The organism is Rhizobium sp. LC145 (assembly GCF_001005825.1).
In the GTDB taxonomy this organism is placed as follows: Bacteria; Pseudomonadota; Alphaproteobacteria; order Rhizobiales; family Rhizobiaceae; genus Neorhizobium.
The window spans coordinates 1-83,266 of the sequence record NZ_LBHV01000014.1 but is presented as its reverse complement, the minus strand read 5'-3'; the positions used below and the strand labels follow the sequence as shown (position 1 = coordinate 83,266).

Annotated in this window: 75 protein-coding genes, 1 pseudogene and 1 riboswitch; of the genes and pseudogenes, 52 read left to right on the top strand and 24 right to left on the bottom strand. The window is 61.0% G+C overall.

From position 1 onward, the window contains the following. Positions 1–76: 76 nt before the first annotated feature. Both YH62_RS26540 and YH62_RS26535 read left to right on the top strand, forming a co-directional pair. Positions 77–370, top strand: a pseudogene (locus tag YH62_RS26540) (oxidoreductase); the annotation flags it as partial. Positions 371–777: 407 nt separating this feature from the next. Beyond that, on the top strand, positions 778–1,272 hold the full coding sequence (locus YH62_RS26535; protein ID WP_046797314.1) for a hypothetical protein: 495 nt from the start codon (positions 778–780) through the stop codon (positions 1,270–1,272). A gap of 1,441 nt (positions 1,273–2,713) precedes the next feature. Here YH62_RS26535 and YH62_RS26520 read toward each other — a convergent pair. Further along, positions 2,714–2,902 carry a hypothetical protein gene (locus YH62_RS26520; protein ID WP_046797311.1) on the bottom strand — a complete coding sequence of 63 codons (189 nt, stop codon included), beginning with the start codon at positions 2,900–2,902 and terminating at the stop codon, positions 2,714–2,716. 53 nt (positions 2,903–2,955) lie between these two features. Between YH62_RS26520 and YH62_RS26515 the strand changes: the two genes are divergently transcribed. The 3 genes from YH62_RS26515 (at position 2,956) to YH62_RS26505 (ending at position 5,642) form a co-directional block, all read left to right on the top strand. Beyond that, positions 2,956–3,375 (top strand): TetR/AcrR family transcriptional regulator, encoded by a 420-nt coding sequence (locus YH62_RS26515; protein WP_197082555.1) that lies wholly within the window; start codon positions 2,956–2,958, stop codon positions 3,373–3,375. Between the two features lie 86 nt (positions 3,376–3,461). Further along, positions 3,462–4,841, top strand: a complete 1,380-nt coding sequence (locus YH62_RS26510) for a nodulation protein NfeD (RefSeq protein ID WP_245282210.1) — start codon at positions 3,462–3,464, stop codon at positions 4,839–4,841. Between the two features lie 27 nt (positions 4,842–4,868). After that, the gene (locus YH62_RS26505) at positions 4,869–5,642 is read left to right on the top strand and encodes a slipin family protein (protein ID WP_046797309.1); all 774 of its coding nucleotides are present in this window, start codon (positions 4,869–4,871) and stop codon (positions 5,640–5,642) included. A gap of 36 nt (positions 5,643–5,678) precedes the next feature. Here the strand turns inward: YH62_RS26505 and YH62_RS26500 are convergent, their stop codons facing one another. The 9 genes from YH62_RS26500 to YH62_RS26460 form a co-directional block, all read right to left on the bottom strand. Continuing rightward, on the bottom strand, positions 5,679–6,215 hold the full coding sequence (locus tag YH62_RS26500; protein WP_245282209.1) for an invasion associated locus B family protein: 537 nt from the start codon (positions 6,213–6,215) through the stop codon (positions 5,679–5,681). After that, on the bottom strand, positions 6,212–6,688 hold the full coding sequence (locus YH62_RS26495; protein ID WP_046797307.1) for a DUF4189 domain-containing protein: 477 nt from the start codon (positions 6,686–6,688) through the stop codon (positions 6,212–6,214). Before YH62_RS26495 ends, YH62_RS26500 begins: the two co-directional genes overlap by 4 nt. Next, the gene (locus tag YH62_RS26490; protein WP_170986338.1) at positions 6,685–7,374 is read right to left on the bottom strand and encodes a hypothetical protein; all 690 of its coding nucleotides are present in this window, start codon (positions 7,372–7,374) and stop codon (positions 6,685–6,687) included. The genes YH62_RS26495 and YH62_RS26490 overlap by 4 nt, the downstream gene beginning before the upstream one ends. Positions 7,375–7,389: 15 nt before the next feature. Continuing rightward, positions 7,390–7,962 (bottom strand): invasion associated locus B family protein, encoded by a 573-nt coding sequence (locus YH62_RS26485; protein ID WP_046797305.1) that lies wholly within the window; start codon positions 7,960–7,962, stop codon positions 7,390–7,392. A gap of 7 nt (positions 7,963–7,969) precedes the next feature. Next, on the bottom strand, positions 7,970–12,529 hold the full coding sequence (locus YH62_RS26480; RefSeq protein ID WP_046797304.1) for a YadA-like family protein: 4,560 nt from the start codon (positions 12,527–12,529) through the stop codon (positions 7,970–7,972). Continuing rightward, positions 12,526–12,993: a hypothetical protein gene (locus YH62_RS26475; protein ID WP_245282208.1), complete on the bottom strand. Its 468-nt coding sequence runs from the start codon at positions 12,991–12,993 to the stop codon at positions 12,526–12,528. The genes YH62_RS26480 and YH62_RS26475 overlap by 4 nt, the downstream gene beginning before the upstream one ends. 261 nt (positions 12,994–13,254) lie before the next feature. Further along, a complete protein-coding gene (locus tag YH62_RS26470; RefSeq protein ID WP_245282207.1) occupies positions 13,255–14,058 on the bottom strand; it encodes an AraC family transcriptional regulator in 804 nt (267 codons plus the stop codon). A gap of 454 nt (positions 14,059–14,512) precedes the next feature. Further along, the gene (locus YH62_RS26465) at positions 14,513–15,493 is read right to left on the bottom strand and encodes an AraC family transcriptional regulator (RefSeq protein WP_245282206.1); all 981 of its coding nucleotides are present in this window, start codon (positions 15,491–15,493) and stop codon (positions 14,513–14,515) included. A 221-nt stretch (positions 15,494–15,714) separates the two neighbouring features. Further along, positions 15,715–16,515: an AraC family transcriptional regulator gene (locus tag YH62_RS26460; RefSeq protein WP_245282205.1), complete on the bottom strand. Its 801-nt coding sequence runs from the start codon at positions 16,513–16,515 to the stop codon at positions 15,715–15,717. 311 nt (positions 16,516–16,826) lie between these two features. After that, positions 16,827–17,046: riboswitch (cobalamin riboswitch) on the top strand. Between the two features lie 30 nt (positions 17,047–17,076). Here YH62_RS26460 and YH62_RS26455 point away from each other — a divergent pair. The 6 genes from YH62_RS26455 (at position 17,077) to vapC (ending at position 21,268) form a co-directional block, all read left to right on the top strand. Then, positions 17,077–17,514 (top strand): DUF1636 domain-containing protein, encoded by a 438-nt coding sequence (locus tag YH62_RS26455; RefSeq protein ID WP_046797302.1) that lies wholly within the window; start codon positions 17,077–17,079, stop codon positions 17,512–17,514. Next, positions 17,511–18,287, top strand: a complete 777-nt coding sequence (locus YH62_RS26450) for an ABC transporter ATP-binding protein (protein ID WP_046797301.1) — start codon at positions 17,511–17,513, stop codon at positions 18,285–18,287. The genes YH62_RS26455 and YH62_RS26450 overlap by 4 nt, the downstream gene beginning before the upstream one ends. A gap of 14 nt (positions 18,288–18,301) precedes the next feature. Beyond that, positions 18,302–19,234: an ABC transporter substrate-binding protein gene (locus tag YH62_RS26445; protein WP_046797300.1), complete on the top strand. Its 933-nt coding sequence runs from the start codon at positions 18,302–18,304 to the stop codon at positions 19,232–19,234. A 3-nt stretch (positions 19,235–19,237) separates the two neighbouring features. Continuing rightward, on the top strand, positions 19,238–20,281 hold the full coding sequence (locus YH62_RS26440; protein WP_046797299.1) for an iron ABC transporter permease: 1,044 nt from the start codon (positions 19,238–19,240) through the stop codon (positions 20,279–20,281). 355 nt (positions 20,282–20,636) lie between these two features. After that, a complete protein-coding gene (locus YH62_RS26435; RefSeq protein WP_046797298.1) occupies positions 20,637–20,870 on the top strand; it encodes an AbrB/MazE/SpoVT family DNA-binding domain-containing protein in 234 nt (77 codons plus the stop codon). Then, positions 20,870–21,268 carry a tRNA(fMet)-specific endonuclease VapC gene (gene vapC, locus YH62_RS26430; protein ID WP_046797297.1) on the top strand — a complete coding sequence of 133 codons (399 nt, stop codon included), beginning with the start codon at positions 20,870–20,872 and terminating at the stop codon, positions 21,266–21,268. The genes YH62_RS26435 and vapC overlap by 1 nt, the downstream gene beginning before the upstream one ends. A 29-nt stretch (positions 21,269–21,297) precedes the next feature. Here the strand turns inward: vapC and YH62_RS26425 are convergent, their stop codons facing one another. Beyond that, a complete protein-coding gene (locus tag YH62_RS26425; RefSeq protein WP_046797296.1) occupies positions 21,298–22,362 on the bottom strand; it encodes a LacI family DNA-binding transcriptional regulator in 1,065 nt (354 codons plus the stop codon). 164 nt (positions 22,363–22,526) lie between these two features. On the opposite strand from YH62_RS26425, the gene YH62_RS26420 reads away from it, so the two are divergent. The 9 genes from YH62_RS26420 (at position 22,527) to YH62_RS26385 (ending at position 31,569) form a co-directional block, all read left to right on the top strand. After that, on the top strand, positions 22,527–23,474 hold the full coding sequence (locus tag YH62_RS26420) for a dihydrodipicolinate synthase family protein (RefSeq protein WP_046797295.1): 948 nt from the start codon (positions 22,527–22,529) through the stop codon (positions 23,472–23,474). Between the two features lie 217 nt (positions 23,475–23,691). Continuing rightward, positions 23,692–25,074 (top strand): MFS transporter, encoded by a 1,383-nt coding sequence (locus YH62_RS26415; protein WP_046797294.1) that lies wholly within the window; start codon positions 23,692–23,694, stop codon positions 25,072–25,074. Positions 25,075–25,571: 497 nt separating this feature from the next. Beyond that, on the top strand, positions 25,572–25,733 hold the full coding sequence (locus tag YH62_RS30600) for a hypothetical protein (RefSeq protein ID WP_170986339.1): 162 nt from the start codon (positions 25,572–25,574) through the stop codon (positions 25,731–25,733). A gap of 118 nt (positions 25,734–25,851) precedes the next feature. Continuing rightward, positions 25,852–26,781, top strand: a complete 930-nt coding sequence (locus tag YH62_RS26410) for an EscD/YscD/HrpQ family type III secretion system periplasmic domain-containing protein (RefSeq protein WP_052760526.1) — start codon at positions 25,852–25,854, stop codon at positions 26,779–26,781. Positions 26,782–26,809: 28 nt separating this feature from the next. Beyond that, the gene (locus tag YH62_RS26405; protein WP_046797293.1) at positions 26,810–27,196 is read left to right on the top strand and encodes a hypothetical protein; all 387 of its coding nucleotides are present in this window, start codon (positions 26,810–26,812) and stop codon (positions 27,194–27,196) included. Continuing rightward, positions 27,193–27,531: a tetratricopeptide repeat protein gene (locus YH62_RS26400; RefSeq protein WP_046797292.1), complete on the top strand. Its 339-nt coding sequence runs from the start codon at positions 27,193–27,195 to the stop codon at positions 27,529–27,531. Before YH62_RS26405 ends, YH62_RS26400 begins: the two co-directional genes overlap by 4 nt. Then, positions 27,528–29,705 carry a type III secretion system export apparatus subunit SctV gene (gene sctV, locus YH62_RS26395; protein WP_046797291.1) on the top strand — a complete coding sequence of 726 codons (2,178 nt, stop codon included), beginning with the start codon at positions 27,528–27,530 and terminating at the stop codon, positions 29,703–29,705. Before YH62_RS26400 ends, sctV begins: the two co-directional genes overlap by 4 nt. A gap of 96 nt (positions 29,706–29,801) precedes the next feature. Next, positions 29,802–31,142, top strand: a complete 1,341-nt coding sequence (locus tag YH62_RS26390; RefSeq protein WP_245282204.1) for a type II and III secretion system protein family protein — start codon at positions 29,802–29,804, stop codon at positions 31,140–31,142. Continuing rightward, the gene (locus YH62_RS26385) at positions 31,132–31,569 is read left to right on the top strand and encodes a hypothetical protein (RefSeq protein ID WP_245282203.1); all 438 of its coding nucleotides are present in this window, start codon (positions 31,132–31,134) and stop codon (positions 31,567–31,569) included. Before YH62_RS26390 ends, YH62_RS26385 begins: the two co-directional genes overlap by 11 nt. Before the next feature lie 13 nt (positions 31,570–31,582). Here YH62_RS26385 and YH62_RS26380 read toward each other — a convergent pair whose 3' ends face one another. Beyond that, a complete protein-coding gene (locus YH62_RS26380) occupies positions 31,583–32,377 on the bottom strand; it encodes a tetratricopeptide repeat protein (RefSeq protein ID WP_046797289.1) in 795 nt (264 codons plus the stop codon). Between the two features lie 128 nt (positions 32,378–32,505). Here YH62_RS26380 and YH62_RS26375 point away from each other — a divergent pair, with 128 nt between their 5' ends. From YH62_RS26375 to YH62_RS26365, 3 genes are all read left to right on the top strand, one after another. After that, positions 32,506–33,555: an EscU/YscU/HrcU family type III secretion system export apparatus switch protein gene (locus tag YH62_RS26375; RefSeq protein ID WP_046797288.1), complete on the top strand. Its 1,050-nt coding sequence runs from the start codon at positions 32,506–32,508 to the stop codon at positions 33,553–33,555. Positions 33,556–33,584: 29 nt separating this feature from the next. Beyond that, positions 33,585–34,211, top strand: coding sequence for a L,D-transpeptidase (locus YH62_RS26370; RefSeq protein WP_082118537.1), 627 nt, complete (start codon positions 33,585–33,587; stop codon positions 34,209–34,211). A 115-nt stretch (positions 34,212–34,326) separates the two neighbouring features. Further along, a complete protein-coding gene (locus YH62_RS26365) occupies positions 34,327–37,467 on the top strand; it encodes a hypothetical protein (RefSeq protein ID WP_046797287.1) in 3,141 nt (1,046 codons plus the stop codon). A gap of 30 nt (positions 37,468–37,497) precedes the next feature. Here YH62_RS26365 and YH62_RS26360 read toward each other — a convergent pair whose 3' ends face one another. Next, positions 37,498–38,115, bottom strand: coding sequence for a TetR/AcrR family transcriptional regulator (locus tag YH62_RS26360; protein WP_046797286.1), 618 nt, complete (start codon positions 38,113–38,115; stop codon positions 37,498–37,500). A gap of 78 nt (positions 38,116–38,193) precedes the next feature. Here YH62_RS26360 and YH62_RS26355 point away from each other — a divergent pair, with 78 nt between their 5' ends. Beyond that, on the top strand, positions 38,194–39,168 hold the full coding sequence (locus YH62_RS26355; RefSeq protein ID WP_245282202.1) for an alpha/beta hydrolase: 975 nt from the start codon (positions 38,194–38,196) through the stop codon (positions 39,166–39,168). 147 nt (positions 39,169–39,315) lie between these two features. Here YH62_RS26355 and YH62_RS26350 read toward each other — a convergent pair whose 3' ends face one another. Continuing rightward, the gene (locus YH62_RS26350; RefSeq protein ID WP_245282201.1) at positions 39,316–42,684 is read right to left on the bottom strand and encodes a type III effector HrpK domain-containing protein; all 3,369 of its coding nucleotides are present in this window, start codon (positions 42,682–42,684) and stop codon (positions 39,316–39,318) included. 321 nt (positions 42,685–43,005) lie between these two features. Here YH62_RS26350 and YH62_RS26345 point away from each other — a divergent pair, with 321 nt between their 5' ends. From YH62_RS26345 to YH62_RS26310, 8 genes are all read left to right on the top strand, one after another. Continuing rightward, positions 43,006–43,644 carry a TetR/AcrR family transcriptional regulator gene (locus YH62_RS26345; RefSeq protein WP_046797285.1) on the top strand — a complete coding sequence of 213 codons (639 nt, stop codon included), beginning with the start codon at positions 43,006–43,008 and terminating at the stop codon, positions 43,642–43,644. A 75-nt stretch (positions 43,645–43,719) separates the two neighbouring features. After that, entirely contained in the window at positions 43,720–44,574 is an 855-nt protein-coding gene (locus YH62_RS29200; RefSeq protein ID WP_052760524.1) for a sugar phosphate isomerase/epimerase family protein, read from the top strand. Between the two features lie 102 nt (positions 44,575–44,676). Continuing rightward, positions 44,677–45,741, top strand: coding sequence for an NAD-dependent epimerase/dehydratase family protein (locus YH62_RS26335; protein ID WP_245282200.1), 1,065 nt, complete (start codon positions 44,677–44,679; stop codon positions 45,739–45,741). 57 nt (positions 45,742–45,798) lie between these two features. Next, on the top strand, positions 45,799–46,863 hold the full coding sequence (locus YH62_RS26330; RefSeq protein WP_046797284.1) for a dihydrodipicolinate synthase family protein: 1,065 nt from the start codon (positions 45,799–45,801) through the stop codon (positions 46,861–46,863). A gap of 4 nt (positions 46,864–46,867) precedes the next feature. Further along, a complete protein-coding gene (locus YH62_RS26325; protein WP_046797283.1) occupies positions 46,868–47,638 on the top strand; it encodes an ABC transporter permease in 771 nt (256 codons plus the stop codon). 42 nt (positions 47,639–47,680) lie between these two features. Next, positions 47,681–48,679: an ABC transporter substrate-binding protein gene (locus YH62_RS26320; RefSeq protein ID WP_245282199.1), complete on the top strand. Its 999-nt coding sequence runs from the start codon at positions 47,681–47,683 to the stop codon at positions 48,677–48,679. A gap of 23 nt (positions 48,680–48,702) precedes the next feature. Beyond that, positions 48,703–49,503: an ABC transporter ATP-binding protein gene (locus tag YH62_RS26315; RefSeq protein WP_046797282.1), complete on the top strand. Its 801-nt coding sequence runs from the start codon at positions 48,703–48,705 to the stop codon at positions 49,501–49,503. Then, positions 49,500–50,960: a mandelate racemase gene (locus tag YH62_RS26310; protein WP_046797281.1), complete on the top strand. Its 1,461-nt coding sequence runs from the start codon at positions 49,500–49,502 to the stop codon at positions 50,958–50,960. Before YH62_RS26315 ends, YH62_RS26310 begins: the two co-directional genes overlap by 4 nt. 111 nt (positions 50,961–51,071) lie before the next feature. Here the strand turns inward: YH62_RS26310 and YH62_RS26305 are convergent, their stop codons facing one another. Continuing rightward, complete coding sequence (locus YH62_RS26305; RefSeq protein WP_245282211.1) at positions 51,072–51,764, bottom strand: nucleotidyl transferase AbiEii/AbiGii toxin family protein; 693 nt, start codon at positions 51,762–51,764, stop codon at positions 51,072–51,074. Positions 51,765–51,927: 163 nt separating this feature from the next. Here YH62_RS26305 and YH62_RS26300 point away from each other — a divergent pair, with 163 nt between their 5' ends. The 4 genes from YH62_RS26300 to YH62_RS26285 all read left to right on the top strand — a co-directional run bounded on the left by YH62_RS26300 (position 51,928) and on the right by YH62_RS26285 (position 59,178). Beyond that, a complete protein-coding gene (locus YH62_RS26300; protein WP_137326773.1) occupies positions 51,928–52,107 on the top strand; it encodes a hypothetical protein in 180 nt (59 codons plus the stop codon). Between the two features lie 380 nt (positions 52,108–52,487). After that, positions 52,488–53,507 carry a helix-turn-helix domain-containing protein gene (locus YH62_RS26295; RefSeq protein WP_245282198.1) on the top strand — a complete coding sequence of 340 codons (1,020 nt, stop codon included), beginning with the start codon at positions 52,488–52,490 and terminating at the stop codon, positions 53,505–53,507. 288 nt (positions 53,508–53,795) lie between these two features. Next, the gene (locus YH62_RS26290; RefSeq protein ID WP_046797279.1) at positions 53,796–54,425 is read left to right on the top strand and encodes an outer membrane protein; all 630 of its coding nucleotides are present in this window, start codon (positions 53,796–53,798) and stop codon (positions 54,423–54,425) included. 100 nt (positions 54,426–54,525) lie between these two features. Then, positions 54,526–59,178, top strand: coding sequence for a putative Ig domain-containing protein (locus tag YH62_RS26285; protein WP_082118530.1), 4,653 nt, complete (start codon positions 54,526–54,528; stop codon positions 59,176–59,178). 170 nt (positions 59,179–59,348) lie between these two features. On the opposite strand, the gene YH62_RS26280 is transcribed toward YH62_RS26285, so the two are convergent. Next, positions 59,349–60,254 (bottom strand): LysR family transcriptional regulator, encoded by a 906-nt coding sequence (locus YH62_RS26280; protein ID WP_046797277.1) that lies wholly within the window; start codon positions 60,252–60,254, stop codon positions 59,349–59,351. A 143-nt stretch (positions 60,255–60,397) separates the two neighbouring features. Here YH62_RS26280 and YH62_RS26275 point away from each other — a divergent pair, with 143 nt between their 5' ends. From YH62_RS26275 to YH62_RS26240, 8 genes are all read left to right on the top strand, one after another. Continuing rightward, positions 60,398–61,171 carry an SDR family oxidoreductase gene (locus YH62_RS26275; protein ID WP_046797276.1) on the top strand — a complete coding sequence of 258 codons (774 nt, stop codon included), beginning with the start codon at positions 60,398–60,400 and terminating at the stop codon, positions 61,169–61,171. 75 nt (positions 61,172–61,246) lie between these two features. Beyond that, positions 61,247–61,516, top strand: coding sequence for a hypothetical protein (locus YH62_RS26270; RefSeq protein WP_046797275.1), 270 nt, complete (start codon positions 61,247–61,249; stop codon positions 61,514–61,516). Positions 61,517–61,519: 3 nt separating this feature from the next. Next, positions 61,520–63,325, top strand: coding sequence for a monovalent cation:proton antiporter-2 (CPA2) family protein (locus YH62_RS26265; protein WP_046797274.1), 1,806 nt, complete (start codon positions 61,520–61,522; stop codon positions 63,323–63,325). Between the two features lie 78 nt (positions 63,326–63,403). Further along, on the top strand, positions 63,404–63,898 hold the full coding sequence (locus tag YH62_RS26260; protein ID WP_046797273.1) for a DUF924 family protein: 495 nt from the start codon (positions 63,404–63,406) through the stop codon (positions 63,896–63,898). Positions 63,899–63,918: 20 nt separating this feature from the next. After that, positions 63,919–64,128 (top strand): hypothetical protein, encoded by a 210-nt coding sequence (locus YH62_RS26255; RefSeq protein WP_046797272.1) that lies wholly within the window; start codon positions 63,919–63,921, stop codon positions 64,126–64,128. A 132-nt stretch (positions 64,129–64,260) separates the two neighbouring features. After that, the gene (locus tag YH62_RS26250) at positions 64,261–64,731 is read left to right on the top strand and encodes a (2Fe-2S)-binding protein (RefSeq protein WP_046797271.1); all 471 of its coding nucleotides are present in this window, start codon (positions 64,261–64,263) and stop codon (positions 64,729–64,731) included. 125 nt (positions 64,732–64,856) lie between these two features. Beyond that, complete coding sequence (locus YH62_RS26245; protein ID WP_046797319.1) at positions 64,857–65,423, top strand: hypothetical protein; 567 nt, start codon at positions 64,857–64,859, stop codon at positions 65,421–65,423. A gap of 28 nt (positions 65,424–65,451) precedes the next feature. Continuing rightward, positions 65,452–67,650, top strand: a complete 2,199-nt coding sequence (locus YH62_RS26240) for a molybdopterin cofactor-binding domain-containing protein (RefSeq protein WP_046797318.1) — start codon at positions 65,452–65,454, stop codon at positions 67,648–67,650. On the opposite strand, the gene YH62_RS26235 is transcribed toward YH62_RS26240, so the two are convergent. The 6 genes from YH62_RS26235 to YH62_RS26215 form a co-directional block, all read right to left on the bottom strand. Further along, a complete protein-coding gene (locus tag YH62_RS26235; RefSeq protein WP_046797270.1) occupies positions 67,647–68,714 on the bottom strand; it encodes an AraC family transcriptional regulator in 1,068 nt (355 codons plus the stop codon). The genes YH62_RS26240 and YH62_RS26235 overlap by 4 nt on opposite strands. A 209-nt stretch (positions 68,715–68,923) precedes the next feature. Beyond that, the gene (locus YH62_RS26230; protein ID WP_046797269.1) at positions 68,924–69,838 is read right to left on the bottom strand and encodes an SDR family oxidoreductase; all 915 of its coding nucleotides are present in this window, start codon (positions 69,836–69,838) and stop codon (positions 68,924–68,926) included. 197 nt (positions 69,839–70,035) lie between these two features. Further along, complete coding sequence (locus YH62_RS26225; protein WP_046797268.1) at positions 70,036–70,983, bottom strand: SDR family oxidoreductase; 948 nt, start codon at positions 70,981–70,983, stop codon at positions 70,036–70,038. Continuing rightward, positions 70,983–71,114, bottom strand: a complete 132-nt coding sequence (locus tag YH62_RS31075; RefSeq protein WP_280950084.1) for a hypothetical protein — start codon at positions 71,112–71,114, stop codon at positions 70,983–70,985. Before YH62_RS31075 ends, YH62_RS26225 begins: the two co-directional genes overlap by 1 nt. Positions 71,115–71,241: 127 nt before the next feature. After that, entirely contained in the window at positions 71,242–72,129 is an 888-nt protein-coding gene (locus YH62_RS26220; RefSeq protein ID WP_082118529.1) for a DUF2306 domain-containing protein, read from the bottom strand. Positions 72,130–72,192: 63 nt separating this feature from the next. Continuing rightward, positions 72,193–72,663: a DUF2147 domain-containing protein gene (locus YH62_RS26215; protein WP_046797267.1), complete on the bottom strand. Its 471-nt coding sequence runs from the start codon at positions 72,661–72,663 to the stop codon at positions 72,193–72,195. A 487-nt stretch (positions 72,664–73,150) separates the two neighbouring features. On the opposite strand from YH62_RS26215, the gene YH62_RS26210 reads away from it, so the two are divergent. Further along, positions 73,151–73,531 (top strand): MarR family transcriptional regulator, encoded by a 381-nt coding sequence (locus YH62_RS26210; RefSeq protein ID WP_245282197.1) that lies wholly within the window; start codon positions 73,151–73,153, stop codon positions 73,529–73,531. After that, complete coding sequence (locus YH62_RS26205; RefSeq protein ID WP_046797265.1) at positions 73,528–74,343, top strand: NAD(P)-dependent oxidoreductase; 816 nt, start codon at positions 73,528–73,530, stop codon at positions 74,341–74,343. Before YH62_RS26210 ends, YH62_RS26205 begins: the two co-directional genes overlap by 4 nt. A gap of 132 nt (positions 74,344–74,475) precedes the next feature. On the opposite strand, the gene YH62_RS26200 is transcribed toward YH62_RS26205, so the two are convergent. Continuing rightward, on the bottom strand, positions 74,476–75,399 hold the full coding sequence (locus tag YH62_RS26200; RefSeq protein ID WP_170986340.1) for an AraC family transcriptional regulator: 924 nt from the start codon (positions 75,397–75,399) through the stop codon (positions 74,476–74,478). Between the two features lie 164 nt (positions 75,400–75,563). Between YH62_RS26200 and YH62_RS26195 the strand changes: the two genes are divergently transcribed. The 6 genes from YH62_RS26195 to YH62_RS26165 all read left to right on the top strand — a co-directional run bounded on the left by YH62_RS26195 (position 75,564) and on the right by YH62_RS26165 (position 81,918). Then, the gene (locus YH62_RS26195; RefSeq protein ID WP_137326775.1) at positions 75,564–76,880 is read left to right on the top strand and encodes an MFS transporter; all 1,317 of its coding nucleotides are present in this window, start codon (positions 75,564–75,566) and stop codon (positions 76,878–76,880) included. 69 nt (positions 76,881–76,949) lie between these two features. Beyond that, the gene (locus YH62_RS26190) at positions 76,950–77,246 is read left to right on the top strand and encodes a hypothetical protein (protein ID WP_046797263.1); all 297 of its coding nucleotides are present in this window, start codon (positions 76,950–76,952) and stop codon (positions 77,244–77,246) included. 91 nt (positions 77,247–77,337) lie between these two features. Further along, positions 77,338–77,802, top strand: coding sequence for a (2Fe-2S)-binding protein (locus tag YH62_RS26185; RefSeq protein WP_046797262.1), 465 nt, complete (start codon positions 77,338–77,340; stop codon positions 77,800–77,802). A 10-nt stretch (positions 77,803–77,812) separates the two neighbouring features. Next, on the top strand, positions 77,813–80,131 hold the full coding sequence (locus tag YH62_RS26180) for a molybdopterin cofactor-binding domain-containing protein (protein ID WP_046797261.1): 2,319 nt from the start codon (positions 77,813–77,815) through the stop codon (positions 80,129–80,131). A gap of 472 nt (positions 80,132–80,603) precedes the next feature. Then, positions 80,604–81,245, top strand: coding sequence for a VTT domain-containing protein (locus YH62_RS26170; protein ID WP_046797259.1), 642 nt, complete (start codon positions 80,604–80,606; stop codon positions 81,243–81,245). Positions 81,246–81,267: 22 nt separating this feature from the next. Beyond that, positions 81,268–81,918 carry a phospholipid methyltransferase gene (locus tag YH62_RS26165; RefSeq protein ID WP_245282196.1) on the top strand — a complete coding sequence of 217 codons (651 nt, stop codon included), beginning with the start codon at positions 81,268–81,270 and terminating at the stop codon, positions 81,916–81,918. 980 nt (positions 81,919–82,898) lie between these two features. Here the strand turns inward: YH62_RS26165 and YH62_RS26160 are convergent. Beyond that, positions 82,899–83,266, bottom strand: a 368-nt coding sequence (locus tag YH62_RS26160; RefSeq protein ID WP_046797258.1) for an aldo/keto reductase, incomplete at its 5' end; no start/stop codon positions are given.

Sequence of the window (83,266 nt, the reverse complement as noted above, 5' to 3'; positions counted from 1 at the left end):
ACCGCAGTAAGGTCACCAAGCTTTGGGGCAATTCGCCCGCCGGCCTGTTCGGATATTCGCATCTGCTTGGCGGCTACTGCGCGAGGAGCTGAAGGATACCGGTGTGACGGTTACCTGCCTGATGCCCGGCGCGACGGACACCGAATTCTTCGAGCGCGCCGACCTGATGGATACGAAGCTCGGCCAGGTGAAAAAGGATGATCCTGCCTTCGTGGCGAAGATCGGCTACGAGGCCATGATGGACGGCGAAGGCGATGTTGTTGCGGGCTGGAAGAACAAGTTGATGTCGGCCGCTGCCAATATCACGCCGGCCAGCATGCTTGCCAAGCAGAATCGCAAGATAGCGGAGCCGGGGTCGGCAAAGGATTGACAGCGGGGAACTCTGAGGCAGAAGCCCGATAGCAAAGACTCCTTTTGACTCACCGGCGCGCACTACAACTCATTGACCTGCCGCCATCATCCTATTTGCCTCCAACTGAGCCTGGGCGTCGAGTCCGACTCGCCTACTCCCTTAGCTAAAGCTACATGGAGGACGCATGGCTACTTCATCTCCAAATCGATGGCATTGTGGTTTTTCGTAGGCTGCTTGGTTCTCGCGGCCGCCCAACGTGCACTGACCCTCTTCGGCCATTACTATAGCACATTGGCCTGTTTGCTATTGCGACGCTCCGCCCACCACGTTTGCAACACGTCAACGCCTGCTCCGGCCACCTTGCCTTGACAATATACTCCCCATGCAGTGCATTGATCCCAAAGTTAGATCGCGGAGACTTAAAGATGGCCGTGTTAAAAAGGTTTCGCCTCGCTAATATCGGCTCCGCCGAAGTCGGAGAACTGGTGAAAGTTATCCACCAGAGCGGCACGGACTTACTAATCGTCTATAGAAATGACGGCGGGGATTCCTATGGTGTGGTCCTGCATTCGACCTCGGAAACAGAAACGCTTCCATATGTTGACTATTACGAGCCGGGCCTACCTTCTCTGAACTACGGTAAAGACTGGATTCTCGACGTGGACGACGACCACGGAGTATCGTCGTTACGATCCTTGCGGGGTGGCATTCTGGTCTCACGCGACGGTGATTTCCTAATGGTGGGCGGCAAGGCGAAGGATTCCGCGTACTTCGATCTCAACAGTCATTCGTTTACTCAATCAGTACCCGGCGGGTACTGCATGCCGCGCTGGCGCCTATGGCTAAGTCGGGCGCACATGGATTCAGCGCATGGACTCCCTCTCATTGATTTCGAGGCAAAGCCCGCCCAACCCCGATAGGTGCCCGTCCGCCCGTCAACGCTGTGCCGCCGCCTTCCTCTCCGCGTGCTCCAGGGCGGTGAGCAAGGCCACGAATTTCTGAGACGTGTCGTCGGGGATTGCGAATATGGGGTTCGACGTCATCCGAAGAACGGCGGCTCTGATAATCTTATAGTCCACTGGGGGCCAGTGGTGCGATTCTGCGCATGGGGTCATTGGCGGGACCGCCTTCCTGTTCCGCCACAACAGCCGGTATAGGAAATTGTTCCGCTCGCGGGCTAGTACTTATGGCTAGCCTCCGAACATCGGCGGGATGTCAGATTTTGCAATTGACGGCGCGCCTTCATATACATGATCCTCCCTGCGCGGGGGTTCGCGTATGGGTTCAAGGGTTGTAATCGCCTGCATTGACGAACATGGAAACCCGGCCGACGTGATCGCCGTGACGGACGAACGCGGCGCGCGCTACTTTTACATCGATGGGAAGGGCGAAGCTTGGTTGCTCACAAAACAGCCGGACGGGAGCTTTTGCGACGTCATGGGTTCCTCACTTCTACGCCCGTTATCGCAAGCCAATTAACGCCGATTTCAAGGCGGTCCCTATCCCTCCGCCCGGAAATAACCCGCTATCAGCTAGGTGTTTTTCTTGCCGCAATCCTGGCAAATGAGGGCCTTCGTGATTTCTGTGAGGGACTCGTATGCTCTCTATCCTTGTCGAGACGCGCACGGTCCACCGGCTGGTCGCGGCAGGCTCGAATGCAGAGGCGGAGGCGCTACTGCATGCGCTTAGTCGGAAGCTGTGATCGAGCCACAGGCAATCACCGTATATCTCAGTTGCGCGCCAATGCACCGGCGAACTCCCGCTCGATGTGTGCCCGACATAAACGTACGCTAAAAGACGAAGCGTATGTCGAAGTCCAGTTCGTGATAGATTTCAGTCATTGTCCGCGCATCTGTATCTCGAAAATTGCGAGAAGATCGCAACGAGAGAACCGCTCGCGAATATTGCATGTGAGGTGTTCGAATGCGTTCCGTCGAAATCATAAGGCGCGATGAGAAGTGGGTTGTACAAATCAACGATGATAAGCAATTCGATGAGTGCGAGTTTGCCCTCGAGTCGAATGCAATCGCTTGGGCTGCGGGACATCGGAAGCGATTAGGTTTACCAACCGAGCAGGCTAAGCAGACCGACGAGCACTCTATGCGCTGCTGAGGGCGCTGAAGCGGAAGCAGGATTAGGATTGCACCTCGGCATGGACAAATCGAACGCAATAACGAGATCATCAACGCCGGGGTTGTCATTGGCGTTAGTGCGAGCTCAACTGGCGCGAATACGATCTCCCTCGGCAATCAGTCTGCTAGCCATGCAGACGACAGTATGCGATCGGGTTGGACATTATAAAAGAATCCAAGATTGATCTAATTCATCAAACTAATGAATCTGCCCCATAGAAGGCTGGCATCACCTGAGCCCGGCCGGTTTCAATCCCTCTATCTCTGCGAACGACGGTCGTTCGACCATCGCGGTCACGATGACGCGCTTCCTCCGGTCATAGCCGCCGGCGAGGGTGAAGATCACCGCATGGTCTATGGCCCGTTCAGCGGTATCCGGACCAAAGAGATCGTAATAAAGGCCTCTGGCTTGATACACAGTTTCGCCAGAGCTTTCTCCGGCAGGATTTTGCCGAGCGAGGCATAGGCGATATGGCAGGCCTCTACCGCGAGGCGCTCGATCGATATTCCGGCCTGCCGAGGGCGCTGAGCAATCTTGGCGAGACCGCCAATCTTTACGAAGCGGTCGAAACCCTCCTCGATCGCGCAATCCATGCCGTCACCGATCCCGACGAGGAACGTGGCTGCATGATTTCGAGTGGCATGATCCAGTGCGGCGAGGACCATGCCGCCCTGGCCCGGGAATTGGCGGAGCGCCGAAGTATGATGCGCGACACCATCGCCCTGAAGCTCGAGCCCTGGCTGGATCGGAATCACGCCGCATCCCTGTCGCGCTACCTCGTCACCATCCTGCAGGGCCTTTCAGTCCAGGCACGCGACGGCGCCTCCCCGGAAGATCTGAAGCAGATCACGAGTGAGGTCGTGGCCGGCGTCAAGGCCCGGAACCTCTAAGATCGAATCCCGCGCCGGAAGGCGTCCGCCTTACCATCCGGGACCTCTGATATATATTTCAACGAATGAACATTCGACGGAAGACAATGCGGCGTCTAAGTTTTTGGCAATCGGTGTCCCGAATGGCCGCAGTGTTGTTTGTTCTGTTGGCAATCGGTCTGATAACTCCGTTCTCATCGGCTTCCGCGCAGGTGGCCATCGTGCTGAAACTGAACGGCGCCATCGGCCCAGCGACCGCCGATTATGTGAGACGCGGCTTTCAACGTGCAGAGGAGGATGGGGCCGGCCTGATTATCCTGCAGATGGACACGCCCGGCGGTCTCGACACATCCATGCGCGATATCATTCGTACCGTGCTTGCCTCGCCCGTGCCGGTGGCCGGTTTCGTAGCGCCGAGCGGAGCACGAGCCGCCAGCGCCGGCACGTATATTCTCTATGCGAGCCATATCGCAGCGATGGCGCCGGGCACCAATCTCGGCGCGGCGACACCGATCTCGCTTGGCGGCGGGTTCGATCCGAAGCCGGCCGAAGACCCCGCGGAAAAACCTGACGGGACACCGCAGCAATCTCCTCGTAGCGCCGGCGAGGCAAAAGCAATTAACGATGCGGTTGCCTACCTGCGTGGTCTTGCGGAATTGCGCAACCGCAATGCCGACTGGGCGGAACGTGCCGTGCGCGAGGCCGCGAGCCTTTCGTCCGAAGCCGCCATGCGCGAAAATGTCATCGACTTCACGGCGACCAATACCGAGGATCTCCTGGCGCAGGCGCAGGGTCGTGTCGTACAGGTCGGCCAGACCGACGTCCGGCTCGAAACCTCCGGCCTTGCCGTCCAGGATTTCGAGCCTGATTGGCGGACCCGATTTCTTTCGGTGATTACCGATCCGAACATTGCGCTCATCCTGATGATGGTCGGCATCTACGGCCTCATCTTCGAATTTCTCACCCCAGGGACATTCGTCCCCGGCGCGATCGGCGGCATCTGCCTGCTCCTCGGCCTTTATGCGCTCGCATTGCTGCCTGTGAGCTATGCGGGTGTCGGGTTGATTGCCCTCGGTGTCGGGTTGACCGTGGCGGAAGCGCATTCGCCATCCTTCGGCGCCCTCGGTATCGGCGGCGCGGCGGCGCTGGTGCTTGGCGCGACCATCCTCTTCGATACGGATATACCCGGCCTCGAGGTTTCCTGGCCCGTGCTGGCGGGCATCGCCGTCGGGAGCCTCATCTTCAGCCTCATCGTCGCCCGCCTCGCCTTCCTTGCGCATCGGCGCAACGTCGTTACCGGGACGGAACAGATGATCGGCATCGCCGGCAAGGTTGATACCTGGAGAGGCACGTCAGGCTATGTCATCGCGCATGGCGAGCGCTGGAAGGCCGTCTCCACTGAGCCGCTCGTCGCCGGCGAAGGCGTAAAAGTAACAGGCCGGAACGGCTTGACGCTCGAGGTCGCTCCTGTGGCGCCGGAAGAGTGACGGTATCGGAAACCAGGGAGAAAAGTCATGGGCATGTATGCAGATATTGTCTTCTATCTCGTGGGCGTCCTTCTTCTGCTGCTCCTCATCATAGCGGCGATCAAGATTCTGCGCGAATACGAACGCGGCGTGGTCTTCACGCTCGGCCGCTTCACCGGCGTCAAGGGGCCGGGCCTGATCCTTCTTGTCCCTTATGTGCAGCAAATGGTGCGGGTCGATCTGCGCACGCTGGTGCTCGATGTGCCCAGCCAGGACGTCATCTCACGCGACAACGTTTCCGTTAGGGTCAATGCCGTGATTTATTTCAGGGTCATCGATCCGGAGAAATCGACCATCCAGGTCGAGGACTTCATGATGGCCACGAGCCAGCTCGCCCAGACGACATTGCGTTCCGTGCTCGGCAAGCATGACCTCGACGAGATGCTGGCCGAACGCGACAAGCTCAACAGCGACATACAGGAGATTCTCGATATCCAGACGGATGCCTGGGGCATCAAGGTTGCCAATGTCGAGATCAAGCATGTCGACATCAACGAATCCATGATCCGTGCCATTGCCCGCCAGGCGGAAGCCGAACGGGAACGGCGGGCAAAGATCATCAATGCCGAGGGTGAACAGCAGGCCGCGGCCAAGCTTCTCGAAGCAGCAGAAATCCTGGCAAGACAACCGGAGGCCATGCAGCTTCGCTATCTCAACACCTTGAACGTGATTGCCGGCGAGAAGGCCTCGACGATCATATTTCCGTTCCCCCTCGATCTTGGTAGCCTCTTACCCTCCAAGACGGGCAAATCGCCGGAATGAGGCAGACGGAGCGTGAGCACGGGTACCGGGAGAACCTCAGCCTCCGCTTAGCTGAGCCATGCGATCGAGTGCCACCGTCAGGCCTTGGAGCGACACCGGAAATGTCATCTGGGTCTCGGCGGCAGTCACGACGTTGAGCTTCAGCACCGAACCCCCTCTCAATTTTCCAAGTGTCGGCACATCGATCGGCAACACGGCGATGCATCCGGTCGGCAGGCAGGTCCTGACCCGCAGCCGGGATAGCGGCGGCTGATCGTCGATCTGCAGCGTCACACCCGGATCGAGCAATATGCCGAAGGGCAGAAGCAGGGTAGCGGTCGCCGAACCATCGGCGCGTGTCTGCACCTCGACGGCGAGGAGCCTTTGACCATTCTGCTGAACCTGGTCCTGCGAGAGCGAGCAGGTCCTGGTGTTTTCCCGAACCGAGCAGTTTACGCTCCAATCCTGATAGGCTTCGCGCAACGACGACGCGCCACCCGGAAGAGCCGCCACCTGTTGCTGGGAGGTCGCCGGCGACAGCAGCGAGAACATGATCGCCCCGCATGTGAGAATGGCCTTGGAAAGATGCCTCATGTGCATACCCATTCACGAACCTTGCATTGCGTCCCCGACCCTTCGCAGGCCTTGATGGCCATGTCTTCCGCGTCCTTGCGGGTCGGCGCGGATTTGGCGCTCCAGGGTGTGATATGGCTTTCCTTTTGCTCGCCGATCGCGAGCACGCCGCAATGGTGATAGGGGAAGCCGGTTTCGTCATCGTCTTCCCAATGCCGATGATTGCGGAATACCTCGACGACGACGCATCCCTTGCCGTCGGCGTTCTCGCAATGCTCGAGCGCGATATCCATCGCCTCCTGCCGCTTGTCGGCCCCCCAGAAGAAACCGTGCTTTTCGTCTGTTTCCGAATAGGCGATCGCTCCCCAGATGCCGCGCTCCTCTTGAGGCGGCGGAACCGGTACATCCGCGGTCAGGGGGAGATCCGCCGCCGCCAGATGCGCCGTCGAGACCAGCGCCATGCAGATCGCTCTCAGGGCAAAACCTAACCTCATTTCCCATCTCCTTGTGTTGCCGTTACCGAAGCCACGGAAATGACGGCACAGCCGTCGCCGGTCGGCAGCAGCATCGCGTTGCCGCCATCGGGAAGTTCGTAGACGCTGATCTGCGCGAGATTGTTGGCGAGCTTGCTCCCCTTCGGGAGCAAGGCCGGCATATCGGCGCATGGGGCTGTAAATGGCGCGACCCGCACCATCGACCCTTCACAGAGAGAGCCGGTCGGCGCCGCCACCACGACCCCTGCCGCCGCGCCCTTGTATCCCTCAGTGGCATAGTTCATGCCGACGAGGGCCTGCACCGCGTGCTTGTCCGGCGTCTCGGTGTTCCAGGTCGATTGAACGCTGTATTGCGCGCCATTCGTCAGCAGCTCTCCCAATCCCGGAAAGACGTTGGAGCAGGCCTGCAGACCCGCCTGTTTGACGTGCTGGAGAAATGGCGTATCGGCCGGCGCCGGAGCGGCCGCGTTCGTTTCTGCAACTGCCGGCCGGGAGAGGAAATTCCCGATCGCGTCATAGTGCATGCCAGCGTAACCGGCAGCGCCGAGCGCGGCGACGCCGAGAAGCGACAGAGCGGTCGTTTTCAGCCAGTTCCGCTTCGGCTTGCCCCGATCATCGGCCTGGCTCTGAAGAGCTTCACCGCTCTTGCGAGACATTATCCGATCATGAATCGATTGCTGGTCCACCGTGAAATGCCTCCGTTAATTGATCGCCCCAACGGCCTTGGAAAGGCCCTTGAGGGTTGCGGTCACGCTCACGGTTCTTCCGTCCCTTATCGGGTAGGACACCGTTGGCGCCGAGTTCTTCGAGATCTGCTCGCGCATGATGGGACCGACCGGCAGCATCCCGATGCAGACCGCCTGATTGCATCCGTCGAGCTGGACTTTCACCGGCTCTTTCCGGCCCTCAAACTTCAGCGAGACGACGCCGTCGCTCTTGGCAACGGGTGCGGTGCGCAGGATCATGTAGGGCTTGCCGTCCGGCGTGGCGGCAAGCGACCAGCTGAACGCGACCTGCCCGGCCTGGTTTTCGATCGTCTGCGTGACATTGCAGACCTTTTGACGGGCCTTCAGGTTTTCATCGCAGATCAGCGTCCAATTCTCGAATGGTCTGATCATGCGCTGATATTGGCCGAGAGCTGCGCTATCGGGGATCGCGACCTCGGACGGCCTGATCCGGTAGCCGGGGGCGGTCTCCTGTCCGGCCACTTGCGGACCGGACAGGAGAAGGCATGCTGTGAAAATTGAACTGCCGGCACCCGCTTTCCCGAACATGCGTGCCTCAGTTCAGAGTGATGCTGAGACCTGCGCCGACGCCGACATCGCCATCGGCGACCGTACCGGAAAGGTTGGCCCGAACACGTCCGTTTTCGCTGGTATAGCCGGCACCGAACGCAAGCGCACCCTCACCGCGCCAGACACCGCCGCCCATCGCCACGCTCAGCTTGCCCGGCCGATCGTCATAACGGAGCGAGGCTGCCGCAAGTCCGATCGCGGCCGCCGTCCTGGCTTCTGACCGGATGCCGCCGAGTTCCCGGTTCAATTGGCCGAACTTCTGATCGGTATAGTCGTTGGCCTGCTCGATGGCATAGTCCATACGATTGTCCGTGTAGGATTTGGCCTCGGTGAAGCTCTGGTTCAGCTGAGCGACATTGACCGCATCGGTATCCCTGACGCCCTTGCCGACATTGGAAATGACGACCGGTGCGTTTACGTCGCCGCCTTGCAGGGTGATGTTGTTCGTCTTGCTGCCATCGGGATTGAGATCGTAAAAGACCGCATCGTCGTTGATGTTTCCAATGCCGTTCTGCAGGTCCTGGATCGCCGAATTGGTCGCGTGAAGCTGGGAACCGTTGATCGCGTCGGTGCTGTCGGCGGAGACCCGTCCAGCCGCAACGTTCGTGATCGTCCTTTCGGCGCCATCGGCACCGACGCTGACGGTCCCGACCGGTGTGGTGCCGGCAAAGTCGTACTGCTTGCCCCGAATTGTGATCCCCGACGTGCCGACGGCCGCCTCCGTCACTGAACCCGAACCGAGGGCGACGTCGTTGGCATTGTTCGCCTGGGCGCCCTGGCCGAGGGCGACCGCACCCGTACCGGCCGCCGTGGATCCGTGACCGGCCGCCAGGCTGTCGGTCCCGCTCGCCACGCTTTCGGGACCGATCGCCACGCTGTCGATGCCAGAGGCGATGGAGTCGGCCAGCGTCGAATTGGCATGGAAGTATTTGATGCCGCCGCCATTGGTGATGTTGGTGAGGGCATTGTCGACGGCCGTGAAGCCATCATAGACGGTCGTATAGCTGCCGCCTTGGATATTGTAGGTCGGCCCCGTGATGGTGCCGTCCGGATTGACCACCGAGCCGCCTCCCAACTGGTTGGTGATCTGGGAAGCCACGCCTCTCAACTGGCTGACGTTCACGCCATCCGTATCGGCCGAACCGGCTGCAAGGTTCGTCAGCTTGCGTTCGGAGCCGGCCGAGCCGATGGATACCTCGCCGAACGATGTTTGCGGGCCCGTCAGGGCAAAGGCCGTATACCCGGCTTGCGCGCCGACCGTCGTAATCGATTGAGCGCCGAGAGCCACGCTGTTGATGTGGTTGCTCTCCGCACCGGCGCCAAGCGCCACCGACTGAACGCCGGCGGCCGTCGAATTCGTGCCGATCGCGACGCCGTCGGCCAGCATCACATGTGCGTTCTGGCCAATCGCCGTGCCGCCAGGTGCCACCTGGTCGACGATCGCGCCATTGCCGATACCAATGCCATTATCGCCATTGACGACCGTCGTTGGGCCGACGGCAATCGATTCAGCCCCTACAGCCAGCGAATCTCCGGCGGTGGAATTGGCGTGGAAGTACATGCTGGGGGTAGCGGCCACGGATGCGATAGCACCCTGGAGCTGCCTTATCGTCACCGCGTCATGGGCGTCCGTGCCATCCGCGAGATTGGTAATCTGCCGATAGGCTGTGTCCGAACCGACCGAAACTGCACCCAGAAGCGTCTTGTCCGTCGTGTTGTACTCGATGAAATTCGTCGGGCCGGCCGCGATCTGGCCGGTGGCAGGCGCCAGTGCACGATCGGAAACCGATCCGGAACCAAGCGCTACCCCACCGTCGATCGTCGCCTGGCTGGCCCGGCCGAGCGCCAGCGAATTATCGGCAACGGCGGTGGCCTCGTATCCGACTGCCGTGGAGCCTACGCCTTGAGCAGAGGAATCGCTGACGGGAAGCGTCCTGTCATTGGTACGCACATACCGGATGCCGTCGCCGTTTGCGTCGGTGAAGGTCGCGGACGTGTCGCCGGCGATGTTGTTGATTGTATCGCCGATGTCACCGATGCTATCGCCGAGATTGGCGATGTCGGTGGTGTTCTGCGTGACCTGCTGGTTCGTCGCGAAGAGCTGCGAGCCGTTGACGGCATCGGTCGAGCTGCCCGAGAGTTGACCGGCCGCGACGTTCTGGATCTGGCGCTCGGCGCCCGCCGAGCCGATCGAGAAAGCGCCTGCCGGCGTCGTGCCGGCGAAGGTGTAGTTCACACCTCCGATCGTCGTGCCGCCGACGGCCGTGGTCGTCCCGGATGCCGAGTTCAGACCGATTGCCACGTCTCCGGCGTTGTTCGCGACTGCGTTCGGGCCGATAGCAACCGAATCGGTCCCCAGCGCCTGCGAATCCGGCAGTGTCGAATTGGCGTGGAAATATTTGATGCCGGCACCGTCGTTGATGTCGGTGATCGTATCGCCGAGATTGGCGATATCGGTGGTGTTCTGGGCAATGTTGGTCGTATTCGCCGTGACCTGCTGGTTTGTAGCAAACAACTGCGAGCCGTTGATGGCGTCGGTCGAGCTGTCGCTGAGCCTGCCCGCCGCGACATTGGTGATGGTCCGCTCCGCACCCAGCGCGCCGACGCTGACAGTGCTCGTCGGCGTCGCGCCGGCGAAGTTATAAGTCGTCCCACCGATCACCGTGTTGGCCGTGCCGACCGCAGCATCGGTGACCGAGCCCGAACCCAGGGCGACGTCGTCGGCGTTGTTGGCAACCGCGGCGTCACCGAAGGCGACCGCGCCGGCCGCGCCCGCACGGCTCGTATTGCCGATCGCCACGGAACCCTGGCCGACGGCGACATTGGCGTTACCGATTGCCACCGCGCCATTGGCCATATTGGCCGCCGTGGCGGTCGCAGTGCCGTCGGCATTGGCAATGTTGTTGGCACCGCCTGTGAAGGCGCCAGTGCCGCTGGCGTAGCTCGGGTCGCCGATCGCGACCGCGCCGTCGCCATAAGCGACGTTGCCGGCGCCGATGGCGACAGCCTTGCCGCCGGTCGCGGTCGCGTTCGTGCCAACTGCAACAGCGTCGGCGGAGTTGGCGACCGCGCCAAGGCCGACCGCCACGGCATTGTCGGCAGTCGCGGCAGCATTGTTGCCGAGCGCCGTCGAGGAGATGCCCGTGCTCTGCGCTCCCGAACCTGCCGCAACGGAACCGAATCCGCTCGACACGGACTGATTGCCCAGGGCCAACGCGAAATCGGCCGAAGCATTGGCCGACCAGCCCAACGCCGCGGAACGCCCTCCGCTGGCGATGGACCCAAAGCCGCCGGCGAGGCTCCCGCCGCCGCTGGCCGTGGAGCTGACGCCGACCGCGGTGGAGTTCCCTCCCGAGGCAACGGCCAAAGTGCCTAGGGCGCTGGCGCCGGCTGCGGTGGCACTGGCGCTAGCGCCGAGCGCGATCGTATTGACGTTGCTTGAGATCGTGCCGGTGCCCAGCGCAATCGCGCTGATGCCCGTGGCCGTCGCGTCCTGGCCCATGGCGATCGTAACATCGCCGCTCGCCGCGGCCCTCACGCCGAACGCCATCGCTGCAGCACCGGTCGCATCGGCGGAGTTGCCAAGTGCGACGGAATTGATCCCCGACGCCACGGTGTTGGTGCCGAACGCGTAGGCACCACCGGCCGATGCGTTGGCCAGGACACCTATCGACACGGCATTAGCCCCGGTCGCCTGGCTCTGGCGCCCGATCGCAGTGGCGTCGCGCGCGTCTGCCGTCACGTCCGTGCCGATGGCGATGGCGCCCTGTTGAAGGGCGCCCCCTCCCGCAATAGTGCGGTTGCCGAGATTGATGGCGTTGACCGCAGTCGAGGTCGCCTGGAAGCCGATGGCGATGGAATTCTGCAGGCTTGCGACGGCGCTATTGCCTTGGGCGATCGAATCCAGCCCGGACGCTGTTGCCCCAAACCCGAGCGCGGTGGCGCGCAGCCCGGTCGCCCGGGTGACATAGCCGATCGCCGTCGAGTTCACTCCGTCGGCACGCGCGTTCAGGCCAAAAGCGGCTGCGCCTGCGGCTGCAACCGAGTTGACGCCAATGGAGCTTGCTCCGTCCCCATTGGCTCGGGCGTTCCCGCCTAGGGCAAGAGCATTGATTCCGGTCGCGTTCGCGAAGACACCTATGCCTATGGCGTTGAGGCCATTGACACTCATCGCATTGCCGATGGCGATCGAAGCGTTGCCCGTTGCACTGTTATTGGTGCCCAACGCCACGCTGGCCGCGCCATTCGCTTGGGTACCGGCACCGATGGCGACGGAGCTGGTTCCTGTCGCGGTACCGCCGCCGGCGGCATATTGTGCATGGGCGGGCGTCGCGAGGCCGACGGCGATCGCAGTCAACCCGCCGCTGACGCCCAGTGTTCCGAGCCCCAGACCCTTGCGCCGAATACCAAGAACACGATGGGCCATGCGGAGGATCGCCATCAGCCGCCGACGACGTGACCGGCCGTCGCTTTCACCTGCGATCTGCTTGTTGGGGACACCGAAACGGAACATGCGCTGAGTATGCCCTTGAATGCATTCAGTCATTGTACATTTTCCTCGTTGTTGCCCAGGCGTTCCTTGGGGTTGGAGTTCGCATCTACGCCTGTGGTATTCTCAGTATTGAAAGCGTCCCGCCGCAGCGCGCTTCCCATCTGTACGCCTTTGCTCTCGATGATTTGGCGGGCGCTCTCGACCCATGGCTGGGTCGGTGCGGGAACTGAATGGAGTGCGGCCTCTACCCGCTCCGGCGGCAGTTTGATCGCCATCAGCGTGCGGCAGACATTAAAATGCAGGTCGGCCTCCTGGTCCGCGAAAGCAGGGGAGGTCAGCCCGAACACGAAGCAGGCAAGCAGGTGATCGATTTCCGCCACGGTGAGCAGATTTGCATATTGCTGCTGCAGCGCGGCCCACGCTGCCTCGGTCTTCGGCGCGAAGATTTGGGTTTCCGGGAGCTGCGTGTCCCTGAACGGTCCAATACGCCACGTCGCATGATTGCCGGATAGATCCACAGCGCACCGATCAGTTGCCCTCGTGTGAAAAGGGGCAGATTCAAGTACCGGATAGTTTCGCAACCATAGGGAAGCACAATCATGAGAGGTGATATTTCAGGAAATTTCGCTTTCTGTCAGGAAATTGCGGAAAACGGCGACCATGCCACGAAATCGCGCTGGTTTGGACACAAGTCGTGGCTTTTCAGCACCAACTATCTGCCCGTCATTTAACCCCGAGTCGGGGTCCCCTCGGCACAGCATTGAAAATATTTGGTGATTCTATCGCCGCAGCCTTATCTCAGCTGGCGTCATCCGCTGGTATTTCCTCATCGTCGAAGTCAGGTGACTTTGGCTCGAGAAGCCGGTGAGATAAGCAATCTCGGCAATCGTCAAGTCGGTTTCGATCAGCATGTTCCCCGCTGAAATCAACCGCAGCATGATGACATACTGATGCGGCGATTGCCCGAACGTCTTGGTGAAGGCCCTGATGAAATGATAAGGTGAAAGATCGGAAATGGCCGCGAGTTCGTCCACCGATAGTGCGCGAGCAAAGTTTTCCTTGATATATTCCTGCACCCTGCGGGCGCTTGAGACGGAGAGCCCGCCCTTCGCCTTCGCCAGTTGTTTTCCGGTTCCGCAATAGGTTCTGAGAAGATGAATGCCGAAGAGGGTAATGAGCGAATCGATATAAAGTTCGCTCGCCGGTTCATGCCGGGCTAATTCCATCTTCAGCAATTCGGCGATGCGCCAGGCGGTACGGTCTACCGTTCCAAAGCTTGGTGGCTGAAGCTCAATCTTGGAAAGGTCAAGCTCCCGAAGGCCGAGATCGGCAAAGGTTTCGGTCCGTAGGGCAACGATCAGGCTTTCCTTGGTGAACGACCATTCAATACGGCCCTCCACATGCGCCGGCTGAATAACAAGCGTCCCCGCGGGAAAGTCATATTCTCGCAGCCGGTCGCTTGCCAGAGCAGCTCTTATCTTGGGGGAAGGCGCAAGGATCACCTCTGCAAAGTGGTTTTCCGACAATACCGTCTGTGATCCTGGCGGGCGGAGCGAATAAATCACCCCGCCGCCAGGTGTCACCACTCGCGGGCCAGCGCTTTCAGGAATGATCTTGAGAATACCATGATCGTTGTCACGCTGAGGTGGTCTGACGATATCCGCTTCCAGTCTATCTAGGTGCCGATTCATTCCGACATTCCAGCCTGCAGCATCCCTAAGGGCTGCTGCACTGCAGGACCAATGATTTTTGAGAGATTAGACGAAGTGTTGAAGCGGTGCTTCGGCTTTGAGATGACCGTTAGGACTCCGGCACATTACCCATTTACGGGACCGCGGGCAGCATCGAACCGCTGCGCCAACACGCCTGGTGCAGGACGGCCCGTCGTTGAACAGCTATCCAGTGACCTGAACATTCCTTGCATCATCCACGAGCCCGCCGCTGCGCAATTCAGAAAGTCCCGCTGCACCCTGTAAAGGCTGGATACAGCACCGCGTTCTGCCGAACAGAGAAGCACAATCGGGCAGGGACGGTATTTCATGAAACGCTGATTGTATCAAAATATTGCGGAAATCTTATATCTCGTTGAAGCTGTATTATCTCGTTATGCTTCTTTTTAAGACCTTTGCGACGCAGTTCGGCGGGAGTAATGTTCCTGCGCCGCTTCATCATGGCCGTCAAATGGCTCTGACTTGAGAACCCACTGAGATGCGCAACGTCTACGATCCTTAAATTCCCCTCGCTCAATAACTTGGTCGCGAAACCCAACCGCAATTCGAGGATATATTGGTGTGGCGCCTGCCCGAAAGTTTGCCGGAAACTTCGCAGGAATTGGCCGGGCGGCAAACCGCAGACCAACCCAAGCTCCGCCACACTCACTCTCCGGGGGAAATTCTCGTGGAGAAACTCCCGCAGCAGTCGAGCTTTCTGGAGGGAAAGCTTGCCCTTCGCTTCCGCAGGCGGATTTCTTACCGCCGAATAACTCCTGAGGATATGAAGGCCAAAGAGAGTGATCAGGGATTCGACGTAGAGCTCGTTTGGCGTCTCTTGCTGCGTCAGTTCGGCTTTCAGCAACTCGGCAAAGCCCAGCGCCTTCGGATCGATTGTTCCGTAGGGCAGAATACGAAGCTCAACCGAATCCGTACCGAATTCTTGAAGCGCAAGCTCGACCAAACTGTCCGGCCTGATGGCTACGGCCGCATGTTCCATCGTCTGCGACCATGTCACGTCACATTCGACATCGGCTGGATGAACGATGAGCATTCCAGCAGGCGCGTTGAACGCGAAGGCCCTGTCGCTGGCGGATGCCACCCGCATTCCTGGTGCGGGTATCAACAGCACGGACACGACATGTTCCTTGTGTTGAAACCTCTGAGAACCCGGCGCGACAATGGTGTGAATCGCACAACCCTTTGAGGTAATGAGCCGAGGTCCGGCACTCGGGGGCAGGAAATTGAATGCCGCTCCCTCGGCTGCCTGGTTACTTCCGGCCGTTTTTTTCGGTGTGCTGCTTGCCACCAATGCTCCTCCTGCCGCGTAGTCTCGACGCATAGCGGCAGGCAGTTTTCATGCCACTGTAACAAACTATCGCCCGCACATATCGGCGGGGTATCGAGCGATTGAAGGCGCGAAGCGGCGTTCGGCACGAACTGCTTATATTCGCAGCAGACAGAATGGAAACTGCCTCCGTATTAGGCGGACCTAGGTTGAGGACCCGAATGATAGCCGGGATTGGAGAGCTATACCGACCGCAACTGATCCGGGCTTTTCTGCCTGTAAAGCATCATTTGGGTGGTGAGGGCGCGCCACCCTGAAAACCCGCTCAAACGCGCGACTTCCGAGAGCGGGAGCTCGGTTTCAAGCAATAATCTCTCGGCGGAATCGAGGCGAATCTCAAGCAGATATCGATCCACCGAAACACGGAAGGTCCGCACGAAAGATCGGGCGAAATGCCCCCGCGAGAGCCCGCAGATTTCGGCGAGCTCGGTAATCGTCAGTTTCCGCCTGAAATGCTCGTGCAGATAATCTCTTATGCGTTTGGCAGCGATAGGGGAAAGTTCGTCCGCTCGCGTTTTACTTGGTGAGGCGATGTTCGAATAATGACGCAGGACGTGAATGCCCAGGATAGTAATCAGGGTATCCAGGTAGAGTTCACTGCAGGCATCCGGAGAGTTCATATTTGCTTTGATCAGCTCGGCAAGTTCCAAAGCGGTACGGTCGGGCGTCAGATGCGTCGGTCGGACCTCCAGGTTCACGCAATCGAATTGCCGGGCGGCAAGCTCCAGCATGCTTTCAGGCGATATCGAAACGAGGACGTTCTCCAATGCCGTGGCCCAGCGCGCCTTCCCGTCGACGCCGGCGGGATGCACGGCCAGCATGCCGACCGTGGCGGCGCTGGTTCGATATTTCTCGGAGCCGAAGGCAAGCTTAATTTCCGGTGACGGCGCCATGATTACGCCGATCCAGTGTCCTGTGGGAAGGAATTCCTGCGCGGTAGCAGGACGTTTGGAATGAACTGCTCCACCTCGAAACGCCATCATTCTCGGTCCTACATTTTCGGGCCAAGGGTCCAACAAACTGGCGTCTGCAAGTTTTCTAAGCACTTCCTTGGTCTCCCCCGATTTCGCTTCCAGCGCATTATTAACGTCATTCAAAGACTTAGAGCATCGACGAAAAGATATACCAGACGCAAGCGACCAATGACTTCGGCTTCAATCAGCATTGCATCAGACGCGATTCATCGTGTTTCGGAATACTGTCACCGTACCGAATCACATTCGCACCGCCAGGGAAAGGCCACCGGATAGGGAGAGATCGACTTTTCCTATCCGGTTGACTTCAGATCCGTCTTGGTTAGTTTTGCGTCGATGGTTCCTGGCGGGCATTCGCAACGCCGGGTGAAAAGGGAATACGGTGAGGATCCCATCCGGGGCCGAGGCCGTGACTGCCCCCGCAACTGTGAGCGGTGAGCAACCTCCAATTACCACTGGCAAACCCTTGCAGGACGCTGGGAAGGTGGAGGACGCGACGACCCGCAAGTCAGGAGACCTGCCATCACGATTGTAACCCGAACCGGGCGGGGAGTCCGGTCAGGAGAAGTGATGGGTAAGGCATCTTCCAGGCCGGTGGCGACACCTGCCTATTCCGTGGTCCAGTCCGCGCCGCATCAGTTCCTTGTCTGCAAGAGCTGCAAGCGAACCGAGCGCCATGGCCGGCCCGGCATATCCATGATCGCCAATTTGCGCTCTGCAATCGCCGTGGCTGATCTTTCCGCTCAGTTCGAAGTGACGGGGACCGCCTGCATGGGCGGCTGTGACCGGCCCTGCTCGGTCGCGCTGCGAGCTCCGGAAAAGGCAAGCTGGCTGTTTTTCAACCTCGATCCCGTCGACGATATAGCTGACATCGTACGGTTTGCGCGGCTTTATGCCGAGCTCGACGACGGCTGGTGCCGCTCCGTCGACCGTCCCGGCAAACTCGCGAACAACATCCTAGCGCGACTGCCGGCGATGATCTTGCGTCCGGCGGACGCATCGGCATGAGCGATATACTCTCTCTCGACCGTGTGAGCTGGGGGCCGCCGCGCCATGCAGATATCGTCAAGGACGTCTCCCTCTCCATTCCGCGCGGTCAGATTGCCGCCATCTGCGGTGCGAACGGCGCGGGAAAGTCCACCTTGCTTCGGCTCATCTACCGCTTCCAGCGTCCGCGGTCCGGCTCCGTCACACTCGATGGCCAAGACATCTGGACAATCTCGGCGCAACAGACCGCGCGCACCGTCGCCGCGGTACTCCAGGAGCAACCGACCGATTTCGCCCTGTCCGTCCGCCAGATCGTCGCCCTGGGGCGTTTGCCGCACCGCCGCGGTTGGGGCGGCGCGGTTTCATCGCCGGGAATTGCCGATGCTGCAGTCATCGAAGGCGCCCTTGCCAAGATGGATCTGACGGGAATGGTCGATCGCCGGTTCGCCACGCTTTCGGGCGGTGAACGGCAGAGAGTGATGGTCGCAAGGGCGCTCGCTCAGGAACCGCGCCTGCTCGTTCTCGACGAGCCTACCAACCACCTCGATATCCGCCACCAGCTCGAGCTGCTTTCGCTCCTGCGAGGTCTCGGCCTCACCGTCGTCACGACGCTGCACGATCTCGGTCTTGCAGCGGAGTTTGCCGACAGGGTCATCGTTCTCCATCAGGGTCGCATATTGTCGGACGGGCCGCCTGACGATGCGCTGAGCGAAGACTACCTGGCGACCGCCTTCAACGTTAGATGCCGGATCGACCGTTCCGGTCCTCATCCCCGCTTCTCCTTTCATCTCTAGCCCGTGAGACAGCCATGATCCGCCCTGCCCTGGCCCTTCTTCTCCTTTCCGCCGTCCCGGCGCTCGCACACCCGGTAACGGTCAAGAGCTGCAATCGTGAGGTCACATTCGACGCGCCGCCGGAACGCGCGGTCTCCTATGATGTGAACATGACCGACACGATGCTGGCGCTCGATCTTCAGGACCATATGGTCGGCTATGCCGGGATCTCGCGCTATTACAAGATGGAGCCGGAGATATCGGCAAAGCTGGGTGACATCCCCGAACTCGCACCGAACCGCGCGAGCAAGGAGGTCCTGGCCGGCGCCGAGGCCGACTTCTTCTTCGCGGGCTGGAATTTCGGGATGTCCGTCGGCGGCGAGGTCACGCCCGAAACCCTCGAACCCTTCGGCATCAAGGTCTATGAGCTGACGGAAAGCTGCAGCCATCTCGGCGAGCGGCCGAAGATGACCATGGAGGATATGTATATCGACATCCTCAACATCGGCCGCATCTTCGGAATCGAGGAACGCGCTAAAGCGCTGGTCGACGGCTATCGCGCCCGCCTGAAGGAGATCACCAAGGATATCGACCGGTCGAAGCCGCTGAAGGTGTTCGTCTACGATTCCGGCGAGGACGCACCGTTCACGGCCGGTCGCAACGGCATGCCGACCGCGATCATAGAGGCGGCCGGGGGCATCAATATCATGGAGGATGTCGCCAAGAGCTGGACGGAAGTGGCCTGGGAGCCGGTCATCGAACGTAATCCGGAAATGATCGTCATCGTCGATTATGGCGATGTGAGCGCTGAACAGAAGATCGCGTTCATGAAGGGCAATCCGGCCTTCAAGGATATCGATGCCGTGAAGAACGACCGCTTTGCAGTTCTCTCCTATGTCGAGGCGACACCCGGACCGCGCAATATCGAGGCGGTCGCAAAACTCGCCAGGGCATTCTGGAGCAAGTAAGTGATGATCACCGCCGCCCTCGCCCCGCGCCGAATTGGGCTTCGCCTCGGCCTGCCCCTCGGGGCGGCGGCCATTCTGCTGCTATCCATCATCGTTGCGGTCTCGGTCGGTGCGGTTGCCATACCGCTTTCGACCGTATGGGGCGTGGCGGTCGACCATATACTGCCGGGCATGATCGAGCCGGACTGGAGCAACAGCCGCGCGAAGATCGTCATGGAGATCCGGTTCCCGCGTACGCTCCTTGCGGGATTGGTCGGAGCCGGGCTCGGCCTCGTCGGCGCGGCGCTTCAGGCCGTCACCCGCAATCCGCTCTCCGACCCGCATCTTCTCGGCATATCGTCGGGCGGCGCATTCGGCGCCATTCTGGCGCTCCTGCATATCGGAATGGTGATCGGTATCCTGACCGTGCCGGTCTTCGCCTTCGGCGGCGCCATGGCCGCAACCCTGCTTGTCCTCGGCGTCGCGTGCCTCGCCTCCGCGACCTCGGCGGATCGCCTGGTCCTGGCCGGCGTCGCCGTGAGTTTCGTCATCATGGCCGCCGGCAACACGCTGATCCTGATCGGTGACCCGCGCGCCACTCACACCGTCGTGTTCTGGATGCTTGGCGGCCTCGGCCTTGCGCAGTGGTCTCATCTTGTCTGGCCCGCAGCGGTGCTGGTAATCGGCGGTCTATGGCTCTGGTCGCGTGCCGAGGCACTCAACGCCATGTCGCTGGGGGATGAAACGGCCGCGACACTCGGCATTAGCCCGGGCGGGTTTCGAATGACGGTGTTCGTCGTTTGCGCACTGATCACCGGCGTCATGGTGGCGTTTTCCGGCGTGATCGGATTCGTCGGCCTCATGATGCCGCATCTGGTCCGCCTTCTCGTCGGTGGCGACAACGCGCGTGTGCTGCCCGGCTCCGCTTTCTTCGGCGCCGTGTTTCTCATCTGGGCCGATGCGGCCGCGCGTATCCTGATGGCGCCAGAGGACATCCCGATCGGTATCGTGACTGGCCTTTGCGGAGGCATCTTCTTCATCTGGATGATGGCGAGACGGTCTTCATAAACATGCCAGCTGCCTCCCCATGAGCCAGAGAGTACGGGCTGGGGGACCGCGTTGGACGACCCGAAACCCATGGCATACCGAGCGCTACACACGCGTCCTATACCACGCCCGTATCGTCGTCCGGCGGCCAACGTCTTGCTGGCTTAGCCAAGAGGCCGCGACGGCGGTTTGAGTCCGCGAGCGCCCAGACAGCGGCATTGTGGTGCCAAGCGCCGCTCGCGAAAAGGCCTAAGCCGGAACAGGGCACCCCAGCGATCCGCATGACCGGAACGTATTCAGGCGCCCGGCGTGGAATCTTGTATTCACAGGTGCGCCGAGTTATGTATATCCCAATAGGATATACCGGAGATGCGCCATGACCCGTTCCACGGTCTTTATCAGCAATCGCAGTCAAGCGGTCCGGCTTCCCAAACCTGTCGCCTTCCCGGAGGACGTGCATCAGGTCGATATTCTCAAAATCGGCCGTAGCCGGGTGATCGTGCCGCAAGGCAAACGCTGGGACGATCTCTTTTTGAGCGGCCCGCGCGTGAGCGAGGACTTCATGAGCGAGCGTGAGCAACCGGTGGCGGAAGAACGCGAGCCGTTCTGATGCTGACCTATATGCTCGATACGAATATCTGCATCTATGTAATGAAGAACTATCCGCTAGAACTGCGAGAAAAATTCAACACGCTGGCCGAGCAGCTCTGCATATCGAGCATCACGCTCGGAGAACTGCATTACGGGGCTGAGAAATCGGCCCGCCGCATCGAGAACCTGGCGGCGATCGATCATTTCGTGGCGAGGCTGGAAGTGCTGCCGTTCGCGGAAAAGGCGGCGGTGCATTACGGGCAGGTTCGGGCGGAACTCGAGCGGGCCGGAATGCCATGTGGTCCGCATGACATGCAGATCGGCGGCCATGCCCGCAGCGAAGGGCTGATCGTCGTCACCAACAATATGCGGGAGTTCGCTAGAATGCCGGGCCTCCGAACAGAAAACTGGGTATAGCCGCTCCGCGCTCACCGCAGTCGACGTTTTTAAGACTGGAGAGGGAAGGATGGAAGCTCAGGACGAGCCGAGGCTCGGGCGGAAGATTTTCGGGGTATAAGGGTCGGAGCCGCGACCCGGATCCGATCGTCCGCCGAAGCCGCGCCGTTTGTAAGCAGATCCAAGGCGTTTGACGCAATCTGGTCGAATGGCACGCGCAGTGTCGTCAGCGGGGTCGGTAGATGACTGACGATAGGAATGTCGTTGTATCCCACCACTGAAACATCGTTGGGCACAGAAATCCCGAGACGGGAAAGACCGGAAAGAGCCCCGATCGCGGTATTGTCGTTCACGGCAAAAATCGCGGTGGGAGGATCTTTCAAGCGCATGAGCTGCTCGGCCGCATCTGCTCCGGCGTCGATTCCGAATGTCGATGGGACAATGCTTTCCCGACGAACTGAAATCCCTGCTTCTTCCAGTGCCTGCCTGTAACCTTCGACGCGTCCGAGGGCGCTGGATGCGTAGGAAGGGCCGGCGATTACGCCGATGTCACGGTGACCGAGATCCAGGAGATGGCGCGTCGCAAGGTATCCACCCAATCTGTCGTCACCAATCGAAGAAAGGCTTCGTCCATCTGTACGGAGGGCCAGGACAAAAGGTACGCCCCTAGCGACGAGCTCATCAGGAAAATCATCATCCTCACGTGCTGTCGAAAGGATCAACCCATCAACGCCTCGCTTTAGAAGTGACTCGACTGCAAGCCTGTCCGCCTTGGGTTTGTCATCGGTCGTCGCGACGATGGCGAAGCGGCCGCTTTTGCTGCAAGCTTTCGCCAGGGCTTCATAGAGCATCGCCATGACCGTATCGGTCAGCCGCGGCACAATCACACCAACTGTCATCGTTTTGCCGCGTCTGAGGCTGGCAGCGGAGACATCTCGAACATAACCCATATCCTCCGCGATCTTCCGGACGCGGCGCGACGTCTCGTTGTCTGACCGGGGAAGCCGTTCATCCAGGATGCGCGATACTGTGGATTTCGAAACGCCGGCAGCCGACGCGACATCGAGGATGGTTACCCGTGTCTGGCGGTTTGCGTCTTCGGACCTTGAATCCATTTTCCTTTTTTCCGTTTACAGCGTTCTCGGTACTCAATGCGCTCAACATGCATCAAAAAAAGTATTGACTCCAGCAAAATCGGAAACGATAGTGGGAACGTTCCCATTAACGATCCCATCGCTGATCGCAAGTCGGACAGCGGCTATCAAGGAGGAGATATCCCATGCAGGCAATGGATTTGAGAGGCCTGAGCCCGGCACCCGTTACCGCGTTCACCCGCGACGGAGAGGTCGATTATGCGGCCAATGCCCGTATCGCGAAGTGGCTCGCACGCATGGACGGGGTGAAGAGCCTTGTCATTCTTGGCCATGCCGGCGAAGGCACGTTCCTCACCGAGGAAGAGCGCCTGAAGCTCATCCGCACCTATGTCGAAGCTGTCAATGGTCAGGTTCCGATCATCGCCGGAATTACTGGCGAAGGTACAAGGGTTGCCGCGGAAGAAGCCAAGAAGTGCAAGGCTGCAGGCGCCACCGGCGCACTCGTCTACCCGAACCATGGCTGGCTGCGCTTTGGCTTCCAGAAGGGTGCGCCGCAGGACCGCTATAAGGCGATCTGGCAGGAATCTGGACTGCAGTGCATCCTGTTCCAGTATCCGGATGCCACCAAGGCTTCCTACGACCTGGACACCCAGCTTGCCATCGCAACCCAGGACGGCGTTGTTGCCACCAAAAATGGTGTCCGCAACATGAAGCGCTGGTACATCGAGATTCCGGAACTCAAGAAAGCCAATCCAGACCTGCAGATCCTGAGCTGCCATGACGAGTGGCTGCTGCCGACCATGTTCGATGTTGACGGCCTGCTTGTTGGCTACGGAAACATCGCACCGGAACTGCTGATCGATCTGATCAAGGCCGGAAAGGCGCAGAACTATCCGGAAGCCCGTCAGATCTTCGAACGTCTCCTCCCGGTTACCCGGGCCGTCTACCACCGTGGCTCCCATATGGAAGGTACCGTCGCCCTGAAGCTTGGCCTCGTTCATCGAGGTGTGCTTGACCATGCCACCATCCGCGAGCCGCTGAAGAACCTCGGCGAAAAGGCCGAAGCGGAAATCTTCGCAGCCTTCGAGGCCGCTGGCATTGGCCGAGCCGAACAGCTGATCGCCGCTGAGTAACCAGCGACGCCCCCGCCGTCGTGTGGGGGCGTTTTTAGGGGAGGAAAATTGCGGCCGCAGCCGCACCGTCTGTTACGCCGGTGCATGCCTTGCCGACGACAGAGCCATGCCTTTCCGGTTCACGACAATATCGTGCAGAGGAATGCCGAAGTTTAAGACATCCAACATGTAGGTTCGACGCCAAGCCGGGAGAGTGGGCGAGGCAAAGGGAGGAAACATGAACATCGAACAACGGATGACCGTGCCGTCGCCGGTTATCGATCCACAAGCTGAAATCAGCGCTCGCCTGGAACGTCTGCCGGTGACCCGGGAGGTGTTCTGGGCCCGAAACATAGTCGGTGCCGCGACATTCTTCGACGGTTACACCGTCATCGCCATCGCCTATGCCATGCCGGTTCTTGTCCGCGAGTGGGGGTTGACCCCAGGACAGACGGGAATGATCCTGTCGATGGGCTATCTCGGGCAGCTGATCGGCGCGATCTGCTTCGGCTGGCTTGCCGAAAGGCTCGGTCGCCTCAAGGTGCTGCTATTCACGATCCTGCTATTCGTCAGCATGGATGTCGCATGCCTCTTCGCCGCCGGCGCCGGGATGATGATGGCATTCCGTTTCATTCAAGGTATCGGAACCGGCGGCGAAGTTCCGGTCGCGAGCGCCTACATCAATGAGTTGATCAGCTCGAAGGGGCGCGGCCGCTTCTTCCTGCTTTACGAGGTGATGTTTTTGCTCGGCCTCGTCGGGGCGGGCCTGATCGGCTATTTCATGGTTCCGGTCTACGGCTGGAAGGCAATGTTCGTCGTTGGGTTGATCCCCGCGATCCTCATGATCCCTCTGCGCTGGTTCCTGCATGAATCACCCCGCTGGCTGGCCGCTAACGGCCGCTATGAGGACGCCGACCGCATCGTCACCAAGTTGGAGAACAGCGCCCGTGCTGCCGGCAGGGAACTGCCGGAGCCGAAAGTCGTGGCTGCTCCCGTCCGCCGCAAATCCGACTGGCGAGAACTCTTCCAGGGCATCTATCTCAAGCGCACATTGTCGATCTGGGCCATGTGGTTTTGCGCCTATATGGTCGCCAATGGCACTATCACCTGGCTTCCGACCCTCTATCGCCATACCTTCAACCTGCCGCTCGAAACCAGCATCTTCTATGGCTTTATCACCTCCGTCGGCGGCGTGATCGCGGCCGTCATTTGCGCGCTGCTCATCGACAAGGTCGGCCGCAAGCGCTGGTACACAGGCGCCCTTCTGATCGCGCCGATTCCTCTTGTGATCCTTGCCTGGCTGGGTGCGACGTCAGCAACACAGGTTCTGATCCTCGCCGGTCTCGCCTACGCCATCGTCCAGACCGTGACGTTCTCGCTCTATCTCTACTCGGCGGAGATCTATCCGACCCGCCTTCGTGCCATTGGCACGGGTACAGGCAGTGCCTGGCTGCGCCTCGGATCCTCTGCAGGTCCCATCGCCGTCGGCTGGATCATGTCGTCGATAGGGATTCAGTATGTCTTCGGCGCATTTGCGGCGATCCTGCTGGTCGGCGCCTTGGTGACGGCTCTCTTTGCGGTCGAAACGAAGGGTCGGCTCCTGGAGGAACTTTCGCCGTAAAGCGCACTGATCATGGAGAAATGTGGGTGACTTAACGGGCAAACGTCAAGCCACTCACACGGACCGGCATTCTGGCGGACTCCTCGCAGCAGGAACTGCGTGAATTGACACGGCGTTTCGCGGCAATTCCAACCTATATCATGCCCGGCTTTTCAAGCGATGACTCCCGTCGGCAACCCGGTGCCGCCATCTAGGCTGATTCGCATTTCACAGCCCTTGCAAGACCAAAGCCCTATCAGCTCACGATCTTGCCGCAGAACTAAACAATGACCGATTTCGGTCGAACATGTTCACCATCCGGATTGCTACATAAAGTACGGCCAGGGGAGCGCGTGGGCGACTTTCCCTTTAACGAGACGGCAATAATTCTCACTTTGTCGTTAATCTGTTGAAAACAGCATCTAGGTTCCCCTTGCCGCGGCCTTTCGAGGAGAGAGCCGCGCTGCGGCGCATCAACGCGACGTATTCGATGAACCTAACCAGGAATGGAGACCATCATGGCAAACGTAACTCCTGCTTCCGGCGGCGGTGCTGACGCGGCTATCGCAAAGATGGAAGCTGCCTTCGACGCAGCCATCGAAAAGTCGGCAAAGATCACCGAGATCACGACCGAGAAGAAGACCGAGCTCGACGCTACCAAGCAGCGTCCGCAGAACTAATCCTGTCGGCGCGGACGAGAAAATCGTCCGCGCCACACCACCCCATGACGGGGTGGTTTCGTGGTCGGTTTGCGCCAGCCGACCTGTTGCAGAATGAATTCGATGAAGGGGTGCAACCGTGTCGTCGAACAGTCTGACTTTCCCCAGCGCCACAGCGCTGTCGCCGGCCATCGTTGCAACGAAGCCAGGAGCGCTTGCGCTCGATGTGCTCTCGGGCATACATCATGGAGTGCGTGCCCCGATCGACGCTGAAGCCTGCACGATCGGCTCTTCGCCGAACTGCGATCTCGTCCTGTCGGATCGGGATATCGCTCAAGAACACCTCCAATTGCGTTTCTACGGCCGCCAGGTGGCGATCAATGCCATCGGCGGCGGCGTCATCGTCGAGGGGCGTCCGGCGCTGCAGCGCGGCTTCGGCTGCCGGGTCAAGCTGCCGGTGACGCTGGTGATTGGCGACGCGAAGCTGCGGATCGCCCGTGATGCCTCCAGCGGTCCGGCGATCAAGCGGTGGCCCTATGCGGCTGTGGTGGTCGTCGCGCTTGCCATGATGCCGATCGTTGCGGTCCAGGCCGGAATTTCCGGTCTCCTTCCGCAAAAACCGGCCCTTCCGAGCGATCGGCTGACGGTCGGCTCCGTCCCGGCCGCAACTGCGCCATCGGACGGCGAGATCGTCGGCACGCTTCAGCAGAAAATCGCGGAAGCCGGCCTTAGCAATCTGACGCTTTCGGCCGATGGCCGCCGCATCGACGTGTCGGGACAGGTCCCGCCGGACCGCATGGAGGCGTGGCGCGACGTCCAGCGCTGGTTCGACCGCTCCCATGGCGGACGCTATGTGCTGACCAGCCTCGTCTCGGCCGCCGCAGTCACCGATGCGCCGAAATTCGTCTTCCAGGCGGTGTTCTTCGGCAACACCCCTTACGTCGTCGATGCCCGCGGCGAGCGCCGCTATCCCGGCGCGGCACTTCAAGATGGCTGGATGCTGAAGTCGATCGAAGATGGCCAGATCCTCGTCGTGCGCGGCGGGCAGGAGTTCAAGCTTACCCTATGACGTGCAGCAGACGTTCAGGAGGTTCGCAATGAACGACACGCTGCGACCTGTCAACATAGACCGGCAGCGCCTCGACCAGGCTCTGGCCGAAGCGGCAAAACGCTCAGATCCGGTCAGCCGCGCACAGATCGAGGCGTTCGAGAGCGCGCTTCGCGTGCGCCGGCGTGGAAGCCTTGCGCACGGCGCCTCGCTACGCGGCGAGATCGACCACCTGACCATGCCGGAGATCACCGATTCCGGCATTTTCGGCAATGAACGCACGATGAGCCTGCTCGACCACGTCATCACTGCGGTCCTGCCCCGTCTCGATACCAACGAGGACGTCACATCCATCGCCAAGGCCATGCTGGAGGAAGAGATCGACCGCCGGCGTGACCTGCAGGCGCGGATGGACGAGGAAGGCGGTCTCGAATGACCAAGACAGATAAGATCGACGCCGACTCCGCCGAGCTCATGCACGCGCTCGGCTATATCTACATGCGCAGCGGCCAGAAGGGACGCGGCCTCGTCTTCCTGCTGATCGCCAACCGGATCGATCCAGACGATCCTGGTATTTTGCGCACGCTGGCGGCCGCCCTCATCGAAAACGGCGCCGGAGAGCGAGCGCTCGGGGCGCTGGAAAGGCTCGTGGAAATCGACAGCGATCCGTCGGCGCACCTCCTGCGGGCGCGCGCCTTCTGGGTGCTCGACGACAAGCCGCAGGCCTACCGCTCGTTTCGCGACTATCTGCAATTGCGGGGTCCGCAATGACCAGGGTTCTCGGCACGCTCAATGGTCTGGCGCGCGCAGCGTCCTACCGCTCCGACGTGATCGTCGCGAGCTTCATGATGCTCGCCGTCATCATGATGGTCATCCCGCTGCCGACGCTGCTGGTGGACGCGCTGATCGCCGTCAACATGGCCTTCAGCCTGCTGATCCTCGTGGTCGCCTTCTATATCGGCCGGCCGGGCGATTTCTCCTCGCTGCCGCCGATCATCCTCATCGCGACACTGTTCCGGCTGGCGCTGTCGATCACCACGACGCGCCTGATCCTCTTGCATGCGGATGCCGGCGATATCGTCGCGACCTTCGGACGTTTCGTTATCGGCGGTGAGGTCGTGGTCGGCCTCGTGGTCTTCCTCATCATCACCGCCGCGCAGTTCATCGTGATCACCAAGGGCGCCGAACGCGTCGCGGAAGTCGCGGCCCGCTTCACGCTCGATGCGATGCCCGGCAAGCAGATGTCGATCGACAACGATCTGCGCAACGGCGACATCGACCAGGCGGAGGCCCGCGGCCGCCGCTCCCGGCTCGAACGCGAAAGCCAGCTCTACGGCGCCATGGACGGCGCGATGAAGTTCGTGAAGGGCGACGCGATCACCGGCCTGATCATCGTCTTCGTCAACCTCATCGGCGGACTTCTGGTCGGAATGTTCAATCGCGGCATGAGCTTTGGCGACGCGTCGCATACCTATTCGCTTCTCACCGTCGGCGACGGCCTCATCGCCCAAATCCCCGCCCTGTTGATCTCGATCGCCGCCGGCACGGTCGTCACCCGCGTCGCCTCCGATACCGAAACCGATCTCGGCACCGAGATCTTTCGCCAGCTCGGATCGAGCGACAAGGCGCTGGCGCTAGCCGCCGTCATCCTTTTCGGCGCCGGCTTCGTGCCGGGCTTCCCAACGCTGATCTTCCTGGGTCTCGCGGCGCTCTTCGGCGCGCTTGCCTTCATGATCTATCGCCGCCGTCCCAAGCCCGCCGCAGCGTCGGCCACGAGGCCGGAGATCGAAACGATCGAGGCCGACCAAGGTCCGGTCATCGAGCACACGATCATCTCCAGCGGCTCGACTCGCCATCGCGTCATCGCGCATGTCGGCGTCAACATCGCCGAAGCCGTCTGGCCGGAACGGTTCCGCATCGAGACGGATCTCGTGCGCGATGCGCTGAAGGCGGATCTCGGCCTGGAAATGCCGGCCGTGGAGATGCGTCCCGACCCGACCTTGGTGCCCGACCGCTTCCGCGTCGACCTCGAAGGCGTGCCGATCATCGAGGGCGAAATCCCGAAGGACAGCCTTCTTCTCAACGATGACCCGATGCATCTCGACCTTCTGCAGGTGCCGCGCCGCGATGGTCCAGTCCTCATCAGCGGTCAGCGCACGATCTGGATTGGTAAGGATCACGCCGATGCGCTGGCGGAGGCGGGAATAGGCTTCTACGACCCCGCCGCTACGCTTGCAAAATGCCTGTCGCAGTCGCTGCGCCGCTATGCGGCACATTTCATTGGCATCCAGGAGACGCGGGAACTACTAACCGGGATGGAGGGCGAGTATTCCGAACTCGTCAAGGAAGTCTCGCGTGTCGTGCCGCTGAACAAGCTTTCCGACATTCTGCGCCGCCTGGTGGAAGAGGACGTGCCGGTCGGCAATTTGCGCGCCATCCTCGAAGCCCTGGTCGAATGGGGCGGTCGGGAGGCCGATACGCTGTTGTTGACCGAACGCGTGCGCATCGCCCTTGCTCGCCAGATCTGCCATCGTCACGCGCAGCTCAACCGCGTTCTGGCGGCCTATGTGCTGTCGCGCGCGGCCGAAGAGGGCGTACGAAACGCTATCAAGGTCACCGGCGTTGGCAAGATGCTCGCATTGCCGGAAGAGGCCTCGCGGGCAATGCTTTCCCAGCTGCGACAGGAGCTCGATGACAACGACGAGCGGCAGGCGGCAGTCCTTCTCACCTCGCTCGATATCCGCAGGGTGATGCGAAACTATCTCCTGCGCAACGACATCGAGATCCCCGTTCTGTCCTATCAGGAGATTGCACCAGAATATTCCGTGCAATCCCTGATGTCTGTCACAATAAATTCACAAACGCGAAATCGCGCAATTAGATCAACAACAAATGACGAAATAACGGGGAAGGACGCGCCCACTCTCGCAGTCACTTCATCTTGATGCAGGCGTCCTTTTCGACAAAGCCATGGGATGAAGGACGAATCATTACTGAGCGTCATCCGACCGTCGCGGTATGCATGGGAGAATACTGACAGAATGATGAGATCGACCATCTTGGCGAAAGGGCCGACCCTCTTTCTGCTTCTCCTTGCCTTTAGTCTTCTTGCACCGCTTGCAAGGGCTCAGTCGTTCAGCGTCGATGCGAAATCCGGACAAGCGATCATGCTTCCGCTGGGACAGGGGCGTATCTTGCGTTTCGACCAGCCGGTGGAATCGGTCTTCATGGCCGATGCCAAGGTTGCCGACGTGCGTGTCGTCTCACCCGGTGTGGTTTATGTTTTCGCGCTCAAGACCGGCCGCACGAACCTCATCGCGCTCAGTCCTGACGAGACGGCGCGCGGCACAATCGATTTCTGGGTCGTGCCGGATTCGCGGCCGGTGAAGGATGCGCAGCGCGCCGTGCAGCCGAACAGCACGATCGACGTCTCGCTGTTCGGCGAACAGCCCTTCGCCCGCGGCCATGCCACTACGATGCAGGAGGCGATGGACACATCGAGCGCCATCGAGGCCTACGCCCCGGAAAATCAACCCGCCATCAACGACACCACCGTCTCCGGCGCCAATCAGGTCAATATCCGCGTCCGTTTCGCAGAGGTCTCGCGCAATCAGCTTCTCCGCTACGGCGTCACCTGGGATGCCTTCGTCAGCGCGGGCAATTTCTCATTCGGCTTCGTCTCCGGTGGCAATCTGGGGGCCGATGCGGCAAGGGGGGCCTCCAACGCACTGAGCGCCGGCGCCGCATGGAACGGCAATCGCGTCGATGCCCTTTTGGAAGCCCTGCAGGCCAACGGCATCCTGACGGTTCTCGCCGAACCGAACATTACCGCGGTCACCGGCGAGACGGCGAGTTTCCTGGCCGGCGGCGAGATTCCCGTGCCCGTGCCGGTGACCAACGAACAGATCGGCATCGAATACAAGCAATACGGCGTCTCTCTGCTCTTCACGCCGGCCCTTTTGCCGAACGGCCGCATCTCCATGCGCGTCCGCCCCGAGGTCAGCAGCCTGTCGGCAAGCGGCATGGTCAATATCGCCAATCTCCAGGTGCCCGGCCTGCAGGTGCGGCGCGCCGATACGACCGTCGAAGTCGGCAGCGGCCAAACCTTCGCCATTGCCGGCCTCTTCCAGCGCAATGCCTCGCAGGATATCGAGAAAGTGCCGATGTTGGGCGACGTGCCGATCCTCGGCGATCTTTTCAAGTCGAAACGCTTCCAGCGCAACGAGACGGAACTGGTGATCCTGATCACGCCCTATCTCGTCGAACCTGTCGAGGAGCGCAATCTCAAGACGCCGCTCGACAGCCCCGCCGGTGCTCTCTCTGGCCCGACCGCGGCCAAGCGCACCAAGACCAACAAAGGGTTCGGCTTCTATGTCGATTAAATCGTCCATGATCATCGCACCGCGCGCCCTCGCAGGCATTACCATCAGCCTCGCCGCGCTTGCTCTCGCCGGGTGCCAGAACAGCGTTCAACGCGATCCCCTGCCCTATTCGCCGAACTATCACATGACCGCGGCCACCGGTACGGTCAGCAAAGGTTATGAAAAGCAAGCGGGGCGTCTCGTGCCCGATGCCTGCGTCACGCCGGATGTGGCCGAAGACCCGCTCTATCTGCCGCCTGGATGCGCCAACAACATGAACCTTCAGCTGATGGCGGAGCGCCAGAGCGATCTCGTGCGCGGCCGCAGGACCGGCCCCGCCATGGCCGCTCCGGTGGTACGGGCCGCACGCCACAGCATCGACGGCACCGCTCCTGATCGAGCGCCGGCAGAGCAGCAGAACGTCAGCACGACAGGTCTCGTGAATTGAGGTGCGGATGGACTCAGCTGGACGCAAGCAAGCCGATAGCACGGGCCCGGGCGGCAGGCCCCTTGATCCCGCGAACCTTTCTCGCTTCGGCAAGGAAGGCTCGCTTTTCAGCCTCCGGATAATCCGGAACGGCAACGGCGGCCGCGTCCTTGTCATGTTGACCGAGCGTCAGCACCAGCATCAGATTGCGGAAATGCCGGGCTTCGGCGCGTGGCGACTGCGTGACGGCGCGCAGCGTCGCGACGGCCGCTTCGTTGCGGCCCGACACAGCCTGGGCAAGCCCGAGATTGGACTGGGTGTCGAGATTGCCCGGATCGAGATTGCGCGCCTGCGTGAACGCCGTTTCCGCCCCCTGCCCGTCGCCGGTCAGGATAAGCGCGGTACCGAGGCGATTGTAAGCGGTCGAGGTCTTCACCAGCGGCGCGGCAACGGCCAGCGTGCGCGCGGCACTTTCGACCTGACTGGACTGAAGCTGCGCCGTGCCGAGCCCAAGAAGGGCCTGCCCGTCATTGGGCGAGGCATCGAGCGCGGTTCGGAAGGATTGCGCCGCCTGCTCGGGCTCGCCGGCGGCGATCTGCGCGTCTCCCAAGCGGGAATAGCCGCGGACCTTGTCACTGGAGGCCTTCGCCGCGCGCTCGTAGAGCGAGGCAGCCGTGCTGTGATCGCCGCGCTGTTCGATATCCTGCGCCAGCTTGATGAGGCGCGCTTCCTCGTCCTTCGGACCGCTCTCGGTCTTCTCGCTGGTGGTGGTACAGCCAGCCAGGACAAGTCCGAGCAGAACCAGGGCGTTCAAAGAGTGATGCCGCATTTCATCCCGTCCGTTAGGTCCGCCGTGGTTCTAGCCGCTCAAATCCGGGCTGACAACACGCGACAGGCGTCTTTCCGAAGGATTGGACCGCAAGCCGCCTGCGAGAGCTCATCACGCAGGAGCCTCGGATGAGCGCGACAAGCGAGGAAAAAAGCCTTCCGGCGTCAGACAAGAAGATCCGCGACGCCCGAGAGAAAGGGCAGGTTTCCAAGAGCCAGGATCTGGTCGCCGGCACGGTCATGTTCGCCTCGATCGGCTATCTCGCTTACGCTCTGGTGGGCGTGCAGGCGAAGATCGAGGAACTCGTGGGCCTCGTCGCCCGCCGGGTTCACGTCGATGCCTTCGCCGAACTGTGGCCAACCGTGCTCGCCCTTGCCGGCTCCATCCTGACGAACCTGGCCGTACCCCTGCTGGCGGTCACGATCGCCGCCATCGTTCTCACCAATCTCGTCGTCATGAGAGGGTTCGTCTTCTCAACGGAGCCGATCACGCCGAATTTCGAACATATCAATCCGGTCTCGGGTGCCAAGCGCATCTTCTCCATGCGCAGCGTCGTGGAATTCTTCAAGGCGCTCTTCAAGGTCGCGGTGCTGGCGACCGCCTTCGTGGTCATCTTCCGCATGGGACTGCAGGCGCTCATCCTGTCGCCCACCTGCGGTGCGCCCTGTCTCACCAACGTCTTCAAGGCATTGCTCCAGCCCTTGATCATCACCGCGGTCATCGCCTTCTTCGTCGTCGGAGTGATCGACGTGCTCGTACAGGATTGGCTGTTCAGGCGCGATATGAAGATGACAAAGAGCGAGCAGAAGCGGGAACGACGCGACGCCGAAGGCGATCCGGCGATCCTGCAACAGCGTCGCAAACAACGACGCGAAATGCAGGCATATGCCACCAAGACCGGACTGATGAACGCCTCGCTGCTCGTCGGCGCACCGGACGGCTGGACCGTCGGCATCCGTTATGTCCGCGGCGAGACGCCAGTACCGATGATCGCCTGCCGCGCCAGCCCCACCCAGTCGCGCACGATGATAACCGAGGCGCTGCTGACGGATATTCCGGTGATCCGCGATACCGGCCTCGCCGATGCGATCGCCCGCTCGGCGCGCACCGGAGAGCCAGTGCCGGAGAAAATGTTCCAGCGGGTAGCCGACCTGTTGGTCGCGGCCAAGCTGATATGACCGCAAGAATGCTGGACAGGATGAAGACGATGCCCCGACAGTTTGCCCTATGGCTCCTCCCCCTCACAGCGCTCCTCACCTTTGCAAGCGCTCCGGCCCAAGCCCAGTCCTCGAGGGCGCGTCCTGCCTTTGACGAGGGCTATATCGACTTTCTGTTTTCGCCGACGCACCCCGGCGTCACCCCTTCGGGGCCAGCCAATCGGGCCGCAGGCGCCGATCGCAGCACGCGGCAACGCGTCGCCTATCAGACGAATGAAACCGCCGGCACGATCCTGATCGATACCGCCGCGCGCCGTCTCTATCTCATCGAGCCGGGCGGCTTTGCGCAAAGCTACCAAGTCGGCGTCGGCAAGGAGGGCTATGGCTGGTACGGCAGCGAGCGCATCAGCGCCAAACGCCAATGGCCGGAATGGCGCCCTCCCGCCGACATGCTTGCGCGCCGGCCGGACCTGCCCCGCCACATGGCGGGAGGTCCCGACAATCCGCTTGGTGCGCGGGCTCTCTATCTCGGCGAAACCCTTTACCGCATCCATGGCTCCAACGAGCCCGAGACGGTTGGCACCGCGGCATCATCGGGCTGCTTTCGCATGACCAATACCGACGTGATCGATCTCTATGATCGCGTCGGCCTCGGCGCCAAGGTCCGCGTATTTTAGGGACAGCATAAAAAATTCATAAAACTGTAACCCGAGCGCCGGCCCGTTTGCCTATAGTTCCCGCCGTCCAAAGCAGTGTCGACGACTTTTCCTTCAAACAGATCGAGAGAGCGCCATGGCCTACAGGATCGACGTGAATGCCCGGTATCGTTTCGATGAAAGCAATGATACCGCAACGCCAATCCCGCCGGCCCAGGGTGAAGCATTCCGGCGAGACATTGATCTGATAACACGGGAACGGGAAGGCGGCGGTCAGAATGGCCGGAATGACCAACCCGAGCTTGGCGACCGCGTCTTTGTCGTCGAAGCAGGCGACACGCTCGAAAACATCGCGCGGGAAAACTTCGTCGATCCGGCCGAAGCGCTTGCGATCAATGCCGACGAAGCCAACCATAACGGCGATCTCCTTCATCCCGGCGATATCATCATCCTGCCGGCGCCTGAGCCGGAAATCGTCGCCGATACGCCGTCCGATCCCACGGGAGAGCCCGCGGGCGAAGATGACTTCATCGACTCGCTCTTCGATCGCGGCAACCAGATCGAATATAGCGAACCAGCCGATGGGATCGACGCCGCGGCGGAAACGGAGGCGATGAAACAGGACGTCGCCGAATATCTGGCCGCCCTGCCTTCCGAAGCCCGACAGGCCGCGGCGTTGCGCCTGTCGCAGGCCGATTGGGTCGATGCGGGCCCGGCCGGCATGGCCGTTTCCCAGGCGGTGGAAGACGCAGGACTGGAGAGCGATCCGGTCGAAGCCTTCGCATCCGAACTCTATGATCGCGGCAATGCTCTGGAATATGCCGACCCCTCCGCCGCCGTCGACCATAGTCGCGAAACCACGGCGCTCGCCAGCGATATCGAAACCTTCCTTCAGACGCTGCCGGAAAACGAACGCGCTGAAGCGCTTCAAAACCTTTATGACCGCGACTGGAGGGATGCCGGACCCGCCGAGCTTGCGATCGAGCAGGCTGCCACGGCCTCGGGCATCGAACTGAAGAAGACCGGGCACAACGGCCCGGCGGTGGAAGCTCAGATCCGTTCGATCGTCGATAATGCCAAGGCGTCGAGCAGCGATGAGCAAGCGCAGTTCCACGCCTTCGCCGAAAGCTACGGGAATGCCAGCCCCGAGGTGCAGCAGGCGCTGCTTGCCACAGGCTATGCCAGCGACTTCATCGGTTCGATGGCCGATTATGCGACCGAACCGCTCGGCGACTTCGATCCCGCCCAGGACCTGCAGGCCAAGCCCTATGAAAGCTTCCTGCGTCTTGACGGCATGACCGAGGGGGTAGCGCCCGAGCTGGCTGCGGAACTGGTCTCAGCGGCCATGCCTGAGATTGAGCGCGCCAACACCCTCTATCAGGAGCAAACCGGCTATCCCATGCTCGGGGTCGGCGGCGTGGAAGCCATGCTGAAGATAGCCGACCGGATAGAGGGCACGCCGCTCGGCGACAGCGTCATCGAACGCTGGGCCGAGATCGGCTTTTATGCGCAGAACGAACTGACGCGCTCCATCGGCGCGGGCGGCAGCCTTCAATATCCGCTGGAACTGTCCGAGAGAAACGGGTCGGACACGACCCTTCTGACCCAGGATATCCTCCCCGGCGTCCAGCAGACCCAGTACGGCGCCAACAGCGCGGTGGATGAATATTCCGCCCATATGGAGGAACTGCGCTGGCTGATCGACAACCACGGCGACACGATGACGCCGGAGCAGCTCAACCAGGCCATCGAGGACTACAAGGCCGAGAAGGGCGATGCGTGGGTCGAGACCGAGGAGCGGCTCGAAGCAGAGGTCGCCAAGCACGGAGAAACGCTGCTCGATCAGCTCACCCAGCTCGGAAACTTCCCGGACCAGCCGGCCGAGCAGAAGGCGCTGATTAACGAGCAGATCGAAAACATCCTCAACGACGATCGCTCCTATCTGGCGATCCAGACGGCGCTGCGCACGAATCCGGAGCTTCTCGATAGCCCGCAGATGCTGAACTTCCTCGGCAGCCAGGGACGCCTCACCGATCGCGGCCGCAAACTGGCCGAGGAGGTGTTCACCCAATACGTGCAGCGTGACATCCTGCCGAAATTCACCGATTTCAAACCCGGCGATGCCGCAAGCATGCAGGAAGTCCGCGACAGCCTGGCACAGTTCCGCGATAGCAAGTTCGCCAAGCTCCTCGGCGTGACCGAAGGGGACATGAACAAGGCGATCACCGCGATCGAAGCCTCGCTGCCGACCGCAACCGATACGCCGGAGATGATCCAGAGGAAAATGGAGACGCTGAACAGCGATCTCAACGCACTCGATGGCAATAGGCAAAGCGGAATCCGGACATTCTCGACCTCGACGGTTCCCGGCCAGTTGCTGCGGATGATCGGTGCGGCCGGAAGTGCCGCCAGCCTCTACAATTCCGCTCGTATGGCCGGCACGGAGCCCAACGTCGAAAACATCCTGAAGGCGACTTTTGACGCCGCAGGTCTCTGGCAGCGCTCCGTGGAGATCCGCAGCGGCCTCAACATGATCAATCCGGATTCCTTCGCGGTCCGGCATTTCGACGGCAGCCTGCGCGGCGGCACCAAACTCCTTGGAGCGATCGGCGCCGTCTTCGACGGCGTGAACTCAGTCCAGGCTTTCGCGCAAGGCGATCCGCTGATGGGAGGCATCCATGCCGCAACCGCGGCAGGCGGCGTGACTGCCGCCTTCGGGGCCGGAACGATCGCCGGACCGATCGGCCTCGGCGTGGTCATCCTCGGCGTCGGCGCTTCCATGATCGTTTCCGAGGTTCGCGAAAGCAATAAATACGATAACGAAACCTCGGCGCGTTTCCTCGATCATTCCGATCTCGACACCGATGTCGCCAAAGCACTGGTCGACCAGAGCGGCGACGGCCACAGCCCAGTCCCGCTTCTCGTCGAATATGCCAAGGACAAGGGCTTCGATCTCGACAATCCGGCCCACCAGTCAGCGTTCGCCGACTGGCTGAACAACATGTCCCCGGAACAGTTGGCGACGCTGCGCGATAACCTGCATCATACGATCGACGAGTTCGGCGGCGACGCCACCAAGCTGGAAGCGACCGCTGAGGATGACTACGAATACACGAGCGACATGCTCTATAATCAGGAAGTCGTGACGCCGTACAAGACTATTTTCGGCGAACGGTTCTATGTCGAGGACGGCGATGCCTCGCCGAGTTCCGTAACCCAGATCGATATCGCACTCACCACGCTCGGCATTCCGGAACTGGCGCTGCCCACGGCTTGAATGGGTTTGCCGGTGGCAAAATTCCAGTCCCTACGGCGCTCCTCTTTTGTAATCCGGAAGGTTCCGGGCCTTGACGCCGGCCACGACCTCACTCGCGATCTGCTTCAGGTCTTCGCGGGAGGCGCCGTCGCGTGCCTGGACTGAAAGGCCCTGCAGAATGGTGACGAGGTAGCGTGACAGGGATGCGGCGTGATTCCGATCCAGCCAGGGCTCGAGCTTCAGGGCGATGGTGTCACGCATCATACTTCGGCGCTCCGCCAATTCCCGGGCCAGGGCGGCATGGGCCTCGCCGCACTGGATCATGCCACTCGAAATCATGCAGCCACGTTCTTCGTCGGGATCGGTGACGGCATCGATTGCGCGATCGAGGAGGGTTTCGACCGCTTCGTAAAGATTGGCGGTCTCGCCAAGATTGCTCAGCGCCCTCGGCAGGCCGGAATATCGATCGAGCGCCTCGCGGTAGAGGCCTGCCTTACTGCCGAACGCCGCATAGAGGCTCGGCGGCGCGATCCCGATCGCAGCCGTCAGATCGTTCAGCGAGACGCCCTCATATCCATGCCGCCAGAACAGGCGCATGGCGATATCGATCGCCTGATCCCTGTCAAAGGTGCGCGGCCCGCCTCGACGTTTCTTCACGAGCTTATCCATAGCGGTCACTAAAGACAACTTGACACCATCAGGCAAGCATTTAGTTTGTAGCGATCACTAAATATAAGGATGAAGGACGTGAACAAACTGATCCTGACGGTGCCGTGGAACGAGCAACATACGGGGCCAGACGCCGGCGGTCCGAGGCGAGGCAGATTCGTCTCGATGATGCGCGCGCTATGGCTGGCCGCCCTGATGATGATGGTGGTGTCCTCGGCCGCGATGGCGGCGCAGAAGAACTATATCGTGAAGTCGTCGGACGGCGTCGACATCGCGGTTCAGGAAGGGGGCAATCCTGCCGGACCACCCATCGTCTTCATCCATGGATTGCTCGGGAGCCATCTCAACTGGGAGAGCCAGTTGAACAGCCCCGATCTTTCGCGTTATCGGCTGATCACCTTTGATCTTCGCGGCCACGGACTTTCTGGAAAGCCACAGGATGCCGAGGCCTATGGCGACGGACGCCGCTGGGCTGACGATCTGCGCGCCGTACTTGAGGCGACGAAGGCCAAACATCCGGTTCTTGTCGGCTGGTCACTGGGCGGAGCAGTCATTTCCAACTATATTGCAGCCTATGACGACGATGAGATCGGCGGCGTGATCTATGTGGGCGGCGTCGTCGAACTGAAAGCTGAGCTTATAACGCCGCATCCCGAAGTCTATGCGGGTCTTGCTTCGGACGACCTGAAGGTTCACCTCGATGCAATGCGCGACTTTCTGGCACTGTGCTTTGCGACGCAGCCTGATCAGGCGACGTTCGAGCGGCTGTTGTCCAATGCGGCGATGGCATCATGGATCATGACGCGGACGGTGCCTTCCATGACGGTCTTTGCGGCGGAAGGGCTGCCCAAGATCAAGGCTCCCGTGCTTATGGTTTATGGTGAAAAGGATGCGCTGGTCATGGCGCGCCCGAGCCTTGAGCGTGCGAGGGCACTCAACCCGGCAGTCCGCTCGCGAATCTATACCGATTCTGGACACGCACCATTCCTAGAGGAAACGCAGCGGTTCAACCGCGATCTGGCCGATTTTCGGGAATCGGTTCCGACGCGCTGAAGATGAGGGTGGGAGCGGACTGGCGGATCGGCAACTCGCCGCCTGCTTCTGTCCTTTGTCCGTGCACCTGAGCCTCAAAGGCGCTGGCTCGTCCTGCAAACCGGATTTCCGGCCGGACTTGGATCAAGCCCGGCCGGAAGGGACACATTACGACAAGCCGTCGCTCGTCTCGGGCCAGGCGTCGTCTGGCACATCCCAAAGGTCGCCGTGCGGCACGCCGTCGATCTCGTATTTCGTCAGATAGTCGCCGAGGAGACTGCCGAAATTGTCCGCCCTGGTCTGTTGCTTGCCTTCTGCGATCAGCCCCGGAAGGAACATGGCAATCGCGCCGACACCTGCGGCCAGCATTCCAAGCCCCCCGGCCAACGGAGCCATGATCGCTCTGAGAGCATTCGAACCAAGAAGGCCTGCACCGCCTTCGACGGCTGAAGCCAAACCGGCCAGCGCCCCGAGAGACCCTGCGGTAATATTGATGCCGCCGGTCACGTCATCGCCCTTGCGGATGGCCTGAACGCCGTCGAAGATGCTGTAGGCTCCCGCCACGACGCCGGCCAAACCGCCGACACCCTTGGCGATATTTTCGACCTTGGCCCAGTTTTTCATCTTGTCATCGATAAAGGCGGACTTTTGCTCATCGGTCATCTTGCCGATCTTCTTGCCCAGATCGCTGCTGGGATGCTTCTCCGCCACGTTATTCAGATAGTCTTTGTAGGCTTTGACGCCGCCTTCGGTGAGCAGCGTTACCGTCATGACCGAACCGGTGGCGATATCGACCTTATTCTTCTCGGTCAGGTTTCCGCCGCTCTGCGCACCCTTGGCGATGGTGACGCCGGCCATGAAGATACCGCTGATGCCATGCAGAACGCCCTTGTCGGCCAGATGTTTGACGTCAGGGTTCAGCCATTCCGACTTGAGTTCGGCCAGCGACTTGGTGCCCTGCCGCAGAACGTCCCAGCTGCCCCTGATGCCGGCCATGATCTGGTCGGCTGTGGCGGTGCTGCCGTTCGGATTGGTCACGAGCTCCGGATTGGACTTGATGATCTCATCGACCATCGACCGGACCTTTTCCTCGTCCAGCTCATCGCCGCCATTGATGCCGAAGGCCGACTTCAGATCGTCGAAGGATCCGTCCTTCATGAGGTTGTCTTGGGCGATCCTGTTGAAGTTGTTGTTCAGTTCCTTGTCGAACTTGCCGGTAAAATCCGGATCCAAAGCCGCGTTGTAGAGGGCGACCTCGGCGCTGTAGGCGCTCACCGCCTCCTCGAAGGTGTTGTCCTTCATAAGTTCCTCGAGCCGTGTTCCGGAAACGAGAGACTTTTCGTAGAAATCCTTGAATTCCTGAGCGTGCTCGGAAGACCCGATCACGTCCCGAATTGCCGCGGGATCCTTGATGCCGAGCACCTCCTGGTAGAGGCTCGCGGACGTGAAGAATTCGGCGAGAGCGGCCTGCTGGTCCGTCTTGCCGTCCTTCGTATTCGTTTCCCAGAGCTTGTTGAGCGACTCACCAGACTTGATCTCGTCATCATAGGTCTTCTGCAGAGCGTCCTTCAGGCCCGGATTGTCTTCGAGCAGTTCGGACATCTGCTTGGCGCTATTCTCGTTGAGATATTTGACCACCTCCGGATCGCTCTCGAGAATGCTGATATGATTGTTGAGATCATTGAGGATTTCGTTCGGATCGGGATGCGTGCGTGCACGGTTGGAAATGGCGACCTTGCCGTAATCATCGCCCCACATGCCCGCCTCGGCGCCCTTGATGACCAATTGCTGGGCCGCCAGCAATTCCTGTAGCGCACCCGCCTTCTCTTCAGCGGAATACTTGTCCGGGTTTTCGAAGATATCCTTGTTCAGCTTACTGAGGTCAACATCGCCAACCGCATTCCCATTGGTCACCCCTGACAGGAACGTGATGGCGGACCCGGCATCCTTGGGCGCCTGCGACTTGATCCAGTTCGAGATGTCGTCCTTGCTGACATTGCCGTCTGGCTTGAATTTCAGCGGATCGGCGGCCGTCTCGAGCTTGTCGAACGCGCCTGGTTTCGACCAGAAATTCAGCGCCTCCTTGAAGTCGTCGCTGATCTGCGGGTTCTCATCCATGTATTTCTTCAGGTCGTCAGCCGTCACCTTGCCGTCGGCGCCGACCTTGCCTTTGATCGCGTCGTAGTTCTCACCGATGATGGCGGCGTATTTGGCCAAGGTCTTCGAGGTTTCGTCGGCATCCTTGTTGGTGCTGAGGAAGTCCTTGTAGCTGCCGATGTCTTCCGTCTTCTGCACATCGGGGAGCGATTCGAAGCCGTACTTGCCGAAGTCCTGCAGGCGGCCCGCCTCGGTGCCGTGCCGTGCCTCGGCGCTGCTGGTGAAACCGTCGATGCTGGTATTGGAGACATTGTCTCCGGACTGCACCTTGCCCTCCGAGTCGTACATGGTAATGCGATCGAGAACCTGGATGGCGCGATAGGCGGCATCGGCGTCCTTCTCGAAATCGCCGACGCGCTCCTTGAGCATATCCTTGACGCCGCTCTGGTTGCCGAGGTTCTTCAGCAACGGATTGTCGTCTATGATGTCCTGTGCCGAGCGCTTGTCGTCCTCCGGCAGTTCCCACTTGATGCCGGCCTTTTCCGCGGCCTCGCGAGCCTCCTTGTCGTTGCCGACCGTGTCCGGGTTCTCCATCTTGCCCTTGAGATGCGAAAAGCCGTACTTGCCGAAGTCCTGCAGGCGGCCGGCTTCGGTGTTGGGCTTCGCCTCGCCGCTATTGGTGAACCCGTCGACGCTGCCATTGCCGACATCGCCGCCGACGATCTCCTTGCCGTCACCGTCAAACCTCTCGATGTGCTCCAGAACCTGTACCGCCCGGTAGGCGGCATCGGCATCGTTCTCGAAATCGCCGACCCGCTCCCTCAGCATGTCCTTGACATCGCTCTGGTTGCCGAGATTCTTGAGCAGATTGCTGCCGTTGATGATGTCCTCAGCGGAGCGGTCGTCACCCTCCGGACGCTCCCACTGAATGCCGAGTTCCTCGGCCTGCTTGCGCGCCTCCGGGTCCTCGACCGCGGAGGTGATGTCGTTGAGCTCGCCCTTGAGATTGGAAAAGCCGTATTTGCCGAAATCCTGCAGGCGGCCGGCCTCGGTATCATGCCGGGCTTCGTCGCTGCTGGTGAAACCGTCGATGCGGTCATTGCCGATGTCGTTGCTTGCAAGGCGCTCGCCGTCACCGTCGAATGTTTCGATGTGCTCGAGAACCTGCGCGGCGCGATAGGCGGCATCGGCGTCGGTTTCGATATCGCCCCCGACCCTGAGCTCCAGCGATTCCTTCACCCCCGCCTGATTGCCGAGGTTCTTCAGCAGGGGATTGTCGTTGATGATCTCCTCGGCCGATCGATTGTCGCCTGCCGGCCGCTCCCAGCGTATGCCCGCGTCCTGTGCCTGCTTTTTGGCATCCTCCCATGCGCCCACATTATTCGGATCGACGGAATCCGGATCGACTGGGCTCGAAGGCTTGCTCATGACTTTGGACATAGGGGCACCTCTCCTGTCGTGTGACATTCGGTCAGTTTCGATTAAGGATTGCGCTCAGGTTAAACGCCCGTGTGTGTAGTGCATGTGACACGGCGTCATCTTATTGGAAGCGAAGACAGTGAAACGCCGTCCCCATGCTCGGAGCACGAATCCTGCGAGACTAGACAGGCTGACCGCTGGCGGCTAACAGGGATGCTCGGGATCGAGACCCCGGTCCGACCCGCAGACCTGTGCCGAGCTTGCCATCGCCCGCAGATATGGTGGGTGAAGCGCTCAGGGCGCGGAGCGGGTGGACAAAGGCCCACAGCAAACGGATCGTCCATGGCGAAACCCCAGCCTCGCGCAGCCCAAAAGGCAGGCGAAAATGCCCGCGACATAATCTTGGCCGCAGCGCGCGCCGAATTTGCCGAACAGGGCTTCAATGGAGCCCGCGTCGACCGCATCGCGGCACGCTCGGGGCTGAACAAGCAGCTCGTCTATTACTATTTCGGCAGCAAGGACGACCTGTATCGTATCGCACTCGAGGCCGCCTACTCCGAGATCCGCCGGCGTGAGCATGATCTCGATCTGCGATCCCTACCCCCGCAGGATGCCGTTGTCCGCCTGATCGACTTTTCCCTCAACTATCTGGCACAGCACCGCGAGTTCATTCGCATGCTGGCTGACGAGAACGCACTCGGCGGACGCCATGTCAGGGATTCCGAGGCTTTCCGCCGCACCAACTCGCCCTTGATCGAAATGATCGGCGCGACACTGCGTGAGGGTGAGGCGCAGGGCGTCTTCCGCAAGGGCGTCGATCCGCTGGATCTCTATGTCTCGATTGCCGGCATGACCTTTTTCTATTTCGCCAATGGATTGACCATGTCGGCGATCTTCGGACGCGACCTCTCAACCCCCGAGGCGCTTGCCGCCTATCGCAATCATATCGTCACGCTCACCCTCGCAGGGCTGCGCCCCTGAGAAATTCAACCAAATAGTTGAATACCTTCCTGCCTCGGCCTAACCTTGCGCGCAAACTGCCGAAGCGAGGTTGTCATGATCCCTGCCATCGTCACCGACGAATTGTCGGATTCGCCTGAAACAGCTTTCGAGCTGGGTCTCGAATGGGGGGTACGGCATTTCGAGCTGCGCGGCATGCATGACGCTCGCGTGCCGCGACTAAGTCCAACGCAGCGCCGGCGCCTCTTACGAGCGATCGATGCCTTCAACGTGCATATCAGCGCCATTTCCCCCGGCCTCTTCAAGATCCCCTTTCCCCTTGAAGGGCCCAAGACCTCGAACCTTGCCTGGATGGACCAGGAATTCCACGACGCTTGGTCAAACGCCGAAGCACTCTTGAACGAACATGTCGAAAGGCTCCTGCCTGAATCGCTGGACTTTGCCGTGGCAGTCGGCGCACAGCATCTGATCGCCTTCAGCTTTCATCGTGGCGGCCAGCCCTCGGGACCGGCCCCTGCACAGGTGGTCGAGGTCCTCGCGCGCGCCGCTGAAATGGCGCGTTCGGCCGGCATGTCGCTCATCATCGAAAACGAGGAAGGCCACTGGGCCAATACCGGCGCGCACTCGGCCGCGCTTATCGCCGCCACGGGCGCTCCCCTGGGGCTCAACTGGGACCCGGCCAATGCCCTGATCGACGGCGACCTACCCTGGCCCGAAGGCTATGGCGCCTGCCGCCATCTGGTGCGCAACGTCCATTTCAAGGATGCTCGCGTCCATCGCGATGGCACATGGGAGTTGCTGGCCCGAGGAGATGTTGACTGGGCGGGGCAGATCCGCGCGCTAAAGGTCGATGACTATCGCGGCTGCGTGGCAATGGAACCGCATCTCTGGCCCTCAGTTACTTCGGTGAGATCCTCTTTGGCGCGCTTCAACGCATTGAAAAACATGTAATTTTTCGCAAAAATCAAAACGTGCGCCCCGAATTCAACCAAATAGTTGAATTTTGATTGCAGTACGGCTACTGTCATCGCAAGGGAAAAGGAGGGGTCGATCTTGCGCCACACAGTTGCAAACGATGCAGGCTTTGCGGAAGCCAGTCTGCCGGTCCGCTTCGGCACGGTGGCCGATCTCGAAGAGTTCATGACCCGTCCGACGCCGGCGCTCGTGCGGGATTTTGCTTCGATCGACGGCGACATCATCATCCTTGGCGTGGCGGGCAAAATGGGTCCGACGCTGGCGCGCATGGCCAAGCGCGCCGCGCCGGAAAAGAGGGTGATCGGCGTGGCGCGCTTCAGCGAGGCCGGGCTGCAGGAACAGCTCGAATCCTGGGGGATCGAGACCGTCAAGGCCGATCTTTTGAACGAGGCCGAAGTGAACGCGCTGCCCCAGGCGCGCAACGTGGTCTTCATGGCCGGGATGAAATTCGGAGCGTCCGGCAATCAGGCGCTGACCTGGGCAATGAACACCCATTGTCCGGCCCTGGTGGCAAATGCCTATCGCAATTCGCGCATCGTCGCCTTCTCCACCGGCAACGTCTATCCGCTGGTGGATGTGCTGCAGCAGGGCGCGCTGGAGACCACACCGGCAGAGCCACGTGGCGAATATGCCATGTCCTGCCTTGGTCGCGAGCGGATATTCGAACATTTCTCCCGCGTTCATGGCACGCCGGGGCGGCTTTTTAGGCTGAACTACGCGATCGATCTGCGCTATGGCGTGCTCTACGATCTCGCCAGCAGGATCAAGGCGGGAACGCAGATCGATCTGTCGCTCATGGGCCATGTCAATGTGATCTGGCAAGGCGACGCCAACGCGCAGGCCCTGCGCTGCCTTGCCCACTGCACCGATGTGACCACCCCCATCAATATCTCCGGGCCCGAGACGCTTTCGGTGCGTTGGCTGGCGCAGGAATTGGCCGCACGCCTTGAGGTCGAGCCGCGACTTGTCGGATCCGAGGCTACCACCGCCTGGCTCACCAATACCGCGCAGGCGAATGCATTGTTCGGCTATCCGATCGTACCCCTCGGTGCGATGCTCGACTGGACGGCCGACTGGGTGGCCCGCGGCGAAATCGCCTATAACAAGCCCACGAAATTCGAGGCCCGCAGCGGCGCGTTCTGAGCCGGCTGTCGTCATGAATGCGCCCACGTTCCTTCTGCCCCGACCGGAGTTCGGATCATGATCGGAAAAGCCCCTCCCGCCATTCAGCAAGCCGCAATCGATCTTCTGAGCGCAGGCACGGTAATTCCAGCACATCCGCTGGCGCTGACCGCAGAGCGGCAGCTTGACGAGCGCCGCCAGCGTGCACTGACGCGCTATTATATCGATGCAGGCGCCGGCGGTCTGGCGGTTGGCGTGCACACCACCCAATTCGCAATCCGCGAGGTCGGGCTCTACGACCGGGTGCTGTCGCTCGCGGCCGAAACCGCCGCTCAATGGACCGACCGCCAGCTTGCCATGGTCGCGGGCCTTGCCGGACCTACGGCACAGGCGGTGAATGAAGCAAAGTCCGCGGTTTCCATGGGCTATAATGCGGGGCTTCTCAGCCTTGCCGCACTCAAGGGCCAATCCGAGGACGCGCTCATCGCGCATTGCGAGGCGGTCGCCGAGCAAATCCCGCTGGTGGGCTTCTACCTGCAGCCAGCCGTGGGCGGCCTGCATCTGGATGCGGGTTTTTGGGCACGTTTCGCCGCCATCCCGAGTGTCGTCGCGATCAAGGTCGCACCGTTCAACCGCTACCGCACCATAGACGTGGTGCGCGGCATCGTGGCAGCCGGAGCGGAGGATCGCATCACTCTTTATACCGGTAACGACGACCATATCGTGCTCGATCTGGTCACGCCCTTCACCCTTATGCGCGACGGCCGGCCGGTGACGCTGCGCTTCAGGGGCGGCCTTCTTGGCCACTGGTCGGTCTGGACGAGGAATGCGGTGAAGATTTTCGAGCGCTGCCGGTCCGAGGCTGCGAACGGCGCCGTTTCCGCCGAGCTTCTGGGCCTGGATGCCCGGGTGACGGATTGCAACAGCGCCTTCTTTGACGTGGCGAACGACTTCCACGGCTGCATCGCCGGCTGTCACGAGATCCTGCGCCGCCAAGGCCTGCTCGAAGGCATCTGGTGTCTCGACCCCGCGGAAGGCCTCTCGCCCGGTCAGGCCGAAGAACTCACCCGCGTGAGCCGCCTGCACGCCGATCTGGCCGACGACGATTTCGTGCGTGCAAATCTCTCCCGCTGGCTGGACTGATCCGATGGCGAACCTGCGCGACAAGCTCCTTAACCTGATGCCCGCCATCTTCCTTTTCGTGGCGATCCTCGCGCTGTGGCAGGCGGCCGTCAGTTGGGGTGGGCTCAAGCCCTATCTGCTTCCTAGCCCTAAATCGGTCACGCAGGCCATGTTCGATCCTTCGATCAATTGGTGGGTACATATCTGGGCGACCGGTCTTGCCATCCTGGGCGCGTTCGTGCTGGCGGCCGGAAGCGGCATTGTGCTGGGCACGATGATCGCCTGGTCGCCGGTGATCTCTCGCGCACTGATGCCGTTTCTCGTCTTCCTCAACACGTTGCCCAAGGTCGCCATCGCGCCGCTGTTCCTGATCTGGGTCGGCTACGGCATCTTTCCCAACATCCTAATGGGAGCGCTGATCGGCTTCTTCCCGGTCGTCATCAACACCGCGGTCGGCCTTTCCCAAATCGATCACGACATGGTGGATCTGGGCCGCGTTTTCAGTGCACCGAAGTGGAAGGTCTTCGCCAAGATCCGTATTCCGAATGCCTACCCCTATATCCTCTCGGCGCTCAAGGTCACCGCGACCTCGGCTGTCGTCGGCGCCATCGTGGGTGAGTTCGTGGCCTCTCAGACTGGCCTCGGCTACGTCATCGTCACCAGCCAGAGCAGCATGAACACCGCGTTGGCCTTTGCCTCACTCATCTACATCTCCATCATCGGCCTTCTGCTGTTTGCAGCGGTTGGCCTGATGTCGCGCTACCTCGCGCCCTGGGCGGAGGGAACCGAAGCCTGATCACGTCACCATCCAATAACAGTCAACTGGGAGACAAAAGGGATGAAGACAGCATTGATGACTACGGCAGCCATGGTTGCGGCGCTTGCGGCAGCCCCGGCATCCGCGAACGAGAAATTCACCTTCGCGCTGAACTGGTTCCCCGTTGGCGACCACGCCGCCTATTGGGTCGCCAAGGAAAAGGGCTATTTCGCCGAAAAGGGCCTCGACGTCGTTCTCGAAAACTCCAAGGGTTCGGGCGACTCGATCGCCAAGGTCGACACCGGTCGGGCAGATGCCGGGTTGGCCGACGCGGCGGTCGTCATCGGTTCACGGGCGCGGGGCACGACGGTCAAGGTCGTGGGGATTATCTTCGACCGCACGCCGATGAACTTCTTCTCCAAGACGTCGGCGCCGATAACCGAGCCTTCGCAGCTTTCCGGCAAGACCGTCGGCGCCCCTCCCGGCGACAGCCAGCGCTTGATGTGGCCGGCGTTCGCCCGCGCCAACAAGCTCGATCCGAACATCATTACTTGGGTCAATATCGAGCCCTCGGCCAAATACGCCGCTCTCGCCGAAGGCCGCGCCGATGCCGTTTCAGACTACACCACCGGCCGGCCGCTCGCGGAAAAGGCCGTGGGCAAAGGCAATGCCGTTTCGCTGAACTGGGCTGATTACGGCTTTCAGCTTTACGCCATGTCGATCATGACCAGCGAAGCCACCATCAAAGAACGGCCGGAGGTCCTGCGCAATTTTCTCGCGGCCGCCTACAAGGGCTGGCAGGATGCAATGAAGGATCCCGACGGGGCGATGGAGATCTACAAGAAGGCCGTCCCCGAAATCGATGTCGCCGCCCTGCGCGAGAACATGGGCCTCGGGTTCGAGCTGATGAGAACGCAGACCTTCAAGGATCACGGCATCGGCGCCATCGACAAGGGCAAGATGTGCGCATCGGTCGATCTGGTGAACACCTATATGGAGCTTCCGACCAAGGTGGAATGCGCTGACGTCTACGACGCCACCTTCCTGAGCAAGATCGAGCTTCCGCTCGACGTGAAATGATCCTCTGACGACAGGCGGAACGCGTGGAAAACCTTTCCATCCATCTCGATCGGGTCTCGATGATCTATGGCACCGCCTCGGGTCCGGTCGAGGCGCTGCGCGACATCAATCTTTCGGTCCGGCAGGGAGAGTTCATCTCCCTCGTCGGGCCGTCGGGCTGCGGAAAATCCACCCTTCTGCGGGTTGTGGCGGGCTTGCGTGAACGCAGCGGAGGTACCGTCACCGTCGATGGGCAAAGGGTGATCCGCCCCATCTCCAATGTAGGGATGGTGTTTCAGGCGGCGGTTCTGTTGAAATGGCGCACGATCCTCGACAATGTGTTGCTTCCGGCGGAACTTGCCGGTCTCAACCCCCGCAAATACCGTGATCGTGCGATGGATCTTCTCGAGCTCACCGGTCTTGAGGATTTCGCGAACAAGCTCCCACGCGAGCTTTCAGGCGGCATGCAGCAGCGTGCGGCGATCTGCCGGGGCCTGCTGCTCGATCCCGAGCTTCTCCTGATGGACGAACCTTTCGGCGCGCTCGATGCGATGACCCGTGACGAGATGAACCTCGAGCTCCTGCGGATCTGGGGAGAATCCTCCGACACCCGCAAGACCGTCCTTTTCGTGACCCACTCGATCCCAGAAGCCGTGTTCCTTTCCGACCGCGTGGTGATCATGTCACCGCGTCCGGGGCGCATCGACACGATCCTTGATATCGATCTGCCACGCCCCCGTACGGTCGAAAGCCGCGCCACAACCGCATTCGGGACACTGTCGCTGAACATTTATGACATTCTAACCGGTCGCCAGGGTAGCCATACGAGGTTCGTGCCCGCATGACAGCGCCGCGGCTGAAGGTCGTCGACGTTGCCTGTTTCGAGCGTCCCTACCGGCTGCGGATTCCCTTTCGCTTCGGCGTCAAGACCACGACAGGCGGTCGTCAGGCCATTGTACGGATCCGCATCCGGCTGGATGACGGGCGCGAGGCGACCGGCTGGTCGGCCGAGGCTTTGAGCGCCAAGTGGTTCGACAAGAACCTTGCGCTTACCGACGATCAGAACCACCATCAGCTGCGCCGCTCCCTCGAGCTTGCGATAGAGGCCTATCGCGCATCAGGCCGGCAGACGGCATATGGACTGTTCGAAGAAAATTATGGGCCGCTGACCGCCGCCTGCGCGGAGCAAGCGCTCAATCCGCTGATCGCGAGCTTCGGCATGGCGATGATCGACCGCGCCGTACTCGATGCCCTGTGCCGAGCCGAGGCGGTCGGTTTCTGCCGCGCGATGTCGGCCAATCTTGCCGGCCTGCGGTCAGGCCCCCTGGTACCCGAACTTTCCGGGTTCGACCTCGATGCTTTTCTCGCCTCGCTGCGGCCTGCCTCGACCATCGCGATCCGCCACACGGTGGGCCTTGTCGACCCGCTGATTGCGGCCGATCAGGACAGCCGTGTGAACGACGGCCTGCCCGAAACGCTCTCGGAGGTCATCGCCACCTATGGCTGCCGTTATTACAAGATCAAGATTGGCGGCGATCCGGAAGCTGATCTCGACCGCCTGTGCCGGATCGCAGCACTTCTGGATGCGAGCGACAGCGACTATCGCGTCACCCTCGATGGCAACGAGCAATTCGCCGACGGTGACGGTATCGCAGCCTTTTTGACCCGTCTCCGTGCGAACCCCATTCTCAGCCGCTTTGCCCAGACAATCCTGTGCCTTGAGCAGCCGATTCGCCGTGACCGCGCCCTGGAGGAGCCGGTTAGCAACCTTGCTGCCCACGTGCCGGTCATCATCGACGAATCCGACGGTGCACTCGACGCTTTCCCGCGCGCCCGGTCGCTCGGCTACACAGGCGTTTCATCGAAGGTCTGCAAGGGTCTTTACAAATCCATCCTGAACGCGGCGCGTGTTGAGGTGTGGAACAGCCAGGAGCTTCGACGCTATTTTCTTTCGGCCGAAGACCTGACCTGCGAGCCAGGCATTGCCCTGCAGCAGGACCTCACCCTGGTCAGCTGGCTGGGGCTTTCGCATGTCGAGAAAAACGCGCATCACTTCATCGACGGGTTCGGCGACCGTCCAAAGACCGAGACCGAGGCGTTCCTTGCCGCCCATCCCGACCTCTACTACCGGCAGGATGGACGCGTGCGCCTGCGTCTGACCCGGGGCGAAGTCCATATCGGCTCGCTTTCCGCTCCGGGCTTTGGAACAGCGCTGTCTCCCGATGTGACGGCACTCGAACCCATGCCCCGCGCCATCTGGCGTGAACCTTCGTCGCCACTACGTCGGCGAAAGCAGCGGTAGGACAATGGCAAACGCGATGACAACGCCGGCCATGATGAAGTCCGGTATGGTGCGATAATCCCCGTGAGCTGCGGCCGAGTCGATGGAGACACCCTGTCCTGCCGGACCTTCTTATTCTTCCTGGCCCATCTTCAACAAGGCCCACCCTTTGCGCGGCTCCCAGCGCCAATTGCCTTCGGCGAACTCAGTCAATGGAAGGAGGAACTGAGCAAGGTCAGCGATAACCACGGCCAATTCGAGAGGAGCGGCCGCCATACGTTCGCGACCGAGAAACGCCCGCCACTGCCGATCCCAAACTTCGGCATAGGCTTTGCTGAGACCTGTTGGCCTCTCTTTCGGAAGATTCGTCCGTCGCCTCGTGAAAGTCTGCTGCACCGCATCTGTGAGCGCCGACCGCTCAAGCTCGAAAGTTTCCGCGATCAGCCAGAGATCGTAGAAATCCTTCAAGCGACTATTCGCCATGCCGAGCGTCACCATAGCTTCGAATTTCTCCGCAACCACGGTCGCAACCGGATAAGCCCGCAGGTGCGGCGCAGGCGCGTCGAGTAACGATGGGTATTCTATGTCGACTGACCCAGGCGTGGTCGCATCACCGAAGCCTATGTCCACCTGAATGGGAATGCGGGCCCCTGCAATGGTGGCAGTCGTGCGCACGCGGACACCGCCATATTCGATTTCCTCGCGGATCGGCGCGGCTTCGAGGGCGTCCACGTCGAAAACGACGCCGCCATCGGCGACCGGCTGCGTGCAAATGGCATGGAAAGCCTCGGCCATGGCCTTTGGGTTGTTCTCGCCATAGCCCAGCAGATCGAGGTCCCGCGTCGGCCGAAACGGGTCGGCGACCCAGCTGACGCACCTACGACCTTCGATATGGCCAACAAATACGGAAAAGTCTCCCCGAAAATTCGCTCAGCTTCCTTGCTTCTCCGGCCCTATGAAAAATTGCTAAAGCTAAATGGAAATCACCGTGATCGACGCTTTCGACGCCAAGCAGGACGATGCTCTTGGACACAGCGCGTTCGCCGAAAATGCAGACATTCTAAAGGCGCTGGGTAACACCTTCCTGGCCAAACCCGAACCCGGTCGTGGAGGATTGCTATCGGTCGGCGTCTTGAACAATCTCGCCGTTGCGAAGGTCGAGCAATGATAAAAAGCGAGCGCAGTGGAAGGATAGGCAGTTGTCCAAAAAAGCAGTCAGAAAAAAATCGGTGGTCGTCGATCGGAGAGATTAGCGCCTATGTCCAGCCGCATCGGCGTTCTATCGAGTGGGATCGCTGCCGGAACTGGGGCATATCTCGCTTTAGCTGGTCGATCTCGTAGCCGTGTGCTCGGGCTTCCTCGACAAGGGATCCAGGGTGGGCTGCTCGGCAATCAACAGGACTTGGATGGTGATCGATCTGTGATCGTACTAATAGTTTTTTCAAGAACCCGTGAGATATTTTGAGAATAGGGCAATGCCGCGCAGATATCCTGGAATGTCGATGAAGGCGTGCTTTGATACTGCTGGAGAGAGAAACCGGAAGAGCGATGATCAAAAAAGAGCATCCCACGCTTTTACTCAAAACGGATACGCGCGCGATCTCTCTAAAGAAAGCTCTTGAATTCTGGGAAGAATCAGCTGGTTCACTCTACGATTTCAACATTTTCCAGGCAAATGAATTTCACACCACACATTGTACATTTCGCTTCGGAGAAGTGTTGCTCACACACTGTGTCAGCGTGGCCCAAAAACTTAGTCGTTCCAACTATCGCATTGGCGCGGACGGTTACGATCACTTCGAAATACAGTTTTTTATCGATGGTCATTGGAGACGCCATGACGGCCGAGAAGAAGCTTACGCCGGCCCGGGAGACATGATCGTTCATGACGCGGCACAGGCCCATGCGGGATCAGCCAGCGATTTCTGCAATCTTACTCTCTTCGTCCCCCGCCCGCTCCTCGCGCGATTGTTGATCAACCCCGATGAGCACAATATGCGGGTCCTCCCGGCTCACGAGCCGATGGTGAGCTTGCTCCGCAACCACGTCGAGGGCCTTTTCCGGATATTGCCGCAATTGGACGAGAAACAGGCCGCGACGCTGGTAGCGCCAACGCTCGAACTTGTCGCCGCCACACTCAATGGTGTCCCGAGAGAAGATTCGATGCAAGGGATAGCCGGGGCGCAACTTGCAAGTATCCGCCGTTATATCGATGCTCATGCACTGGAACCGGATTTGTCTCCCTTTCGAATTGCAGCAGCCTTCACAATGTCATTGCGCAAGCTCGGCTATCTCTTTTCGAACGATGGCGGAGTTGCTTCCTATATCCAGGGGCGGCGCTTAGATATGGCGCGCCGGGCACTTCGCGATCCCGCACAAGCCCACAAATCCATTGGAGAAATCGGTCTCGAGCACGGTTTTACCTATCCTCACAATTTTACGCGCGCATTTCAGCGCCTTTACGGCATCACACCGCGCGAGACGCGGGCCGTAGCGCAAAGACATCGGATAGTCGGGACGAGCGAATCGCAAAACTGGTTCGACCGAGCTTCCCAATGGGGTCGTTGATGGCTGCTATCTGCGCTCGCAAGCCTCAACCTGAGTTTGCGTAGCTGGATTATTCTGAACGGTTCAATTTGCGCGCTGGGATAGATTTATCCGGTCGCTCTTATTCACACTTACCATCAGCTCCGAAGTGTTGATTGTCTGGGCGCATTGGCGCGCGCTGGAGGCTTTCACGCGCGCCATCACCACAGGACGTCTCTGCTCGGGACGTTAGATCGCTCGATGGCTGCCTGCGAGGCTGGCGGGTCATCAATTCAACGGCAACTTTCGCACGGAATCGGAGCCGACCACATGAGAACATGCCTTCTATCTGCACTTGTTTTGCTCACCGCATCTACGGCGATTGCGGCCGATCTCACTCCCGAAAATCCAGCACCGTCCGGTTCTGTCGATGCACCGACCTTTATGTGGTCGGGAGCATATCTCGGTATTCAGGGCGGCGGCGGTTGGGCAAATGGCGAATTCTCCGGTTTCGGCATCGCCGGATCCGAGGACGCCAATGGTGGGCTCTTTGGTGGTTTCGCCGGCTACAACTACCAATTCGACAACAGACTCGTCGTCGGCATTGAAGGCGATCTCGAATACAACTGGAATGAACAGCAAATCTTTGGCGCAGATTTTGGCACCGATTGGGCAGGCTCGGTACGCGGACGCGTTGGCTATGCGTTCGATCGCGCGCTCATCTACGCCACAGCCGGTTGGGCAGCGACGCGTGGTTATGTCGACGTGCCGGGATTGGGCAAAGAGGAAGCAACATTCAACGGCTACACGGTCGGCGCCGGTCTGGATTACGCCTTCAACAGCAACATATTCGGCCGCGTCGAATACAGGTACAGCGACTACGGGGATAAGGATCTTCAGGGCATCAACGTCGATGTTGACCAGCAGGCCGTCAAAATTGGTCTGGGCGTAAAGTTCTAGTGGCCACTGACGGAGAGAACGAAGTCAACCGAGGTGGAAAATCGCTCCCTCGGTGGCTTCCTCGTACCGTCAGGCTTTCCCGACTGAGATTTGTGTTCGTATGATCCCGACTGAGACCATTTTCTTTAGAAATTTGCGCCTCCATGCAACGCATAGGGATTCCTCACCGACGTGGAAGAACCTGAGACGCGGCTGGTCAGCATTTCTGCTGGTGGCGCTCGTGTTATTGTGCGGTTCGCCGGCGCAAGCTGCCCCTCCTGCTATCACGCAGCATCCCCAGGACCTGACGGTGGCAGCCGGGCAATTCGTCACGTTTTCCGTCACGACCAGTGCCAGCGATGCGACTTATGAATGGCAGGTCAGCACGAACGGCTTTGATTTCTCGACAATTTCGGGCGCCACCGAGAGTACATACACTTTTAAACCAGTTCGCGTGAGCGAATCCGGCACGCGATATCGCGCTGTGGTCAGCAAGGACGGTGAGAGCGTCTACTCAAGTCCGGCAACGTTGACCGTCACCAAGGCGGCTTCGACCGTCCTGGTGGACGAACTGCCGCAAGGCAGAGTCTACGGCCAGACGGTTGAAATCAAGGCGATCGTCATAGGAACGAGCGCGAAGCCGAATGGTGAAATTACCTTCATGGATGGAAACACAAGGATTGGCGACCCAGTCTCATTCGACACTACCAATGGGGCCAGCCTCACGATAACAACCAATGAGCTTGGCGCTGGCCAGCATATCATCACGGCTGTTTATTCAGGCGACGAAAGCCATGAACCTGGCGTCAGCAGTGGCGTCGTCATAGATATAGCCAAGGCGGATCAAAGCATCTATTTCGACACAATTCCGCCGAGCCAGGCAGGTGTCGGTCAGACCTATGCAGTGACCGCTCGCGCCCTGCGCGTAAGCCAGAGCGTGGTTGTCGAGGTCAAGACGGAAAGCGGTGACATATGCACTGTTTCCGACGGTGTCGTGACTTTTCTGAATGCTGGCAATTGCGTGCTGAGCGCCCAGAGTATAGGCGACGCCAACTTCAACGACTCGCAAAAGGCCACACAGACGATCCCGGTGATTGCGGCACCCGCCCGGGACCACACGGTTACCTGGTCATCCAACGGCCCGGGCCGGGTTACCAACGTGACCCTCAGTGACGATCCCCAGACGACGATCAGCAGCCCTGCGGAAGTTTCCGAAGAACGCATTATAGCGTTCTCCACAGTCTCACCGGATGCGGGCGCGACATATCGTGAGCCCAGCGGATGCGGTATTCACGCTGTCGGCACCGGGTGGCATACCAGCCCCATCACGGCGGACTGCTCGATCGTTTTCACTTTTGAGGAAATTTCCATCTCGCCGGCCACGTTGGTCAAGGCAACCGCTGGCGTCCCCTTTAGCCAGACGATTACAGCCACAGGCGGCTATCTGGATTTTTCCTACACCCTGACCGGTGGCAAGCTGCCAGCAGGTCTGGCACTGGCCGATACCGGCGAACTGTCGGGAACGCCGACGGAAACGGGGAGCTTCACCTTCACCGTGCAGGCGGCGAATACCCGAGCCCACGCGAAGGAAACAACCTATACGCTAGCGGTCGAGGCAGCCACTCCACCACCGACAGTGGTATCCGTTTCCGTGCCAGCCAATGGCTATTACGGAACCGGAGACAGGTTGGATTTTACCGTCAGCTGGGACGGAAATGTCGACGTTAACACGGGGGGAGGAGCGCCTTATATTCCTTTGGCGATTGGCGCCACAACACGTCATGCCAGTCTGTCAAGCAATGGAAGCAGCTCTTCTGTCTTTACTTACACTGTCCAGCAGGGGGATGTAGCGCTTCGCGGCATATCGCTTGGTACGGCGATCGTGGCAAACGGCGGTACCATCCGGGACATTCAGGGCACCAATGCGGATCTCACGCTCAACAACATTGGCTCGACCAGCTTAGTACTCATATACGCTGTAAACCCCGAGGTTGTTTCAACCAGGGTGATCGGTAGTCCCGACCCCGACGCCGACAGCGTGACGTTCGAAGTCACGTTTTCCGAGCCGGTCACGGGGTTTACCGGATCCGACCTGGTGCTAACGTCAAGCGGTACCGCCTCCGGGAGGCTGGGGGTATTGCAGACCTCGGACAACATAACCTATACCGTTCAGGTCGATGATATATCCGGGTCAGGCACCCTTCGTCTTGATATCCTGGCAAACGCGGTCGACAACGTCGGGGGCAACAGCAATGCGGCTTTTACCGACGGAACACCCTTGGCCGTGGGGCGCTCGATCGCTCTCACGCCGTCCGACGGCTCGACCTTGTCGAATGGCCTGGTCGGCACTGCCTATAACGATGGTTCGATTTCCGCGACCGGCGGTGGCGGCACCATCACCTTCAGTGCCACCGGCTTGCCACCCGGCCTGTCGATTGATGCAGCGACCGGCGCGATCACGGGTACGCCGACGGCCGGTGGCACCTTCACCGTTGCCGTTACCGCAACCGGAGCAACCTCCGGCACGGCCACCGCGAGTTTTACCATCGTCATCGCGGCCGCCCCGCTGCCCGTCTCCCTGGCACCGGCCAACGGCTCTGCCTTGACCGCGGGCGTGGTCGGTGCCGCCTATAACGATGGTTCAATTACCGCGACGGGCGGCGTCGGAACCATTACGTTCAGCGCCACCGGCTTGCCGCCCGGCCTGTCGATTGATCCTGCGACCGGCGCGATTAAGGGAACGCCGACGGCCGATGGCACATTCACCGTTGAGGTCACCGCAACCGGAGCAATCTCGGGCGCGGCCACCGCGAGTTATATTATCGTCGTCGCGGCGGCCTCGCTGCCCGTCTCCCTGTCGCCGGCTAACGGCTCTGCCTTGAGCGCGGGCGTGGTCGGGGCCGTCTACAACGATGGTTCTATTTCCGCATCTGGTGGTGCCGGAACCATTACGTTCAGCGCCACCGGCCTGCCATCCGGCCTCATCATCGACGGGGCTACCGGTAACATCACAGGAACCCCAGACGTAGATGGTACCTTCACCATCAACGTTACCGCGACCGCTGCAATCTCAGGCTCGGCTTCGGCAAGCTACACCATTGTTGTCGCTCCTGCTCCGCCAAGCCTGACGGGGATTTCTCCTGCAGCCGGCTCCACGTTGGGCGGAACCGCCCTCACGATCACCGGCAACCATCTGACCGGCACGACCAGCGTGACGCTCGGCAGCGCGGCGGCAACCGGCATCGCGGTTATCAGCAATACGCAGATCACCGCCATCGCACCGGCCAATGCCGCGGGTTCAACCGATGTTTCAGTGACGACGCCAGGCGGTACGACCACTTTGACCGCCGCTTTTACCTATATCGCACCCGCCCTCACCTTCTCGCCGGCGTCAGGCTCAATTCCAGGAGGGACAGCCGGCGTCGAATACACCCAAGCTGTTTCCGTATCAGGCGGCACTGCACCCTACAGCTTCTCGGCGACCGGGCTGCCGGAAGGAATGAGCGTCGAACCGCGCACAGGCACAATCCACGGCTTGCCGACTACACCGGGGAACTACACCGTCGTCGTCACGGTGCGCGACCAGAACGGGCTGACCGGCAAGGCGGCCTACAGTCTGACGCTTGGCGGCATTTATCGCCCCGATCCGTCGCAGGATACGGAGGTAATCGGCCTCATCAACGCTCAGGCACAGACGGCTCAGCGTTTTGCTACCACTCAGATCAGCAATTTCAACGATCGCCTGGAGCGGCTGCACAGCGACCAGAGCCGACATGCGCAATCGCTCAATATTCGCATGGGCGTCACGCAAGACGCCGACCGTACCGAACCTAAGAAAGCTGAGGAGGAAAGACCGGGCAACGATCCCGCCGGTCGCACCATGGGACGGTCGCATAAAGAACTAGGCGTGGAAACTGGAAATGCAACGCAGCCGATAAACGCCCCGTTTGGCGACACGGCCTTCTGGACTGGCGGGTTCGTCAATTTCGGGACCAGTGAACGTGGCAGCATCGATCTCGGGCACACCCTCGTCGGCGTCAGCGGCGGCGTCGATCATCGTTTTGCGCCGGACGTCGTCGCCGGCATCGGTTTCGGTTATGGCCGAGACAGGACAGACATCGGTTCAAGTGGGACAACAAGCACAGGACAGGCATTCAGCGCTGCGCTCTATGGCAGCTATCATCCCGCACCGTTCTATCTCGACGGTCTTCTGGGGGTGAGCCGTCTCGACTTCGACAGCACGCGCTATGTGACCACGACTGGCGACTTCGCCACCGGAAGCCGGGGCGGTACACAATTCTTCGGATCATTGTCCGCTGGCTATGAACACAGAAGCAATGGCCTGATGTTCTCACCCTACGGTCGGATTGAGGTCGCCCATACCCAGCTCGATGGCTTTACCGAGACGGGGGCAGGACCCTATAGCCTGTCTTTTGGCGATCAGACATTCGATATGCTGGCGGGGGTTATCGGCATGCGCGCCGAACACGCAATTCCGATGGAGTGGGGTGTGCTCAACACGCGCGGACGGCTGGAATACACCCACGACTTCTCTGGATCGAGCCAGGCCAGCATTGGATATTCTGATCTCGGAACCGCGCCCTACGCACTCGATCTTGATCGCTACATGCGCGATTACCTGACGGTCGGGGTTGGCATCGACGCCAAGCTCGACAATGACATAACGCTCAGTTTCGACTACCGCACAGCTTTCGGCTTCGATGGCAATGCGCAGAACCACACATTCGGCATTCGTATCGGCGGTAACTTCTAGGGCAACGACCTGACCATCGTGAACCAACAGCGAGCCTGCGATTTTTTCAGAAATGGAAGGGAGGCTGGCTGGCCGCGCTGTTCTACGGCGTTAGAGCCGGGAGCCACTGGGCCGGGGCCGGCGAAAGGCGGAAAACCGTGGGTACTTTGATGCGAAAAGCTCGCAAATACCTATCCCCCAGCTACGTCCTGTCTCAGCAATGCCTCGAGCCAATCCGCGAACACCAGCAATCGCCGTGAGAGATGCTGGCGATGAGGATAAAGCAGGGTCATCGGCATGGCCTCGGCCCTGTGGTCCGGCATCACTTCGACGAGCTCTCCCGCCTCGATATGGTGCCGCACATCATAAGCCGGAATCTGGATCAGCCCGAGGCCCGCGAGGCAGCAGGCGATGTAGGCCTCGGCGCTGTTGACGGTGACGCGGCCACGCAATGGCAGTGTGCGAAGCGCACCGTGTTCGATCCACTCCCAAGCCTCGACCCGCCCGCTGGAGGGCGACGCATAATTGACCGCCCAATGGTGCCCGAGATCGCTAACTGCGTGGGGTGTTCCGTGGAGTTCCAGATAGGCTGGGCTGGCGACATTGATGAGCGGCAGCCTGCCGATCGGGCGCGCTATCAAGCCTGAATCGCTCAAGGGGCCAACCCGTACGACACAATCAACGCTATCCTCCACCAGATTCACAGCGCGATCCGTGACGCCAAGGTCGATATCGATGCGAGGATAGAGATCGAGAAATTCAGGAAGCGCCGGCGCGAGGACGAGCCGTCCAATGCGGCCCGGGACATCGATCCGCAGCCTGCCCGACGGCTGCGCCGCCGTCTGCCGGAAGAGGTTTTCCGTATCCTCGACATCGGCGATGACCCGCAGGCAGCGCTCGTAGAAGGCAGTGCCGTCCTGGGTCGGCGACACCTTGCGCGTGGTGCGATGGAGCAGCCGCGCGCCGACGCGGCCCTCCAGCTCCTGCACGGCAGCCGACACCGATGAGCGCGGGACGCCGAGCGTATCGGCGGCGCGGGTGAAGCTCGAACATTCGACGACGCGGGTGAAGATACGGAACAGGTCGATACGATCCAATGGGAGGGCGGCCCTTCATTGTGCCGATATTTTGATAAGTGATGTTAGAGTGATCGTCTTTATCAGCCAATCCTAGACGATATGCTTTCATAACGAAAGCGGCCGTCGATGTGGTCGCCGTATTGGCAAAGGAGGCCACCCCCATGACCGACCACAGCATCAAGGGCAAAACCGTCATCATCGCCGGCGGAGCCAAGAATCTCGGCGGGCTGATCGCACGCGATCTCGCCGCCCATGGCGCCAAGGCGATCGCCATTCATTACAACAGCGCGTCCACCAAGGCCGATGCCGACGCGACCGTCGCCGCCGCCAAGGCCGCCGGGGCCCAGGCTGTCGCGTTCCAGGCCGACCTCACCACGGCAGGTGCGATGGAGAAGCTGTTTGCCGATACTGTCGCCGCCATCGGCAACCCCGACATCGCCATCAACACCGTTGGCAAGGTCTTGAAGAAGCCCATCGTCGAGATCTCGGAAGTCGAATACGACGAGATGACGGCGGTGAATTCCAAGACCGCTTTTTTCTTCCTCAAGGAAGCCGGCAAGCACCTCAACGACAACGGCAAGATCTGCACGCTCGTCACCTCGCTGCTCGGCGCCTTTACGCCCTTCTATGCGGCCTACGCCGGCACCAAGGCGGCGGTCGAGCATTTCACGCGGGCGGCCTCCAAAGAATTTGGCGATCGCGGAATATCGGTGACGGCGATCGGCCCTGGCCCGATGGACACGCCCTTCTTTTATCCGGCCGAGGGCGAAGACGCCGTCGCCTATCACAAGACGGCGGCTGCGCTGTCCAGCTTCTCCAAGACCGGGCTGACCGACATCGAGGACATCGTTCCCTATATCCGCTTCATGGTTTCGGAGGGCTGGTGGATGACCGGCCAGACCATTCTTGTCAACGGCGGTTACACGACCAAGTAGGATCTCGGACAGTTCGGCGCGGCCTGTTCACAGAGTGAGGCCGCCCTTTTGCCATCACGAGGGGAAGGACCGTTCATGCATATGTTGCTTGTCATCACCGGAGGCGTCCTCCTGCTCGGCGTGTTCGCCCTGTTCGGGAAGCTCTGGGGCGGCGATGTCGCCGGGATCACGACGGCAGCGAAGGTCTTCGTGCCTGTCTGGCTGGCCGTGGCGCTGGTCAACATGTGGATCGGCGTGGCGAAGGCCGGATACACCGTGGCGCAGGAACTGCCGATCCTCCTCGTCGTCTTCGCCGTGCCGGCTGTCATCGCCGGGCTGGTCGCTTGGCAACTAACGAGAGGTTGACCGATGTCCACCGAAGCCGCCACTCACGCCGCCGAAGCGTCACACCATGCGGCGTTCGATCCCATTCCCGTCGTCGTGCTTCTCGCGGCGGCGGTCGTCGCCATTCCCCTGTTCCGGCGCGCGGGACTCGGGTCGGTGCTCGGCTATCTCGCCGCGGGCCTTGCCATAGGACCGTTCGGACTAGGCTTTTTCGACGACGCGCAGGCGATCATCCATGTCGCCGAGCTCGGCGTGGTGCTGTTTCTGTTCATCATCGGGCTGGAGATGCAGCCTTCGCGGCTTTGGAGCATGCGCGGCGAGATCTTCGGGCTGGGCGCGCTGCAGGTCTGCCTCGCCATCTTCACGCTGATCTCGGTGGGCCTTGCGCTCGGTTATCCGGTCGGGGCGAGCTTCGTGGCGGGAGCCGGCTTCGTGCTGACCTCCACCGCCATCGTCATGCAGATGATGCAGGAACGCGGCGCGATCGCCCAGCCGAAGGGGCGGAAAATTATCGCCATCCTGTTATTCGAGGACCTGGCCATCGTGCCGCTTCTCGCGCTGGTGGCCTTCCTCGCGCCGGGCGGGGAGAACGTGACTCTGGGCGACCGGCTGACGGGGGTGGGCATCGGGCTTACGACCATCGCGGTGCTGGTGGTTGCCGGGCGTTACCTGCTCGACCCGATGTTCCGCCTGCTGGCGAGGTTCGGCGTCCGGGAGATCATGACGGCGGCGGCCCTGCTCGTCGTGCTCGGTGCTGCGGTGTTGATGCAGGCGGGCGGGCTTTCGATGGCGATGGGCGCCTTCCTCGCCGGCGTGCTTCTGTCGGAATCGTCCTTCCGCCACCAGCTCGAGGCGGACATCGAGCCCTTCCGCGGGCTGCTGCTCGGCCTGTTCTTCCTCGGCGTTGGCATGGCGCTCGACCTCGACATCATCGCGGCGAACTGGGTGGTGATCGCCATTTCCGTACCAGCGTACATGATCCTGAAGATGACGGTGATCTACGGTGTCGCCCGCCTCCTCAAATCCGACAATGCCGAGGCTGTGGAGCGTGCCGTCATGATGGCGCAGGGTGGCGAGTTCGCCTTCGTCCTCTATGCCGCCGCAACCCAGTTCGGCATCCTCACGCCCGAATGGAACGCGACCCTGACCGCGATCATCATCGTCTCGATGGTGCTGACACCGTTGATGATCATCCTGCACAACCGCCTGTTGCCCAAAACGGCGCAATCAATGGACGGCGTGGAAGTGGCTGGGAACCTGTCGGGCGGCGTGCTTCTCATCGGCTTCGGACGCTTCGGCCAGATCGTCAGCCAGCCGCTTTTGGCGCGCGGCCACTCGATCTCGATCATCGAGACAGACACGCAGGCGATCCGCGATGCCGAGGACTTCGGGTTCAAGGTCTATTATGGCGACGGCGCGCGGCTGGACATTCTTCATGCCGCCGGCGCGGAACACGCGAAGGCGATCGTCATCGCCGTCGATGATGCGAATGCCGCGAGCACCATCGCCGAACTCGCGAAACACCAGTTTCCCCTTGTTCCGGTGCTCGCCCGCTCGATGGATCGCGAGCATGCCATTGAGCTGGTTCACGCCGGCGTGGAGTTCCAGATCCGCGAGACCTTCGAATCCGCACTCAAGCTCGGCGAGCGCGCTTTGGTGGTGCTCGGCGACGAACCGGATACTGCATCCGAGCTGATGGCCGACATCCGCAAGCGTGACGCTGAGCGCCTCGAGATCGAGACGGTCGGCGGTATCTATGCCGGCCGCGACCTGATCCATGGCAATGCTCCAGGCAGGGGTAAGCCTGTAGAGCCGGAGGCTTCATCATGATCGCCATGCTTAGGGCGCGGTCCCGAGGAGATGAGGTGCTGATTTCGGACGTCGTCGGCTTCTTGGAAGGACGCCGGTGTGCGTGGTCAGTGGTTCGACAAGGATGAGGGATTCGATCGCCTCTTCCGTGACCGCTTCCTCGATCTTCATATGGCAGTCGCGGCGCGGCGTTATGAGGGCTGGATCGAACACGCGAAAGGCGCGCTCGCCCTGCTAGTCTTGACCGACCAGTTTCCGCGCAACGCGTTTCGCGGGACAGCCCACATGTATGCGACCGATCCCCTGGCGCGGTACTATGCCCGTCTGGCGCTCGATGCCGGACACATGGACCATGTTTCAACCGATCTGAGACTGTTCTTCTGTCTGCCGTTCACGCATTCGGAGAATATTACCGACCAGGACCTGTCGGTGAAACTCAATGCGCGATTGGGGCAGCCATGGCTCGATCACGCTGAAGGCCACCGTGACATCATCCGCCGTTTCGGACGCTTTCCGCACCGCAATTTCATGCTGGGCCGCGCCACAACTGCGCAGGAAGCAGAGTTTCTCGAAGCAGGCGGCTTTCAGGGATAAGGATCAAGAGAGGAAAATCCATGACGAAATCCAGACGCAGAACTTTGAACGGCATACTCGTCGCAGCTCCCGTGGGCTTACTGTTGGCCTTCGGCGCCGCCGTGAAATCAAAAGTCGAGCCCATGCCGACCGATAAGGCGCGCGCATATTCCGCCCTGTTCAATGGCACGTCTTCGACCATGGGCATGAGTAATCAGCTCGCTGATGGGGCTGTGCCATCATGCCTGTAGACCTGCTCGTCAGGGCCGGGATGATCGAGTCTTTGTAGGAATGGGCAATTTATTTAAAGGATCGCGCGTGTTCGTCTGAGCCGGAAAAGAATAGCCTCTCAGGTGAAATAGCTGAAATCCTGAGAGTTGTTCATGTCGTACGCGATCTTCGTCAATGGCCAGATTCACCACGTCGAAGATGACGGCCAGACGCCGCTTCTATGGGTGCTTCGCGACACGCTGAAGCTCACCGGTACCAAATACGGGTGCGGTGTGGCCCAATGTGGCGCATGCACCGTCCATGTGGATGGTCAGCCCATGCGCTCCTGCACGCTACCGCTGGAAATCGTCGCGTCGTCTCAGATCACTACGATCGAGGCGGTCGAAGGCGCCGAGGCCGAAGCGGTCCGAGCTGCCTGGCTGGCGCGCGACGTTCCGCAATGCGGTTTCTGCCAGTCGGGGCAGATCATGTGCGCAGTCGCCTTGTTGCGCACTGTCGGCTCGCCGACGGATGGGGATGTCGACACCGCCATGAGCGGCAATATCTGTCGTTGTGCCACCTACAACCGTATCCGTGCCGCAATCCATGATGCCGCCGGGACGCTTAGGGGGCAGACAACGTGATCGGATCGCGAGAATCTTCGCCCGAGCCGCGCCGTCGGCGCTTTCGCATCGGCTGTCTCCCGATAGTGCTCGTGGTCGTTGCGGCGATCGTCCTGGCGATCGTTTATGTACTCTATCCAAGGACGATGCCGCAGACGCAGCCCATTCCCGCAGCCCAGTTACTCGAACAGATCGAGCGTTTGCGGCCCGTATCTGATTTCGATGGCATTCCCGACCTGCAAGAGAGATCGATTGCGCTGTTCAGAGAAGCCGGACGCGTGCTGGAGAGCCCGCGCTGTATGAATTGCCATCCGCGCACCGATCGACCGACCCAGACCGATGCCATGCGACCGCACACGCCGTGGGTCTCTCGTGGCCCCGATGGGGCCGGTGAAGCGGCCATGCGGTGCTCGACATGCCATCGTGAGGAGAACTACGCTGCATCTGGCGTGCCAGGCAATCCCAAGTGGAAGCTCGCGCCGATTGAAATGGCGTGGCAGGGCAAGACGCTCGGCGAGATCTGCCGGCAGATTCTGGATCCCGCGCGTTCTCATATGAATCGCGAGGAACTGTTCCGGCATATGGTCGAGGACGAACTTGTCGCCTGGGCATGGACCCCCGGTGGCCAGCGCACACCCGCACCCGGCACCCAGGCGGAATTCGGGGCAATCATCAAGGCTTGGCTCGACACGGGCGGAGAGTGTCCGAGATGAGTTGGTCGTTTTTGAAGAGGAAAAGCTCATGACTGAATCAAAGGTCGAGAAACGACGCTTCGCTATGACGCGGCGCCGATTGATCCTGGGTGGATCGCTCGTGGGCGGTGCCTTGGTTGTCGGCTATACCGCCACCCATCCCATGCAGGTCGCAGGCGCCATTCTGCAAGGCGGCGGCAGCGATCCGGAACCGAGCGTCTTTGGACCGTTCGTCCGCATCGGTGCCGATGACTGGGTGACGGTGGTCAACAAACACCAGGAAATGGGCCAGGGCATCCATACTGCGTTGGCAGCAATGGTCGCGGAAGAGCTCGACGCGGATTGGGATCGCGTACGCGTGGTCGATGCACGCGGCAACTTCCGCGCCTATGGACCGCAGCTGACTGCCGGATCCAATTCGGTTGCCAGCAACTGGGATACACTGCGCAATGCCGGTGCTGCAGCAAGAACAATGTTCGTCGCGGCAGCCGCCGCGCGCTGGGGCGTTTCGCCACAGTCGATTGCGATCAGGGACAGCATCGTATCCCATACCGGCTCGGGCCGGTCTGCGACCTTCGCCGAGTTGCTGACTGATGCTTCGCGCCAAACGCCACCACAGGCGCCGGAACTGAAACAGCCCGAAGACTACCGGCTGATCGGTACCGATCGGGTACGACGCAAGGATACCGTGCCCAAGATCACTGGAGGGCAGGTCTATACGCAGGACGTCGATTTGCCCGACATGCTCGTCGCCATGGTGGCGCATAGTCCACGCTTCGGCGGCAAGCTTGCCCGGTTCGATGCATCCGATGCACTCAAGATTCCAGCTGTCGTCGATGCCTTTGCTATCGAAACTGGTGTTGCGGTCGTCGCGGAAAACACCTTTGCGGCAAGACGGGGCCGCGACGCGCTGAGGGTCGAATGGGATGACAGCAAGGCCGAGACGCGCTCGACGCCGGAGCTTTTCCGCTATTATCACGAGGTTGCCGCCGGCCGAACCGATATTGAACCGAATGTCCTTGAGACCAAGGGCCACCCGGACGCGCAATTCGGGTCCGATGTCCTCGAGTTTACATTCGACTTCCCCTATCTCGCCCACGCGCCGCTGGAACCGATGAACTGTGTCGCTCAGATCGATGGCTGGGACATCAAGATCATGTCGGGCACTCAGTTGGTCACGCTCGATCAGGTGCATGCCGCACGCATTGGCCTGACGATCCCGGGCAAGGTCGATATAGAGGTACTTCCGGCCGGCGGCTCCTTCGGGCGTCGGGGCACTGCAACCTCGGACTTCGTCGTAGAATGTCTGCGGATTGCGCGACACACCAACGGCCGTCCCGTCAAGCTGATCTGGACCCGCGAGGACGATATGGCCGGCGGCTTTTACCGGCCGATGGTGCATCATCGGGCTTGGATCGAACTTGGTCCCGACGGCTTCCCGGCACGTTGGCGCCATCATGTCGTGTCGCAGGAAATGGTACCGATCGGCGGCAACTTCCAGAACTTCGAAGGCATCACGGGCTCGCCCTATTTCGTCACCGCTTCGGTCGTCGACGGCAAGATCTTTTCGCCCAGCCATCCCGTTCAATGCGGCTTCTGGCGCTCTGTCGGCCTGTCGCATACCGGCATGGTGATGGAGCATATCATCGACCAACTTGCGCGACAGGCTCGCCGCGACCCGGCGGACTACCGTTGGGCGCTCTATCAGCGGGCAGGTGCTGCCCGGCATCTGGCGGTGCTGAACGAGCTCTGCCTCAAATCGGGCTGGGGTAGCCCGATCGAAACTGGCTGGGCACGGGGCATGGCCATTACCGAGTGTTTCGGCACAGTCGTCGGCCAGGTCGCGGAAGTCCGGATTCAGGAAGGCCGCCCTGTTGTGCGCAAAGTGACAGCCGTGGTGGATTGCGGCATCCCGATCTCACCGGATCAGATCGCAGCACAGATGGAGGGGAGTATTGGCTTCGGCCTAACGGCCGCGCTCTACGGTGCGGTGACGTTGAAGGACGGTTTCGTTCAGGAAACCAATTTCGACAGCTATCCGATCCTGCGCATGAATGAAATGCCGACGGTCGAAACCCACATCATCCGGTCTGCCAACAGGCCGACCGGGATGGGAGAACCTGGCGTGCCGCCGATTGCACCTGCAGTGGCAAACGCGATGCTGATCCTGACCGGATCCCCGACAACAAGCCTTCCGATCCTGAGCGGCAACGCGCTCGGCAACAGCAACGTATCCGTACGATCTTAGCGGTCAGAGGGTGCAGGCTTTTGATCGGAGGCAAGTTGCCCGCCCGCTGCCGCCACAGCAATCGTGTGCTGAACGCGACGGCTCCCGTTTCCGGTATCGGGACGCCGCGCACTGGACAGCGAGCTTGCAGCGACGGAATGTGTCTCCGGCTCGACCTTCCGAAAGCGCCCAAATTGACGTGGCGAGCAGCCCATGACGCGTTTGAAGGCCGTGCTGAATGCGCTTTCCGATTCATACCCAAGCGAAGCGGCAATCGTCGCGACGGGATCGCTTGAATTCTCCAGCCTGTCGCAGGCAAGCAGCATCCGCCATCGCGCCACGTACTGCATCGGCGGCTCGCCGACGCGCTCCTTGAACCTGAGAGCAAATGTCGAGCGCGACATGCCGGCGATCTCACCAAGCTCTTGCAGGGTCCATTGATAAGCGGGTTCGGCATGGACCGCCTTGATCGCGGCACCGAGCTGCTTATCCGCAAGAGAGAAGAACCAGCCGACACGGTCGCCGCCATCCGTGTCCAGATGCACGCGTAGTGCCTGCACCAGCATCATATGGGCCAAATGCTGCGCGACAAGGGCGTTGCCAGGCTGCTCTTCGCGCAGTTCCTTCATCATTTGCTCGACAGACCAGCGCAGTGCTGCCTGCTCGGGTTGCTCGTGGATGTGCACGATCGGCGGAAGCAGGCCCAGCAGCATATCAGCGTGATTGCCCTTCACGCCGAAGCGGCTTCCGACAAGAAACAATCCGCCGCCGCCGTTGAGCGTGACGACACCACCCCTTCGCGCGGCTGGGAATATCTCCCCGGCCCTGACCGCGGGCCCATCGATGCCGCTGCCAAGCCGGAATGGGCGACCGGTCGGCAGCACGAAGCAATCCCCGGCCACCAGGAACACCGAGTCGGCAACATCGTCGACGGTGAGCCAGCAGTCACCGGACACGACCGCATAGCATTTGATGAGCTTGTGCTGGTCGCCGAACTGGACAGCCCAGTCGCCGCCCGCGTCGAAGCCGGATGAGACGTAGGCATGCGGCTTAAGCAGAGAAAGGACGTCTGAAAGTGGATCCATCGTTCATCTCGGACGATTGCGAAGATAAGTAGGATCATGAGGCATGGATCGTCTTAGAGCAATGGCATAATTTTGAACCTGACCATAAAAGCTAGCGACGGCAAATCTGCCTGATCAGCCCAGTGCGACCCGCGCCAGCCACACTTGCGCCTTCAAGGCAACCCAAATGGGCGTGGCGGCCGAGACGTGGGAGCATACTCGGCACCGTTTCATACGAACCTTACGTTCGTCAGTTCCTGAGATGCGTCCCAGAGGCGTGCGGCCACGGAGGTATCGAGCGCCTGCTTTGGAGGTTTCTCCTCCGTCGGATAACCGCGCGTTCCGACCAGCCTGTCAGGTCCGTAGTAGGCGCCGTCGCGCGCGGCCGGATCGGTCGCGGCATACAGTGTGGGTAGCGCGCCCTGCCATGCAGGCTGGAAAAGGAACGGCAGAAAGCGGCGCGCCATCCCGGCTGCGCTCCACCGGCCCGCTCCGTTCGGAAGCAGGTCGGTGCGTGAGACGCCGGGGTGCGCCGCCAGGCTTTCCACGCCCCAGCAGGCCGCCTTGCTGCGCCGACTCAGCTCCAAGGCGAACATCACGCAGGCGAGTTTCGACTGGCTGTAGACCGGCCCCCGCTTGTAGCCGCGCTGAGCTTGAAGGTCATCGAAATTGATCGCTCCACTCCGCGCCGCCACGCTACCGAGGGTGACGACGCGCGCATTTCGCCCCTCCTTCAACAGCGGCAGCAGATGTGCAGTGAGTGCGAAATGGCCGAGATAGTTGGTGCCGAACTGCAGTTCGAATCCGTCGCTAGTCTGGCGACGCTCCGGCGGCGTCATGACGCCGGCATTATTGATCAGGAGGTCGAGGCCGTCTTGCTCCTGCGCGAGTTTCGCGGCGAATTCGGCGATCGATGCGAGGTTGGCGAGATCCACCTTGCCAAACCGCACCTGTCCGCCAGGGACCGCTTGTCTGATCGCGGCCACTGCTTCAGCGCCCTTGCGCGGATTGCGCCCGGCGATCACAACGCTTGCACCTGCTCGGGCCAAGGCCAGCGCGTCCTCGTAACCCAATCCTCCAGTACCGGTGACGACCGCTGTACAGCCATGTTGTGGTGGAATGTTACTTGTCGTCCACTTGGTCATATTTGAGGTTCACGCCTTCTCGAAAGTTCAGCGGACTTCGAATGAGAAAGGCCCCAACGCGCCCGCTTTGTCCTTCCTCAATAGAAGGGCTGCGGCTTCAAATCGCCATGCCCGAATCGGCAAAAAACATGCCTATTCCTACATTCCCTCGGCTGGCGGGAAATATCCGAAGGCAATCGATGCCGGACCTGGCGCGGCTACGTTGGCACGTTCAAAGCCCGGGGCCGTCCGAGATGTATGTCCACGTTGGTCAGTTCCAGCGAGGTCTCCCAGAGGCGAGCCGCGACGGCTGTGTCCAGCGCCAGGCTGGGAGGTTTCTCGCGGGTCGGATAGCCCCGCGTCCCACCCAGCCTATCGGGTCCATAGTAAGCGCCGCCACGCGCTGCCGGGTCGGCCGCTGCAAAGAGTGTGGGCAAAGCACCTTGCCATGCGGGCTGGTACAGGAACCATAGATAGCGCCGCGCGAATCCAGGTATGCTCGACCAGCCCGGTCCATTCTCAATCAGGTCGGTACGTGAGATGCCTGGATGCGCTGCCATGCTCTGCACGCCCCATCCGGCGGCCTGGCTGCGTCGGTTCAGTTCGAAGGCGAACATGATGCAGGCCAACTTCGACTGGCAGTAAACCTGTATCGGCTTGTAATCGCGCTCGGCTTGTAGATCGTCGAAGTTAATCATTCCCCAACGCGCCGCAATGCTGCCCAGGGTCACGACGCGGGGCTTCCGCCCCCTCTTCAGGAGTGGCAGCAGATGCGCGGTGAGAGCGAAATGGCCAAGATAATTGGTGCCCAATTGCAGTTCGAAGCCGTCGCTGGTCTCGCGACGCTCCGGCGTTCTCATGACACCTGCGTTGTTGATCAAGAGCTCGAGACCGTCTTGTTCCTGTGCAAGCTGTGCGGCAAATTCAGCAATCGAAGCGAGATTCGCAAGGTCCACATTGCCGAACCGCACCTGTGCACCCGAAACGGCTTTTCTGATCGCCGCGACGGCTTCAGCACCCTTCCGAGGATTGCGCCCGGCGATCACAACATTCGCGTGGGCACGCGCCAGGCCCAATGCAGTCTCGAAACCCAGCCCACCGGTGCCGGTGACGACCACTGAGCGGCCGCGTAGTGATGGAATGTTCCGGAATGTCCACTTTGACATTAATCATCCTGCTTTCTGTACCGCTCGGCGGAGCCTTCGAGTAATGATGGTTTCCACGCACCGGCTTTCTTCTTCATCGCCAGCATGCCCGCGGCACGGCAAATCTCCATGCCGGAAATCGCAAAAGTCATGCCTGATCCTACATTCGTGCGGCTTACGACGGCTATTGGAGGCCAAGCCATAGCCCGGGTTCTGATGGTGCTCTGGTTCGCGCGAGGTCCGGCTCGTCTGCCACGCCAGTTTTGGTTGGTAGACGACCTACAGCAACGCTTCGGTGATGCCGCTCATCATCCTCGGTCCCCAACTGCGGACGGTGAAACTCCAGGTCGCAAAGACAATGGAGGCGCTTGCAGCCAGGAGCACCGCTGCTGCTCCAAAGCTGGCAACCACGCCGCGATCCCGACGGCGTGCCCGGATAAAGAGTTCAGCGACGATGAGATTGGGGACATAGAAAAAGAACATCATGATCACGTCGAACCAGCCGGTAAAGCTGGGTCCGGTTCCGACACCGCCGCTCAATAGGAACCAGGCGCCATATTCCATTCTGTACAGCCAGGAGCCGACCGTCAGCGCGAACAGCCTGATCGCCCAGGCACTGTGCTGAGCGTAACTGCCAGCTCGGGCGCGGGCGTAGGCCAGGACGGCGCAGAAAACCATCAACGCGCCGTAGATGCCAAAGCCCGTATCCATTAGCGGGCCGCCGATCGTGCCTCTTCCCAATATAAAGCCAAGCCCACCCAACCCGGCCAAGCCGGCCGAAACGACGTAGGATCGGCCTAGCCAGCGATGGAGGGCGGGAAAATTGCGGCGCACGCTTCCGATCAATTGAACAGGTCCAAGCAGCAGAAGCACGCCTCCAGCCATGAAATGCGAGCCGATGGCTACCGTGGAAAGCAATGCGCCGCCATCGTACAAATCGGGAAGGGACTCGTTCCATCGCTCACCGGATCCGCCCAAGGCCACGCCGCCGAAGAAAGCGATGATGTAGGTGGCGAAGATGGCGCCGCTGATCCAGCTCGCGGCGACGAGAAGCCGAGCGTTCCAGCGCAGTGCAGCACCATGAGAGCCTCCGCTCGGTTGGGCGAGTTCCCGACCAATGGTCGAGGAACTGCCGGTTATGGTGATTGTGTCAAATCGTACACCCATTGCATGCTCCCTTTCGAAGGCATGTCTGTTGCCCGGGCGGTTCACCGACGCTTCTTTATGGCTTCATTGCGCGCGGTGAAGCACCATGGTCCGACCGAGTATGGTGGTGCCCATGTAGGCGCGAAGTTCCAGTTTTCCGCTCACAAGCGTTGCTCTGGCCGAATGGGTCTGGCCAGTCGCTCCGCTGTAGAAATTTCCGCCTTCCCAGCGACCGTCAGCGGCATCCCACTTGAGGTTGGTCACGAGAACAGCTCGCTCTAGTGAGCGGCTCCGGAGGTTCGGATCCGGATTGAGGGTGTCCTTCTTGAAGGTCTTCCCGTCGGCCTCCATCAGAAGCTTTCCGTAGAGGACGCGGGCCGCATAGGTTTCTCCGGCGTCAAACATCTCGAGTTTGATGTTGCCGTCTTCGGACTCCCATACGCCGACAATCTGATCCGGCGAAGAAGCCTGTGCAAAAGCCTCTCCGACCGGGAGACCTGTCATTCCTGCCGTGAGCACTGCGGCCAGCAAGGGCCCCGTAACTGACTTCACCATTGCACGTTTCCTTTTTGTCGATTCAGGCCGGCCGGTCCACATGCGAGGTCGTGCCGCCTGAAGCTTCTATGAATGCAATGATCCTGCGGCTCTCCTCAAAAGGAGCGCGGTCTTGGAACCGGCCGGACAACTGCCTGGACATTGCGCCGTGAAGTTACAGGTCCACGGCGCGGCGCCGAATGCCCAGAAGCTCAAATTTTCTGCCTGATCCTGCAGTTGAACAAGAAGAGGGTGGCTCATCCAGTTCGCGCGGCAGCTCGTGAAGAAGCAAGAAATCGGCCTTCGGTCCATCCGCCAGTGCTGGCTCTTTTCACTTCAGCCGATCAAAGCGAAGCGAGCCCTCTTGACATTCGTTCGGTGCCTTACATATTTGCTAGGTAGCTAGCAAGATTGGAGATATGCGCCGGTGGTTGAGGAACGGAAAGATGCAGATCGCGACCTTATTGGAGCCTGGACAAAGCGGTGCTACTTCGCGGGCCGGGCGGTCATGGATTCGGTCCTGCGTCCTTACGATCTCGGGTCCGTGCAGTGGTACGTGCTCTACCAGCTTACAACGGTCGGGCCGACCATGCAGCGTGATCTCGCGCGGTTGCTTACAATCGAACGCGCGACAATGACCGGGATCGTCGCAACGCTCGTGCGCAAGGGCCTGGTCGAGCAAGAGCCCGACCGGATTGATCAGCGCCAGAAGCTTCTGCGCATCACCGCCACTGGCGCGAAGCTGTGGGGCGAGCTACCCGATCTCTCTTTCATTCGCTCGGCCGCGTTCGACGGCATCGACGACGCCGACATCGCGGCCGCGCTCCGGGTTCTCCAGACCGCAACGGAGCGTCTCGAAAAACTGCTGCAGAAAGGAACAGCGTCATGACAGTCTTGGTAAGCGGTGCAACGGGGCTCGTCGGAGCCCGCCTTCTTCCGCGCCTTGTCGAAGCGGGGGTGAATTGCCGTGCCCTGATGCGCGGCGGGAAACAGGCGCCCGCTGGCGTCAGCGTGGCGGAGGCGGACCTTCTCGATCCTGATTCTCTCATGCGGGCGGTGGAGGGCGTATCAGCGATCATCCATCTCGCCGCGGTTTTTCGAACGCCCGACACCGACCTGATCTGGAAGAGCAACCTCGAAGGCACGCGCAACCTCATCGCCGCGGCAAATGCGCGTGCGCCTGGGGCGCGTTTCATCATGGCGAGCACGTCCAATATCTATGACGCGGACAGCCCGCGCCCTGCCCGCGAGGACGATGCAGCCAACCCGCAACAAGCTTACCCGGCCAGCAAGCTCGCCGCCGAAAACGCACTACGGGAAAGCGGACTGAACTGGTCGATCCAACGGTTCGGCTTCGTCTATGGCGACAAGGACGGACATTTGGAAGAGCTGCCGCGTCTTGTTACCCACTTCAAAATGCATCCCGCTCAGCGGATGAGCATGGTTCATCATCGCGACATCGCTACCGCCATGAACCTGGCCCTGATCGGCAAGATGGATGGGCGCATCGTCAACATCGCCGACGAGGCGCCCACCTCGATCTATGAGCTTGTCGGACTGGTTGGGGGCACGCTGGAACCGTCCTCTGGCCCGCTCGAGAATCCATGGCGCCTGCACATGGATGTCTCGTTTGCGCGCCGCCTCGGCTTCCAGCCGGTCGTGAGAACCGTCTATCAGGCAGCGCAGGAAAACCTGATGTGATGGGCGCCCGGCGGCGACTGAGGTTCCGGCATATCCGCCTTTTCATAAGCCCCCGCCGTGGGAGTTCTCTTCATATCAGGAAAGCTCGCTTCGAGGTGCGCAGGCACAGAGCGACCTTCTTGAGACACGCGCCTAGGCGCTTTGCGCCTTGCGGCTGGCGTACTGGCTATACATGCGCTGGTGGTTCAGCGCGTCCTGTTTTGGAGCAACGCCGAACATCCGCGAGTATTCTCGGCTGAACTGCGAAGCGCTTTCGTAGCCGACCTTGTAGGCGGCCTCCTCGACGCTTGCAGCGTCCGCCACCATCAGGCGCCGCGACTCAAGAAGGCGCAATTGTTTCTGGAACTGAAGCGGCGTCACCGAGGTGAGCTGCTTGAAGTGCTGATGAAACGATGACGGGCTCATGCGTGCCACCTCGGCCATTTGCTCCACTCGTAGTGCCTGGGCGAAATTGGCGCGGAGGAAATAGATGGCCTTGGCAACCCGCATGAAATTCGATTCCGCCACGGCCAGGCTGCAGAGTTGGGCGCCGTGCGGGCCGGTCAGAAGCCAGTAGCAGATTTCCCGCATGACGGATGGATAGAGGATCGGGATTGCCTTCGGCGTTTGGGACATCCGGATCAGGCGTAGCACGCATTCCGCCAAGGGTTCGTCAACCTTCCCGACGAACACGGATGCACCGGGCGTGGCAGGCGAAACGGGCGGCGTCTCCAACTGCTCCAACACCTCGCGCAGCATCGTAACGTCGAGATCGATGGTGACGCCGATATAGGGCGTCTGCTCACTCGCCTCAATGACGCGCCCACTGGCCGGCATTTCCATGCTGACGACCAGGCATTCCATGGCGCCATAACGAAGCGTCTCTTCGCCGAATAGAATTTCCTTTGCGCCCTGAGCCACGACGCAGAGCGATGGACGATAGATCTGCCGCATAGGCATCCGCTGCTGATAGGAACGGATGATGTTGACGCTCTCGATCTGCGTCGGAAACAAGCCCTCACCGCCGCCCTGACTTTCAATGTATGCGGTGATCCCGCCAAGCAGCGATGACGACACGCGAACCTCCGATTGGTTTCGAGGCCAGCGCAGTACTCGCCCTTCAACCGGCAGCATATCGCCGCCTGTAGGAATAGGCAAGTTTATTGAGGTATCCGGCATTCTGGTCATGGGAGACTTCCTCTAGCTTGATGACGTCACTCACAGCCAGGGAAGCACCAAACATGACAGAAACGGCCGCTTCGTCAATAGCTAAGCAAGCTGATCTGCCCACCATATCTAACGCGAGCGGCGACGAATATGTTCAGGGCCGACGCGCCATAATGCTGCTTACCACACTATTTCTGGTCAGCGCCACGTCCCAGATCGACCGGATGCTTCCCTTCGTCTTGGCCGAGTCAATCAAGGAAGAGCTCGATCTGAGCGACACCGAGATAGGCTTGCTCACTGGTCTGGCCTTTGCGGTTTGCTACACGCTGCTGTCGATGCCCCTCGCCCGCGCCGCCGATCGAGGATCGCCACGCTTCGTACTCGTCTTATGCATCTTGCTCTGGAGCGCGATGACATTGCTGGGTGGTCTCGCCATGAGCTTCCTGTTTCTCGCCTTTACCCGCTTCGGCGTCGCGTTCGGCGAGGCCGGCGGGACGCCCTCCAGCCACGCTATCATCGCCCGAAAGATCCCGCCCGCGCAACGCGGACTAGCGCTCGGCATTTTCTCGATGGGCATTCCACTTGGCACAATGGTGGGCTTCGCCGTTGGCGGTGCGATCGGTGATACGTTGGGCTGGCGTACTGCGCTGGTCGGGGCCGGCGCCATGGGCGTGCTAATCGGCCTGTTGGCGCTCCTTGTCGTCGGTCCGACCCCACCGCTCAAGCGCACGGCCGCCAATAGCGAGCCGTTCTTGAAGGCAAGCCTGCGGTTGCTTTCGTCCCCGGCATTCCGTTGGCTGTTCATCGGCTCGGTGGCACTGGGTTTCGCCGCGGCACCTTTCTATGCATTTGTAGTTCCCTTCCTGATCCGCACTCACGACTTCAGCGCCACCGAGGCCGGACTTGCGTTCGGGCTGCTGCAAGGCCTGATGGGGATTTGTGGCACCCTGATTGGCGGGCGCCTGTTCGACCGCGCAGTGCGCTCGGGCACCGGCCGGGTGCTCGGGCTGCCCGCTGTCCTCCTCGTGTTCGCAAGCCTGACGACGACTGCTGCGTTGTTCGCGCCTGTCGGATGGCTTTCCATCCTCCTCTTCGTCCCCGGCATGCTCTCCTTCGCGTTTCTGCTGCCCTGGTGCTTCGGCGCCGCCCACCTGGTGGCTGGCAAGGGCAGGGAAGCGATGGCGACGAGCCTCGCGATGATCGGTTCTGGCCTTCTGGGGCCAGCCCTCGGTCCTCTCGTCGTCGGCATGATCAGCGATACGGCGACAGCGGCGCAAGTTCCCAACGGCCTGGGGCTTGGCCTGCTGATCGTCCCGGTCGCAAGCATCCTGACCGGCAGCGCCATGCTGATCGCAAATCAGCGCATCGCTGCCTCGCTGCGGGGAGAATGACTGCCAAGCGCCGGCCGCCGCCGTAACCCGCAAGCTTTCGGGACTTTTTTGAGAAAGAGATCTTACCCCATGTCCGACCCCGATAACCACCGCGGCACCTTCCTGGCGCTCACCGCCGCGGGCCCGGCGGCAGCCAAGGTGCTGTTCGATGCCAATGACGAGGCTTTCGGCGGCGGCGACGCTGGCCCGACTGACATATCCCTGCTGGACGTATCTCCCGCCCAGCGTCCGCAGACCGCTCAGATGACGCCCTACGGCCGCATCGGCGAACCGGAAGACGTTACAAACGCCATCGCCGCCGTTGTGCTCTGGCGACGTTGGATGGATCAACGGCCAACTCGTGTTCGCCAACGGGGCTTCTTCTAAAAGGCCGGGGACCGTCTCTGCTCCGCCGTTTGGCGCCACAAGGAGATGGATGATCGGCAAGCAAGGCAGGTTAAGCTCCGGGAGAACCCGTATGGTTGAATTGATAATCAATGGAACTCAGGTGACCGTTGAGACAGATGCCGGCAAGCCCCTCCTCTGGGTGCTTCGTGAGGATCTGGAAGTGCTCGGTCCAAAGTACGGATGCGGCATCGCCCAGTGCGGGGCTTGCCGCGTCCTCATCAACGGCGAGTCGGCCCCCTCCTGCGTGACGCCCATCGGCTCCGTCGCGGGCGCGTCGGTGGTGACTGTTGAGGGGCTGGCTCAGCAGGGCGGCATGCTGTCCGTCGTGCAGCAGGCCTGGATCGACGAGCAGGTGCCGCAATGCGGCTTTTGCCAACCCGGCTTCATCATCGCTACAACGGCGCTGTTGGAGGCAACCTCTCAGCCGACCGACGCCGAGATAGATGAGGCGATCACCAACATCTGCCGATGCGGTACCTATCCGCGCATCCGCCGCGCGATCCATCGCGCCGCCGCCATTCTGGCCGAGCGCTGAGGAGACAGTCATGCCCCGTTTTCTTTCTCGTCGCGGCTTCCTGATCACCGGTGCGGCCTTGGGCGGCACCGCCCTTGTCGCTGCTGTCGGCGGTGCCGGCTATCTCGCCAGCGTCGATGTCGACGGGCTCGATGGCCACCTCTACGGCGAACGAGCTGTGCTCAACGCCTTCGTGGTCATTCAACCGGATAGCCGGGTGATCGTCAATGTGCCCAAAACCGAGATGGGCCAAGGCATCCATACAGGGCTTGCCATGGTGGTGGCAGAAGAACTGGACATCCCGTTCGATGACCGCATCAGCGTGGTTTTCCCGACGGAGGCGCATCCGGCCTATTCGACCTGGTTCAACCTCCTTCAGATCCGTCCGGAAGAGGCGTCCGGACCCATTGTCTGGGTGGGCCGGCGCGTGCTGGGGCAACTGGGCTTTATCGCTACCGGAGCATCGGGCTCGACGATGGGTATGTGGCACCCAATGCGCGTGGCCGGGGCGTCGGCGCGCCATATGCTGCTGGCAGCGGCGGCCGCGCGGCTGGATGTGCCAGCGGCGGATCTTGCCACCGGCGACGGGTTTGTTCGCCACGAGGCCTCCGGTCAGCACTTGTCCTATGGCGAGCTTGCTCGCGAGGCCGCCCTCCTGCAGCCACCCGATCATCCAGCGCTGAAGCCCGCCTCTGAATGGCGGATCATCGGTCGATCGCAACCACGTGTTGATCTCCCCGCCAAAGTGCGCGGCGAGCCAGTCTTCGGCATGGACATTGCTCTGCCCGACATGGTCCATGCCGCCATTCGGCATGCGCCGGTCTTCGGTGCCAAGGTGGCCCGCGTCGTCAATGAGGCCGAGGTTCGCGCCGCGCCCGGTGTGCGTGACGTCGCCGTCATCGACGGGCAGAAGGTGGCTGTGGTCGCCGTTTCCTGGTGGCAAGCCGAGCAGGCCGCCTCGCTGCTGAATATTGCCTGGACGCAGACCGAGGCGAACGGCGTCACCAGCGCGGAGATGTCGGCACGGCTGAAGACCGCGCTCGGGAGTACGGAGCCATACGAAAACATCAACGAGGGCGACGTGGAGGCTGCCATCGCTGGTAGCACCTCACCGACGATCGATGCCACCTATGAGGTCCCGTTCCTAACACATGCCTGCATGGAGCCGATCAACGCGACTGTGCTCGTCCGCGACGACTTGGTTGCAGAGGCATGGGTCTCGTCGCAGTCGCCGATGGCCATCCGGCAGGGCGTTGCCCGTGGTGCCGGGCTGGCTGGAATCGAGCCGATCTCGGTGACATGCAACGTCACCATGAACGGTGGCGCCTTCGGCCGGCGCAGCGATCAGGATGTGGTGGCCGAGGCAGCGTTCCTCGCGGCGCGCCACCGCGGGCGGCCGGTCAAGCTGATCTGGTCGCGCGAGGAGGACATCGCACGTGGGCTCTTCCGCAGCCACGCCGCTGCGCGGTTGCGCGCCGCCCTCGGGGCGGACGGGCTGCCAATGGCCTATGATGCGCTGGTCGCGACGCAGTCGATTACCCAGGCGATCGCCAGCCGCAACTTGCCCTTCACACCCGGTCCAGACGGGGATCGTCTGTCGGTCGAAGGGCTGGACAAGCTGCACTACGCCATCCCCAATCGGCGGATGCGCAGCCAGCATGTGCCCAGCCACATGCCGATCCACTTCTGGCGGTCGAACGGCTTTTCGTTCAACACATTCTTCACAGAGAGCTTCATTGATGAATGCGCCCTGGCTGCCAGGGCGGATCCCCTGGCCTATCGCCGGGCACTTCTTCGAGCCAACCCCCGCCACCTCGCCGTGCTCAACCGCGTCGCCGAGTTGGCCAAATGGGGCACGCCTATGGCGCCGGGTCGCGGGCGCGGCATAGCCATTGAAGAGTGCTATCGCAGCGTCGTGGCCCAGGTGGTCGAAGTCACGGTGGCGGAAGACGGCGAAATCACCGTTGACCGCGTCTTCTGCGCAATCGACGCCGGGCTGGTGATCAACCCCGACGCCGTTGTCGCTCAGATGGAGGGTGGCATCAGCTTCGGCGTGACGACCGCGCTGATGAGCGCAATCACGCTCGATGCCGGCACGGTCATGGAATCGAACTTTCACGATTTTCCCATGCAGCGCATCGCCGACGCACCCGCGGTAGAGGTCGCGATCATGGAGAGCGACGAACCGCCCTGTGGCGTGGGCGAGCCGGGGGTCGTTCCCGTGGCAGCCGCGATAGCCAATGCCATCCACGCCGCCACGGGCCGACGGATACGTTCGCTGCCGCTGGCCATCACCGAAACCAACGGCGAACGCCGAAGGCGGACCGTTCTGCGTCGCATCGCGACGTAAGCCACATGTGCTTGCCTCGGATCAGGGAAGTCTCCCCCATTCCCCCGATCCGACGAGAGTCGCCACTGATCCCGCCGATCCGATGGCGACGCTCAAAGCCACCGGAGGCACATCGCGAAAAGCGAGTTCCTCCGGTGGCCCTACCTCCCCCAAGACGGAGATTTGTCATGCGTGTACTTCTTTTGACCATGCTCGCTGCTGACGCAGCTTGTCCGCCACCAGCGCCAATGCGCAAGCAGGGCTCTCCGTCAACACCTCTCACGGCGTGGTTCCGGTCAGTCCGGACGTGGTTCCCGAGTATGGCGGCGATTATGTCCAATGACCCGCTCGTTGCGCTTCAAACAATCGTGGCCGTCAGCGGCATAGCAGACGTCTTCATCGTGTCACCCGTCGCCCTGCGTGGGCGGAGGAGGCAGAAACCCTCCATCCCTGGCGAACACGATCACAGCCGTCGACTGAAGAGGAACTGCTTATGAATTACGACCCGGTGGGAACAATCATGGCGTGGATCGGGGTTTATGGGCTCGTTGGTCTTTTCGCCGTCGCCCTGGCCGAGCGCTTTGTGCCGGTCATGCCATCCTACGGGCTGCTGCTGGCGGTCGGCATCGGCGCGGCGGACGGAGCATGGTCGCTGCCGGCCGCCTTCCTTTCGACCGTCGCCGGTAGCCTGTTCGGCTGCGTAGCCTTGTTCTACGCGCTTCGGGGACTGGGGGCCGCACAATCCACTCGCCTTCTCCACAGAGCTGGCCGGCTCTTCGGGATATCCGTAGATCGCATCGATCGGGCGAGCACCGCCTTCCACCGGAACCAGACTGCGCTGGCCTTCGCGCTCCAGTTGGTGCCAACCATCAGGCTCTTCGCTCCCGCCTTCGCCGCACTTCTTCGTGAGAACTCTCATAGCTTTCTAGCTGCTTCGGCGGCCGGCATTGGGGTCTGGAACGGTCTGTTCATCGGCATCGGTTACTACGCTTCGCACTCGATCGAGACAACGAACATGACGGTCCTCGCCCTAGGCGCGCTCGGCTGTCTGCTCATCGCGGAGGCGGTCCTGTTCTTGCTCGCACGACGGGTTCGCGCCCGTCGCAAAACGGGCGCCGCGCTATGCGGGACCTGATGATCCCCGGCAGCCCAAAAGCATGATCGAGGTCATTATCATGAAGCAACAGCATATCGTCGAGGCATTCGGCTTCTTCCAAGCCTGGCTCAAAAATCCTCTGCGCGTCGCCGCCATCGCGCCGTCGGGGCGGGCGCTGGCCAGCCTCATCACCTCCGAAATCTCACACGACACCGGACCCGTGATTGAGCTTGGACCTGGAACCGGCGCGTTCACGCGCGCTCTGATCTCGCGCGGCGTCAGACAAGAAGACCTCGCCCTGATCGAGTTCGGGTCCGAGTTCGCCATCGCGCTCCATCTCCATTATCCGAGAGCATGCACACTTTGGATGGATGCCGCTCGCCTGCGGACGGTCGATCTCTTCGACGGGAGGCCCGCCGGCGCCGTTGTCAGTGGGCTGCCCCTGTTGTCTATGCCGCAACGCAAGCTGATCGCGATCCTCGCGGGCGCATTCCGCAAGATGAAGCCAGACGGCGCCTTCTATCAGTTCACCTACGGCCCGCGCTGCCCGGTTCCGGTGAGATTGCTGGACCATCTCGGGCTCGAAGCCGAGCGGATCGGTGGGACGTTCGCCAATCTTCCGCCTGCCGCCGTGTACCGGATCAGACGCAGGCGTCCTAACCCTTTCCACCTTGTCCGTTTCTCATCGCGCCAGCATGTGCCCGTCGAGTAGATGGCGGAGGCGCGACACGTCCAATATTAATCCAGTAACGCCGCAATGCGGCGCCGGAGGAGCTCCGGTAGGTGGGGGACGCATGCCTGACCTCGCGCTCGATTTACGCTTCCTCCGCTCTCAGGTCCCACAATCCACTGTCAGCCGTCGCGTCCAGTTGCTTGAGCACCGCCTTGGGGCGCGCCAACGAGAGGGCTCGCGCGCCGATGCCCTCGCTATTTCAGGCCTCTTACGCCTCGTCAAAGTTATCGGGTCGATGCATGTATTCGAGCAAGTGCTTGACGCGCATCGCGTATACGTAGGGTGGGAGGGAGCACGGAGGCCATCCGGTACAAGGGGCATGCAGCCGATGTCGATACCGTCCTGCGACGGGAAGCCCTCGATCAGGCGACGATCAACGCGAACGTAACCCCTCAGCCTCGGTCGTTAGCATGCAAAACCATTTACATTCTCCTCAGTGTTGCAGGTCGGCGAAGTATCCGCCCGATTCCAAGTTCTCGAGAAAGTCACCCCCCGCGCGGCATCCAAGCGGTCATCACGCGGCTTTTCGCTCGACACCCGGCGCAGATGCCGAGCAAACCGACGCGCTCTTCGCCAACTACGGAAAGATCATCAGCGTAGCGAATGTCCCCGACCGGGCCGGTCGGGTCTTCCAGATCGCGGCCTGCTCAATCCAGGCTCATAATTATCCTTGTCTTGCGGCGGGCTCGCCGCGATTGGAGGCAACCATCAGCTCGACCCACCCGCTTTTCATATCCGCAGCTAGGATGCCGAACGCGCGCCAAAGCTCCATGCCGGAACTCGCGAAAAACTCACCTATTCCTCCAGATCACAGGACCGGCGAAAGGCAATTGATGAGAGACGAAACGGCGGGTCCTGATCGTCCCCGGTCGTCATTGGGCAGCTTCGCATTGCGTCCTGTCCGTGAAGATCACACATATAGAGAGTTCGTGAGATCGTCTGCTTTTCGAACAAACATCTCATTGGCCCATACGAGCACGGGCCGTTGCCTGTGCCGCTCGGATCAGTCCTTGATACTGGGCGTCCTTGCCGGGATACCAGGGCATCCGTCCTATATCGGCGAAACCCGGGATCGTCTCCATATGCTGCACCATGCGCCGGCGCATCGCCTCGTCCGGCAGGGGCCCGTACATGGCCTGGACATTGTCCTCGGCATGCTCCGGGTTTGATGTGCCACACAGCACGGTCGTGACCGCCGGATGCGCCATGACCCACTTGAGGAAAAACTGCGCCCAGGTCGCGGCTTCGAATTCCCGCGCGAAGTCCGGCAGCGAGCGCCCTTCCACCACCTTCATCAGGCGGGCCTTTTCGAGCGGAAGGTTGATGA

Bases quoted from the DNA above. Each gene is read 5' to 3' on its own strand.
- YH62_RS26535 (WP_046797314.1), top strand. From the start codon at position 778: ATGGCCGTGTTAAAAAGGTTTCGCCTCGCTAATATCGGCTCCGCCGAA.
- YH62_RS26515 (WP_197082555.1), top strand. From the start codon at position 2,956: ATGGCAGGCCTCTACCGCGAGGCGCTCGATCGATATTCCGGCCTGCCG.
- YH62_RS26510 (WP_245282210.1), top strand. From the start codon at position 3,462: ATGCGGCGTCTAAGTTTTTGGCAATCGGTGTCCCGAATGGCCGCAGTG.
- YH62_RS26505 (WP_046797309.1), top strand. From the start codon at position 4,869: ATGGGCATGTATGCAGATATTGTCTTCTATCTCGTGGGCGTCCTTCTT.
- YH62_RS26500 (WP_245282209.1), bottom strand. From the start codon at position 6,215: ATGAGGCATCTTTCCAAGGCCATTCTCACATGCGGGGCGATCATGTTC.
- YH62_RS26495 (WP_046797307.1), bottom strand. From the start codon at position 6,688: ATGAGGTTAGGTTTTGCCCTGAGAGCGATCTGCATGGCGCTGGTCTCG.
- YH62_RS26485 (WP_046797305.1), bottom strand. From the start codon at position 7,962: ATGTTCGGGAAAGCGGGTGCCGGCAGTTCAATTTTCACAGCATGCCTT.
- YH62_RS26480 (WP_046797304.1), bottom strand. From the start codon at position 12,529: ATGACTGAATGCATTCAAGGGCATACTCAGCGCATGTTCCGTTTCGGT.
- YH62_RS26460 (WP_245282205.1), bottom strand. From the start codon at position 16,515: ATGATGGCGTTTCGAGGTGGAGCAGTTCATTCCAAACGTCCTGCTACC.
- YH62_RS26455 (WP_046797302.1), top strand. From the start codon at position 17,077: ATGGGTAAGGCATCTTCCAGGCCGGTGGCGACACCTGCCTATTCCGTG.
- YH62_RS26450 (WP_046797301.1), top strand. From the start codon at position 17,511: ATGAGCGATATACTCTCTCTCGACCGTGTGAGCTGGGGGCCGCCGCGC.
- YH62_RS26445 (WP_046797300.1), top strand. From the start codon at position 18,302: ATGATCCGCCCTGCCCTGGCCCTTCTTCTCCTTTCCGCCGTCCCGGCG.
- YH62_RS26440 (WP_046797299.1), top strand. From the start codon at position 19,238: ATGATCACCGCCGCCCTCGCCCCGCGCCGAATTGGGCTTCGCCTCGGC.
- YH62_RS26435 (WP_046797298.1), top strand. From the start codon at position 20,637: ATGACCCGTTCCACGGTCTTTATCAGCAATCGCAGTCAAGCGGTCCGG.
- vapC (WP_046797297.1), top strand. From the start codon at position 20,870: ATGCTGACCTATATGCTCGATACGAATATCTGCATCTATGTAATGAAG.
- YH62_RS26425 (WP_046797296.1), bottom strand. From the start codon at position 22,362: ATGGATTCAAGGTCCGAAGACGCAAACCGCCAGACACGGGTAACCATC.
- YH62_RS26420 (WP_046797295.1), top strand. From the start codon at position 22,527: ATGCAGGCAATGGATTTGAGAGGCCTGAGCCCGGCACCCGTTACCGCG.
- YH62_RS26415 (WP_046797294.1), top strand. From the start codon at position 23,692: ATGAACATCGAACAACGGATGACCGTGCCGTCGCCGGTTATCGATCCA.
- YH62_RS30600 (WP_170986339.1), top strand. From the start codon at position 25,572: ATGGCAAACGTAACTCCTGCTTCCGGCGGCGGTGCTGACGCGGCTATC.
- YH62_RS26405 (WP_046797293.1), top strand. From the start codon at position 26,810: ATGAACGACACGCTGCGACCTGTCAACATAGACCGGCAGCGCCTCGAC.
- YH62_RS26400 (WP_046797292.1), top strand. From the start codon at position 27,193: ATGACCAAGACAGATAAGATCGACGCCGACTCCGCCGAGCTCATGCAC.
- sctV (WP_046797291.1), top strand. From the start codon at position 27,528: ATGACCAGGGTTCTCGGCACGCTCAATGGTCTGGCGCGCGCAGCGTCC.
- YH62_RS26390 (WP_245282204.1), top strand. From the start codon at position 29,802: ATGATGAGATCGACCATCTTGGCGAAAGGGCCGACCCTCTTTCTGCTT.
- YH62_RS26385 (WP_245282203.1), top strand. From the start codon at position 31,132: ATGTCGATTAAATCGTCCATGATCATCGCACCGCGCGCCCTCGCAGGC.
- YH62_RS26380 (WP_046797289.1), bottom strand. From the start codon at position 32,377: ATGCGGCATCACTCTTTGAACGCCCTGGTTCTGCTCGGACTTGTCCTG.
- YH62_RS26375 (WP_046797288.1), top strand. From the start codon at position 32,506: ATGAGCGCGACAAGCGAGGAAAAAAGCCTTCCGGCGTCAGACAAGAAG.
- YH62_RS26370 (WP_082118537.1), top strand. From the start codon at position 33,585: ATGCCCCGACAGTTTGCCCTATGGCTCCTCCCCCTCACAGCGCTCCTC.
- YH62_RS26365 (WP_046797287.1), top strand. From the start codon at position 34,327: ATGGCCTACAGGATCGACGTGAATGCCCGGTATCGTTTCGATGAAAGC.
- YH62_RS26360 (WP_046797286.1), bottom strand. From the start codon at position 38,115: ATGGATAAGCTCGTGAAGAAACGTCGAGGCGGGCCGCGCACCTTTGAC.
- YH62_RS26350 (WP_245282201.1), bottom strand. From the start codon at position 42,684: ATGTCCAAAGTCATGAGCAAGCCTTCGAGCCCAGTCGATCCGGATTCC.
- YH62_RS26345 (WP_046797285.1), top strand. From the start codon at position 43,006: ATGGCGAAACCCCAGCCTCGCGCAGCCCAAAAGGCAGGCGAAAATGCC.
- YH62_RS29200 (WP_052760524.1), top strand. From the start codon at position 43,720: ATGATCCCTGCCATCGTCACCGACGAATTGTCGGATTCGCCTGAAACA.
- YH62_RS26330 (WP_046797284.1), top strand. From the start codon at position 45,799: ATGATCGGAAAAGCCCCTCCCGCCATTCAGCAAGCCGCAATCGATCTT.
- YH62_RS26325 (WP_046797283.1), top strand. From the start codon at position 46,868: ATGGCGAACCTGCGCGACAAGCTCCTTAACCTGATGCCCGCCATCTTC.
- YH62_RS26320 (WP_245282199.1), top strand. From the start codon at position 47,681: ATGAAGACAGCATTGATGACTACGGCAGCCATGGTTGCGGCGCTTGCG.
- YH62_RS26310 (WP_046797281.1), top strand. From the start codon at position 49,500: ATGACAGCGCCGCGGCTGAAGGTCGTCGACGTTGCCTGTTTCGAGCGT.
- YH62_RS26295 (WP_245282198.1), top strand. From the start codon at position 52,488: ATGATCAAAAAAGAGCATCCCACGCTTTTACTCAAAACGGATACGCGC.
- YH62_RS26290 (WP_046797279.1), top strand. From the start codon at position 53,796: ATGAGAACATGCCTTCTATCTGCACTTGTTTTGCTCACCGCATCTACG.
- YH62_RS26285 (WP_082118530.1), top strand. From the start codon at position 54,526: ATGATCCCGACTGAGACCATTTTCTTTAGAAATTTGCGCCTCCATGCA.
- YH62_RS26275 (WP_046797276.1), top strand. From the start codon at position 60,398: ATGACCGACCACAGCATCAAGGGCAAAACCGTCATCATCGCCGGCGGA.
- YH62_RS26270 (WP_046797275.1), top strand. From the start codon at position 61,247: ATGCATATGTTGCTTGTCATCACCGGAGGCGTCCTCCTGCTCGGCGTG.
- YH62_RS26265 (WP_046797274.1), top strand. From the start codon at position 61,520: ATGTCCACCGAAGCCGCCACTCACGCCGCCGAAGCGTCACACCATGCG.
- YH62_RS26255 (WP_046797272.1), top strand. From the start codon at position 63,919: ATGACGAAATCCAGACGCAGAACTTTGAACGGCATACTCGTCGCAGCT.
- YH62_RS26250 (WP_046797271.1), top strand. From the start codon at position 64,261: ATGTCGTACGCGATCTTCGTCAATGGCCAGATTCACCACGTCGAAGAT.
- YH62_RS26245 (WP_046797319.1), top strand. From the start codon at position 64,857: ATGCCGCAGACGCAGCCCATTCCCGCAGCCCAGTTACTCGAACAGATC.
- YH62_RS26240 (WP_046797318.1), top strand. From the start codon at position 65,452: ATGACTGAATCAAAGGTCGAGAAACGACGCTTCGCTATGACGCGGCGC.
- YH62_RS26235 (WP_046797270.1), bottom strand. From the start codon at position 68,714: ATGGATCCACTTTCAGACGTCCTTTCTCTGCTTAAGCCGCATGCCTAC.
- YH62_RS26230 (WP_046797269.1), bottom strand. From the start codon at position 69,838: ATGACCAAGTGGACGACAAGTAACATTCCACCACAACATGGCTGTACA.
- YH62_RS26225 (WP_046797268.1), bottom strand. From the start codon at position 70,983: ATGTCAAAGTGGACATTCCGGAACATTCCATCACTACGCGGCCGCTCA.
- YH62_RS31075 (WP_280950084.1), bottom strand. From the start codon at position 71,114: ATGACTTTTGCGATTTCCGGCATGGAGATTTGCCGTGCCGCGGGCATG.
- YH62_RS26220 (WP_082118529.1), bottom strand. From the start codon at position 72,129: ATGGGTGTACGATTTGACACAATCACCATAACCGGCAGTTCCTCGACC.
- YH62_RS26215 (WP_046797267.1), bottom strand. From the start codon at position 72,663: ATGGTGAAGTCAGTTACGGGGCCCTTGCTGGCCGCAGTGCTCACGGCA.
- YH62_RS26210 (WP_245282197.1), top strand. From the start codon at position 73,151: ATGGATTCGGTCCTGCGTCCTTACGATCTCGGGTCCGTGCAGTGGTAC.
- YH62_RS26205 (WP_046797265.1), top strand. From the start codon at position 73,528: ATGACAGTCTTGGTAAGCGGTGCAACGGGGCTCGTCGGAGCCCGCCTT.
- YH62_RS26195 (WP_137326775.1), top strand. From the start codon at position 75,564: ATGACAGAAACGGCCGCTTCGTCAATAGCTAAGCAAGCTGATCTGCCC.
- YH62_RS26190 (WP_046797263.1), top strand. From the start codon at position 76,950: ATGTCCGACCCCGATAACCACCGCGGCACCTTCCTGGCGCTCACCGCC.
- YH62_RS26185 (WP_046797262.1), top strand. From the start codon at position 77,338: ATGGTTGAATTGATAATCAATGGAACTCAGGTGACCGTTGAGACAGAT.
- YH62_RS26180 (WP_046797261.1), top strand. From the start codon at position 77,813: ATGCCCCGTTTTCTTTCTCGTCGCGGCTTCCTGATCACCGGTGCGGCC.
- YH62_RS26170 (WP_046797259.1), top strand. From the start codon at position 80,604: ATGAATTACGACCCGGTGGGAACAATCATGGCGTGGATCGGGGTTTAT.
- YH62_RS26165 (WP_245282196.1), top strand. From the start codon at position 81,268: ATGATCGAGGTCATTATCATGAAGCAACAGCATATCGTCGAGGCATTC.